We start from the raw sequence: 115343 nt of genomic DNA, 5'->3' as shown, positions 1-115343 counted from the left end.
TTGCACAGGCCGTGGCGAATGTTGTCACCGTCCAGCAGCATGGTGTGGTAACCACGCCGGTTGAGTTCGACTTCCAGCGCGTTGGCCAGGGTGGATTTCCCCGAGCCGGAAAGCCCGGTGAACCAGATGCACTTGCCGGCATGCCCCTTGATATGCGCGCGCATCGCGGGCGTCACGCTGGAGCGGTTCCATACCACATCGGCCTTGCTGTCATGCATGCGGTATTCGTAGGGCGGCTCGCTTTCCAGGTGCCGATGCACCATGCCCGCGCCCACGGTAACGTTGGTCAGCCGGTCGATGACGATGAAACTGCCGGTGCCCGGGCTCACGCGGTAGTCGTCCACCGGCAGCGTGCCAGCAACTTCGATGCGGCAGCGGCCGATGGCGTTGAGATTCAGCGTCTCGGCGGCGTGGTGCTCGAGCGTGTTGACGTCGGTCTGGTAGTCGATCCGCGTGATCTTGCCCGCCAGGTCCCGCGTGGCGAGCTTGAGGTCATAAAGCCGGCCGGGCTCCAGCGCGGTGTCGTGCATCCACACGATGTCCGCCTCGAAGGCGTCGGCCAAAGGCACCTCGGCGTCGGCAGCGACCAGCCAGTCGCCCCGCGAGATGTCGATCTCATCCTCGAGCGTGACGGTGATCGCCTGCCCCGGATACGCCACCTCGAGATCGCCGTCGAAAGTGACGATGCGCGCCACCGTGGAGGACTTGCCGGAGGGCAGCACCTTGACGCGCTGGCCGGGCCGCAGGATGCCGGCCTCGAGCGTGCCGCAGTAGCCGCGGAAGTCGAGGTGCGGGCGATTGACGTACTGCACCGGCAAGCGCAGATCCGTCAGGTTCCGGTCGTGCGTGACCTCGACGGTCTCCAGCAGATTGAGCAGTGCCGGGCCGTCGTACCAGCTCATGGCCTCGCTCTTGTTGACGACGTTGTCGCCTTCCAGCGCGGACAGCGGTACGAAGTGAATGTCCGGCGCGTTGAGCTTGGCAGCGAACTCGCGGTACTCGGCGACGATCTCGTCGAAGCGTGCCTGGGAATAATCGACTAGGTCCATCTTGTTGACCGCGATCACCAGGTGCTGGATGCCCAACAGGTCGGCGATAAAGCTGTGCCGCCGGGTCTGGGTCTGCACGCCATGGCGGGCGTCGATCAGGATCACCGCGAGGCTGGCCGTGGACGCACCGGTGGCCATGTTGCGAGTGTACTGCTCATGCCCCGGCGTGTCGGCGATGATGAACTTGCGCTTGTCGGTGGAGAAGTACCGATAAGCGACATCGATGGTGATGCCCTGCTCACGCTCGGACTGCAAGCCATCCACCAACAGCGCCAGATCGACCTTGTCGCCGGTGGTGCCGCTGGTCTTGGAGGCCTGCGTGATCGCCGCGAGCTGATCCTCGTAGATCATCTTGGAATCGTGCAGCAAACGCCCGATCAGGGTCGACTTGCCGTCGTCGACGCTCCCGCAGGTAATGAAGCGCAGCAGGTCTTTGTTCTCGTGCTCTTTCAGATACGCTTCGATGTTTTCCGAGATCATCGGTGAGGCGTGTGACATGGTTCATTCCCCATTTGTGGAGAGCACGAGCGCTACGAGCCACGAGCTTCGGGCTACGAGCAGGCTTGTGCTCTCTTCATGTTCGCTGACTAGTTTCGAGATTGGTGTGCCAGAAGCTTAAGCCGGGCACGAGCACTACGAGCAGGCCGTGCCATATTCATGTTCAGTTATGACAGCCGGGGGCTGTTGGATAGGGATTTGAGCAAGGAACCAAGCATTCGCGACAGCGCCATCGCTTCACTACGCCACTGTTGACCTATCTCGTCAGGAATGTAGCCAACTTCAATACCTATCAAAGCTTGCGTCGCGAACTCCCCACAAGAGCCTTTGGCGATAGAAACGAAACGGAACTTCTCGCGTTCGGTAAAGCGCTCGAAACCTTCGGCAATATTGCTAGGAATGGACAGTGCGGAGCGCGTAATTTGGTCTTTAAAGCCAAAATCTCGGAGGCTACAGAGTTCCCGATAAACATCGACACTCAGGCGTTTGCTACGCTGCCAAACTTCCATTTGCTCATGCCGCATGTAAGTTCCTTGTTAGCTTTTTAGCCCGTAGCTCGTTGCCCGCAGCCCGTTGCCCGTAGCTCGTAGCTCGTAGCTCGTAGCTCGTAGCTCGTAGCTCGTAGCTCGTAGCTCGTAGCTCAAAAATACCCCTCCCGCTTCTTGCGTTCCATCGACCCGACTTGGTCTTTGTCGATGGCGCGGCCGGAGCGTTCGCTGGTGCGGGTGAGGAGCATTTCCTGGATGATCTCGGGCAGCGTGGCGGCGGTGGATTCCACGGCGCCGGTGAGCGGGTAGCAGCCCAGGGTGCGGAAGCGCACCCACTTCTCGTCGGGGACTTCGCCTTCTTCGAGCGGCAGGCGTTCATCGTCGACCATGACCTGCATACCGTCGCGCTCGACCACCGGACGCGGGGCGGCGTAGTACAGCGGGACGATGGGGATCGACTCGAGGTAGATGTACTGCCAGATGTCCAGCTCGGTCCAGTTGGAGAGCGGGAAGACGCGAATCGACTCGCCCTTCTGCACCTTGCCGTTGTAGATGTTCCACAGCTCCGGGCGCTGGTTCTTGGGGTCCCAGCGGTGGTGCTTGTCACGGAAGGAGTAGACGCGCTCCTTGGCGCGCGAGGCTTCCTCGTCGCGGCGCGCGCCGCCGAAGGCGGCATCGAAGCCGTACTTGTCCAGCGCCTGCTTGAGCGACTGGGTCTTCATCACGTCGGTGTACTTGGCGCTGCCGTGATCGAAGGGATTGATGCCGGCGGCCCGGCCTTCCTCGTTGATGTGCTCGATCAACTCCATCCCGACCTCCGCGGCCATGCGGTCGCGAAACTCGATCATTTCCTTGAACTTCCAGGTGGTATTGACGTGCATCAGCGGGAACGGCGGCGTGCCGGGATAGAACGCCTTGCGGGCCAGATGCAGCATCACCGACGAATCCTTGCCGATGGAGTACAGCATCACCGGGTTGGCGAATTCGGCGGCCACTTCGCGGATGATATGGATCGATTCCGCCTCAAGCTGCTTGAGGTGGGTCTGTCGCTCGGGCGTGATTTCTGTCATAGCTGTCGCGGTCCCTCGAAAACCTTTTAGAAGCCCCACACCAGCGGCACGAGCCCGATGACGATGACACCGGCCAACAGGCTCATGGGCGCGCCCAGGCGCAGGTAATCCACGAAACGATACCCGCCGGGACCGAGGACCATGAGGTTGGTCTGATAGCCCAGCGGGGTCATGAAGCTGGCCGAGGCGGCGAACATGATGCCGATGGCAAAGGGCATGATACTCACACCCAGTTGCTCGGCCACGGCGGCGGCCACCGGAAACATCAGCACGGCGGCGGCGTTATTGGTGATCAGCTCGGTGAAGGCGACGGTCAGGGTGTAGACCATGGCCAGGGCCACCCAAGGCGAGAGGCCATCCGCCAGCAATAGCCATTGCGCGATCTGGCTTGCGGCGCCGGTCTTGTCCATGGCATTGCCCAGGGCGAACGAGGCGGCGATGACGATGAGCACCGAAAGCTCCAGATAGCGCCGTGCCTTGCTCGCCGTGACACAGCGCGTGAGCAGCATGGCACCGCCGGCCAGAAATGCCGCCTCGAGAATGCTCAGCAGCCCCGTGGCGCTGACCAGCACCATGGCGCCGAGAATGCCCAACGCCCAGGGCGCCTTGCGAAAATCCGGCGGCGTGGAGTCGTTGAGCGCGCTGACGAGCAGGAAATCCTTGCGGTACTGGTATTGCGAAACAAATTCCTGGGCGGTTTCCATCAATAGCGTATCGCCCACCTGAAGGCGAATATCCCCCAGCTTGCCGGGCAAGCGGCGACCATGGCGGGAAATGGAGAGGATCACCGCCTGATAGCGCGAGCGAAAGCGCGATTCGCGCACCGTCTGTTCGATCCCGGTGAAATCCGGGCCAATCACGGCCTCGACCAGGCAGCGCCGGTGGTGGGCGATATCCAGCTTGCGCACGTCGCCATTGGCCGGACGCAGGCCATGGACACGGCGCAACTCACGGGCACATTCGGGGGCACCGACGAAGACGAGGATGTCATCGGCCTGCAGTTTGGTCTCCGGGGGCACGGCGGTCATCAGCTCGCCGTCGCGCTCGATGTCCGCCAGGTAGCCATGCGCCAGGCTCCGCAGGCCCGCATCGGCGATGCTTTTGCCTTCCAGGGGGCCTTGTGGAATCACGCGGACTTCCACGGCGTATTCCCGCGCCTGTTCGAGTTGTTCCAACGCCCCTTGGCGGTTGGGCAGCAGGCGGTCCGCCATTAAATAGAGAAAGCCCCCGGCGATGACCACCAGCGGCACGCCCACCCAGGCCAGCTCGAACATGTGCAGCGAGATGCCCCGCTCGCTCTGCAGCAGGCCATCCACCACGAGATTGGTGCTGGTGCCGATCAGCGTGCAGGTGCCCCCGAGTATCGAGGCGTAGCTGAGCGGCAGCAGCAATTTGGAGGTCGGCAACCGCAGGCGGGCCGCCCACTCTTGAATGGCGGGGATGAACATGGCCACCACGGTGGTGTTGTTCATGAAGGCGCTCAGCCCCGAGGCCGGGAGCAACACGCGCAACTGCGCCTGACGCAAACGCCGGGGCTGGCCGAGCAGGCGATGGGCGAGCCACTGGATGGCACCGGTTTCCTTCAGCCCCGCCGCGACCACGTAGAGCGTGGCGATGGTCATCACGCCGGGGTTGGCGAACCCCGCCAGCGCTTCGCTGGGCGTGAGGATACCGCTGATCACCAGGAAGGCGAGCGCCGCCATCAGGATGACATCGGGGGCGACTCGGGTAAGCGCAAGACAGGCGAGGACGGAAAAGATGAGGGCTAACGTGGTGAGTGCTGCAGGTTCCATCCCATATGCCGAATAAAGAGGATTCAAATAAAACTACGTTTGGACACGCTACCGCCCTGAGATTGTTCCGGGCGATTTCCCAAGGCCCTTGAGGGTCGTGCAGCCACTATTAGGTAATGCCCAAGGAAAAGATGCCGTACCCAAGCACGGCCGTGGAGAGTGAATCCCTTTCCTCACGACACGCCATAGTATCGCTGTTGTGGTCACGCAGGCCGCGTGACTGCGCCATCTTCCTGATCGCGCCGAGATGGAGCCATTCTAAGTGAGAGCTCAACCAGCCTCTAGCGCAACGGCGTTGAAATTTGTATGCATTCAGGAAAAGTTGTCGCCTATTAACGACGCCCCGTGTGTCGTTTTTTCAACACAAGACGGCGCCTGGCCACCATTCTCTTATCTGCCCATTGAGTGTAGATCAGTCCCTGCGCGCGAGATTATTAGTCGACTAGTTAATATGGCGACATAAAAAAACGCGGCCTTGGCCGCGCGGCGTCCATATTAAGGGAAGTAAGGATTCGTTACCAGAATCGTCATACCAGCGCGCTGCATCGTCATTCGCTTTTACCTAATGCAATGCACCTCTGCATGTGCTTAACTTGACCATTAGTTAATATTATTCTGAAACTATTGGTTACGCCGGTGGGAAGGATGGTTGAGGATGGCGATGACGGATCCGCAACATGCAATGCGTGATGCCCTGCAGGGCGCCCACTCGGCAACGTGCGGCCAGGCGGGGAGCTTGTCGCCCCAGTTGCTGAGCCAGGTGCGGGCGCATTTCTATTACGTCGACCGCTGCCCCGTCGATGGCAGGCGCATCCACTTGAACGCCGCCGGGGAGCCGCTGGCCTTGAAGGCGGCGGTGCAGGTGGGCGCGGAGCTGGCGAGCCTGCCGGCGCCGCTGGAGGCTGATGCGCCGGGGTATTCTGCACAGGCGGCGGTGGCCACCCACGGCTGGGAGGATCTCGAGACCCTGCTGGGCGCGTCGCATGGTCGCTTGTGGCGGGCGCCCAGCGTGGATGAGTGCTGGGCACGGGTATTGGGCCTGGCGCTGGAGGCGATTCCCCCGCAGAGCCAGGTGGTGAGTACGGCGCTGGCGTCCAGCGATGAGACTACGGCGATTGCGCTGCATGCCAGGCGGCGGGCGCTGAGCACTAACACCGTGTCGGTGAATCCGCTGACCGGTCGACTGGAAACGCTCGATTACGCCCTCTGCGTGACGCCCGAGACGCGTGTTGCCACGCTCGTGCATACCTGCCCCGTCACCGGCATGCGTCAGGATGTGGCTGCGATTGCCCGCACCATACGCGAGGTCGCACCCTCTTGTTTCATTCTGGTGCTGGGGGCGCATCACGCCGCGCATGGGCCGCTGGATGTGGCGCAATGGGAGGTCGATGCTTATGTTGTGGGGTCTGAAGCGCTCTTCTGCCGCCCTCGCCAGGGGTTTGCGTGGCTATCGCGGCGGTTGTGTCTGGCCATGCGCGATGCGCCGCCGAGCGGCCTGATGCCGCCACGGCGGGACGAGGCGTCTGCGGCGTTGGCAAGCATCACCGAGTGGGTGGCGTATCTGGATTGGCTGGGCGGGCATTTCTCCACGGCGATTCCTCGGCGCCCGCGCCTGGTGGCAGCGAGCGAGGCGATTCAAGCCCATGAACGGGCCTTGCTGCAACGCCTGCTACATGGCGTCGATGACGGCCTGCCGACGGCGAGCGCTACCATTACCACGCCCCCGCTTTCCCGCTGCGGCTTGCAGGGGCACCCCCGCGTGCGGGTGATCGGCGCGCCGCATGCGCGATGGCGAGACGGCACCGTGGCGTTCGATGTGTCGGGAATCGAGGCGTGGGAGGTGGTGCAGTGGCTCGCCGCCACGGGAATCAGCGCCCAGCTTTTGCGCTCGCCCGAAGCCGAGCGCGTGCTCGCCCCCTTCGGGTACAAAACGGCCACGCGCCTATCGCTGAGCCATTACAACAGCGAGGAAGAGGTCGTCGCCTGCTTGCAGGCGCTGGAGCCGCTGCTGGAGCGACCGGCGAAGGGGAAAGGCTAGGCTGCGGGCTTCGGGCTTCGGGCTGCGGGCTGCGGGCTGCGGGCTGCGGGCTGCGGGTAGCCGATTCGCACATCAGTTAAGTGGTAAACCATGTGCCTGGATGATCGAGTAGCCAAGGAAAGGCTTGTCGTTCGTGATGTAATGGGTCACACTTGCGACATGATCATCAGCTTTCGACACAAGGGCCTGCGTGCCTTCTTCGAAACAGGCACTACCAAGGGAATTCGCACCGACCACACCAAGCGTCTGAGGCGCATTCTGGCAATGCTCGACCGCGCGGAAGATCTAGAAGCGGTTAACCTGCCGGGCTGGCGACTGCATGCGTTGAAGGGCGAGCAGGCTGGATTCTGGTCGATTACCGTAAGCGGTAACTGGCGGATTATCTTCCGTTTCACGGGGCCTGACGTCGAGCTGGTCGATTACTTGGATTATCACTAGGAGGTGACACATGGCCCACATGCACAATCCCCCGCATCCCGGTGAGACGCTGCGCGAAGATGTGTTGCCAGCGCTGGACATCAGCGTAACGGAAATGGCTCGCCGTCTGGGGCTGGCGCGAGAAACCCTGTCACGGATTCTACACGGGCGGGCGCCGATTAGCCCCGACCTCGCCGTTCGCCTGGAACGGGCCGGCATCGGCCGGGCGCGTACCTGGCTGGCGGTACAAGGCGATTACGACTTGTGGCAGGCCGAACACCGTCCCCAGCCTGACATCGAGCGCTTCGCCAAGCTGGCGTAAGCTTGGTTTGAGAAAATTTCCCCAAGCCAAATGGATTATGGGTAGGGCGCCACAACGGCGTCCTTTGACCGTGTCGATCGACCACTAAATCCAGATACTAGTAACGGCCGTCGAAGGAGAGAGAAACTGGAGCGCCAGCCCGGAGCATCACCGTTGACGGCTAGGGATATTCCCTGCGAGCGTGGAGTACGTCCAAGCACGCCACTCAACCGCTAGAATGCAGGTGCTTATTGGACTCGACCATGGCCCGGACACGCGCCATCGCTTCGTCATGAGGGACATTGGGGCGCGGGTCATCGAGGCTTTGCTGAATGCGCTCGCGAAACCACCGGTCATAACGGTCGGCTTGCTCCTGCGTCTCGAACTCCGAGACGATAGGATCTAGTGGGGTACTCATCATCAATTCTCCTCGTGTACCTCTGGTCGACTCTAACCAGCGAAGAACCGTTGGATGCATCTCGTACTAGGCGGCCGGCTTCGAGCCGCCGGCTACGTAATAACTCGCGGCGCCGGCTTACTCAAGCAATTCCCTCCGCTTGGCATCATTGAGCATGGCATGGGCAAACGCCATGAGCGTTTCCTGATAGTCATGTGCTGTATTGAGCGCGTCGGCCAGCACCTGAGGGGATTCGATGTATTCATGGATCATTTGATTGCGTGTCTGACGAATCTCGAGCCACTTGTCGGCAGAATCGAGCACACCAAGCTTTTCGGCGCGATCCAGGTTGTCGGCAACGGCCCCTGTCTTCTCGCCCAGGGCACGTAGCCAAAGCGGAAGCAGTTTATCGCCGGTCGTGTCCTGAAGTCGGCAGAACCGGCTGGTGTAGGCTTCCAGCTTCTCTGCCAATGCCTCATCTTCACCCAGCCTGGCGGCAAGTTCCTCGGTGAACGGCGCGGCAAACACGCGATCCGATGAGTAGCGAAGATGGTGGATCTCACGCTCGACCACGCGTTTCAGGAAGCGCAAGCGCTCCGCAAGATTGTCGTTCATAGGGCGGCCGTTCATGGGACTGTCATTCATAGAAGCTCGCCTTGTTCTCGTGCCAAGCTGTGTATCGTCTGCTCATTTAGGTTCGGCGCACTCAGCAGCACATCCACCTTGCGCCCGTGCATGGCGCGCATGATACGCACACTGAGCCGAGCGGCGAGCTGTGCGGGATGCTCCACCGGTGCGCCGACTTCCACGAACAGGTCGATATCGCCGCCACGGGCGCTATCATCCAGCCGTGAGCCGAAAAGCTTTACCGTGCTGCCCGGACCAAGCTCGTCGGTGACGAGCTGCCGGATGGTGTGTCGTTGGCTGTCAGTCAGGCGCATGGTGTTCATCTCTGCAAGGCGTTCGGCTCGTTGCTCGTTGCTCGTGGCAGCGTTATCCCGCCAGCTTTAGCGAGGGTGATACGGTGAATGGGTCGCATCGAATCTCTGGCCAACCCTCTCGATATGCTCGCGTAGGGCTTCGTTATCGAGTTCGCGCTGGCCCTCCATCGTCTCTCGAAACTGCTTCAATGCCGGATAGTAGCGTTCGACGATGTTCTTGAATTCAGTTTCCAGGATGCTGTGACGATACGCATGCACCGTATGATTACGGGTTTCTATCATATCCATCCAGGCTTGGCCGTCTTCCAGAAGGCCGATGTTGAAGGCATGCCGGGCTGCGCTGCGTGATCCCGTCACGTTTTGAATACCTTCATGCTCCAGGTAATCCTTCATCACCTTCCAGGCGAGCTCGTGAGTGAACTCGAAACGCTGGATGACGCCCTCCTTGATGATATCCAGCGTCGTGTCGCCATACGCCTCGACAGCTTGTTCCAACCGGGTAAACACATTGATGTAGTTGGCGAACCGCTGTTGCCAACGGATATCGTCCGCCATTGTCATCCCCTTGGGTCGTTTGTCGCAGCAGGCGACCGTTCAAGTTTTCCGGGCTTCGAGCGCCAGGTTCGGGGCGCTGTGAAGAGCGGCTTCGAGCGTCAGGTTCGGGGCGCTGTGAAGAGCGGCTTCGAGCGCCAGGTTCGGGGCGCTGTGAAGGGCGGCTTCGAGCAATATTGTAGCCTGTAGCCCGCCGCCCGTAGCTCGCAGCTTTTGCACCGCGTCAGGCGACGCTTTCGCGCAGGGCGTTTTCCCAACGTTGGTCGCGCTGGCCGCAGACGATGAAGAACGGATTGAGCACGCTGTCTTGCTGGTTGCAGCGCAGCGGTTCAAGGGTCTCGACATTGAGCACTTGGCCGCCGGCGGCAGTGACGACGGCTTGGGCGGCGGCGGTGTCCCATTCGCAGGTGGGGGCGAGGCGCGGGTAGAGATCGGCATTGCCTTCGGCGACCAGGCACAGCTTCAACGAGCTGCCCATGGAGACACATTCATGCGCAGGCAGGCGCTGGCAGAAGGCGTCGAACATTTCGGCGCCATGGCGGCGGCTGCCGACGATCTTCCAGGGTTCGGCCTGGGGGTCGGGCAATGCGCGGGCGTGAATCGGTTGGTCGTCACTGCCGTTCTCGCGCTTGTAGGCGCCCTGCCCGTGCTGGCCCCACCAGGTCGCGGGGCCGCTTTCCAGCGCGGGCGCGTGGACGATGCCGAATACCGGCACGCCGTCTTCCACCAGGGCGACATTGAGCGTGAATTCGCCATTGTGGCTGATGAATTCCTTGGTGCCGTCCAGCGGGTCGATCAGCCAGTAACGCTGCCACGTTTGGCGGGTCTCGTAGCGGATCTCGGCGGACTCTTCAGAGAGAATCGGCACCTTGGGAGTGATGGCTTCCAGCAGCCCGACCAAGGCGTGGTGCGAGGCCATATCCGCTTCGGTGAGCGGGCTGGCGTCGGCCTTTTCTTCGATGGCGAAGTCACGGCGGTAGATCGCCATGACCTCCTGGCCGGCGGCGTGGACGCCCTCGATAAGGCGATTGCGCGTGGAGTCGGTGATGAAATCGGTCATCGGGCTTCCTGGTTCGTACAAAACTAAAAGAATCGAGCTGCTAAGGGAGTATCAGGCGCGCGACCAACTGGGGTGAAAGGCCAAGGCGAGAATAAAGGTGCGGTATTGTCGGGTATTGCGGCGCTTCAGGCTGACACTTGGGGGTTATCCAGTCGGATATAAGGAAAGACGCCGGGGGCGCGTTCAGAAAACGTCCGGTAGATGCTTTCCCTGATGTCTTTGACCTTGCTCTTGTTTTTTTGGCTTCCCATCGCACCTTCATCCACGACGAGCCAGACCCAGACCGCCTCTTCGCCGGAGCTATCGATGCCGGATTCGATGCGGATATCCTGCAGGAAGTCAGAACGCAGCTCGCGCTTGAGCTCTGCGCGCAAGGTTTCCTTATCAATCGGAGGAGATGCTTGCATGCCGATCACCTCTTGGTGTGAAGTATTCATTTATAGCGAAACTCATTTCCTTGCAGTTTAAAGCAAGACGTCTGCCCGAGCAGCTTCTCGCGCCCCGCGTGGCATACCATGGGTAGAGTGGCTAGTCGGCACGGTGACTGGACGGCTCAGCTACGCTTTCTACGCTTTGTCTGAAAAATGCCTGCGCTCGCCCATACGGCGTTAAAAATCGACTCAAAATGGCGGCAAGCTCCACTAGCGATGCCCGGCGCTGCCACCAAGCTTCCTTACGCCAATCACTGACGCCTATCCAGCTCGTTGATGTCATGCTCGGCCAGAAACTGGCGAAGGGCTTTATTCATGCGAGTTTGCCAGCCAGGGCCGGATTCCCGGAAGGCGTCGATAACGTCTTGGTCATACCGCACCTTTACCGGCATCTTCTTATGCGCCAGGGGCGGTCGCCCACGGCCACGCTTGACCAGCTTGTCATCCTCGTACTGATAAGCTCCCTCAAACCAATCGTCGTCGAGCTCTGGAGCATCATCGGGATCAATCCAAGTAGTCTTTGAATCGTCTTTTTTCGCGATCATTGGCATACCTCATCGAGATAATGCGACGCTTACTACCGCGCCACGTCCATACTATTACCACGGCCCGTTCGTTTAGCTTGCCCACCGTGTAGATGCGTTCTTCGCCGTAGTCTTTCCGCGCATCCACCCCAGAATAGACCCTTCCCGCAAATACCTGCGGGACATCGGCAAAATCGACACCTCTATTTTCCAACGTTATCAGTCGCTTAGCTTCATCGTATTCAATCTCACAATGGGGGCTCATTGGATTCTCCTTCTTTCTTTAATGTACCCCCAATAAATAATTTTGACAAGGAAAAAGCGATAGATAAGGCTCGCTACACCCACTCCGCCACCCACCGTTGAAAAACGCCTCACGCATGGATTGACAGCCTTCTTCGGGACTGGATAAATGAGCGCTCCATTCTCAACCAAGAGTCTTCATGGTCCTCCTTGCGGCCTTCGCCATCCTGTCCATTGGCTTTTCTTTCTTATGTTCAATTCTCGAGGCGGCGCTGCTGTCGCTGACCCCGAGCTACATTGCGCAGTTGAAGGATGATCGCCCGAAACTGCATGCCTCGCTTTCCAAGTTGAAGTCCAACATCGACCGTCCGCTGGCGGCGATCCTCACGCTCAACACCATTGCGCATACGGTGGGCGCAACGGGCGTGGGTGCGCAGGTGGCGGTGGTCTTCGGCGATTCCCACGTGGCGATTGCCTCGGCGGTGATGACGCTGGCGATCCTGGTCGTCTCGGAGATCATTCCCAAGACCATCGGCGCGAGCTACTGGCGTGCCCTCGCCCCGCTGCTGCCGCCGATTCTGCGGGTGATGATCTTCGTTCTGACGCCGTTCATCTGGCTTTCCGAGCGGATCACCAACCGTATCGGCAAGTCGGAGCACGATGTCGACATGCGTGGGGAGATCAAGGCGCTGGCGCGCATCGGCCTGGACGAGAAGGCGCTGGATAGCGACGAAACGCGGGCTATCGTCAATATCCTCAACCTGCACGAGATCCGCGTAAAAAGCGTGATGACGCCGCGCACAGTGTGCGTTTCAGTGCCGCCGGATCTCAGCGTCGCGGAGTTCGACGAACAGTTCGGCAAGATGCAGTTCACGCGCTTTCCGGTGATGGACGGCGGCGAACAGGCGATTGGCTACATCCATAAGGCGGATACTTATCACGCCGAGGATGAGCAGACCATGAAGGTGCTTATGCACCCTATCGAGGCGCTGCACGAGACGGACAACGTCGAGCATGTCTTCACCGCGATGCTCAAGGATCACGGCCACATGCGCGTGGTTTACGACGAGCATGGCACTTGGGTGGGCTTGATTACCCTGGAGGACGTCATCGAGACGATTCTCGGCCAGGACATCGTCGATGAGACGGACAACGTGGAGAACCTGCGCCGCTACGCCAAGCAGCGCTGGGTGAAACGCCTCAAGCGTGACGATGGCGATGCCACCTGATCCGCCCCCATTCGCTGATACCGCCGGCGACGAGCCCCCAGAAAGGATCCAGCGCGACCGTCACCACGGCGGTCGCGGCGATCACCGGCCAGCATGAGGGCTTGCTGTCGAACAGTCGTTTGGTGATGGCAAGTTGCCAGGCAGCGACGAGCAGCAAGGCGCCCAATCCGGCACTGGGAATACCCGCAAGCACTCCTAGCCCCCATTGCGGTGGCACACATGCCACGGCCAGCAACGCGCCGCCCAGTAGTAGCGGCGCAGTGCCGGTGCGTGCGCCAAAGCGGTAATGCGCGGCCAAGCCCCCGGCGCCGTGACACATCGGCAAGGCGCCGAACGGCGTAAGCGCAAGGTTGGCCAGACCGGTGGAGATCGACAAGCGCGCCGGCGTGACATGCGTGGCGCGCTCGCCGAAGTAATCGCCGGCGACGAGCGTGGTCAATACGATGGCGTTGGTGACGGTCAACGAGAGTTGCGGCAACACCAGCATCGACATGGCACGCTCGATACTTTGCATGTCCGGCCAGCTCGCCAGCGCGGGAAACCACGCGGTGCTAGTGTCGATGAGCGGCGCACTCGCCGTTTGGAAATGCCCCAGCCCCCAGGCCGTCAATAACGCCAGCACCACGGAGGGCCAACGCGGAAAGCGCATCGCCACCAGCAGCACGCTGAGCGTGGCAATGCCTATCCAGACCTGATCGGCCATCAGTGAGAGACTGGTCAAGGCCAGCAGCGCCCCTAGCCCCAGTTGCAGCCCGGCCAATACGGATTGCGGGATCAGACGATTGAGGCGCGCGATCCAGCCGGTCAGTCCCAGGATCAATAACACCACGCCGATCATCGCCCCGGCGATGGCCAGTTCCAGCGGCGACATACCCGCCGTCAATATGACGGCCGCCACGGCCTTCATGGGCTGCACGGGGATCGGCAGGCGATAGTACAACGCCGTGCCCAAATAGAAGACGGCAAATCCCAATACCACCGGCACGGGCGCTAGCCCACCGATGGCGATGCTCCCCAGCATCAACGGCAGCAAGGTGCCGAGATCGCCCAGCGCCCCATTGACCTCGCGCAGATTGAAGGCAAAGGCTGTGTTCATAACACTTTTTAACCCGACGCCATTTATTACGTTAAGATGCAGCCTTCTTGCGTGTTCTTACATCTCGTTAACAATACTAAATATCGGTGTTAAATACGTTACGAATTTTCTTTTGCTCTGAGTGCATGAAAGCGCTTAGCCTCATAGCACCACCTGACCCGAACGACACAGGCCGGCATATAAGGCGGCCACAATGATCGCAGTCATCGTTTGTGACGAGCGATCTTCGAGTTAGGCGCCCGCCAGGACGCGGTTCGTGGTCAGGAAGACCAGCGCCACCTATTCAGCGTAGCCAGTGACTTTTTGCTAGACTCGCACAGTCGAACGCTGCCGGGCGATACTTGTCAGGTAGCGTTTTTCTTTTCAAACAATACCGTTTACATACCACCTATAAGGAGAGCAAGGAATGCTCGAGTGGCTCAATAACAATAGCGGCGCGCTGAGCGCGATCGCGAGTTTCTGCACCCTGGGCGTATGGCTGTTCTACGCGCAGCTTCTTTACCTGGGCTTTGCACGTCAGCGCCGGCCGCGCATCATCATCAACCGAGGGCGCAGCAAGTCGCCGGACGGTATGTGTCTGATCAGCAACATGAGTTCAGAAGCGATCTTCGTCTCGAATGTCATGGGGGTGCTGCACACGTCCAAGGGCGAATATACCTGCGATCTAACCGATTACACGCGGACGGACGACAGCGAAGAAGAGAGTAACGAGCAGCACGCCACGCGCCAGGGGCCGCTGGACTCGGGCGATTATCATCAGGTGTGCTCGTTCAGAGAGATCATCGATCACATCGCCGAGGGGCACGGGCTGGATATCGACCGGAACACGCTGACGCTCGAAGATGAAACGTTGAGAATGCTGGAGGTCCGGCTGATCGCGATCTATGGCAGCGAAGACCGCCCATTGGGCGCGTACCGGTGCTTCATGCTAGAGAAGAGCGAGCTCGATCCCAACGAGAAGAATAATGATTGCCTGATCATGCCGACTACGTTCGATACGCATCGCGTATCGCGTCGCTGGCATCAAGACCGTATACGCAAGTGGCTTGATTCACTGCCGAGCAGCCGTTGATCAACCGCTACCCCAAACGCAACAGGGCCCGCCGAAGCGGGCCCTGTTATGCGAAGCCTTGCGGCTTCAGATCAAGCGCGAAGTTACTCGGGCTTGATGTTAGACGCCTGAAGGCCTTTCTTGCCCTGAGTGACGTCAAAAGAAACCTTTTGACCGTCCTGCAGAGACTTGAAGCCTTCAGCCTGAATTTCGGAGAAGTGGGCAAAGAGGTCGTCGCCGCCGTCGTCCGGAGAAATAAAGCCGAAACCTTTAGCGTCGTTGAACCACTTAACTGTACCAGTTGCCATTTTCGATATCCTTTACACGCATTGCGCTTTCAATTGCCGGGTATTTACCCGAGTTGCAGTGGGTAAAACAAATTAGCGATACACCAGGCTCTCGAAGACATCGATTACTACTGACGGTATGCCACTTGCTAACCTACTTCGCTAAGCTTGGACCTTTGTGGGGACGCTGTCAACTCTTTCTCGTGTGTTCTCGTCGTGCCTTCCCAGCGCGCCAGTGGCGCGCCCCGAGCGATATGTCACTGCGCTTCGCGTGACGCGTGACCGATCTCGACGATGGTGCGCATCAGCGTGGCGACGCTTTGGCTGGATTGGTTGTATTCCTGCATCAGCGCCTGCAGGCGTTCCTCGAACGGCGGCTCTTGGGGCGCGGCATCTTCATTGCTTGCGCCGCCGCCATCGAGCTCCTGGAGAGCCGTGGCGAAGGCGTCATCGAGTTCACGAAACTTGCGGAGCTTTTCACGCTCATCCATATGGCGTGACGAGGCTTGACGATTGTTTTTCATGGAAATATTGAAATCACGATGTAGCGGTTCAAAAGCGTAATAACACGGCTTCGGTCAGGTGTACCGGAGACGCTCGACGTACGGCAACGAGTCACACAGATAGGTAACGCGGAAAAACGGTTGCTCTGAATAGGCGATGTCTAAATCGCTTGGCGTAGACTCGGCCCAGTATTATAGATGATGCCAAATCTGCGAAGTTCAATCCCTGCGATTTTTATATGCTCAGCGCTCACCGGGCTACCGCACAATCTAGCGCGTGCGCGCGGAACGCGCTGGCAACGTTTCTTGACGCTGTGACAGCCGCCACAGGAAAGATTCGACGGGTCTAGGTCGCCCTAGCAGGTAGCCCTGACCAATGGGACAACCCAACCCTCGCAAGACATCCATCTGTTCCTGAGTTTCTATCCCTTCGGCAACGACAGTCAAGCCTAGTCCCCGTGCCAGATCGATGATGCCTTTAACCAGCAATTGACTGCGTTCGTCCTCGGCGATGGTATCGATATATACCTTATCGAGTTTGACCTTGGTGAACGGCAATTCCTTGAGAAAACGCAGCGAGGTATAGCCGGCGCCGAAATCATCCAATACCAGCCCGAAGCCGTGCAGGCGCAAGATGCGCATGATTTGGCGCACTTGAGAAAGGTCTTGTGTGGCGACGTGCTCGGTGACCTCGAGCTCGATGCATTGTGGGGGAACGCCGTAATGCTGGCAGCGTTCCAGCAGCCAATCGGTGAATCGCTGGTCGTCGAAATGCCGTATCGACAGATTGACCGCCCATACCAGGCTCTGCGTATGCGGCAGTTCGTGACGCGCCAGCCAGGCGAGCATGGTGTTGAACACTTTTTCGTCCAGCGGCACGATCTGGTGGCTGGCTTCGGCCACCGGGATGAATTCACCGGGCGAGATAGTGCCGAAGGTGTCGTGCTGCCAACGAATCAAGGCCTCGGCGCCCACCAGTTGCCGATTGGCGAGACGGTATTGAGGTTGTAGATACAGCTCGAAGAACGGAGCTTCCTGCTCCAGGGCATCGGCCAACGTCTCCGCCAGGAAACGCCGACGCTCGGACGTCTTGAGCAGATCGAGCTCGAATAGTTGCGGCTCGGCCCCGGCGCTGGCTAGCACTTGGTCGGCGGCATCCTGCGCGGCTTGTAACAGCGCCGTGGGCGTCTTGCCATGCTCGGGCGAAACGGCAACCCCGATGCGTGGTTCGAGCCGATGCGGCACACCATGCACCTCGATGGGCGCGTGGAGCATTTCCTGATAACGCGCAGCCATCGCCAGGGGATCTTGCGCGCCAGAGGCCATGACCACGAAGACGTCGTCCGAGAGGCGCGCCGGGTAACACACGCCGCCGCAGGTATCGCGCAGGCGCTCGGCGATGCCCTGCGCCGCCAGGTCGGCGCATTCGCCCCCGAACTGAGCGCGCAGGTGGCGCAAAGCGTCGAACGTCAGGTAATAAAGCGAGACGGCGTAGGCATCGTCCATGAAGCGTTGCAGGTGTCGTTCGAGGAGTACGCGCCCCGGCAGATCGGTCACAAGGTCGTTACGCAAGGCTTGGCGCTTCAAACGCTGCTTGCGTTCACGCCGCCGCGCCAGCCAGATGGCAAGGCCTGCCATGACCAGCGCGGCCAACGCCAGGGCGAAGGCCCGCCAGGTCCATTGACGCTGGGCGACGACCGCATCGGGCATCTCGAGCCAGTTCACGCCCTCGCGTGCGGTGTCCTTGAGTCGATCCCGAGCGCTGTACAATACGCTGGGCTCAGCGGAGACCAAGCGCGCGCCTCCTAGTGCCAGTTCATTTTCCAGCCCCGACCTGCCTTGGGGGGCGATCAAGGCGTCGACCAGACTATCGGCCATATGCTCGGGCGCCGGGAAGACGCCCCCCAGACAACCGTGATTGAGCCACTCGCGCTGGTAACACCAGAATTGCCAGCCTTGGGCCGCCAAGGCTTGAACGCGCGCCAGGTTATCCTGTGTGACAGGCGCCGAAAGATAAGCTTGCAAAGGCTCACCTCGTTGTTGCCGGCGCTCACGAAAACGCGTCAGCACGCTCTCGTCGGGCGACGCCAGAGACAACCAAGCATCGCTGAACTGGGGCGAACTCACCCGGCGTGCGCTGGCCGCTAACGCGTCACGGCTCTCATCCTGGGCATACCACAGCGCCAGCGGACCTTCCTGTGGGCGACGCGCTTCTAGAGCCCAGCGCAAGCCGCGTTCGGCATAGGCATCGAGCCCGATATGCGCGATCCCTTGCGCATTCAACCATTCACGAAGCTCGCCCTCGCGTACGTCATAGGCCACGACGGTCGCAGTTTCAGGCAGGAGGGAAGCGTTCTCGGGCGAGTTGGAAGCGTTCTCGGACGAGATAACAAGATGGCGGTACGCACGCACGGTGGCATCGTGCATGAGCAACACATAGCTGAGTTCGGCCTGGCGATGCGCCATGGTCTCGCGCCAGCGGCGCAGCATCGTCTCGCGGGGAAAGCGATCCGCTCCCAGCACCTCAAGGCTAAGATTGCCCTCACCCACGCGGCGTGCGAGCGCGTCACGTATATCGCTGAGCAGGGCATCGTCACTTTGTAGAGAAAGCTGGCTGGGCGCCACGATCATGGCGGTGGCGGTCGTCGCAGGCCTCACTGGCGCGTCTTCCTCGGCTGCCTCTGCCCTATTCAACGGCAGGCTTGCCAATACGAGGAGAGACCATAACCATATCCAAGACCCGACCTTGTTGACGCCCTTTCCCATACATGCGGCCTCCTGCCGTCGAGATGAAACCCACCACTCTTTTCCCCTATTTACCACTTAGCATAGACGTCGATAACACCTAGTCGAGAAAGATACTGGCATGGGTCGTCAGCACCTCAGGAGTGCCGGGGACATGCAGACCGAACAGGTTCAAGATTGGCAATGGATACACGGCTCCCATGCACACCACTACCCGCGTGGATGTCGGGGTGGGCGCCGAGGGACACTGCTCGCTTTCGAGTAATCCCACATCGAAGCGCGATAACCATGAGTCTTCGATCAGGCTCGACACGCGTGATTCCAGAAGCTCCTCTCTCTCGTCGTTGTCTTCTTCCACCTGGATGGTACTGATGGTCGCGACCTGACGGGCTGTTTCGCTTGCCAGGTTCTGCAAGCCGCTTTGAATCAGAAACACGAAGGCGTAGCCGATCAAGGCATAGAGCACGAGAAAGAACACCGGAAAGACGATGGCGAATTCGATGGCGGCAACGCCTTCTTGGCGACTGCGCGGCGTGTACTTGAATCGGTTCGCTTTATTCAGCGCTTCATTAGGCATCGGGGTCTCCCACACGGATCAGTTCGACTTTGCCGTACCCGACACCGAGCACTTCGACATCCACGCCGTTGAAGCTCAGTCCCAGAGCATTCAGAAGTGGATCGATAAGGGGCGCCAGCACGTTATCGAGGATCTCGTCGAGCCTTGTCGCGAGAGCTAGTTCCAAGTCGACTACGGAGTTCAGCGTGGTATCGAGCAACTCGTTGACGATATCGGTCACGGGGGATAACACATCTTCGATACCACCCAAGAGGCAGCCCAAGCCGCTGCACTCCTCATCTCCGTCGTCAAGCAGAGATAATTGGATCTCCGATCCCGCCAGCAACGTGCTCAATTGTCCGGAGAGACTAGTGAGGTCCTCGTCAAAGCGCAGCGTCGTGTGCGAAGGCCATTTCAGAGTGCGGCCATGTTCCGCTTCGTTAGCCGGGACAGTCGGGACAGCTTGAGTTTTCTTGTTGTCTTCGCTGTTCTCGAGTCTCAGGGATAATAAGCCGTCGAACGCTGGCAATAGACTCAATTCGGCATCGATTGTGCCTTGCACCAGCGCCGAGCGCGCGCCGACGTCCACGTCGTATTGCTGATCGCCTAGGGGCTCGACGGATTCGATACCACCCCGCGCCGAGGCAGCATCGAGGAACAAATCTACATCCAGCTTCACCAGTCCGATCACGTCGATCGCTGTATCAAGTGTTAGCTCCAACTGCGCCGTCTTCGCTTCGGTGCGCCATTCCTCACATGGTGAGCGTTGTTCGCCTCGGCACCCCACCGGGCCCACGGCGATTTGCGGCGGCTCGATAATATTGAGATCAAGGGTCAATGCAGCCAACTCGCCGATGTTGGCATCTAGGTTGTCGATATGAATGCCGCTTTGCTGGTTCGCTGCCAGCAATGCGCCGCTGAGCAAGTTGCCGAGCCCCACACCGGCGAACAAGGCGCTCTCCCGCTGGGGGGGTTCGAGGTCTATCGCCAGCAGGTCGCCGAGCTGCACGGGCACGTTCAGCGCATTGCCGGAGAGCCCACCGGTGAAATTTTCCAGCGCGGTGATCACCTCGCCCAGTCCGATGGCGCCATTGGCGGGTTGCAGGCCCACGAGGGCTTCGTCGTTGCCCGCGCCGCGCAGGATATTGAGGCTGGCCTCCGCCAACTCGCTGACCGAGGCGTCCGTTGCCAGCAGCTCATCCAGGCCGGCGGCGGTGAGGTCGACGTCGACGCCCGGTAACGCGCGCGCCAGTTCCAGCAGGGTCACCTGGGTTTGCGCCAGGCCGTCGTAGCCCACCAGATCGAAGTTCAGGTCCGCTCCCAGCGCAGAAAGCACGGGCGCGAGCAAGGCCTTATTACCGTCGACGGACAATAGCTGCGTGCCCAACGCGATGGCGGCGACGGGCGTGCGACGTGCCACGGCCGAAGCACTGAGCGTGCTGGTGTCCTCGATATCCGATTCGGAGAACAGCCGTTCGATATTGGCGACCAAGCTAGTCGGCACCGTCTCGCTCACCGTCACCCTGACGGCATCGCTGCTCGCCTCATCACTGGCGGTGAAGACGTTGATCCCATCTTTCACCTCGACCGTACCGCGCTCCAGCGCGAGGGTGCCGTCCTCGACGCCAGCGCCACGCGCCAGATTGTCGTTGGCGACCTCGCTAAGTTGGCTCATGTCCTGCGTGCGCATCAGCGCCGCTGCCGCCTCCATGGCGGCGGTGTCGGCTTGCTTCTGAAGCTTGGCTTTTTCGTAATAAAGCCGGCCGACATCCAGCGCCAGTACCAGACACAGGATCACCAGCCCCAGCACGCCCATGGCGAGCAGGCCGATGGCGCCGCGTTGGGCGCCAGGCGAGGCGGACAATGCGCGGCGCGGCATGCTTATTCGTTCCCGAAGTCGTCGCTGTCGATGTAGCGCTCGGGGATCTCGTGCGTGAAGCTTTCCACGTAGCGCTGCCAAATGGCCGATTGCACTGGGCCCGCGAGTTCCTGGCGATGGGACGAGGCGGCGCGCCCGCTGCGCTGCCATTCCAGCAAGCGTTGCGTCGCCTGACCGGGATGCCCCGAGAGATCGTTGTGCACGCGCTTCGTTTCCAACTGCCGGGTATCTTGCTGCGCGTGGGCGTTTTCACCGCTGGCCAGAACGACCAGTGCCAAACCGCCGAGCGCGCCCATGGCGAGACGGCCGAGACGCTTGCCCTGACCGCGGCCTCGTGAATCTGGGGTCATCAATGGGGTGATGGACATGTAAGTCTCCTGTCAGTCGACATGGCCTAGAGCTGCGTCGTTATTGCCGGATGATCTCGAGCGTGCCGGGGGCGGTTGGCCTCTCGGTGGGGGTATGCGTAATCGCCGCCGTGCCCGCACCGCTCGGTGCGGAGGCCGAGACACTGGACACGCCGCTTGAGGTGGTAGCCGTTCGTTCAGCCGTCGCCAGGCGGGTCTGGCGCAACAACGCCATGTCCTCCTGATCGATTCCGTAGCGTTGGGCGATGCCTTCCGCCTGCCGGTCGTTGTTCTGGGCATAGAGCGCCATGACGAGATTGCGCGCGGCACGCGAATAGCCGGGGCTCAGTTCCAGGGCGGTGAGGAATTCGTCTTCCGCCTGTCGCGGCTGGCCTTCCAGCAGATGCAGATAGCCCAGGTCATTGCGAATGGCGGCGTCGATGGGACGCGCCTCACGCGCACGCTGCATGGAGTTCAATGCGGTCTCGAGCTCTCCCCGCGCGGCCTGGTTGCGTGCGATGCCACGCCAGGCATCCGCGGCCAGGCAGGTTTCGGTGAGCGTGGCGTAGACCTCGTCGGCCCTATCGCGCTTGCCTGTCTTACGCAGCGCCTCGCCTCGCAACAGTCGCGGCTCGGCCAACGAGCCGCGATTTGCATCCAGCGACAGGTCGTCGAGATGCGCCAGCGCGGCACGCGGCTTGTCATCGTTGAGCATCTGGCGAATCAGCGAGATCTGCATGCCGGTGGTGGCCGTCATTTCCTCGCCGCAGGCGCCACGCCGGGTATCGCCCTCGTCCTGCTGGGGCGCTGCCAAGCGACTCGACGCGCTCTGTGCACCTTGGGGCTGAGTCCAGGCGGTATTCGGCGTCGACGAGCTGGCGCATCCGCCCAGCGCAACCAGGCAGGCGATGCCCACGAGGGCCTGCCATCCTCCAGACGACATTGCATGCGACATCCTTAACCTCCCAGAGTCGCCAGCGCACCGGCGAGATTGAGTACCGCGGGCCCGGCCAGGACGATCAGCAGGGCCGGAAACAGAAACACCATCATGACCAGCGACATCTTGCCCGAGAGCCGAGTGACGGCTTCTTGCAGGCGCGTACGACGTCGGTCGCGCAACAAATCGCTCAGCGTGCGCAGCGATTCCCGCGCGCCGCCCCCACTGGACGAGACTTGCGCCAACAACTTGAGCAGGTCGCCCAGCCCCTCGCTGGCCTGGACGTCGGCGACTTCTTCCAGCGCGTCTTCACGGACTTGGCCGGCTTCTATCTTGTGGGTCACGCTGCGCAGTTCGCGCACGCTTTCCGGTGCAGTGCCTTGCAGGTTGTTAATCAGGCCTTGCAGTACGCTTTCCAGCGTCATGCCGGCCTCCCACAGCATTCGCGTGACCTGCAGCACCAAGGCGACTTCTTCGTCCAGGGTGCGGGTCCGCCGGCGGCGACAATTCTTGATCCACGCCCAGCACAGCACGCCGGTCAGCGCGCTCGCGGCAATGCCCAACAACAGGCTCCCCCCAATGCCCCGGCCCTGTTCCCAGCCCCATGCGATGCCGACCAAGCAGGCACAGGCCGCCAGCGTGCCGAGTACGCCCAAAAGGCGTGCTTGGGCCCGCGAGCCGATGAAGCCCGCCTGGCGCAGAACGATGGCTAACTCGGCGCTGCGCGCATGTCGGCGCCGATGCACGCGCCATGCACTACCGCTGCGCAGCAAGAGCGACTCGGTCTGGCGCCAGCTTTCCGGTGCTTGCGGGGGATGGCGTTCCAGGTTGCGCTGCGCCATGGCCCAGCACACGCCAGCGGCGATCATCAGTGCCGCGCCACTGGCGATTAACAACATCACGGCTAGCATGCGCCCTCCTCAAATCGCCCTGAGCATTCGCCACATCACGAAGCAGCCGCTCAATTCGAGCCCCAGTGCGAGCCATAGCGCCGCGCGACCATCCGCGCTGTGCCACATGGTGCTCAGAAATTCAGGATTGGTGATCAAGATGTAGCCGCCGATCAGCACCGGTATGACGGCCAGTACCATGGCGGTGAAGCGTGTTTCCCCCGTGAGCGCCTTGAGCTCGCGGCGTCCACGCTCTTGCTGGCGCAACAGCGTGACGAAACTGCTCAGGATGTCGCGCAGGCTGCCGCCATGGCGCTGGTTGACTTCCAATGCGGTCGCCAACAGCGCCAATTCGTTGAGCTTGAGCAGCGTGCTTTCTCGTACCAGGCCTTCGTGCAGCTCCATACCCAGTTCACGGCGCGCCCAGACCCGTTCGAGCATGTTGCGAAGCGGCGGCGCGCTGCGCGCGATCTGACGCTTGAAGGCGCTTTCCGGACTGGCGCCGACGGAGAGTTCGCGCAGCAATTGTTCGAGGTAGCCCGGCAACTGGGCCCGCAGACGCGAGCGCAGCCGCCGGGCGCGCCATTGCAATAACAGGTTGCCGCCCAACAGCACGCCCGCCAGCACGTACAAACTCCAGCGTTGGTCGAGCAGCACCAGCATCACGGCGAGAACGCCCAGTACCAGCGCGACGGTGATCACCAGGCGGCGCGGCGTAAGCTGAATGCCGGCACGCAAGAGATAGTCGAGCGACCAATCGAGTAGCGACTCGCTGGGCGCGATGCGCCGCCGCTGGCGGCGCGGTGTGCCCGGCTCGCGCGGCATCGACGCTGCCCGCGCACTGGTCCATATCAGCCCGGCGGCGGCCAGCAGCAAGACCATCGCGACCCACCACCACACGTTCATGCTTGTACCCTCGCGCTGGCGAGTTGTGTCCAGGGCGCTTCGTGGCGGTGATAAAGGGTCTCGAGCTGGATAGTGTCGCTATCGAACCCGACCACGCGCTGCACTTCGAGCACATGGCGATGGCCGTTGACGTCACGCGTGACATGCACGACCAGATCCAGCGCCGTGGCGATGATACGGTTGATCAGGGTGTCCGAGCCTTGGAAACCCGACAGGCGTACCATCATCTGCAGGCGCACCAGGGCATCCGACGCGGCGTTAGCGTGTACCGTGCTCATCGAGCCCAGGTGGCCGGTATTCATGGCCTGCAGCACATCGAGGACCTCATCGCCGCGACTCTCGCCAAGAATCACGCGGTCGGGCCGCATGCGTAGAGAGTTGCGCACCAATTGCCGGGCGCTGATCTCGCCTTCGCCCTCGCTATTGGCCGGACGCGTCTCGAGACGCACGATATGGTTGTTGCGCAATTGAAGTTCGGCGGCGTCTTCGATGGTGACGACGCGCTCGTGCGTCGGGATCGATTGGCTCAGCGCGTTGAGCAAGGTGGTCTTGCCCGAGCCGGTAGCGCCACTGATGAGGATGTTGCGACGCCGTTCCACGGCTTGCTCCAACTCGCTAAGAAGCGCGGCGGGCAAGGCGTCGCGCTCGACCAGCGCCAGTGCGCTCATGGCGTCGTGGCGAAACTTGCGGATCGAAACGCAGGGGCCGTCCAGCGCCAGCGGCGGGATGATGGCGTTGACGCGCGAGCCATCTTCCAGACGCGCATCCACCATGGGGCTGGACTCATCGAGCCGCCGTCCCAGCGGCGCCAGCATACGGCGCACCACGCGCAACACATGGGCATCGTTGAGGAACTGCTGGGAGACGCGCTCGAGCTTGCCTTCGCGTTCGGCGAAGACGTGGCGCGGCCCGTTGATGAGGATATCGGTGATGCCATCATCGCGTAACAGCGGCTGCAGTGGGCCGTAGCCGGTCATTTCGTGATACAGCGATTGCAATACCGTTTGCATGGCGTCGTCGGGGATGAACTCGCCGCGCTCGGCCAGCCAGTCGCGCACGCTATCCTCCAGGCGCGTGAACAGCACGCTGGGTTCGGCGTCGAGCTCCATGCCTTCGTCCTCGAAGCGCTCGATGACGCTGCGATGCAGCTCCGACTTGAAAGCCGGATCGTCGGGGTCGGCGACGACGTGCAGGTGTCGTTGTCCAAAACGTGGCAGTGCCATGGTGTGCTCCTCCCCTCAGTCGCCGAAGCCGACGTTCCCCAGGCGCTCGAGGCTTTCGGCGTCCTGCGGGTCGAATAACAGTTCCAGATACGAGGGGTCGTAGCGTCGCAGTGCCTCGCCAGGCAGGTCCGGACGCGGCGCACCCGCCGCCATGGGCGAGACGAGGTGCGGCGTGACGACCATCACCAGCTCCTTGTTCTCGGTCTCGAAACGCGTGGAGCGGAAAAATGCCCCGATGATCGGCAGATCGCCAAGGCCGGGGAACTTGTCCACGGTCTGCATGGTGCTGTTGCTGACCAGACCGCTGATGATCAGGCTCTCGCCGTCACCGAGCTGCACGCTGGTGTCGGTGCGCCGCACGTTGAGCGCGGGCACGGCGACGCCGCTGGCTTGCACGCCTTGCGTGAAGTCGAGTTCGCTGACCTCGGGCGCGACCTTGAGCATGATGCTGTCGTTATTCAGCACCGTGGGCGTCAGTTGCAGCCTCACGCCGAATTGTTTGAAGTCGATGCGAACGTCGCCATCGTCGTTGCTGATCGGGAAGGGAAATTCGCCGCCGGCAAGAAACGAGGCGCTTTGCCCCGAGAGCGTGACCAGGCTGGGTTCGGCGAGGGTGTAGGCGAAGCCGTTGCTGCGTAAGGCGCTGATCACGCCGAGCATGCTGTCGTCGGCACTGCCCGCCACGATGTTGTAGCCGCCGTTGCCGGTCTGAAAACCGGAGCCGGTGAGGAAGGAAAAGCCATCGCTGAAGGTGTCGCCGATGGCCTCGGCACCGCCCAGCGCGCCGCTAGTGCCGACGCCGGCCAAGGTATTGCCGCCATTGTTCTTGCCGAAGAAAAAACCCGCGGATTGAAGCTTGCTACGGTTGACCTCGACCACGCGGATATCGGTCTGCACCTGAACCGGACCGCGTTGTCGGGTGGTATCGACCACGTTCTGATCGCCGAGCCGACGACGCGCTTGGTCATGACGCGCCAGGGATCTGCTCTCGCCCGACAGGGTCGGCGTATCGGTGCCATCGGCCAGGGTGTACTCGGATTCCATACCCCGCGCGCCGCGCGGTCGCACCGTGACGCGGTAATCGCGCGGCTCGTCACGGCCGTTGCGCCATACGCTCAGCGAGGTCGTTCCCGCCGCTAGCCCGGTGACCATGAGTTGGCGGGCATCCAACACCTGGGCGCTGACGATATCGCCACTCCCCAAAGACGTGCGCGCTACGGGGCGGTCGAACGTCAGACGTTGTTGGCCACCGACATCCAGTCGCAGCGTGCGCTCGCCTTGCTGGGCGATGCCCGGAGAAGACAAGAGCAGCATCAAAACGCTCAGTAGCCAGCACACTGAACGTCGCCCAACAGACGAGGTTGCGGTCTCGGACATTGTGATTTCCTTCTTCCCTGCATTAACGCGGCACTGAGCGTTTTGGGCTGGCCGCGCTTGTCGTTATCGTGTCGATGGCTTCAAAGCCGTTTCTAACGCTGTGTTTCGATCACTCGGCGTTCGCCTCCAACGAATTGCACGACGCGATGACCGCTCGCCTCCTGGTCCGTGCGACGCGGCGTGGTAGATTGTTGAGCAGCGTCGGCGGCGGCGATGTCGGCATAGGTGACAGCGGGCGCTAGCTCGTCGTCCTTGACGCTTGGCGTCTCGCTCGGTTTTTCGCGCGTGCTCCGCGACAGGCCCACCACCATGCCGCCGCCATCCGGCGCGGTGACGAGATTGTCCATCAAGGCATCGACGCGCTCGCGACTGCCGACCACTGCCAGCCTCAGTCGGCCGGTGCTTTCTGCCAGCAACAGCTTGGGGGCCTGCGATTCGTCGACGGCGACCACGGCGGTACGCGCCCCGCGTCGGCTGTCGTTCTCGTCATCGCCATCGGCTCCACCTTGCAGATTCTGGCCATAACCGAGCACTAGCACGTCGCCGAGCAGTCGACGCGCCAAGGTCTGACGTCGGTCGCCGGACTGTGCGGCCTGGGCCTGAAACAACACATCGACCCGGTCACCGGGTTCAATGAAGCCGCCACCGCCGATGACATCGTCGACGCCGATAGCCAGGGCGCGGTATCCCGCCGGCACCTGGCTGGCCAGCACGCTACCCAGGGCGAAATCCTCCTCGCGGATCACCTCGCCGGCCTCGACCGGGCGCGTCAGCACGCGCCCTTCCAGGGCCTCGCGCTCAGCGAAGCTTTGCGGCATGGCATTGGGGAAATCGACCACTGCCAGCATCGGCGCTTGCGTGGCGGCGTCCGCAACATCGTTGGCACCCAGTTCGGTACCCGCCACCAAATCACGCGTTGCGACCACCGCCGGATGCTGTCTCGCCGGCGTCTCGGTGGCCGACTCGACAGCGGACTCGGTGACCGGTGGCGGCGCGGCCTGCTGGGTCAAGCGCCAACCGGTGAAGCCCAGCCCCAGAGCCAGAATCACCAGCAGTACCGCGACGATTTTGAGGGTCTTGGGAGACATAAAACTCGCTCCATTTATTAGTCTTGTGTCCCACTACCTCCTGAACCACCACTGCCTATTGCGTCCTTAACCTCTGTAAAAAAGTTCTCAAACAAACCTTGTATATCTATGGAACTTGAGGCGGCCAGAACAGCAAGCGCGATCACTGCGGCAATAATCGCGTACTCGATCGCCGTGGCGCCCTGCTGTCGCTTGAAACGCGCCTGATTGAGTGGCTTAGCGGCGTGACTGCGTGCCGCGATGCGTTGCGTGAGGTTGGTGAACTTATCGATCAGTGAGATACGCATGATGTTTCCCCGCGTGTGGTGATAAGTGATGCCTTCCTTCTTCCCTCTTACTTCTTCCCTCTGCCTTGACGGCTTCAGCCGCCATCGAACTGCCAGGAGACGCGTGCGTTGATGCGTCCGTCACGGTTATCGGTATCCAGGTCTTCCTCGGCGATGGGACGCGCGTATTCCACGCCCAGCCGGTAGTAGCGGCTGTCTGTGAATTCGAGGCCGAACGCCGCCGAGGCGAGGTTGTATTCGATGTCGTTGTCGTGAAAACGCGTGCGCGCGCCGTCGACGACCAGGTAGGGCTCGATCCGGCTGATCCAGCCCCAGGGCACGGCTTGTAGAAAGCGCAGTTCTATCTCGCCGGCGTAGCCGTAATCCCCTTCGGCCTGGCCATCGGGATAACCGCGCCCGAAGCGCATACCGCCATAGTTGCCGCGTTCGGGCACGGGCAGGCTGTCTTCCGACCAGAAGCCGTCCGCGCGGGTGGTGAGACGCCAACGCTCGCCTAGCGCTTCTACCCAACGCCCCTGTAGCCCCAGGCGCGTGTAACGCAGCGGGTCGTCGTCACTTTGGGAGGTGCCGAGCGTCTCGATATTGAGTTCGTTCTTGCTGCCGCCGACCTCGAGCCCCTGACGCACGTCGCCGCTGATCTCCCAGAGACGGCCGTCGCTGACCCGGCGATAACGCGTGTTGAGCTCGGCGGTGCCGTAGCGCAGCGTTTCATTGGCGCGTAGCAGTTCATCGTTGTCGCTGGTGTAGCGATATTGGGTTTCTTCATCGAGGTATTCGAAAGCGCCGCCGACTTCCCATAATCTCGTGCGGGACAATTCGATGGGGTATTCGAGTCCCACGCGATAGCGTTGGCGCTCCTTGCTTTCCCGCGCTTCGATGGGCACGCCGAGTAACTGAGTGTCGGTGGCGTCATCACCGTCGAAATGCGTCGCCGAGAGCTTGAGCCGCAGGCCGTCGCTACCCAGTGCCTGGCCGTATTCAGCGGCGAGGTATTCGTCATCGCCTTCCACGGGTAGCAAGCCGGCCAGCGAGAGGCGTTCGGCATACCGCGTATTGCCCTGGGTGGCGATATTGGCCAACGCTTGCGTATCGTCCTCGTCGTCGTAATCGACGGAAAGGCCGGCGTCGACACGCTTTATATCGCGGGCCTCGACGCGCACGGTGGTGGCGCCATTGACGGTGCGCGGCAATGGTACGTTGACCGAGAGGTTGGCGCCGGGAATACGCTCGATCAAGGCGGTGTAACGCTCGAAACGCTCTCGCCGAAGGGGGCGCTCCTCGGCCATGCGCTCGATCAGGCGCTGGACGCGTGCGGCCACGGCGTCGTTGTCGATATCCAGTTCGGCCCGAGCGATGTAGCCTTCGACCACGACGACTTGAACATTGCCGTTGGCGAAGTTGTCTGCGGGCAGGTAGGCATAGGAGATCGGATATCCGGCGTTCTGATAGCGCGCGGTGATGCGCTTCACGGCTTGGTCGATTTGGCCGACGGTGACCGTCTTGCCCACCAAGGGCTCGAGTGGCGCCGCTAACTCGTCGAGCTCGAACACCGAGCCGCCCCGGATATTGATATGCCGGACATTGACGCGGGCATTCTCCGATACGCCCGGCGCCGAGGCGGGTTGTTGTACGTTGAGGTCCAGCGTGCGCTGGCGTTCTTGCTGCTCTTGTTGCTCGCGCGTGACGGTCGGCGAGCGTTCATCGATGAAGGACGGAACGACATCGTCGGCCATGAGCGAGCCACTGTGGCCAACCAAGGCGATGGCGAGGCAACCCAGTAGCGATTCAGGCAGCGGGCGACGGCGTTCGTCACGACGAAGACGCAACAATGACGGCATATTGTGGCTTCCCTGTGGTATTTCTTGTCCGGAGCCGCTCGTTATGATGTCGGTGGCGACTCTCGTCTCGGTGCGATGCACCGTGGGTGCCCCTCATGGCAGGCCATGAGGGGCACCTTGCCTACGTTTGCTTTGAGTGCTGAGAACAGTGCCGAGAATTAACGGTTGCCCAACAAGCCCCCGCCTAGCAGATTGCCAAGCAGGCCTTTGCGCTCGCGGGCTTGATCGGTATTGCCATTCCCCGACCCGGTGCTGCCGCTCAAGCCCCCGGTCACGCCGGAGACGGAGTCGGTCACACCGCCGACCAAGCCGCCGACGAGACCTTTGCTTTGGCTGTCGTCGCCGTTGCTCGAGCCGCCACCGGTCAGGCCACCCGTGGTATTGGTCAAACCGCCGACGAGTCCACCGACTAGCCCTTGGCTTTTAGCGTTTTCTCCGCCACCGGTCACACCGCCCAGCAAGCCGCCATCACCCCCCGTCAGGCCGCTGAGTAGTCCACCACCTTCACCGTCGGTATTGCCGCCCGTCACGCCACCGAGCAAGCCGCCTTCACCGCCGGTAAGGCCGCTGAGCAGACCGCCGTTGCTGCCTTCGCCATTGGTGGCCACGCCACCCAGGTCAGCCACGGCATTGCCAACGCCTTGAAGGGTTCCACCAAGGCCGCCTAATGCTTCGGAACGCTCGCCGACACGGCCGCCTAGCTGAGTGACGACGCCCCCGACAGAGGTCAGCAATCCGTCAACGGGTTGACCGACACCAAGCCCATCGCCGAGCGTTTGCGTTGTGCCTTCGAGGTTGGTGACCAACGGCCGTACGACGCCCGTGACCTCGGTGGTCAGCCCACTCAAATGGCCATCTTCAGCCGTCAAAGAAGATGTCAGCGAATCTGCCGTCGAGGTCACCGCAACCCCCAGTTGATTGACCGTGTCGCCGACGCCCGAAACCAGATTGGTTTTATCGTCGAGCTGACCGACGACCGGCAGGGTGTTCAAGCCGGTGACGATGCTACTGGCAGACGACACGGCCTCACCGACTTCTCCCACCGTCGATGTCGCGCCGCCTAGCGTGGTACCCAGCGCATTATCGTTTTCGCTCAAATTGCCGAGGCCATCACGTAACCCCGTGCTCAGACTATTGACGCCCTCTCCCACGTCGACGACGGCATTGCCGGCGCCATCGGTGACGAAACCCGCTCCGCCGACATCTGACTGCGAGATAGCCTCTCCCGCGCCGATGACGGTATCGCCAACGCCCGTCGTGGAATCGCTTACGTCGGACACAACTCGTTCGGTCGCAGTGGCGTTATCGGCAACATCGTCGCCGTCACCGCCGTTTCCACCACCGTTATTCCCGCCGCCGTTACTCCCGTCACTGCCGCCGTTATTACCCCCATTATTGTCGCCCATGTCGGGGCCGCTTCCTCCACTACCGTCCAAGGGTTGAGACTCGGATGAACTGCCACTGCAGCCGCTCAGGGCTAGTGCCAGTACGATCGTGGTCATTGCCGGTACCTTGAATTCCCCAAGCATTTCGACCTCCATTAATTATCTTTTACTGCCTACGGTTTTACGTGTAGCGGCCGGTGAAAGCCGTATCCCTATCTCGCCTCACCAACAGCCACCTCTTGCCTGGATAGATAAAAACCGTATCTAAATCACGATCCTTACCTATGAAATATCAAAAAAACACTGAACTATACTTTACACATGCCTTCATACATGAGGTTCGAAATGCATCTCAAGCCACTGTTTTTGTACCAATATTCAATATAAAAAGTATAAAAAATACTCCACACACCAAGCTCAATGCATAAAAAAGCCGGAAATCACGGCGGGCTTAACAAACAGTCAATAGCCCAACTTAATTATAGATTACATAAACAAATATTCTAAAATGCATCCCCTTCCCGTATGGTTTTCGTACTATCATTTATTTGTTTTGCATATTAGAGAGCTAATCCTTTCAGGCTTTGCAATTTCAGTCATCTTCTAGGTATTTACAGATTGCGTAGGCGATGACTTACAAGTAAAGGCTCAAAAAACCAAGGGGAACCATGTATGGCAGCGCATGAGACATCGTTACCAACCAGCCTTAATGCCATGCGGGCCGCTGAGATATGGCTGCATGAACGGTCAGGCGATAGCCCTTCAATCCGTGATCTTGCTAATTACCTGGGGTATTCGGAAGCGCAGATACGGCGTAACTTCAACCGTTTCTTCGGCATCTCACCCGGCCGTTACCGCGACTCGCTGCGTCTGGAGCGTGCTGCCCTACTACTATGTCGCACGCCGATGCAGGTGCTCGATATCGCCATCAGTTGTGGGTATCGCAGCCATGCTATCTTCACGCGCGCTTTCCATGGCTACTTCGGCGTATCGCCCAGTGACTATCGGCGTCACTTCCAAGACCGCTTGCGCGATGCCTTTCCGAGGCGCGCTCCCGATACGCTGACAGTCGAAATGCAAAAAGAAGCCCGCTGTTTCTTGATGCGTCATTACGGCGATGTGCCTATGAGGGAACAACCCTCCTTGTGGAACTACTACGCACAACGATGGCGGCAGCACTTGAAAGGGTGCGAGGTCACGCGCACCTGGATATATCACGATGATCCTAATATCACTCCCGCGGGCAGGGTTCGCATCGACTTCGGCTTCAAGGTCGAAGGCGACTGCATGGCGCCCCCGGCGATGGGATTCCGGCAGGTTCGCCTGCCTGCCAGACGACAGGTCAAAATGAGTGTGACGGGGAGGGAGAATATCGTCGCCACGCTCGCTTACCTACTTTATGAGTGGTTACCGACGCATGATGAATGGCTGAGTGGCGAGCCGGTCATGGTGACGTGGAGGGAAACCTCATCACCGCATACGCGGCTCGAGAGGTTTGAACTGGGCGTGCCGCTTTTGACGCTTCATTAGCCCAGAATATGGCAAATAAAAAAGGCTGATGCTCACGCATCAGCCTTTTACTTACGAACAACGTGTCTCAGGATTCAACGTACTGAACTCAACGTACGTTCGCTGGAAAGCACTTGTACTCAAGGATGCTTAGTCCTCGACGCGCACCAACCAAGACTCGACGGTCTCGTTGCCGTGCTGATCTTTCCACGCCTTGAGCGTCTTCTGGTTGCCGCCCCGTGTTTCCACCACTTCGCCGGTGTTGGGGTTCTTGTAGATCTTCAGCTTGCGCTTGCGGCGCCCGCCAGTGTTCGCCTGAGGCGCCGAGGCGGAGCGAGAAGCCGGCTGCGGGTCGAGCATTTCGATAACAGCAGCGGGGCTCTTGTCGTACTCTTTCATCAAGGCTTCGAGCTTTTCCTTGAACTCCAGCTCAGATGTCAGGCGCTGGTCCTGCTCCAACTGCTGCAACTCTTCGCTGAGTTGCTTTAGCAGCTGTTCTTTTTTCATGTACTCGCTTAACAGAGACATTCTTTACCTCTAGGCAGTTGGGATGTGTCCATATTATCGCCATTTATTCGCTTATTGCCAAGTCCCGTCTTCGTTTTTATTTAACCTAACGCAACCTTCGCCTTTCAAATTTTCCGTTATTTCGCTTTCAAGCAAGCGAAAGCGACATTATCAGGTCACACCTGCTAAGCAGCATGCCCATTTAAAGCCACATTGCCGCTAGCCATCCGAAGGCGATGAGCGGGATGTTGTAATGAATGAAGGTAGGGACGACCGAGTCCCAAATATGGTCGTGTTGGCGGTCCACATTGAGCCCCGAGGTCGGCCCAAGCGTCGAATCGGACGCCGGAGAACCGGCATCGCCTAGTGCAGCAGCAGTGCCTACCAGGGCCACCGTGGCCATGGGCGAGAAACCGAACTGCATGGCTAGCGGGACGTAGATCGCAGCGATGATAGGAATCGTCGAAAACGACGAGCCGATCCCCAGCGTGATGAACAAGCCCACTAATAGCATGATCAACGCGGCGAGCCCTTGATTGTCGCCGATAATGGCGAAGGCGTTTTCGACCAGCGTGTCGATTTCGCCCGTGGCTTGCATGACCGAGGCAAATCCCGCCGCCGTGATCATAATAAAGCCAATCAGCGCCATCATGCGCATTCCACTGGTGAATAGATCATCGGCTTCACGCCACTTGAAGATACCGCCCAGCGACAATAGAGCAAAACCAACGAGCCCGCCCATGATCATCGAGCCGCTATAAAGTTGAATCGACAAGGCGGCGACGATTGCCACGACGGCCATGACCAGTCCGCGAGTATGGAGACTAACCTCACTGGAATGATGCGGGACGTTACTCGTCACGACGTCGCGCGCTTCATAATCACGCGGCTTACGATAAGAATAGAACACAGCCACCAAGAGCCCCAACGCCATACCCGCGACCGGAATGCCCATCGCTAGCGGCACCATGCCACGCGTTACTTCGAGTCCCACGGCCTCACCCGCCGAGTTGATGTTGGCCAACAAGATATCGTTGAGGAATATCGCCCCGAAGCCGACCGGTAACAGCATATAAGGCGCCGTTAGGCCAAAGGTCAGCACGCAAGCCACCATGCGTCGATCCAGACGCAGGGGATTCATTATCTTGAGCAGCGGCGGAACCAGAATGGGAATGAAGGCAATATGCACGGGAATCAGGTTCTGCGAGGAAATCGCCACCAATAGCAACGCCACGAGCAGGATGTATTTCACCGCCGATTGGCGTTTATATGACGCTTCGTGTCCGAGCAGACGAATCAACCGCTGAGCCAATAAGTCGGGGAGTCCTGAGCGTGAAATCGCCACTGCGAACGCTCCCAGCGTTGCGTAGGCCAGTGCGACCTTGGCGCCGCCTCCCACACCATCGTTGAACGCGGCCAACGTATCCTCGAGCCCCAGACCGCCGACCAAACCGCCCACCAAAGCGCCCACGATAAGCGCAAACACTACCGATACTCGCGCCAATGCGAGCCCCACCATGACCAGAACGGCCAAAATAACCGCATTCATTGCCGTGTTCCCATTGAGTGTGTTGTGTTGAATGGAATGTGTTGTATCAAAAGTGCGGGATTCTAACAGAAGCGGCTATCGGACGCTGGACTTCCCCCGGTTTAGTAGACACGCATCGATAACTCCCACGGAGGAGAAAACCGATGCCCGCAATCATCACGGGGAAGAAAACGCAACGTTACAGCACTGAGTTCAAGGTGAAGGCGGTCGAGTGGAGCCATCAGGCTCACCGAAGCGTCCAAGGGGTCGCGGAAGCGCTGGATATTCACCCGTTCATGCTGTCACGCTGGCGAAAGGAGTACCGAGAGGGAAAATTTGCCATGAAACGGGTCAAGAAAGCGCCTGCCGAGGCCAAGGAAAAGGTCAGGGAGCAGGATGAACTCACCCGCCTCAAACGCCGGATTGCGGAGCTTGAGGAGGAAAACGATGTCCTAAAAAAGTTTCAACGTTTTCAGGCCGAGGAACGACGGAAGCGTTCCGGTTCGTCTGGAAACACCGGCAACGATACAGCGTAAAGTCGCTTTGCCAGCACCTGAGCATTTCACGCTCCGGCTACTACGCCTGGGTCAACCGAAAGCCAAGCAAACGAATGTCCGAGCAGGCTGTGCTGTTGTCCCAGATCCGCAAGATCTACGATGACAGCGGGGGACGATATGGCAGTCCACGGGTTTATCAAGCGTTGCGCCGTGAGGGCGTCACGGTAGGTGAAAACCGGGTTGCGAAGGTGATGCAGCAATGGGGAATGAGGGCGCGTGTTTCCCGTGTCTACCGGCGCTTGGCGAGGCGCCGTCATGAGCTGAAAGCGCTGCCCAATCACCGTTTGGAAGCCTCCGCACCGGACGCTGTCGATCAGCAGTGGAGCAGCGACGTCACCTACATCAAGCTGGGTTCGAAATACGTCTTCCTGGCGGTGGTGCTGGATCTGTTCTCGCGTCGAGTGCTGAGCTGGCGATTGGGTGAGAGACTGAGTGCGGATTTCTCCAGAGCGACCCTGCGAGAGGCTTTCGAATTGCGGCGTCCCGCTGCTGGATTATTGCTTCACACGGATCGAGGTATCGAATACCGGGCCCAAAAGACGCAACGATTGCTAAAACAGCATCGGGTACGTCACAGCATGAACCGCCCGGGCCAATGCACGGACAACGCCGAGGTTGAGTCCTTCTTCAAGACGTTGAAGGGAGAATTGCTGCACGCCACCAGTTTCGTGACGATGCGGCAATTACGGAAACATATAAATCGCTATATTGAAGGCTTTTATAACACCCAACGGCTCCACAGCAGCCTTGGTTACAGGACGCCGCTGGAATTTGAGGATTTGCACTGATGGCGCGTGTCCACTTTTTTGGGGGAAGTCCACGCGGCCATGACAAGTAGCCATATAAACGTCATATCCGTGACGCGACTTTGTCACAGAGCCTGCGTACAACAAGCAGTGACGATGCATGGTTTTGCGAAGCACCGAATCATTGCTCGTCAGACAAAGGACACTGTCGTTAAGCGCGTTAGGGACGCATGCTGGGCGAGGAGGCTCACGGGAACCGGCAAGCGCCGGTGCGTCAGGAAGACGCCAAAGGAGCGCTAAATATTACGCCATGGCCGAGATGATCGGCCATGGCGTCTTTATGATGCAGGGAACGGTCATCATGAAATGATCGCGCGGGCGCTTTTAATGGCGCTTCAGCAGTTGCCTTTCTTGGCTTGCCCGGGCGGACAGAAATCACCGCCATGCCCATGCTCATGTCGCTCATCGTGGTCATGGTGTCCATCACCGACTTCAACAACGGGCTCGGGGTCGATACGCGCGGGTGTGTAACTGCACGCCGACACGCTTGCTCCGATACCGCCTACTAGAATCGCCATTAGCCAGACTTGGCGCATCTCGTTCTCCTTGTCCCTTTTGTCTACTGACTTCCTCACCATACTCGCCCTGCCTTTCACCGGGCGTTGGTGGGACATTATCGTCAATTGGGCCCTCAGCGTCATCTCACTAGCCCTCGCCCCCCCATTGCGAGATCCCTCCGGCGCCCTTCATAAGCGCTCACACGGGGATTCCCCCGCCATTCCATAACACCTATTTATGTAACGGCAAGATTTAGGTATGATACTGCTCATAATGAAAATAAAGGCAATCAAGGGAACGCCTGAATCATCTCCAACGCATGGCTCGCGAAGCATGGGAACCGTCCTCGCTTTCAGGGGGCGCGTCTTCGTGTATGGCATGGCGTTGTGTGCTCATTTCAAGCACGCGGTTCAGGGTTTCCTGGCGTCAGTTCGCAAAGGGCTACCCAGCCCATCCGACGACTCACGACCCTAAGCAGGAAACGGAGAAAAAAGTGGCACAACTATCATTCAAGGCAGCCGGCCTCGCCATGGGCGTTACCGGCACACTGGCTTTTGCTGCACCGGCATTGGCACAACAAGACACCGAAGCCATGCAGCGTCAGTTGGATGCTCTGCGCGCACAAGTCGAGCGCATGGAGCAGCAACTCGATGCTCAGCAGTCGACCGCGACCGCCGACAGCGGCCAGGCTACCTCAGAGACGCGTGAGCTTGCCGAAGAAAACCGCTCACTGATCGACTCGATCCAGAACTCGCAGATCAGCGGTACGCTCCAGCTCAACGCGAGCTACAACGACTGGGACCAGGCCAATAAAGACAAAGCCGGTGACATGAACTTCGGCAAGTTCGTCCTCGCCCTCAACGGTGAGCACGGCAACTTCCTCTACGGGTTCGATTATCGCTTCTACGACGGCTACCAGTTCCTGAAGAGCGGCTGGATGGGTTACCAAGCCAGCGAAAACGATACCGTCAAGGTGGGTCTGGTCCAGACGCCGTTCGGCAACATGGATTACGGTTACCTCGGCTGGTACGGCACCCTGCCGTATCTCTCCGGTTTCAACGACAACCAGAACGCCGGTATCAAGTGGGATCACAGCCAGGGCGCCTGGGACACCTCGCTGGCCTTCTTCAAGAGCGACCAGTTGGGTGACGACAACGAGCACTACGGTGCCAATCCGGTCGGTGAGAGTGCTCAAGGCAACACCGCCGAGAATCAGCTTGCCGGCCGTGTCGCCTACACCTTCGGCCAGGGAACCGACTACACCACCGAGATCAACTTCTCGGTTAAGGGCGGTCAGCTCTACAATAACCAGACCAACGACAGTGGCAGCAACTGGCAAGCCGCCGTGGGCTTGAATGGCAGCTACGGCAACTGGTATACGCTGTTGCAGGCCACCGCCTACGAATACGATGCCGAGAACCCGGCGAATAGCAGTATCTCTGATAATGCCATGCAAATCGGCGCATTCGGCTTCAATTACCTGATCCCCGCCGAAGGCCAGATGTACTCCGCCAGCCTGGCGTACAGCATGAACGTCGACTGGGGTGACATCGACAACCTCTATTTCTACAACGACTTTAGCTATGTCAGCCCCGAAGGCGATTACGCTCCAAGCACCACTTCTAACCCTGGTGGGTTCGGTAATGTCGACGATCCGATGCTCAACGACCTGGGCATGAAAGTGACCGCCGGTCCTTACTACGCCTGGTTCAGTGTCATTGCCAACAAGAACGCCCTCGGCTACTTCGGTTCGCCGACCGACGGCGACTGGCACACCAGCCTGCAGACCAACTTCGGCTTCAACTTCTAAGAGCCTTCTTGACTAGCTGACGTTTTTGCCCCGCTCCCCAGGAGCGGGGTTTTTTATGTTATGCGCTATGCTCTACGCCACGTCGGGCCGAGCATGTCACGCATGCCTTGTCTCGTGCCTACCCTCGCCTTTCTTCTCTACCACGCGATTGAACCGATACTTTAAAAGTAAAACATAACTTCAATACTGCATTTGATATATCACTTCCATCAAACGCATGTTTAAAATGATCTGCATCAAATCACAAAATTTAATTTTATTTTACTTATAAGATAACTTTATTTACATTAGCTGACTGTTTAGACTAATCGCTTCATAAAAAAACGGCATGGATACTAATGTCTATAATATCGATGCAGGGAAAACAACCACTTATCTTCAAGGGGCGATGGGCGCGCCTGAGTGTGCTGGCCTTCATGGGCAGCGGCCTGCTCGGCTGGGGAGTCGGTGAGGCACACTGGTCCTGGCCCATACAGATCATCGCGCTGCTATTGCTGATATCACTGACAGCAGGCTGGGTGTTACTGAGAATCGAAAGGGACCTTTTACACCCCATGCGGCGGCTCGCGGAGCATGCGCGTCGACTGCATGAAGGTGACAATACCCACCTCATGATGACGACCTACCTCACCGAACGCCGCGATGAAGTCGGCGAGCTGGCACGCCAGTTTCAACACTTGGTCGAGGACCTCAAGGCACACAATGCCCAGTTGCTGGAACAATCGCTCATCGATCCGCTCACGAAACTGGGCAATCGCCGCATGCTGGAAAATCGTCTCGATGTCGCCCTACCGCTGACGCGGCGTCTCGACTGTACGGTGTCAGTGTTGATGATGGACGTCGACCATTTCAAACCTTATAACGACTACTACGGTCACCCAGCCGGCGACGAGTGTCTGGTGCAGATCTCTGGCGTATTGCGCGATACTTTCCGTCGTGAGACGGATATCGTCGTTCGCTTGGGAGGTGAGGAGTTTCTCGTCTTACTCATCGACACCCCTAGTCAAGAGGCCTGGCGCTTGGCCGATGCCATGCGTGGCATGATCCAGGCCATGGGCATCCCGCATGAGTACTCGCCCACCGCCAACGTCGTGACCGTCAGCGTGGGAGTCGTGACGAGCCCTCCCGGCGTCGGCGCAGACATCGACGACATGATTGCCTGCGCCGATGAAGCCCTGTATGCCTGCAAAGCCCAGGGCCGCAATACCACCCAGGCGCGTATGCTCTCGTCACCCGTCGAAGCGCTTGAGACCCACGCCGGATAGCAGCCCCCTGATTACAACCTCGCTCCACCGACACGGTGGCCCCTTGCGGGGTTGGCATGCCCAAAATACTGTATATAATTACAGTATACAGGATATCGTTCTAGCTTAGTTCAATAATCGATTCATTTTACGACTAGCTAGACTTATATAATTATTCTACTATTATTGCCAAATATCGTATTAAAAGGCGATAAAATATGGATGAAATCCCACTCAGCGTACTGACCGGCGACATCGTCGGGTCACGCCGTATCGATGATCACACGCGGCTCGATCAAGCGCTCGAAAGCGCGCTTGGGCTCTTAGCATCGCAATACGGGGCATGCGTGGATCGCTACCGTGGCGATGGCTTCCAAGTCGCCTTGCGCTCACCCGCGCAAGCCATGACGGCTGCCGTGCTGACCCGTGCCGCGTTGATACGGCACTCCCCTTCTCGGCGCGAGACCTGGGACGCCCGCATCGCAGTGGCCATCGGCCCGGGACATTTACCCGAAACGGGACGTTTCGCCTCGGCCAATGGCGAGGTCTACGTGCGCTCCGGCCAGGCTCTGGATGCCTTGAGCGAGGGCGATACGCGCTTTGCGCTGTCATTGCCCGCGCCTGATGACACCCTGGCTCTGTTGACGCGTTTCGCTGATGCCACCATCCAGGGTTGGACCCATAACGCCGCCGAAGTAACGTACTGGCAACTGCAGCATGCCGAAACGCAGAAAGCCTTGGCAGAACGCCTCGGGCGCGCGCAGTCGACGATTCATCAACGCTTGCACGCCGCACGCTGGCCACTGATCGAGGAGTATCTAGCGCATGTCGGTCAGCGCATCGCCGCCATCATGGAGGCGCCACGATGATCGGTTCTCCCTTGACCACACTACTGCTTTTGCTGATCGCGCACCTGGCCGGCGACTTTCTACTTCAGAGCGCTGCCTGGGTTCGCGACAAGAATGCGCGTCGCCAGCGTTCCCGAGCCCTTTACTTGCATGCTGGCGTGCATGGCGCATTGGCCTGGCTGGTATTGATAAGTTCTCAATCCTTTGCCACCGCTTTGCTGGGGGCGGCTTTCATCGCCGTCACGCATCTCGTCATCGACGCCTTCAAGAGCCACGCCCCAGCCGAGCACGTGCGTTACTTCGTCGTCGACCAAGCCCTACATGTCAGCGTGCTCGTTATCATCTGGGCATGGCTGGTCGGTGACGGCGCTTGGCTCGGCCACGCCGTCGCATGGCTATTGCACCCTCGAACTCTGCTGGTGACCTTGGCGTATTTGATCGTCATGCGGCCGTTCTCGATTCTCATCGCCCTGATCATGCGGCGCTGGAGCCATGGCGTGGACAACAGCGGTACGCTCGCCGATGCGGGCGCGCGGATCGGCATGCTCGAGCGGTTTCTAGTGCTAACCTTCGTGCTGGCCGATCAACTCGTGCCCATTGGCTTCTTACTGGCCGCCAAATCGGTATTGCGTTTCGGCGATTTGCGTGAGGATCGCGACCGCAAGCTCACCGAGTACGTTTTGCTGGGCACCATGCTGAGCTTCTCATTGACGCTCACCCTGGGCATATTGATCGCCCACTGGTATGCCGCACTGTAATACGTCAACGCCGGAGAAGCCGCCATGCCGACGCCATGCTTTCATTCGCACCCAGCGCGCTGGCGGCTACCCGCGCCTTGCCTTCTGCTGGCCTGCCTCATTGTCATTTGCCTATTCGCGCTGACGGCGTGCGGCGGAACAGCGATAACCGAGTCGCGAGACGGCTACCGAGTCGATCATTCTTATCAGTCCAGTGCACAGAGCAGCCGCGTGCGCCACTTGGTGCTGCACTACACCGACAGCGATGCCCGGCGTTCGCTCCGCACCCTGACAGGACCGCGCGTAAGCTCACACTATTTGGTGACGCGCGAAGCGACGCCGAAAATTTATCAACTAGTCGATGAATCGCGACGCGCCTGGCATGCCGGGGCTAGCGCCTGGGGAACGCGTTCGAACCTCAATGACACCTCCATTGGCATCGAGATCGTCAACCGAGGGCCACGCGACACGCCCCGTGGACGTACCTGGACGCCCTATCCCGCGGCACAGATCGACACGCTCATTGCCCTGGCGCGGGATATAATCGAACGCCACGACATCGACCCGGTGGATGTCGTGGGACACGCGGATATCGCACCGCGACGCAAGATCGATCCCGGCCCACGCTTTCCCTGGTATCGCCTGTATCGGGCCGGCATCGGCGCCTGGCCGGAGACAGAGCGCGTGATGGCCTACCAGAGGCGTTTCATGACGTCGCCGCCCTCGCTGACCCAGTGGCAGCGCGCGCTGGCGGCGTACGGTTATCCCGTGGATGTCACCGGCCGCTTCGACGCGCTCACACGCGATACCTTGCGCGCGTTTCAGATGCACTTTCGCCCCATGCGCCATGACGGCTATCCGGATGCGCACAGCGCCGCCATTCTCTGGGCTTTGCTGGAGAAATACCGGCCCGAGGCTAAACCTGCGGGTAATGAATGATGTCGTGAAAGCGCACCGCATGATCGCCAGGATTGCGATAGCCATGCTCGCGGTCGGCGGCAAAACGGCGTGCCTCACCAGCGCCGAAGGCATACCACGTCCCATCGAGACCCAAATCCAGTACGCCTTCGAGTACCACGACGTGCTCGACCACGCCACGCTCGTGGGGCGATGACTCGCTACACGCGCCCGGTGCCAGCTCGATCAAGAACATCTCGAAGCGCAGGTCCGGATCGAAAGCGAAGAGCGGTGTCACCGTCATGCCGGCAGCAGCGTCTTCCAATACCGCCGTGGCGGCGTTGTTCGGGGGGCCGCCCTCGACCGAAGCCTGTTCGAAGAAAAGCGAGAACGACACTCGGAACCCGCCCGAGATCTTCCATAACGTCGCCACGGTGGGACTCGACTCACCACGTTCGATCTGCCCCAGCATCGCCTTGCTGACGCCCGTGGCGCGAGATGCCCGATCCAGGCTCCAACCTTGCGCGGCGCGCAGTGTCTTGAGTGTCGCGGCGATGTGCGGTGTCGGTTCCTGCATATCCCTGCTCTCCAATGACCTTCCCTGAAATGACTGCACTGCGGATTAATTGTACGTCATCGTCGGCGCTGCTATCGTGCGTTATAACGCACAAAACGCCAAAATCATCCGACTGCCTGGGCAAGGAGCCACCATGGGTCAGCCTTTTTTCCTACGCGATTTTTCCGTCTCGGCAATCGTGGCGGGATTCGTAGCCGTGCTGGTGAGCTACGCCAGTTCAGCGGTGATCGTCTTTCAGGCGGCCGAGGCCGCCGGCGCCAGCCCTGCGCAGATCGGCGGCTGGCTGAGCACGTTGGGGCTGGGCATGGGCGTCACTTCGTTGGGGCTGTCGCTTTATTATCGCGTGCCGGTGCTGACTGCCTGGTCGACTCCCGGCGCAGCGCTACTGGCAACGAGCCTTGGCGACTACACCCTCGCCGAGGCCATCGGCGTGTTCCTGTTCTCGGGCGCGCTGATGGTGATATGTGGAGCAACGGGGATATTCGCGCGGCTCATGGAACGCATTCCGCATGCCCTTGCCGCTGCCATGCTGGGCGGGGTGCTGCTACGTTTCGGGCTCGAGGGCTTCGCTTCCCTCGAGGATAACCTCACCTTGGTGGGTGCCATGTTCATCGCTTACCTACTAGGGCGACGCTATTGCCCCCGCTATGCGGTACTGGGTGTCCTGCTGGCGGGGTTGGCTGTCGCCGGACTGCAAGGCGGTATCGACACGACGCAGGTCACGTTGGCCATCGATATGCCCGAACCGGTCGCGCCACGCTTTACGCTGTCATCACTGATCGGCGTGGGTATTCCGCTATTCGTGGTCAGCATGGCGTCCCAGAACGCGCCGGGCGTGGCGACTTTGCGCGCGGCGGGCTATACGCCACCGGTATCGCCGTTGATCGCCTGTACGGGGTTGGCGACGCTAATATTGGCGCCATTGGGCGGTTTCTCGATCTGCCTGGCGGCGATCACCGCCGCCATCTGCATGGGACCCGAGGCGCATCCCGACCCCGAGCGGCGCTACATGGCCGCCGCTTGCGCAGGGGCGTTCTACTTGCTGGCGGGGCTCTTCGGCGGTTCTATCGGCACGCTGTTTGCCGCCCTGCCTGGCCCCTTGATTCTCGCCATCGCGGGGCTGGCGCTATTGACCACCATCGGCGGTAGCCTGCATAACGCCCTGCACGACGCGGCCCACCGCGACGCGGCGCTGGTCACCTTTCTCATCACCGCCTCAGGGGTGACGCTACTGGGTGTCGGCGCCGCGTTCTGGGGCCTCGTCGGCGGCATGCTGACACGGGCGCTGCTGACACCCGCCCACCCGTCATGACAAGCGCTCGGCGCAAGACGAAACAGCACTCACCCGGTATTGCGCAGACCCGCCGCGATACCCGCCATGGTCACCATCAGCGCCCGCGACAGCTCGGGACTGATCGCACCGTCGGCGTCGCGGTTACGCTGTAGAAGCTCCGCCTGCAGCCCATGCAAGGGGTCGATATAGGGGTTGCGCACCTCGATGGCCTGACGAATCAGCGGCGTGTGCTCGAGCAGTTCATCCTGATCGAGGATATCCAGCAGTGCCGTTTCCAGATACGACAAGCGATTGCGCAGCGACTTGCCCAGTGCTTGCAGCGCCGGTTCGTCGACCAGGCGGCGCTCGTAATACGCGGCGATGTCCGGGTCAGCTTTGGCCAGCAGCATTTCGAGCATATCCAGATAAGTACCGAAGAACGGCCAGCGTTCGCGCATGTCGCGCAGGCGCTCGCGACCGCCCGGTTCGGCAAGGCGCGTAGCAAACGCCTCGCCGCTGCCCAGCCAGGCCGGCAACATGAGCCGGGTCTGGGTCCAGGCGAAAATCCAGGGAATGGCGCGCAGCGACTCCACGCCGCCCTCCTGGCGGCGCTTCGCCGGACGCGACCCTAGCGGCAGGCGGCCGAGCGCGCTTTCCGGCGTCACCGAGCGGAAATACGGCACGAAATCGGGATCCTCGCGCACCACGCCGACATAGGCGCGATGGGCGATGTCGGACAGGCGGTCCATTTCCTCACGCCAGACCGGTTCGGGGTCGGGCGGCGGCAGCAGCGTGGCTTCGAGCACCGCGCAGGCGTAGATCTCCATGGAACGCAGGGCGATATCCGGCTGACCGAACTTGAAGCGGATCATCTCGCCCTGCTCGGTGACCCGCAGGCTGCCGTTCACGGAGCCCGGCGGCTGCGAGAGGATAGCGGCATGCGCTGGGCCACCACCACGCCCCACCGTGCCGCCACGCCCGTGGAATAGAGTCAGCGCGACGCCGTGCTTGCGGCAAATGCCCACCAGTTGTTCCTGAGCACGGTACTGAGCCCAGGCGGCGGCCAACTGGCCGGCGTCCTTGGCCGAGTCCGAGTAACCGATCATGACTTCCTGACCGTCACCTGCCATGCGGCGGTAACCGGGCAACGACAACAACCGCTCGATGACATCGCCGGCACGGTTTAGATCGTCTAGCGTCTCGAACAGCGGCGCGATGGGCAGGTGCATATCGCCGCCGACTTCCTTCATCAACAGCGCTACCGCCAGCACGTCGGACGGCTGCCCCGCCATGGAGATGACGTAGGTACCCAGCGCTTCGCGGTGCTCGCGCGCGATGACGCGGAAGGTGTCGATGACCTCACGGGTCTCCGCCGAACAATCCCAGCGCCGAGGAAGCAATGGACGTGGCGATTCCAGCTCCTCGAGCAGGAAAGCCTGGCGCTGTTCTTCATCCCAGTCGCGGTAGTGGCCCAAGCCCAGGCAATCGCTCAACTCGTCGAAGACCTGAGCATGACGACTGGATTCCTGACGGATATCCAACTTGGTCAACGAGACGCCGAACACTGCCACGCGCCTCAGGGTATCCAGCAGGCTGCCGTTGGCGATGGTATCCAGGCCCACATCGCACAACGAGCGATAGCAAGACAACAGCGGCGCATAAAGCTGGTCGCGCGTTTCGATGATCGGGATATCGCTGTCGAAGGGACGCCCGTCGAGACGCGCCTTGGCCCAATCGCGCGTCGCCTCTACCCGTGCCAACAAACGCTTGAGCAAGGCGCGATACGGCTCGGGGTCACTGCCGACCTCGGCACGCAACGCGCCGTTGGCCTTCCACATCGAGAGTTCCGACTTGAGACGCAACAGGTCACGCGCGTAGAGGTCGGCGGCCATCCAGCGGCCCAGCAACAAGACTTCCTCGGTGACTCGCCCGGTGACATTGGGGTTGCCGTCGCGATCGCCGCCCATCCACGAAGCGAAGCGCAGGGGCGCGGCGTCCAACGGTAAGCGTTCACCGGCCGATGCCAGCAAGAGATCGTCGAGCTCGCGGTGGAAATCGGGCACCGCCTGCCACAGTGAATTCTCGATCACCGCGAAGCCCCATTTGGCTTCGTCCACCGGGGTCGGCCGTTCGTGGCGAATCTCATCGGTGTGCCAGGCTTGGCCGATCAATTCCTCGAGCCGCCCGCGGGCGCGGTCGGCGATTTCCTCACGTTCGGTAGCGCCTTCCATGGTGCTCAGGCACTCGTCTATGGCGTCGTACTTGCGGATGAGAGTGCGCCGGATGACCTCGGTGGGATGCGCAGTCAGCACCAGTTCTACGCGCATGGCGGCCAGTGTTTCGACCAGCTTGCGCGGCGCATGCCCGGCGCTTCGAATGCGCCCGAACAGCTCGCCGAGATCGGGCTGGGTGCCGGGCTTGTAGTCTTCGACACGACGAAAACGCGCACGGTAATGCTGCTCGGCGATATTGGAGAAATTGAGAAACTGGTTGAAGGCACGCGTCACCGGCAGCAAATCTTGCTCGGGCAGCGCGCGCAGGTATTCGATCAATTCACGGCGGCCTTCGCTGTCTTCCTGGCGCCCTTGCTTGGCCAGGCTGCGAATGGTCTCGATCTTATCGACGAAGCCATCGCCCAGGTCATCGGCGATGGTGCGCCCTAGGCTATCGCCGAGGATGCGGACGTTGTCGCGCAGCGATTCATGCAAGTCGTGACTCATGATGCCCTCCGTGGTGGATGTGCCGGTCACCGCAGTGACCGACATGGCAAGTTGTTGTCTTGACTACATTACCCGGGCACGCCGACACCCACAACGGATGTTCTCTCTCAGCACACAGAGGTTTCGCGGCGCTTGGCGGCTTGCCAGTGACGCTCCATTTCGTCGAGGGAGGAGGCCTCGAGGGAATCGCCCCGCTCCGCCAGCGCACTTTCGACATGACGAAAGCGGCGCTCGAACTTGCCATTGGCTTCGCGCAGCGCGCGCTCGGGATCGACATCGAAGCGCCTTGCCAGGTTGGTGACGGCGAACAGCAGGTCGCCGATTTCCTCGCGTACATGATCGGCATCTTGATGATCCGCGGCTTCCTCGACCTCTGCCAGTTCCTCGCGGATCTTGTCGTACACGCCTTGGGCGTCGGGCCAGTCGAAGCCGATCCGTGCAGCGCGCTTGGAAAGCTTGGCGCCACGCGACAAGGCGGGCAGCGTTCGCGGCACGTCATCGAGCACCGACACCGCCTGACGCGTCTCGCGCTCCTGTGCCTTGAGCGCTTCCCAACGCGTCTTGACGCCAGCCGTCTCCACTTCATCGGCCGACACACCGACCGGACGCCGCGATTCGAGCGTTCCCTCGGGGAAAACATGCGGATGGCGCGCCACCATCTTGGCGGTCAGCACATCGACGACATCGTGAAAATCGAAGCGCCCTTCTTCTCGCGCGAACTGGCTGTAATACACCACCTGGAAGAGCAGGTCGCCCAACTCGCCGGGCAGCTCGTCGAAGGCACGCCGCTCGATGGCATCGGCCACCTCGTAGGCCTCTTCCAGAGTATGAGGGACGATGCTGTCCCAGTCCTGCTTGACGTCCCAGGGACAACCTTGCTCGCTGTCCCGCAACACCGCCATCAACCTCAAAAGATCGTCGAGCCCGTAACGCGCGGATGCCTCGCTCATGCCGTCTTGCCTCCTCCACTGCGCAGCCGCTTGACGTCGATGACGTTGGGGAGCTGCTGAATTCGCGAAAAGATGCGCTCCAAGGCCTCGAGGCCATCGACTTCCAGGGTGATCTTCATACGCGCCAGGTTATCGTGCTTATCGGTCAGCGTATTGACCGACAGCACATTGATGCGATCACTGGTGAGAATATGCGTGACATCGCGCAGCAATCCCGAACGGTCCCAGGCTTCGATCTCGATATCCACCGGGTACTGAGCGCTGGCATTGCCCCACTCAACATCGACGATGCGGCGCGGCTCCTCAGCACGTAGTTGCAGGATATTGGGGCAATCCTGGCGATGGATGGTCACACCACGCCCTTGGGTGATATAGCCGACGATCTGATCGCCGGGTACCGGGTGGCAGCAATTGGCCATCGAGGTCTTGAGATTACCGACGCCCAGCACGGTGATGTCGTCCACCGCCGCTTTGGACGAGCGACCGGGCTTGGCCAACAGGCGGTCGAGCTGCTCCTGATCGTCGGTATCGCCGAAAAGTTGCTGCGCTTGGTGCAACACCTGTCCGATGCGCAGGTCACCGCCGCCGATAGCGGCATACATGTCGTCGACCGTCTGGTAATTGACGGCTTGCGCCAAGGCGTCGAAATCTACGCCCTCGATGTCCAAGCGCCGAAACGCCTTCTCGAACAGGGTGCGACCTTCCTCGATGTTCTGACTGCGCGCCTGGTACTTGAACCATGCCTGGATCTTGGCCCGCGCCCGCGAGGTCTTGACGAAACCCAGGTTGGGATTGAGCCAGTCGCGGCTCGGCCCGCCCTTGGTGGCGGTGAGGATCTCGACCTGCTGCCCGGTCTCGAGCTGATACGTCAACGGTACGATGCGGCCATCGACCTTGGCGCCCCGACACAGATGACCAACCTCGGTATGCACGCGGTAGGCGAAGTCGATGGGCGTGGCGATCTTGGGCATGTCGATGACATGGCCATCCGGGGTGAAGACGTAGATACGATCCGGCGCCACGTCGCTGGAAAGGCCCTCGCGCAGGTCGCCCAGCTCGCCGACTTCCTCCTGCCATTCGAGCACCTGGCGCAGCCAGGCGATCTTCTCCTCGTAGCTACGGCTTTTCGAGTCGACATCGTGCCCCTTGTAACGCCAGTGGGCACAGACACCGAGCTCGGCCTCCTCATGCATGGAGAAGGTACGGATCTGGATCTCCAGCACCTTGTTCTCGGGGCCGATCACCGCCGTGTGCAGCGATTGGTAGCCATTGCGCTTGGGGTTGGCGATGTAATCGTCGAATTCATGCGGCACGTGATGCCAGCTCGAATGCACGATGCCCAGCGCGGTGTAGCAGTCGGCGACTTCCGGCACCAGAATGCGCACCGCGCGCACGTCGTAGACCTGCGAGAAGTCGATGTGCTTGCGCTGCATTTTGCGCCAGATCGAGTAGATATGCTTGGCACGGCCGTCGACATCGTATTGCTTGATGCCTTGCTGATCGAGCAGCCCCTTGATGGTTTCCACCACGTCATGGATATAGCGGTCGCGGTCGAGGCGTTTCTCGGCCAGCTGCTTGGCGATGGCCTTATAGTCGCTCTCTTGCAGATAGCGGAACGACAGGTCCTCGAGCTCCCACTTGAGCTGCCCGATACCCAGGCGGTGTGCCAGCGGCGCGTAGATATCGAAGACCTCGCGCGCCACCCGCAGACGCTTGTCGCGCGGCGCGTCGCGCACCATGCGCAGCGCACAGGTACGTTCGGCAATCTTGATCAAGGCCACGCGTACGTCGTCGACCATCGCCACCAGCATCTTGCGCAGGTTTTCCTGCTGGTTGTGCTGCGATAACCCCTGGCGTGGCGCCTGCAGTTGGCTGATCGCAGCCATGTGCAACACGCCGTCGATCAGCGAAGCCACTTCCGCGCCGAAGCGCTTTTCGATGGCCTCCAGCGTGATCAACCCCTCGCGTACCACGCGGTACAGTACCGCCGCCTCGAGAATCGACTGATCGAGCTTGAGTTCGCCGAGAATATCGGCCATTTCCAGACCGGTGCGGAAGCTAGAGGCCGGTTCGGCCCAGTTGTGGTGAGGTTTCTCGGCGTTATAGGCCAGATGCCGAGCAAGTTCGCAGGCCTGGCGCATCTCCTCGGTATCGCGCAGCACGACATCATCCTGGAGGCGCTTCAACCACAATGCGATATCGACCTCGCCGGCCGGCGTCAACGGTTGGTCTTCACGGACCTTGACCATGATCTTCCCTTTCTGCGGACATGGACCGACCGCGCGATGACGCGCGGGTCAGTAACAGCATGGACTCCAAATGCGCGGTGTGCGGGAACATATCGACGACCGCGGCACGTTCGATGCGGTAGCCACCTTGCACAAGATGTGCCGTATCCCGCGCCAGCGCGGCGGGATCGCACGAGACATACAGCACTTTTTCCACCGGATGCTCGACAAGCCCCCGACACAGCGCCTCGGCACCGCCACGCGGCGGATCGAGCACGACCCAATCGACATCGTCGACATCGGGCATGCGTGTGGCTAGATCGGCCTGATGTGCCTCGACATGGTGCAAACCGGCGCGGCGCGCATTGTCGGCAAGGCGCTCGACCATCATCGGACTGCCTTCGATGCCGCTGATCGCGGCCACATGGGGCGATAGCGCCAGGGTGAAGTTGCCCACACCGGCGAACAGATCGAGCACCCGCTCGTGCCCTTGAGGTGCAAACCAGCGTAGCGCCGTACGCACCAACTGGGCATTGACCTCGGCGTTGATCTGCAGGAAATCGCCCGGCGCGCACCCCAGTTGCAAGGTGGTGTCGTCCAACGCCAGCGTGACGTGCAGCGTCTCGCCAAACGGCGCATGCAGCCAGCGCCGCGTGGGCGACTCGCGCCCCACCTGCCAGATCAGCGTGATGTCGCGTTCGGCGGCGAAACGTTGCCAGCGGGTTTCGTCCCCGGGGACATCGCGTAATTGACGGATGACTACACAGGCGCCTTCGGCCGTGGCGAGCAGCTCGATGTGGCCGACGCGTCGCGGCGCCTCCAGCGTGGTCAGGCATTCGCGCAGCGGGGCGATCAAGTCCGCCAGTATGGGCTCGAGCACCATGCAGTGATCGATGTCGACCAAGTGTTCACTGCCCCGGGCGCGAAACCCGAGATGCGGCGTTCCCTCGGCATCGCATTTGACGCCCAGGCGCGCACGACGCCGATAGCCCAGCCCCTCGCCGACCAAGCGTTGCATCGCGGGGAGGTCGAGCCCCTGACGCGTGAACAATTCTTCGAGCGTACGCTGCTTATGAGTGCGCTGCTCCTCGAGTGCCAAGTGCTGCAAGTCACAACCGCCGCAACGCCCGTAATACATGCAAGGCGGTGTCACCCGCTGTGGGGAAGGTTCGAGACACTCGACGACATGCGCCTCGTCGAAGCGCTTGCGCTGACGATGCACGGCGATGCGCACACGCTCGCCGGGGAGCGCCTGATCGACGAACACCGTCTTGCCATGCGGGTCGCGTGCCACGCCGCGCCCATCATGCGCCAAGCGCTCGATGGTCAACGTATCTGCCGCCTCGCCACGGGGTGGCGCATGTGCCCCGCTTTCCCGACGCGCTCGACCCGTGGCGGCGCGCGGTGGGCGCCGTTTGCCCAGCATCGCCATCTTAGCGCTCCGGGGCGAAAAGGCCGGTGGACAGGTAACGGTCGCCACGATCGCAGACGATGAACACGATCACCGCGTTTTCCACCTGCTCGGCGATCCGCAACGCTCCCGCCAGCGCGCCGCCGGAGGAGACACCCGCCAGAATGCCTTCTTCGCGGGCGAGCAACCGCATATGCTCCTCGGCTTCCTGCTGGCCGATATCCAACGTGACGTCGACCCGCGAGGCATCGAAAATGCGCGGCAAGTACTCATGCGGCCAGCGTCGAATGCCGGCGATACTGGCGCCATCGGCGGGTTGCAGGCCGACAATCTGAATGTCGTCGCGGCGTTCCTTGAGATACTGCGAGACACCCATGATGGTGCCGGTGGTGCCCATCGAGCTGACGAAATGGGTGATTTGCCCGCCGGTCTGCTCCCAGAGCTCCGGCCCGGTGGTGCGATAGTGCGACAAGGGATTATCGGTATTGGCGAACTGGTTGAGCGGCTTCCCCTCGCCACGCGCGATCATCTCGTCAGCCAGGTCGCGCGCACCTTCCATGCCCGCGTCTTTGCTGACCTCGATCAATGTCGCGCCATAAGCGGCCATCGCCTGCTTGCGCTCGCTGGAAGCGCTCTCGGGCATGATCAAAGTCATGCGGTACCCCTTGATCGTCGCCGCCATGGCAAGCGCAATGCCGGTGTTGCCCGAGGTTGCCTCGATCAGGGTGTCGCCGGGACTGATCTCGCCACGCGCCTCGGCTTCTCCGAGCATCGAGAGTGCCGGGCGGTCCTTTACCGAGCCCGCCGGGTTGTTGCCCTCGAGCTTGGCCAATAACGTGTTGTTTCGACCTGCGTGCAGCCGGGTCAAACGGACCAACGGCGTGTGGCCGACCACATCCGCGAGAGTGGGAAATTGCATGGTTCATCCTTTGCGATGCGCGTCGCGTCAAAACGCATTCGTCGGTTATTCGATGCGTCCAATTATATCCGGGACGGCCCGTCGGCGACAGGCGGACCCGCTGAGTGTGGCATACTGCCAACGGAGAAGACGAAGGGAACGGTCGGAATGTCACTAAGGCTGCGCTTACTGCTTTTATTGCTGGGTTTGCCCCTGGGCGTGGGAATCATTTATGGGGCGTATGACATCTATGCCGGTCGCCAAGAGGCGCGTCAGGCACTTGCCACACGCATCGCCGATGTCACCACGACGCTGGCGCCAGCCTTCACGCTAGCGCTCGATGAAGGGCGTGACGAGCATCTCCGCCAGTTGGCGCAACGCTTGCTGGATATCGATGAGATCGACGCCGTCAGCGTTCGTGACGGCGACGGCGACGCCGTACTCAGCCTCGGCGCAACACAGCATGCCCCTGATCGACCGATGCCGTCCCAGGGCAGATTACAGGAACACGCGCAACGCTGGCGCTGGCTGCAACCCTTGGGTACGGTCAACACGGACCCGGATGCGGCGGACGATGCCACGGCCTACTGGCTCGATGTCGATCTGGGTACCACGACGCTGACGCTGGCTTTTTATCGCCAGTTAGCTAGCCATGGCATGGCCGGATTGGTGCTGGGCCTGCTGCTGTTCTTGCTCGCTTACCCGCTGAGCCGCCGCCTTACCCGGCCACTGCAACATCAGATCGATCTGCTCGAACGCCTCAATGGCGGCGATTACAGCGCCCGTCTGAAGCCTCGTGGTGCGCGTGAACTGGCCACGCTAGGTCACCAGCTCAATGACCTGGGCGATCACATGATGCGCCTACGCGAGGATACCCAGGCGCAGATCGACCAGACGACCTTCGACCTGCGCGAGTCGATGGAAACCATCGAGGTCAAGAACATCGAACTCGATATGGCTCATCGCCGCGCGTTGGAAGCCAACCGCATCAAGTCGCAGTTTCTCGCCAATATCAGTCATGAAATTCGTACGCCACTCAACGGCATCATCGGGTTCTGCCAACTGCTCGGACGCAGCGCCCTCGACAGTCGCCAGCGCGAATGGCTCGAGCAGGTACAAACCGCCTCGGACAACCTGCTTTCGCTGATCAGCGATGTGCTGGATTTCTCCAAGATCGAAGCCGGCAAACTCGAACTGGAAACCGTACCGGTGGACATGGTGACCCTGATCGACGAAGTGCTTGGTCTTCAGGCTCCCAACGCGCAGCGCAAGAATCTGCACTTGCTGGGTCTGGTCTACGACGATGTGCCCGACCAACTGCTTGGCGATCCACTGCGCATCAAGCAGGTGCTCACCAACCTGGTCAACAACGCCGTCAAGTTCACCGAGCGCGGCGAGATCATGGTGCGCGTCATGCTCGACGATCTCAGCACCACCAGCACCAAGCTGCGCATCAGCGTTCGCGATACCGGCATCGGTCTCGATCTGGCGAGTCGCGAGCGACTGTTCCAGGCCTTCAGCCAGGGCGATGCGAGCCGCTCGCGCAAATACGGCGGCACCGGGCTGGGACTGATGATCAGCAAGCGGTTGATCGAGCAGATGGGCGGTGAGATCGATGTCGAAAGCGAAAGCGGTGAAGGCACGACTTTCACGTTTTCGCTGACGCTGATCGCCACGCAACAGCGCGAACGCCTTCCCGAATTGAACCTTGGCGGCTATCGCGTCGGTTTGTTCGAAGCCCACGCCGCCAGCCGACGCGCCTTCACACATCTACTCGAGCGCTGGGATGCCCGGGTCGTGTCGTTGCCCTCGCGGGAGGCCTGCACGACCCCACCACCAGAGATCGATCTGTTGGTGCTGGGGCTGACCCAGGACGACCTGCGCCCCCGGGAGATCACTGCCTGGCGCGAGGTGCTGGATCAGTGTGCCTGCCCGGGGCTGTTGCTGGTCAATGCCGATCCTTTCGAGCTCCCTGACCTGACACTCCCCCATGGTGGCGAAATCACTACCAAGCCTGTCTCACGACGCGGCCTGGGGAATGCCATCAACACCTTGCTGACGAGCGAACGCGAGCCGGCGCCCGCGACGGTGGAAGTGCCATCCCCCCCACCGGCCGGCAAGGTGCTGGTGGTCGATGACACGCCCTCCAACCGCCTGCTGGTCAAGGAGCTGTTGCAAGACCGCGGCTTGACTCCGCTGCTCGCGGGCAGCGGCGAGGAAGCGCTGGCAATGGCGCATGGCGAGTCCATCGCCCTGGTATTGATGGACATCCAGATGCCCGGCATGAACGGCGTGGACGCCATGAAAGCGCTCCGCGCGTTTGGTGACGACTGGCAGCGGCGCCCCATCGTGGCACTGACTGCGCACGCTCTCGAAGAAGAACGCCAGCAGTTGCTGCGCGATGGCATGAGCGATTGTTTGATCAAGCCGATACGTGAGTCGGCGCTGGACGCCCTGCTCAAGCGCTACCTGGGCGATGCCGCCAATGCCACGTACGACGCTCGCCCCACGGCGCTTCCCTCACCATCGCCCGACGAGACACCGACGCAAGACGCCCAGGACGATACCGCTGGAGATGAATTACCGGTGGTCGATATGCAGCTAGGCATGCGCATGGCCGGTGGACGCGAAGCACTGGCACACGACATGCTTACCCTACTGTTCGAGCATTTGGATGAATCCGAGCAGGCGATTCACGCCGCCTGGGTTGCCCAGGACGCCGAGGCTTTCCATGAGCAGGTCCACCGCCTCAATGGCGCCTGTCGCTACTGCGGCGTGCCGCAACTGGCCTTGTTGGCGGAGACGCTGGAAACTCGCTTCAAGGCCCAGGGGCTCGAGGCCTGCCAGGGGCTCTACGCTTCGCTTCAGACCGCGATCACGCGGCTACGCGAGTGGCAAGCCAAGCACTGGCAAACCGAGGCCTGAGCAACGCAGGATCAATCGCCGCAACACTCGCCGTTATCGCCATGATCGTGGTCGTCCTCATGCTCATGACCGTGTTCGTGGGCATCGATCTGCGCCATGACCCCGGCTTCCTGCCCGGCGATCGCGAGGCGCTTCATTTCCGCCACGGCTTCTTTGAGGCCCACGAACAGCGCCCGCGCGATAATGGCATGCCCGATATTCAATTCGTGAATGCCGGGAATCGCGGCAATCGCCTCGACGTTGTGGTAATGCAGTCCGTGACCGGCGTTGATCGTCAGCCCCAACTCGAACGCCATCTCGGCCGCCGCCACCAGGCGCTGGTACTCGATACGCTGTGCTTCGCCGCTGGCCTCGGCATACGCCCCGGTATGCAGCTCAACGGTCGGCGCGCCCAGCTCGAACGCGGCCTGGACCTGGGCGGGCTCGGGATCGATGAATAGCGACACTTCACTGCCCGTTGCCGCCAACCGGCGGCAAGCCTCGCCCACCCGCTCGCCAGCGCCCACGACATCGAGCCCGCCTTCAGTGGTGAGCTCTTCGCGCTGCTCGGGCACCAGGCAGACGTTAGCGGGACGCAACGCCTCGGCGAAGGCGATCATCTCGTCGGTCACGGCCATTTCCAGGTTCATGCGCGTGGCCAGCGTTTCGGCCAGCACACGCACGTCGCGTTCCTGGATATGACGGCGGTCCTCGCGCAGATGCAGGGTGATGCCATCGGCGCCGGCTTCTTCGGCCAGCATGGCCGCCTGCACGGGGTCGGGATAGCGTGTCCCACGGGCCTGGCGCAGCGTGGCGATATGGTCGATGTTGACGCCCAATAAGATGCGTGGCGGATGCATGGCGATGTCCTTTCGATAAGAAGTTGAAATAATAAGATGAAATGATCGTTAGGAGGTGCGTCGACGCTCGGCCAGTCGCCGCATCAATTCTCGTGAACGCAGGGGGCGTTCACCCAACAAGGGCGCCAATGCCGCACGCGTGACATGCTTGGCAACGCCAGCCAGACCCGGTGCTTCCCAGTCGCCCCGTGCCAACCACTTGAGACTACGACCGTCGATGCCGCCCTGTCCGGGAGCTATGGCGCGAAAACAATGACGCTCGGCGTGATACAGATAATGCGTGTAGGCGTCCAGCGGAGCATCGTGCTCATCGACGAAACGGGGCGCCATGTCGAGACTCTCCAGCAGGGTGATTTCCAGGCGTCTCAACGCGCCCGCTCGCTTGGCCGGCGATGGCAAGGCCTCGAGCGTCAGCGCGTAAAGCGAGAATACCTCGCCCACTGGATACTCCAGCGGCAATACCCGCGCCATGAGTTCGTTGGCGTAAAATCCGCACAGCAACCCTTCGCCGGCCAACAAGGCCGTACTGCCCTGGCTTTCGAGCAGTCGCAAGCGCTTGAGTTCGCCATTGCCGCTCCAGGTGACGTGCAGGGGGGAATACGGCTGCAGAATACCGCGCGCCTTGCTGCCACCGCGTTGTACGCCTTGAGCAACGGCACGCACACGCCCTTGAGTGAGCGTCAGCAACTCGACGATGGCGCTGGTCTCACGGTAGGGACGTTTGTGCAATAAAAAGGCCGGTTCAGGCGTCATCGCGGCATCCATGCGCCTTGGCAAGCGCCATCAGTCGAGATCGTAACCCAAGCTTTTCAGGGCGCGATCGTCGTCGGACCACCCTCGCTTGACCTTCACCCACAGGTTGAGCATGACCTTGGCATCGAAGGCACGCTCCATCTCCAGACGCGCTTCGCGGCCGATGTTCTTGATACGCTCCCCTTGGTCGCCGATCAGAATCTTCTTCTGACCCTGGCGCTCGACCAGAATCAAGGCGCTGATATGCAGCGTCTTGCCGTCGTCCTTGAACTCTTCGATTTCGACGGTCATCTGATACGGCAGTTCGTCGCCTAGCTGGCGCATGACTTTCTCACGCACCAACTCGGCGGCCAGGAAGCGCTGACTCTTGTTGGTGATCTGGTCTTCCGAGAAGTAATGCACGCTTTCCGGCAAGCGTTGGGCGACTTCGGCTTCAAGCTCAGGCACGTTAGTGCCGTTCTTGGCCGAAAGCGGGACCACGGCCGCGAACTCGCGCTTCTTGCTCACGCTATCCAGCCAAGGCAGCAGACTGCTCTTGTCCTCGAGCCAATCGACCTTGTTGACGGCCAGGATCACCGGGGCCGGCACGTTGCTGAGCTTCTCGAGCACTACGTCGTCTTCCTCGGTCCACTTGGTGCGGTCGACGATGAAGATCACGCAGTCGATATCGCGCAGGGCGTGCGTAGCAGCTTGATTCATGAAGCGGTTGATCGCCTTGTTGCGATCCCGCGACTGAATGTGCATGCCGGGGGTATCGACATAGATGAACTGGGTGTCTTCCTCGGTCTTGATGCCCATCACCTGATGGCGCGTCGTTTGCGGACGACGCGAGGTGATGGAGATTTTCTGCCCGAGAATTCGGTTCATCAGCGTCGACTTACCGACATTGGGGCGGCCAACGATGGCCACGAAACCACAGTGTTGCGTCATGCGTGCCTGCTCTGGGAAGGTTCGAGTATTTCCAGCGCCTTTTCGGCGGCTTGCTGTTCGGCGTGGCGGCGACTGGACCCAACGCCTAGCGTATGATCCTCGAGCATCTCGACATGACACTCGATGGTAAAGACCTGCGCGTGCGCCTCGCCTTCGACCGAGACCACGTCATAGCGTGGCAACGCCGACTGCCGCGACTGCAAGAATTCCTGCAGTCGCGTCTTGGGATCTTTCTGATTGTCCTGTAGGTCGAGCGCTTCCAGACGCGTCGCGTACCACGACAGCACCCGCGCCTTGGCGACGTCCATGCCCGCATCGAGATAGATGGCGCCGATCAGCGCTTCCACGCCATCGGCGAGGATCGAATCACGCCGGTAACCGCCGCTTTTCATCTCGCCGGAGCCGAGTCGCAGGCATTCGCCCAGCTCGAACTCGCGCGCCAGTTCGGCCAGGGTCTGCCCTTTCACCAGGCGCGCGCGCAAACGCGACAACTGGCCTTCTCGGGCTTGAGGGAAGCGCTGGAAAAGCGCTTCACCGATCACGAAGTTGACGATCGAGTCACCCAAAAATTCCAGGCGCTCGTTATTCTTGCCCCCATAGCTACGATGGGTCACCGCCAACTCAAGCCGCGCGGCATCGCGAAACTGGTAACCAATTCGTTTACTGAGGGCGTACAAAGGGCTACTCACGACACTGCCTTTTTCATCTGTTCTGGGTGAAGCGGCGGAGAGCGTTGCTCTCCCCCAGTATGAGTCATACAAGAGTATGGTTCATTCGATGACTCTGACACTAGAGAAACTCGGCAAGCCGCTATCCCAGTGCATCCACACCGCGAACGCCTTGCCCACGATATTCTCTTCCGGTACGAAGCCCCAGTAGCGGCTATCGTTGGAATGATCGCGGTTGTCGCCCATCATGAAGTATTGGCCTTCCGGCACCACGACTTCACGCATTTGCGGACCGGGATCGTCGGGATTGTTATATATGGCGTGCGACACGCCACCCAACTGCTCTTCGAGCTGTTGCTCACCGGGCGCTGCCTTGATCTCGTCATCCGTCACCGATTTGCCGACCGGCTCATCGTTGACGTAAAGCTGCTTGTCTTCATAACGAATGCGGTCCCCCGGCAAGCCGATGACACGCTTGATGAAATCGACCGAGGGGTCGTCCGGGAAGCGAAATACCATGACATCGCCGCGCTCAGGCTCGCCGAAATCGACGACCTTGGTGTTGATGACGGGTAACCGCAGCCCGTAGGTGAACTTGTTGACCAAGATGAAGTCTCCGACCTTGAGTGTCGGACGCATCGAGCCGGAGGGAATCTGAAATGGCTCGACCACGAAACTCCGCAGCACTAGCACGATCAGCAACACTGGGAAGAATGAACGCGCATAATCCACCGCCCAGGGTTCTTTGCTCAACTTGTTCCGCGTGGCGGTATCCAGCCCACCGTCTACTTGCGATTCGGCCTTTTCCAGGCGAGCGCGGCGGGCGCGCCGCCACCATACGATATCAACCAGCCAGACAACGCCGGTGATGGCCACCGCCAACACCAGCAACAACGAAAAATCCATGGCTCTGATTCCTAATCATTCATCTTGAGGACAGCAAGGAAGGCATCCTGGGGAATTTCCACTTTACCTACCTGCTTCATGCGCTTTTTGCCTGCCTTTTGCTTTTCGAGCAATTTCCGCTTACGGGTCACGTCGCCGCCGTAGCACTTGGCGGTCACGTTCTTGCGCAACGCCTTGACGGTCGAGCGCGCAACGACCTGACCACCCAACGTCGCCTGAATGGCAACATCGAACATCTGCCGCGGAATCAGCTCTTTCATCTTTTCCACTAGCGCGCGCCCACGCTGATGAGCGTGATCGCGGTGCACGATGGTGGCAAGCGCATCGACGCGGTCGCCGTTGATCAATACATCGAGACGTACGAGATTGGCGGCTTCGAAACGCTCGAAGTTATATTCGAGCGAGGCATAGCCTTTGGAGATCGACTTCAAGCGATCGAAGAAGTCCATCACCACTTCGCTCATCGGCAACTCATAGGTGAGCTGAATCTGACTGCCCAGGAACAGCATGTCGAGCTGTGTCCCGCGACGCTGCTCGCACTCGGTGATGACATTGCCGACGTATTCCTGCGGCACCAGAATGCTGGCACGCACGATGGGCTCGCGCATCTCTTCGATGTCGGCCATGTCCGGCAATTTGGACGGATTGGATACGTAACGTATCTCACCGTCCTTCATGACCAACTCGTAGATGACCGTCGGCGCCGTGGTCAAAAGGTCCAGGTCGTACTCACGCTCGAGACGTTCCTGGATGATCTCCATGTGCAAGGTGCCGAGGAAGCCGACGCGGAAACCGAAGCCCAATGCATCGGAGTTCTCCGGCTCGTAATCCAGCGACGCATCGTTGAGAGCCAGTTTCTCCAGCGCATCGCGGAAGTCTTCGTAATCGTCGGAGCTGACCGGAAACATGCCCGCATAGACCTGGGGCTTGACCTTCTGGAACCCGGGCAGGCGCGCGACGTCATCGCCGCCCTTGGCGTGCACGATAGTGTCGCCCACCGGCGCGCCGTGAATGTCCTTGATGCCCGCCACGACGAAACCGACTTCACCGGCACGCAGAACACCGGTTTGCTTGCGCTTGGGCGTGAAGATACCGACTTCACTGACCTCCCAGGCCCGCTCGGTGGACTTCATGCGGATCTTGTCACCCTTCTTGATCGTGCCGTCGAAGAGGCGCACCAGGGAAATCACGCCCAGGTAATTGTCGAACCACGAGTCGACGATCAACGCCTGCAACGGCGCCTCGGGATCGCCCTTGGGTGGCGGCACATCACGCACTAGACGCTCGAGCAAGGCTTCCATGCCCAGGCCACTCTTCGCGGAGACCTGACAGGCATCGGAAGCATCGATGCCGATGATCTCCTCTACCTCATGGGCAACGCGATCGGGGTCGGCCTGAGGCAGGTCGATCTTGTTGAGGACCGGCAAGACTTCGAGCCCTTGCTCCACCGCCGTGTAGCAATTGGCCACCGATTGCGCTTCGACGCCTTGCGCCGCATCGACCACCAACAACGCGCCCTCGCAGGCATAAAGCGAGCGCGACACTTCGTAGGAAAAGTCGACGTGGCCCGGCGTATCGATGAAGTTGAGCTGATAGACCTGACCATCCTCGGCCTTGTAGTCCAGCGTCACGGACTGAGCCTTGATGGTGATGCCTCGCTCACGCTCGAGATCCATGGAGTCGAGCACCTGCTCCTTCGTCTCGCGCTCGGTCAAGCCACCGCAGATCTGGATGATGCGGTCGGAAAGCGTCGACTTGCCGTGGTCGATGTGGGCAATGATGGAAAAATTGCGAATGAGTGGAAGCGTTGCGTTATTTTCGTCGCGGCTCATCAAGTCCTACCTGAGTCAGAAACACGATCCGGCCAAGCAATACCGCGAGGCAAGCGTACGCGGACCGACGGGCATTCAATTGAAAGGCATTGTACCGGCAAGCACCCTTCATGGACAGCGAGGGCGCGTGATCGACATGACGAGACCCCGGCGGAGCGGGGCCTCGATTCCTAGCGTCGGCACGCCGATCCGGCGTCATTCATCGGCAGACTGCAGCCGCAGCGCCACGAACAGCGAACGCCCCTCGCGAACGATACGCACCGGGATGGCACGGTCGGTCGGCGCGTTCTCCACCGCCTCGATCAAGGCATCGGTGTCCTCGATGGCGGTGCTATCGAAGCTGACGATGACGTCACCGCGCGCGATCCCGGCGGCGGCCGCGGCACCGCGTGGATCGAGCTGACGCACCACGACGCCGTTGTCGACGTCGAGTTGACTGCGCATCTGATCGTCGAGGTCACTGACCGCGACACCCAGGCGCGATTGGCTATCGTTTTCAGAGTGCTGTTGGCTGGAAGCCATTTTGCCCTCTTTCGGCCAATTGCCTACGGTGACTTCGATCTTCTGAGGCTCGCCATCACGCAGGATGTTCAGCGTCACGTCATCGCCAGGCGACACACGGCCCACCAAACGGGGCAAGGTGGTGGAGTCCTCGACCTTTTCGTCGTCGACCGCGAGCACCACATCGCCAGCCTTGAGTCCAGCCTCACTGGCAGGGCTGTCTTCGCTGACATCGGCAATCAACGCACCACGCGTATCGTCGAGACCGAAGGATTCCGCCAAATCGTTCGACACGGGCTGGATCACCACTCCGAGCCACCCGCGGCTCACGTGGCCGGAGTCTTTCAACTGATCGGCGATGTCCATTGCCACGTTGATCGGAATGGCGAAGGAAACACCCATGAAGCCACCGCTACGGGTGTAGATCTGCGAGTTGATGCCCACGACCTTTCCATCGAGGTTGAACAAGGGGCCACCGGAGTTACCGGGGTTGATCGCCACATCGGTCTGGATGAAGGGGACGTAGGCGTCACTCGGCAGAGTACGATTGATGGCGCTGACGATTCCTGCAGTGACCGAATGATCGAACCCGAAAGGCGAGCCGATGGCTGCGACCCATTCACCCACCTGCAGATCGTCGGAGTCTCCCATGTCGAGTGTCGGCAAATCGTCGGCATCGACCTTGAGCACGGCGACGTCGGTTTTCTTGTCGGCGCCCACTAGCGTGGCCTCGAGCTCGCGGCGGTCGTTGAGTCTCACCACGATCTCGTCGGCACCGTCTACCACATGGGCGTTGGTCATGATGTAACCGTCATGACTGATGACGAACCCCGATCCCAGTGAGTGGCGCTCTTGACTACCCTGACCAGGCGTTCCCGGCGTCATGGGCGGCATCTGATCGCCGAAGAAGTGACGAAAGATATCGGGGACGCCCTGTTCACCGAATGGCGAGCCCTGCATGGCCCGTGTATCGACCGTGCTCGTAGTGGAGATGTTGACGACGCCCGGCGCGGCGTCTTCGACCAATTGAGTGAAGTCCGGCAATTCGCGCGCCTGAGCGAACTGCGCAGCGCATAGCGCTACGAACGCCAATAACAGTGGAGTGACATAACGAGAGAGACGTTGCATAAAAGACTCCTGATGAAAAGCGTGAACTCGTTAACCAAAACGAGGAGTCACATTGACAAGGGGCCGGTGTGCATTACCGGCTGACCATGGGTCGACGGCTAAGAAATCTAGCATCGCCAACTCCATTGATACACTAACGGGACAAGAGTTCACTGAACAACGTAATTAGTTTAACGCAACGGGTCCCAGGCGCTACCTGGGTACCTTCCAGCCGCACTCAGCCCCTGCTACATAGATAGCGACGAGCGCAAAACGACAAAAGGCGCGCCCCTGATAACAGGCGACGCGCCTTGGCGCAGTGATCGACGAAAGCGTCACACGCGAACGCCTGACGGCGTTGAATTAACGCTGGCGCGACACCTCGGCACCCGCCCCATCGGATGTCCGAGAAGACGACATCCAAGCCTCGTTCGTACCACCGGCCTGCTGGTTCAAGTACGCTTGCAGAAGACGCGCCTGTTCATCGTCGCTACGTGACGCCTGACGTGGAGAGTCGGAAAAGAGCGACGCGTCCATGCTGGCTTCCATAGCGCCACCGGGCCCCGAAGGCGCGAGGCTGGGAAATACCGGATTCGCCCCAGACGAGGTCAAGAACCCGGTACTGTCACCGCCGAAACTTGCGAGCCTGGCACCGACCGCGCCCCCTGAGGGCGCGCTTTGCAGCGATGCTGGCTGCACGCTTGCACCGCCTTCGCCGGAAGAGGCGTTACCGCTAGCGAACTCGGCGCCTTCACCGCTGATACCGCTCGGCGAATTGGCGTTATATACCTGAACGCCGGTGATGACCATCAACGACACCGCAGCCGCAATGGCGGCACTTCCTGCAAAGGAAAACGGCACCGCACGACGCGAGCCGGAGGTCGTCGCTTCCTGCACCCCGGGCTCATCAGCCAAGCGTGCCATTACACCGGCGGAAAGATCCGCACTGACATCCACACCACGATCACGCTGCATCATGCTGCGCGCCAAGTGATAACGCCGCCATGTTTCGGCGTCTTCAGGGGCGTCTTGCAACGACCTCATGACACGGCGTACCTCAAGCTCGTCGCCCTCGTTATCCATCAGTGCGGACAAGGACTCTCGCACGTTCTGATTCATACCTACACCCTCACATTCGAGAAGACGAATGCCCATCGTCTACTGGGCGCTACGCAGCGTTTCACGTGTGGCAACACCTTTTCTTGATATCTTGCACGAGCGCCTTGCCCACCTGACGCGGTAGCGCCCACTCATTCCACTGGTACCCGTTGAGACGTCAAAGGCGCCGGACAGTTCAATTTTGCATGCGTCGAGCGACACTTTTTTATCACCCGCCTTGATCACTCGACCGTGGCATCGGCTTGACGCGGTGCGTTGAGCATCGGCTCGATGGCTTTATCCACCGCTTCACGCGCCCTGAAGATGCGCGAGCGCACCGTACCCACCGGACACTGCATGATATTGGCGATATCTTCATAGGCGAGACCGTCCATCTCGCGCAAGGTAATCGCGGTCCGTAGATCTTCCGGCAGGTTCTCGATGGCCTCGAACACCACCGCCTCGAGCTGATCGCGCTGCATGGCGGCTTCAGGGGTCTCAATATCGGAAAGACGACCGCTATGATCGAGCACCTCGGCATCCGCGATATCCATGTCGCTGCCCGGCGGTCGTCGCCCGCGAGAAACGAGATGATTCTTGGCGGTGTTGATGGCGATGCGATACATCCACGTATAAAAGGCACTATCGGAGCGAAACTTGCTCAAGGCGCGATACGCCTTGATGAAGGCTTCTTGAGCGACATCCTGCACCTCGGCGGGATCATTCACATAACGCCCAATCAAGCCGAGAATCTTGTGCTGGTACTTTTTGACCAGAAGATCGAAAGCCCGGGTGTCTCCCTTCTGGGCACGCTCGACGAGCTGGTGGTCGGTTTCCCTAGTGCCCATTCATTTCTCCCCCATGCCGGAGGCACTATAAAGCGAAGCGCCGACAACGGCGCCAGCGCAGGAAGATCGTATCTGCTGTGTGGTCATCATGTTCCAGTCGAGCCCACGGGGCGCTGAATAATCAAAGTAATAGACGAAATTGGGCGAAGACCTAGGGTCATGTGGCCGATCCACTTGCTTAACTTAAGTAGTGCCTAGTGTTCCTTTTTCTGCCCGCCCCATCAAGACGATAAAGCGGCGGATGCGCTGATGGCATCCGAGCATTGACCGCCATCATGGCGAGAAGTTCGGCCATGACATTGATTTTCCCGGCGCCGACAAGCGATAGTAGCGCTTCTTTGCAAGCGAAACCGATGCCCTTCGCGACACATATCTACAGGTAGCGGAATGTCAGAACAGCAGGTCAATAACATTAACGTCCTTTCCCAGGACGTACTGGTCACACCCGAAGCGCTCAAGCGTGAAATTCCCCTTTCCGAGGAGGCGGAGCGCACGGTACTCGAAGGTCGCCGAACCGTTCAACGGATTCTCGACGGCGACGACCCGCGTCTCGTCGTCGTCATCGGCCCCTGCTCGATTCACGATGTGGACGCGGCACGCGATTATGCCCGCCGCCTGCGCCAGCTAGCCGACGAGGTGAGCGATAGCCTGTACGTCGTGATGCGCGTGTATTTCGAGAAGCCACGCACCACCGTCGGCTGGAAGGGGCTGATCAACGACCCGCACCTCGACGACACCTTCGACATTCAGGAAGGGCTGCGCACCGCCCGGCGCCTTCTGGTGGAACTCGCCGAAATGGGCCTACCACTGGCCACCGAGGCGCTCGATCCCATCTCGCCGCAGTATTTGCAAGATTGCATCAGTTGGTCGGCCATTGGAGCACGCACCACCGAGTCCCAGACACACCGCGAGATGGCGTCCGGCCTGTCGTCGCCGGTCGGTTTCAAGAACGGTACCGACGGCAGTCTCGATGTCGCCGTCAACGCGCTCAAGTCCGTTGCCCACCCGCACAATTTCCTGGGTATCGACCAAGGCGGACAGGTCGCCGTGATTCGCACGCGCGGCAACCCCTACGGCCATATCGTGCTGCGCGGCGGCAACGGCAAGCCCAATTACGACAGCGTCAGCGTTACCCTCGCCGACAAGGAACTGCGTAATGCAGGCGTGATACCGAACATCATGGTCGACTGCTCGCACGCCAATTCCAACAAGGATCCGTCCTTGCAACCCTTGGTGATGGATAACATCGCCAACCAGATCCTCGAGGGCAACACCTCTATCATGGGACTGATGGTCGAGTCGCACATCGGCTGGGGCAACCAGAAGATTCCCGAGGATCGCTCGCAGTTGCAGTACGGCGTTTCAATTACCGACGCCTGCATCGACTGGCCGACGACCGAAACGGCCATGCGTGAGATGAACGAGAAGCTGAAGCCGGTGCTGACCCAGCGCCAGCGCGGCGAGTAAGGCTCTCCCCACGACCCCGCTTCACTTGCGGGGTCAGCTCACTGACTATCGCTTGAGAGCTAGGCATTGCTCGAAACAGGCTGTCCGAACAGTGCCTAAGCCCTGTCTAAAAAGCGCCTTATTGCGCCATACCGTCTATTTCGCGCCGGAAAGGCGGCAAGGAATCGAGCAGCGCCCGTCCGTAACGGCGCGTCAGGACACGGCGGTCGAGTAATGTGATGCGTCCCTGATCGGCTTCCTTGCGAATCAATCGACCGCAGGCCTGGACCAGACGAATCGAGGCATCCGGCACCGAAATGCGCATGAACGGATTGCCGCCACGACTCTCGATCCACTCCGCCAGGGTCGCTCCCACCGGGTCATCGGGCACCGAGAACGGCAGGCGGGTGATCACCACATGAGTGAGATACTCACCCGGCAGATCGATCCCCTCGGCGAAACTCGCCAACCCAAAGATGATACTGCCCTCCCCGGCGTCGACACGCGCGCGATGGCGTTGCAGCAATTCACGCTTGGGCAGGTGATTCTGCGCTAGCACCCGCTGACGCACCGCTTCTGGCAACGCATCGAGTACGGCACGCATCTGCTTGCGTGACGAAAACAGCATGAGCACGGCTTCACGCTCGCCCAGCGCTTGGGTGAAATCGATTAGCGTACGCTCGTGGGCTTCGCGATTGCTGGGGTCGACGGCTTCCGGCGGCACGCTAAGCACCGCTCGCGAATAATCGAAAGGGCTGGGCAGGCGTTGATAGCGATAGCGATTGGCAAGCCCGGCGCGCTCTTGCAAACGCTCGAAGCGATTGAGCGCGGTCAGCGTCGCCGAGGTCACCACCGCGCCATAGCATGTGCCCCACAAATGCCGGGCCAAGGTCTCGGCGGCCGAGACGGGGCTTGCCGAAAACGTCAATTCCGCCTCGCCGGCGACACGCTCGAAGGTGAGCCAACGTGCTTGCGGTACACCATCCTCGGGGTCCGCCGTGGCCAACGCTTGCCACAAGGCATGCGCTTCCAGGGCACGGCCGTGCAGCAAAGCGATCAACGGCAGCCAGGCCTCGGCCTGTTCGCGCGGCAGCCCCGTGGCTTTTTCCGGATCGAGGCTCTCGCGCAGGATATCGGCCATGCTCTCGAGCGTACGCGACAACTCGGCGAAGGCCGTGACCATCGCCCCGGCCTGCTCGGAAAGCGCCTCGGGCACCCGCCCCATGGAGAAGCGGTGATGTACGGCGTCACTGGCTTCTTCAGGCAGCCCATGCTCCAACTCGGCGATACGATGCCCCATCGCGAACGCCTCGCCGAGGCGCGGCTCCAGCGCGGCGATGGCTTCAGGCAGGCTCCCTAACAAGCGAGCCAAGGTCGGCTGCACGGCCAGCGCGGTATTGAGCTCGGTCAGCGACTTCTTCAGCGTGCGCAGCCAGCGTAGCGTACCGTTGACCGGCAATCGGTGATAAAAGTGGTCGAGAGCCTTATCGGGCAGATGGTGCCCTTCATCGAAGACGTAGATGCACTCCTTGGGCGATGGCAATACCAACCCGCCCCCCAAGGAAAGATCCGCCAGCACCAGGTCGTGATTGGCCACGATGATATCGGCCTGATCGAGCCCACGGCGGGCACGAAAGAAGGCGCAGGCGCCGAAGTGACCACAGCGACGATTGGTGCACTGGCGATGATCGATGGTCAGGCGGCGCCAATCGGCATCGTCGATCCCCGTCGGCCAGCTATCGCGATCCCCTTCCCAGCGCCCTGCCGAGTAGGCCTCGGCCATCTCGTGCGCCAGGGCCTGGAAGTCGTCGCCGTCGCGGGACGTCATCGCCTCTTCGAAAAGCGACAGCGTGGGATTGTCTTCTCCACCTTCCAGGGCCTGATCGAGTCGCGCCACGCACAGGTAGCGCCCCCGGCCTTTGGCCAGGGCGTATTCGAAATCGAGGCCGCTATGCGCCTTGAGGGCCGGCAGATCGTGATGCAGTACCTGCTCTTGTAGCGCCACCGTGGCGGTGGAGATCACCAGGCGCTTACCGCGCGCCTGGGCGATGGGCAGCGCGGCAAGCAGATAGGCCAGCGTCTTGCCAGTGCCGGTCCCCGCTTCCAGCACGCAGACATGCTCGTTGGAGAGACGTCGCCCCGCGTCATCTGCCTCGATGCCACCCAAGGTCCGCGCGATCTCGGCGATCATCAGGCGCTGACCGTAACGCGGCGTCAGCTCGAGCCCCTCGAGCACCTGCCGGTAGGCCGCCTGAATGGTCGCCTTGAGCTCGGGATCGAGCGCCTGGGATGCCGTTTCCGCCAAGGGTTAGAGCAGCCCTTCGGGAGGATGCTGACAAGGCAGCTTGGCGTCGATGTAGGACTCGATTCCCGGCAGCGCAAACGCATCTTCTTCGCCGACGAAACTGATCGACACGCCCTCGGCACCGGCACGGCCCGTGCGGCCGATACGGTGAACGTAATCCTCGGGATCTTCCGGCAGGGTGTAATTCACCACATGGCTGACATCGTCGATATGAATGCCACGCCCTGCTACGTCGGTGGCGACCAGCACATCCACCTCGCCGTTGCGGAAACGATCGAGCGTTTCGATACGTGCCTTTTGGGGAACATCCCCGGAAAGCATCGCCACATTGATGCCGGCGTCACGCAAGCTCGAGTCGAGATTACGGACCAGATCACGGCGGTTACCGAACACGATTACGCGCTCCATGCTCTCTTGGTTGAGCAAGTTGATCAGTAGGCGTTGCTTGTCGCTGTCCCCCACCAGATAGACACGCTGATCGATGTTGGCGGCATTCTCGAGGCTGGCCTCGATCTCGACGTGCGTGGCGCCATGCGTCCACTGTCTGGCCAAGTTGAGAATGTCCGGACTGAACGTCGCCGAGAACAGGAAGGTCTGGCGCTCTTCGGACTTGGGCGTATGCTGGATGATGCGCTTGACGTCGGGGATGAAGCCCATTGACAGCATACGGTCCGCTTCATCGAGGACCAGCACCTCGGTTTGCGTCAAATCGACATCGCGCTTTTCGTGGAAGTCGAGCAGACGCCCCGGCGTCGCGACGAGCAGATCGAGCTTGCGCGACAACTGATCGCGCTGCTTCTGATAGTCCATGCCGCCGACGACGCTGGCCACATTGAGTGATGTGAAGCGCGCCAGTGCCTTGGCGTCTTTCTCGATCTGCAGCGCCAACTCACGTGTCGGCGCGACGATCAATGCACGCGGCGCCCCGGGTTTCTGGCCGTCGGGGGCTTTCTCTTCCAGGAAGTACGCCAGAATCGAAATCAGGAAAGCGGCGGTCTTGCCGGTCCCCGTCTGCGCCTTGCCGACCACATCGCCGCCTAGCAGCGTATGCGTCAAAGCTTCTGCCTGGATCGGCGTGCAGTATTCGAATCCCAGAGTGTGAATCGCGCGCATGAGCGGCACAGGGAGATCGAAATCGTGAAAACGCCACTTGCCCGCCACCGGCGTCACCTGGAACTGCTTGATGTCCCACTGGGACTGCGACCGACGCGGCTTGCGACGCCGACGCTTGGGCTTGCGGTTCTGGGCCGGTGCTGGGGTTTTATCCGACTCACTCATAGGCTTCTATGTCTGTCCATATTCGTACGCAAATGCATGAATCCAGCGCGCTTGTCCGCCTTTCCGGAGCGCGCCACGGCCATCGCGACAGCCAAGCTGGATCACGACGCAAGCGAGCATTGTATCAGTCATTGCCGAGCATCGCGCGGGCATCGCGCTCAAGCACGGATGTCGCCCGGCAACGCGACTGGTAGAATGATCCCCAAGTCAATACGACACAGGGTCACGACATGACACGCAGCAAAAAAACACGCTCGATCGCCAGCAAGGTGACGATTCGCACCGGGCGTCGCAAGGATTTCCGTAAATGGCGCCACGAGAACCCCGATCAGGTCAAATCGTCGCCGCGCTACGTGCAGAAGAAACGCCAGCAACGCAAACTGCAGGCCGCTCGTCGCCTGGCACGTCAACAGCAGGCGCCAACCCTCGATGTACATGGGACGCCGACACGCGACGACGACTCACGGGGTGATCGCTGATGCGCCTAGTCTCCTTCAACATCAACGGAATCCGCGCTCGCCTGCACCAGTTGGAGGCACTCATCAAGTCGCACCGTCCCGACATCATCGGTCTCCAGGAAACCAAAGTGCAGGACAGCGAGTTCCCGCGCGAAGCCGTCGAGGCACTCGGCTATCACGTCGCTTTTCACGGGCAGAAAGGCCATTACGGCGTCGCATTGCTCACCCGACAGCCTCCCGAGGCTGTGCATTACGGCCTGCCCGATGATGGCGAAGAGGCCCAGCGACGCTTGATAGGCGTCCGCGTCAGCTGTGACGACGGCGAGAGCATGACCGTGTACAACGGTTACTTCCCCCAGGGTGAAAATGTCGAACACCCCACCAAGTTTCCCAACAAACGCGATTTCTATGCCCGGCTCACGGCATTGCTGCAAGAGCGGCATACGCCCAGCGAACGGCTCGCGGTCATGGGGGACTTCAATATCTCGCCCGCCGACATCGACATCGGTATCGGCGAGTCCAACCGCAAGCGCTGGCTGCGCGAAGGCAAAACCAGTTTCCAACCCGTCGAGCGTGAATGGCTCACACGCCTTGCCGACTGGGGGCTGAGCGATTGCTACCGTCTGCGCTATCCCGAAGTCGACGATCGCTTCAGCTGGTTTGACTACCGTTCTCGGGGCTTCGAGCGCGAGCCCAAGCGCGGCTTGCGGATCGACTACATCATGGTCACCCCCACGCTGTGCGAGCGGGTGGAAGACGCAGGCATCGATTACGAACTACGCGGCATCCAGCGTCCTTCGGATCACGCCCCGGTATGGGCACAGCTAGCGTTGTAAGACCCATCAACGTCCGTATAACGCGGGGGCAATGCGTCATTGCGTATCGGAGGGCGCCTCGGGTGTCGTCTCATTGAGTGATGCGTCGACGTCGGGCGCTTTCCCGACACCCTCTTCGTCGAGCGATGCCAGCCATGCTTCGGCCTGCGAGGCACCGGCATCGCGCGCCGCTTCGAACGCCGCGCGCGCCGCTTCTTCATCCGACGACGCCAGTTGCGATACCCCTTCCAGCAACCAGGTTCGCGCGGGATCGGCCCCCTGCTCACGCGCCTGGCGCAGCGCTTCTATCGCCGTCGACCACTCACCCCAGCCATAGGCCAGCTCACCGAGCTGACGCCAGTCCTCGGCGGCTTGGGTCTCGTCGACCAGCGCGCGCCACGCCGACAACGCCTTTTGGTGCGCGCGCGCCGACGTCCAGGCCTCGGCCAGAAGACGCAGATGCTCGCGATCGCGTGGCAGCGTGCCCTTCTCGAATGCCGTTTCCAGATGCTCGGCAGCGCGCGCCGGGGTCCCGCCAGCCAGATGCAGCCGAATCAAACGCTCGAGGTCGTCCTTGCCCACGAGTACGCCCCGCCGCCAGCCGGCTTCCCATAATGCCGCTGCCAAACCAGGTTGCTGCATGCGCTGTGCCAGCGCCGCGGCACGTCGCCAGGCCTGGGGGTCGTCACTCTCACTTTGCAGCTGATCGTCGAGCAGTTCCAGCGCTGCGTCGTAACGCTCGGCGTGCTGATAAACGCTTGCCGCCAGGCGACGTCTTTCGGCATCCATGTCACCCGTACGCCGCGCACGGTCGACCCACTGCGCCGCCTGCGACCACTGTTTTTGCGTTGCCTTGGCATGCACCATCAGCCACAAGGTGTCGCGATCACCGCCATGACGCTCGATCCACTCGCCGAGCAATTCGGTGCCTTGCGCAGTCTGCCCCGCGCGCAGCCTCAAACGCGCCTCTTGATTGAGCCAGCGCCGGCGCGAATCGCTGCCCACACCGTCAATGCGCCGCGCTTGATAGAACAAGTCCGCAGCGGCGGCATCCCGTCCTCGCTGCGCCTCTCCGGTGGCCGCCAGTTGCAGAAACAAGGCACGCGCCCAGCGATCCGCCCGATTACCGCCTTGTAGCCGCGCAGCGGCCGCCTTGGCGTCCTCGATGGCGCTCTCGCTGGCGTTATCCTGCATGCGCTGCTGCAGTGACTCCAACGCCTGCACCATGTCCGGCGCCAGTGCCGGCCCGGCCGCACTGGCACTCGTGCTGGCCATTCCCAGGCCCAGACAGAGCATCGCTACACATCCCCAATGACGCCACTGCATGCGTTACCTCTTGAGACGAAATTCCAGCCGCTGACGCGCTTCACGCGGGTGATCGCTTCGCGGAAACTGCCAGTCGGCGACGGCCTTGAGCGCCGCACGTTCGAACATGCTACGCGGCTCGGCATCGGTGACGCGCAAGGAATCGCCATCGACCTGGCCATTGGGCAGGATCGTGAAGCTCACCTCCACGAATCCCTCGATACCTCGCCGCTGCGCCCGCGACGGATATTCCGGCGGCACGCGCTGGGTCGGCTGAGGTGAGCCGACTTGTTCAGCGTCCTGCTCGCTCGTTTCGCCGCTCGCCGAGGCTTCGGTGTCCGCGGCCTCATCGCTGTCGCCTTGCGACATCGCCTCCGAAGGTGGCGTTTCTTGTGCAGGCTCAGGGTCGGGCTGCGGTTCGGGAGCGGGCTGCGGTTCAGGCTCGGGCTCAGGCGTGGGCTCGATTTCCTCGAGCTCGGGCAACGACTCCTCCGGCACTTCCGGCGAGGGAGGCGCCGATGTTTCCGGCTCGGGCAACGTCAGCGCGCTATCACTCTGGCTCGCGGGCACTGGCGAGGGCGGCGGTGGCGGTGGCGTTTGAGTCGGTGGCGTCGGCGCATCCGGTGCAGCCGCTTCCGGCGCCGACGCCTCTTGTGCCTCAGGCGCCTCGACGCGTGATACCGACATCGGCTGCTCGACCGGTTCACGGTTATCTTCCGGCGGCGCCACCAGCAGGGCCAATAGGTAAAAAAGCCCCAACGCCATCAAGATGCCGCCTACAGCGCCTGCAATCGTCCTCATCCGTCGGCGCCTCGATCCGCCGCCACGGCGACGTTTTCAACGCCGGCATCGCGAATGGCATCCATGACTTCAATGAGAAGCCCGGTGGTCGATTGGCGGTCGGCCTGAATCACGACGCCACCTTCGTCGCTCACCAGACTGGCTACTTCATTGCCCACACGATGCGCATCCACCGGCTGTCCATCGACCCACACGGCGTCCTCGGCGGTGATCGCCACCATGACTTGCGCTTCGGGGCGTGCGGTCGCGGAGGACGACTCGGGGCGGTCGATTTCCACGCCACTCTCCTTGATGAAGCTGGTCGTCACGATGAAGAAGATCAACATGATGAAGACCACATCCAGCATCGGCGTGAGATTGATTTCCTGGGCGTCGTCATTGACGTCCTGTAGTCGACGCCTACGCATTGGCATCCTCCACGGCACGTGCCATGCGGTCATGTAGCCGCTGATCCTCGCGCCGAATCACGTGTTCAAGACGGGTGGTGAACAATAGTCCCACCACGGCGACCGCCATGCCGGTCAATGTCGGTAACGTCGCGCGGGCCACGCCATCGGCCATGGCCCGTGCCTGGTTGACGTCGGTCAAGGAGAGGCTATCGAAGACCTGGATCATCCCGGTGACCGTCCCCAACAACCCCAGCAGCGGGCAAAGCCCCACTAGTAGCTTGAGCCACGGCAGAGGGCGCCGCAGTTGACCGATGAGTTCCGACGTCCAGACCTCGCGCAGTGTCAACGCGCTCCAACTGGCGTGATCGTGGCGCGCGACCCAGCGCGCCACCAGTGCCCGACGACGACGGCTATGCACGAACTGCCAGTACAAGCCGCGCTCCAGCCCCATGGCGAAAAGTGCCATGGCAACCAGGGCAATCACCACCAGCACCGGACCACCGGCCTCGACCAGCCAGACGATGGGCTCAGCGAGCGTGGACATCGGCCTGCGTCCTCGTGTGCCCATGTGAGGCCTCGAGATGCTCGGCCAGCACGGCACTCGCCCGACCCTCGAGCGTGCCGAGCAATTCGCGGCTGCGACTGCTCAAGGCGGTATGCACGAATAGAAGCGGTACGGCGACGATAAGGCCCAACACAGTGGTCACCAACGCCTGGCTGATCCCGCCGGCCATGAGTTGCGGGTCGCCGGTGCCGAACACGGTGATCGCCTGGAAGGTGCCGATCATCCCGGTCACGGTCCCGAGTAGCCCCAGCAAGGGCGCAACGGCCGCCATGAGCTTGACCAAAGGCTGACCACGCTCGAGACGCGGCTTTTCGGCCAGCAACGCTTCATCGAGGCGTGCCTCCAACGCTTCTGGCGCATGATCGTGACCCAACGCCGCGAAGCGACCGAGCACCCGTCCCAGCGGGTTATCGCTGCGCAAGGCATCAGGCGTACGAAGCTGGCGACGCAGCCGCAGGCTGACCATCAGCAGATAGACGTATTGCGCCAGCGCGACCAACAGTCCCGCGAGACCCAGCACGACAATGACATAGCCAACCGCTCCGCCTTGCTGAAAACGCTCCCATAGGGAAGGTTGCTGCGCCAGGGCATCAAGCACATTGCCTTGAGTAGGGTCGAAGACAACGCGCTCCCCGCCGCCCTGCTGGAAGGATTGCAGTGCCTCGCGGGCCTCCTGAGGCGTATGCGACACCACTCGCAGCCCCGTCTCGCCCGCTTGATTGCCCGCATCACGTTTCAGAAGCTTGCCACCGCTGAAAGCGAGAAAGTCGCCCAAGCGCACCGCCTCACGCTGCTCGATATTACCTTCGGAATCGGCGATGGGCGCCTCGAAGCGCACGCCGCGCCCGGTCTCCGCTGTCAACGCGGCAAACGTCCTCCCCAAGTTTTCCAGTGTCTGGGTATCGATGATGGCGTCATCGTCGAGCCGTGCCGGCAGTGTCGTCTGCGTTCCCACGGTCAACCAGCTGTCGCCTAGCGCATCACGCAATTCGCCTATCTGCCCTTGCACCACATCGAAAACGCCATCGAGATCGCCCGCTTCATCGTGACGCCGCTGGTTGACGTCTTCGAGCGCTGCACGCTGACGCGTTTGCGTTGCCTCCAACTCGTCGCGCCGTTGACGCGCATCATCGCGTTCGGCCTCAGCTTTCTCCACCGCGTCGCGCAATGCAGTGCGGTCGTCCACCAGGGCGCTCAAGCGCTCACGGTCTCGCGCCTCGGCAGCTTCGCTATCCGTACGCAGACTTTCTAGCATTTGCTCAAGCGAGGGACTCGCATCGTCTTCCTGGGCCAACGCCGCTGGCACGAGGCCCGGCAGCGCTATCGTCAACATCAGCATCGGCGCCAACACCCGGGACCGCAGAGACTTCCATGTGCTCATGACGACTCCTCGTTATTGGCGGGAGAATTCGCCTCACCGGCCGATTGGGTCTCTACCGCTACCGAGACGGGGAGATCGAGCAATGCCGGTGCCCGCTGATCGCGCGCGATACGCAGGCCCTTGCGCAGTTCATCGAGCGCGTCGCCCTCGAGGGATTGCCATTCCTCGGCATCGGCACGCCAGACACCACCGGCGCGGCCGTCCGGCGTGGCGTAATAAAGCCCAATACGCCCTACGCGGAGATAGTCGACCTGACGGTCGTCATCGCCCACCAACGGCCCTTGCCAGGCATCCATCTCACGGCCGTAGTCGAGTTCCGTACGCCAGGCGGAGAGTACGCGATCGAGCTTGTCACCCGCGCTCATTTCGCTGTCATCGAGCATCGCATCGAGACTCTCGACGCGCGCCAGGCGCTCCTCGCGCAAGAAAGGTAAGTCCGCTTCGATCAGGGTGCGCAATTGCGCCACCATATCGCGCAATTGCCCCGGCAAGGCTTCACGCGTCACCGAGAGTTGATCGATGGCCTCGCGGCGCTTCTCGATCAAAGCCTGCTGCGCCTGATTACGGCGGGCAAGCTCGTCGTTGTAGCGCTCGAGGCGCGAGGCTTCGCGTCTGGCATCGCGCAAGCGCGTCAGCAATTCACGCGTTTCGTCGTCGGCCGCGTCTATCTTGTCCTGCAACGCCGCCTGTTCTTGCTGCGCCTGCACACTGGCATCTCGCAATGACGTCTGCTGCGCCCAGGCCGTTGCGGAAACGCCCATCAATAACGCCATACCGGCGCAAGCCGCACGCCGGCATGTCCGTGTTCGGCTTCGCGTGTCGTTAGGCACCACGCTTTCTCCCGTTGCTTGATCGTGTCGGTCGCCCACTAGCGCCGACGAAAGGACGGCTAGCACGCTAATACAAACAAGAACAATTATCAATCATGGACTATGAGAAAGAAAAACCGGCCACGTGAGCCGGTTTGACAATACATCGCGGGCCAACGTCAGTCGGCAGACCGCATATGACTTCGACTTACAATTTGGATTCGAGTTCGGGAAGCACTTCGAACAGGTCGCCCACCAGGCCGTAATCGGCGACCTGGAAGATCGGTGCTTCTTCATCTTTGTTGATCGCCACGATGACTTTGGCGTCTTTCATCCCCGCCAGGTGTTGGATGGCGCCACTGATACCCACAGCGATGTACAGCTCCGGCGCAACGATCTTGCCGGTCTGCCCGACCTGCATGTCGTTGGGAACGAAGCCGGCGTCCACGGCCGCTCGCGAAGCGCCAATCGCCGCGCCGAGTTTGTCGGCGATACCGTCGAGCAGTTTGAAGTTCTCACCGTTGCCCATGCCACGACCGCCGGAGACGACCACGCGCGCACTGCCAAGCTCAGGCCGATCACTGCTGGCCAGTTCCTCGCCGATGAAACGCGACAGCGTATTATCCACCTCGGCCGTCACCGCTTCGACCCCGGCGCTGCCCGTGGCCTCGACGGCATCGAAGGCCGTGGTACGCACGGTGAGTACCTTGAGGGCATCGCTCGACTGCACGGTGGCGATCGCGTTGCCCGCGTAGATGGGCCGCAGGAAGGTATCCGGGCTTTCCACGGCCAACACCTCGGAAATCGCCGCCACGTCCTTGAGCGCGGCAACGCGCGGCAAGACGTTCTTGCCCTGCGTGGAGGCGGCCGCCAGCACGTGGCTGTAACCGCTGGCGAGCCCGGCGATGAGCTCGGCCATCGGCTCTGCAAGCTGGTGGGCGTAGACGCCGTCGTCGGCGACCCTTACCTTGCTGACACCGGTCAGTTTGGCGGCCGACTCGGCAACGCCCGCGACGCTCTCGCCCGCCACCAGGATCTCGATGTCTCCGCCGATGGCCTGAGCCGCGGCGACCACGTGGGCGGTGCTTTCCGCCAGTTGGCCGTTATGATGTTCGGCGATAACCAGAATGCTCATGCGATCACCTTGGCTTCGTTCTTGAGTTTGTCGACGAGTTCATCCACGGAGGCCACCTTGGTGCCGCCTTGACGTTCGGCCGGCGATTCCACCTTGAGCACGCTCAGACTGGACGCCACGGCGACGCCCAAATCGTCGGGGCTCTTGACGTCGATGGGCTTCTTCTTGGCCTTCATGATGTCGGGCAGCTTGGCATAGCGTGGCTCGTTGAGGCGCAGGTCGGTCGTAATGACCGCCGGCAGCTTGAGCGCGACGGTCTGCAGACCACCGTCGATTTCACGGGTTACCTGGACGTCGTCGCCCTCGACCTGTACCTCTGAGGCGAACGTACCCTGCCCCATGCCTGCCAAAGCGGCCAGCATCTGGCCGGTCTGGTTGTTGTCGGTGTCGATGGACTGCTTGCCGAGAATGGTAAGGCCTGGCTGTTCGTCGTCGACGACCCGTTTGAGGAGCTTCGCGGCGGTCAGTGACTCGACCTTGTCGTCGGTCTCGACGTGAATCGCGCGATCGGCACCCAACGCCAGGGCAGTACGCAGTTGCTCCTGCGCAGCCTTAGGGCCGATGGTAACGGCGACCACCTCGCTGGCCACGCCCTTTTCCTTGAGGCGCACCGCTTCTTCCACGGCAATCTCGCAGAACGGATTCATGGCCATCTTGACGTTGGTGAGGTCGACGTCGGAGTGATCCGGCTTGACCCGGATCTTGACGTTATAATCGATGACGCGTTTGACCGCGACGAGTACTTTCATGGTGTCCTCGCTTGGTTAGAACCGGCAGGCATGCCCTTAGAATAAATTCATTCAAGCGTTTGATAGGGGGCGTGTCCCGAAAAATGTCGCCCGTTAAACACTCGGCGACCCTACATAATATTGCGTGATCTCGTCCAATCCGGTCAAACCCTGAAGCGCCGTCATGGCCGCGTCGGACGACAAACTCGCTGGAAAATGACATCATGCCGGCCGACCACCTCGAGTGGAATCAAACGATCGTTTAAAATACAATCTTTAGAATACAACCAAGAAAAACGCGACTTGTCCATGCATCGCTGATCGAAAGATGCCGTGCATGCTCGGGCGCGTCGACCGCCCAACGCGAAGATGGAGGAAATCAAGCCGTGGAACGCGAATACATGGATTTCGACGTCGTCATCGTCGGCGCCGGCCCATCCGGGCTCTCGGCGGCATGTCGCCTGATGCAACAGGCCCACGAAGCAGAGCGTGAACTCAGTGTCTGCGTGGTCGAAAAAGGCTCCGAAGTGGGCGCGCATATTCTGTCCGGTGCCGTGCTCGAGACACGCGCCCTTCGCGAACTCTTCCCCGACTGGGAATCGCGTGGCGCGCCATTGAACACCCCCGTGATCAGCGACGACCTCTACCTGCTCAAGGACGCCGAGAGCGCCCAGAAACTACCCAATGCCCTGGTGCCCAAGAGCATGCACAACACTGGCGGCGCACATGACAATTATGTCATCAGCGCCGGCAACCTTTGTCGCTGGCTGGCCGAGCAGGCCGAAGAACTCGGCGTGGAAATTTTCCCCGGCTTCGCCGCCCAGGAAAGCCTGCATGATGACGATGGCGCGGTACGCGGCATCCTCGTCGGCGACATGGGCGTGGCCGCCGATGGCAGCGAAAAACCCGGCCATATGCCGGGCATGGAACTACGCGCCAAATACACGCTGTTCGCCGAGGGCGCACGCGGACATCTCGGCAAGCGTCTGATCGAGCGCTTCGACCTCGACGAAGGCCGCGACCCCCAACATTATGCCCTGGGTTTCAAGGAACTTTGGGACGTGCCCGCCGATCAGCACGAGCCAGGACGCGTCTTGCATGGCTCAGGCTGGCCGCTGCCCAGCGACACTCATGGTGGCTGGTTTCTCTACCATGCCGACAATCAGCAGGTAGTAGTGGGGTTGATCGTCGATCTTTCCTACGACAACCCCTACCTCTCGCCTTTCGATGAATTTCAGCGCATGAAGCACCACCCGGTGCTCAAGCAACATCTCGAAGGTGGCTCCCGCGTTTCCTACGGGGCGCGCGCCATCACCAAGGGAGGCGCCAATAGCCTGCCCAAGATGACCTTCCCCGGCGGCTTGTTGATCGGCTGTGATGCTGGCACGCTCAACTTCGCCAAGATCAAGGGCATCCACATGGCGATGAAGTCCGGCTTGGTGGCGGCCGAGAGCGTGTTCGAGGCCTTCGTGGGCGGCGACGAAGGCGGCGCGGAGCTGACCGCGTTCACCTCGAAATGGCAAAACAGCTGGGCCTGGGCGGAGTTGACCGAAAGCCGAAGCTTCGGGCCGGCGATTCACAAGTACGGCACCGTCAAGGGCGGCGCCTACAACTTCCTGGACCAACTCCTGGGCGGCAAATTACCCACCGTGCACGACACCACCTCCGATCATGCGCGCATGCGCCATGCCAACGAGGTGACGCCCATCGACTATCCCAAGCCGGATGGCAAGCTCTCGTTCGACAAGTCTTCATCGGTGTTCCTCTCCAATACCAACCATGAAGAGGATCAACCTTGTCACTTGCGGCTCACCGATCCTGAGATTCCGGTACGCATCAACTTGCCGGAATATGCCGAGCCCGCGCAGCGCTACTGCCCTGCCGGGGTTTACGAGATCGTCGAGGAAGACGGCGAACCCAAGTTCCAGATCAACTTCCAGAACTGCGTGCACTGCAAGACCTGCGACATCAAGGATCCATCCCAGAACATCACCTGGGTCGCGCCGGAAGGCGGCGGTGGACCCAACTACCCCAACATGTAGTCATGCTCACGATGTCCTCGCCGACTGGCGGGGCATCTCGCACGATCTCAACTCGGCACTGCCTGCTCGGCTACGCATTCCAACGGGGCCCGCGCGGCGATTAACCGCCGGCGCCCCGCCTGCGTGAAGCGCACCTCGATGACTGGATTGGCGGGGTCTCCCTCGAGCACCACGATCTCGCCCTCACCGAAGACGTCATGCCGCACCCACTGCCCTACCGACCATGTCGCAGGTGCCGATTCAGCGGCTGGCTCTGACGCGCGAGTAACGGCTAAATTCAGTCCGCAACGTTCGAGATAACGCCCGACCACCTCCGGGGCGCGCACTGCCAACGCGTCGGGCGATGCCTCGCCGAGCGCGGCGGCGGCGCGGTGGCAGTCGTCCCATGCAGTCTCCTCAAGGAAGCGACTGGGACGATGATCGCCGCCATCGTGCAGGACCAGCAAACGTTCACGCGCGCGCGTGATCGCTACGTAGTAAAGGCGACGCTCCTCTTCCAGGCGCTCGGCGTCCAGAGGCGTCTCACGCGTGTAGTGCGGAAAGTCCTCCTCGTTGACACCCCACAGCGCGACCATCGGCCACTCGAGCCCCTTGGCGCCATGCACCGTGGTCACCAACACGCCATCCTCGCGCGCTTCCACCGGCTGACTCAGTAGCTCGATGAAGCCTTCGGGGTCGTTGGCCAGTTCACCGGCCTGTTCGATCAACACATCGAGCAGACGCACATCGTCCTCGGCCTTGGCGCGTCTCGAGGCGGAGCGCTTGAGGGCTTTATCCGCCTCAGTGGCCTCGACGACATGTTCGAGCAACTTGGCCGGCGGCCAGTTCGACATGCGTGGCAGTTCGCATAACAACTGCCAGCGACGCTTGAGGTTGCGCCGCTGAAGCGGCTTCAACGCATTCAACAAAGGGTCGTGCCGCTCAGGCCATTGCTGGGTCTGGGCCAGTTGGTGCGCCAAGGCGGTCAGCGTCTCGCGAGGCACGAACACCGTCGGCTGCGACAACAGCAAGTTGAGCTGCTCGGGATCCTGCAGACGGCGTCCGTCTCGCGCCAGGGCCAGATACCCCGCCAGCGCCTGCACCAGCGGCAGACGAAACACGAAGCGATCCTCACGCGCGAGCCGGAATGGAATGCCGGCTCGCAACAGCTGTAACTGCACGGAGACCGACAACGCCCAGCTGCGCACCAGTACGCAGGCCTCGCCCAAGGCGCGCCCGTCGCCGTGCCATTGCTGAAGGGCATCGAGCAGCGCACTGCTTCCCACCGCCACGTCGGCGCGGGTCGTCGGCGTGCCGGGTGCGGCCAGGCATAGCTGATCGGGACGCCGGCGGTTGGCGCGAATAGCATGATTGGCCGCCAACGCCAACACATGGCCATGGCGAAAGGTATACGACAGCGGATAATCGTGGGCGGTGCCGAACAAGGTGGTAAAGCGTTCGAACATGGCATCGGGGCGCGCGCCTCGCCACTCATAGATGCACTGATTGGCATCGCCCACCGCCATCACCTGCGCACTCTCACCTGCGAGAATGGCCAGCAAGCGCTGCTGCACCTCGTTGATGTCCTGATACTCGTCGACGATCACATGATCGAGAAAGCCCTGCACGCGCGAGCGCGCCTCGGGGGTCGCTTCCAGGCAGCGCAGCGGCCGATAGAGAAGATCGGCGTAGGTCATCAAGGCATGATCTTCGAGCAATTCCTCGAAGACCGCATACGCTTCGCAGAAGTGCTGGGTATCGTCACCGAAGTCGAGGCGCTCGTGGAGCAGTTCCGGAGCGCACATCTCGGCCTTGACCAGCTCGCAGAACTGCGCCAACGCTTCGAGACGATCCGACTCCAGCGCGGCATGGCGCTGGCCGTCGTCGGCGTGTTCCAGGCTCATCTGCACTGCCTGACGCAACAGCCGCTCGCGCTGCCAATCGGCGGCGATCAACTGACGCGATGACAGATACCCCCAGCGCGTCAGGGTCTGGGTCAAACGATGACCGATGGAATGAAAGGTTCGCACGTCGGGAAGGCGCTGCCCCGCCGCCTCGTGAGCCAGCTTGTGAGTGAAGTCCTCGCGCGCGGCGCGATTGAACATCAGCACCAACATGCGTTGCGGTGGCACGCGGTTGGCCAACAGATGCAAGACGCGTTGCACGAGCGTGGTGGTCTTGCCGGCACCGGCGACCGCCGACACGCGCGCATGCCCCTCGAGATGCGCGACCACGGCACGCTGTTCGGGCGTCGCCTCGCTCACGGTGTCTCCTCGGGCAACCGGCCGAGGGGCTGCCAGGCGCCGTCGCTATATATCCCGAGTTCGCTACCGTTGAACGTCTCATGCATCTCGGCAATATCGATCAGGCGATAGTAGACGTTGCGGTTGAGCCGTGCCGACAATCCGAAACGAATGGCGACCTCGGGAATCGGATCGCCGGCTGGCATGGGGCTGAGCACGAGGTGGTGTTGCGCGCCTAACGTGACGCTATCACCGAGATTGGTGGTCAGCGTCCACACTGCGTCGCGACAATCGGCATCGGCGATCAAAAACGGGCGATCCTCAACCTGGATACGCAGCTTTTCGACCGGCGTGACCAGATAATAATCGCCGTCTTCTTCCCGACGCAGCAGGCGCGACAGTAAGCGTACCAAACGTGCGCGCCCCATCGGCGTACCTTCATGCCACCAGCGGCCATCAGCGGCAATGGTCAACGCCATGTCACCGCAGAAAGGCGGGTTCCAGGTATCGACCGGCGGCAACGCTGCCGTGGGTGATGCGTCGAGATGTGCCGTCAACGACTCTAGTGGCATGCTCGCTCCTCGCTGGACGTTACTGGCCGCTCATCTGTGACAATGCCTCGCGCACATCGTCGGGCGCCTCGGGCAATGCGGCGCGGAACAGCCGATAGAAATTGGCGCTCGTCTGCATCGCGACTTCGTCGACACTGATACCCCGCTCGGCGGCAATGCATTCCGCCACCTCCACGACCCACTGCGGCTCATTGGGCTTGCCACGATGCGGCACCGGCGCCAGATAAGGGCTATCTGTTTCGATCAATAGCCGGTCAAGGGGCACGAGGCGCGCCAGTTCACGAACCGAGGTGGCGTTACGGAAGGTCACGATGCCGGAAAGCGAAACGTAGAAACCCAGTCTCACCGCTTCACGCGCCATGTCGAGATCTTCGGTGAAACAATGCAAGACGCCCCCCACCGCGGGATCGGTATGTTCACGAATCAACGCCAAGGTATCTTCCTTGGCATCACGGGTATGCACGATCACCGGCAGTTCGAGTTCGCGCGCGGCGCGCAGGTGGTCGGCGAAACGCCGACGCTGCACATCGTGAGCCACTTCATCGTAGTGATAGTCCAGCCCGGTCTCGCCAATCGCCACCGCGTCATGACGCTGGGCACAGTCGACGATAGCTTGAACGTCAGGCTCATGCTCGACCCGATGCAACGGGTGCACGCCGGCGGACAGCGACACGTCATCATGGGCGCGAGCGATATCGACCAGGTTAGGCACGCCATCCAGCGTGACGGCAATCGCCAGGAAGTGACGCACGCCCCGTTGACGAGCGGCTTCCAGGGCGCCGTCGAGCTTGCCGTCATGGGCGGTGAGGTCGAGTCGATCGAGATGGCAGTGAGAATCAACGAACATGCGGTACCTAAAGAGTCGAAAAGGCTGTAGCCCAGCCCATGGCATTAGGCACTGTCTGAAAAGTGCCTAAAGGGTATAGCTGGGGCGTGAGGCGGCGACACCTGCGAGCTGGGACTCGATCAGCTCCCTCACACGCTGATCGGCGGCGCTGAAATGCACGCCGATCCCCGGGACGCGGCGCCCGCCGACACCCGGCGGCGACAGCCAGGCGACCGTGCCCGAAACCGGTAGACGCTCAGGATCCTCCGGCAAAGTGATCAGCAGATACACCGCATCGCCAAGCGCATAGCGCTCCTGCGTGGGCACGAAGACGCCGCCACGCTCCAGCCAGGGCATATAAGCTGCCTGTAGGGTCTGTATATCGTGGAACGTAAGGGATAAAGCTTTTTGTGCCACGCGGAGTACTCCTCGGTCAGGATGCACGACTCGCTGCATGCACGATGTTTATGCCTCGCCAGCGTGGCGTTGTCACGAGCGCAACAGCGATGCCCAACGCACCAGCCAGGCTTCCAGCACCAGCTGTGCATTGGGGTTGCCCCCAGCGGCGATCAAACCGCGCTGTTCGCGCGCGTAGTCGAGCAGGCGAAACCAATCGCGAACCCGAGCATTCTTGGCTGCCTGGCGATACAGTGGCAGGAGGTCCGGATTGCGCACGTGCTGTGCTTCGCCGGAGACGCCCAAGCGAATGAGGTCTTCGAGCCAGACGATACCGTACCACAACACGCGGTCCAACGACTGGGGGTCGAGCCGCGCCGCTTCGGCGACTGGCTCCGCGCCACGCACCAACGCATCGAAGAGCTCACGAAGCTCCTGGCGCAAGCCGCGCCCCTCGGCCAGCTCGACGGCAAACTGAGGCAAACCGCCGGCCACGCGCAACCAGAAACGCGCTTGTTCGGGATCCTCGAAACGTTCGTTCAGCCACTCCAAGGCACTGTGTGGCTCGGGGACGCCCAAACTCCAATGCTGACACCGCGAACGAATGGTCGGCAGCATGCGCGAGGGAATATCCGCCAGGAGCACGAACAGGGTCTTCGCGCCCGGCTCTTCGAGACTCTTGAGGAGAGCATTGGAAGCCGCCACATTCATGGCTTCCGCGGGATGCAGGCGAATCACGCGATAGCCGCCTTGTTGCGCGGTCTGCGACACGAAGGCATTGACCTGTCGAATCGGATCGATACGTATCTGGCGACGTTTTTCTGCCGGGGTGATATCGAGCAGATCGGGATGGTATCCCGACGCCAGCATGTGACAGGCATGGCACTCGCCACAAGCGGTGTCACCCGGTGCATGACACAGCGTACGGGCTATCAGGGCATCGGCGAGATCGTGCTTGCCGACCCCATGCGGACCCGAAATCAATAGTGCATGCGCCAAACGACCCGCGTCCTGTTGACGAATCAGGCGCTGCCAAAGGTCACGCTGCCAAGGGAGTGGCGTCACGACCATAACGCGCTTCTCTCTGCCAGGTGATCGGCGATCGATGCCTGTACTGCATCCAGCTCCCGATCGGCATCGATCACAGCGAACCGTGCCGGTGCCTGGGCGGCGCGTGAAAGATAGCTCTCACGCACGGCGGTGAAGAAGTTTTGCCGTTCGCTCTCGAAGCGGTCGCGTGTGGTGCCCCGACGTTCGACACGGTGCTGGGCGGCCTCGACCGGCATATCCAGTAACAGCGTCAGGTCGGGTTGCAAATCGTCTTGCACCAAGGCTTCGAGTGTCGCAATACGCGTCTCGTCCAGCCCACGCCCGCCGCCCTGATAGGCAAAGGTCGCATCGGTAAAACGATCGCAGACGACCCACACACCCCGCGCCAATGCAGGGCGAATCTTGGCCGCCAGATGCTGGGCACGCGCCGCGAACATCAGCAGCAATTCGGCGGTCTCGTCGAGCGGTTCCTGCGGCGTGGGATCGAGCAGTAGCGCACGAATCGCCTCGGCCCGCGGGGTGCCGCCCGGCTCACGCGTACGCAGTACGTCGATACCGCGAGCGCTCAACCAGTCGCACACGAAATCCACGTTGGTGGATTTTCCCACCCCTTCGCCCCCCTCGAGGGTGATGAAACGTCCTGGCGTCATGGCGATGTGCTACCCCGCTCAGCGGTTGAGAATGTAACGACGTACCGCGGCATTGTGCTCGGCCAACGTACTGGAAAATTGATGCGAGCCGTCGCCCTGGGAGACGAAGTACAAGGCATCCCCGGGGGCCGGATCCACGGCGGCTTGCAACGCTCCCTTGCCCGGCATGGCAATCGGCGTCGGCGGTAGTCCGTCGATCACGTAGGTGTTATAGGGCGTCTCGCGACGCAGGTCGGCCCGCGTGATGTTGCCATCGTAGTCGTCTCCCATGCCATAAATCACCGTGGGATCGGTTTGCAGTCGCATGCCGCTTTCGAGGCGTCGCGTGAAGACGCCGGCGATCTGGCGTCGCTCTTCCGGAACGCCTGTCTCGCGTTCGATCAAAGAAGCCAGGATGAGCGCGTCGTAGGCGCTATCGATCGGCAGGTCGTCATGCCGCTGCGCCCAGACATCCGCCAGAATGGTCGCCATGCGTTGGTAAGCGCGACGCAATACCTCAAGGTCCGTCATTCCCTTGTGGTAGCGATACGTATCGGGAAAGAAACGCCCCTCAGGATATTCATCTTCGTGCCCCAAGGCCGCCATGACCTCTTCATCGCTCATCTCTCGAGTACGATGCTCGAGCTTGGCAGCGGCATCCAGTTCGCGGCGCATCTGCGCGAACGTCCACCCTTCAGGAATGGTAAAGCGATAGGACACGACATTGTCGCTGGAAAGTCGCGCCACCATGTCGTTGCCGCTCATTCCCGGGTCGAGTTCGAACTCGCCGGAACGCAATCCGTTGACCTTGTCGGGCGACAATTGCGCCAGGACGCGATACGGCCAGGTGGCATCGATGATGCCGCGCTCTTCGAGTTCGCCGATGACGCGCAAGAATCCCGCCCCACGCGGCACTTCGTAAATCGTCGTTTCATTGAGGGCCAGCGGGGCCGCCAGGCGGGATTGCCAATACTGATAGGCCCCCAACACTGCCACGCCAGCCAATATCGCAACCCCTATGAGAACCTTCACCACTCGCATGTCGATACCTTGTCTCACGCCTCATCGAAGACGTCATGAGGATAGCCCAGCAATGGATGGGCATGCTGTTGCAGATACCGATGCGCGGTATGTACCGGCCATCGATTCAGGCAGGTACCGTCGGCATCGTCCAACTGTTTCAGGGGCCAAACCCCCTGAACCGAATTGATGACCCAGGCTGCGTCGGCCTCCATCAACGCCTCGATCCCCACTCCGCGCGTGCGGATCGACAAGCGCTCGCGTAACGCCGCCAACAGCGTGCCTTCCACGCCACATGCAGCCAGGTCGGGAGTCTCGAGAATGCCGTGCCGCCTCCAGACCAGGTTCATGCTGGTCGCCTCGACGAGACGATCGTGCTGATCGCACAACACCCCTTCGGCAACATCGGGATCGCGCCACTCACGACGCGCCATGACGTTCTCGAGACGGTTGAGATGCTTGATGCCCGCCAATAAAGGCTGGTGACCCAAGCGCAGCCGACATAGGCGAACGCGTACGCCATCGCGCCAATACGTGGACTGCGGCATGAAAGGCATGAATCGCCAACGCAGGCGCGGCACGGGCGATTCAGGAGATGCGTACCCACGACCACCGCTGCCACGGGTCACGAGCAACTTGAGCACGCACAACCCGGCCCCCGCCTGCCCTGGCAAGCTCGCCAAGGTCTGCGTATCCGGCAATGGGATTTCCAATCTCTCGGCACCGCGTGCCAACCGCCGTAGATGCGCGTCCCACAATAAAGGCTGCCCATCACGCACGAGGACGGTCTCAAAGAGACCGTCCCCATAAGCGAAGCCGCGATCGTCGAACGGCACTGCGTCGTCGGTCATGACGCCTAAACGCGACCGAAGATCAGTGACCCATTGGTACCGCCGAAACCGAAGGAGTTCGATAGGCTGTACACCACCGACTTCTCACGCGCCTCGTTGGGCACGTAATCGAGCGTGCATCCCTCGTCGGGGTCTTCGAGGTTGATGGTCGGCGGCACCACGCTATCGCGAATGGCAAGCACGCTGAATATCGCCTCGACAGCGCCGGCGGCTCCCAGCAGATGACCGATCATCGACTTCGTGGAACTAACCGCTACGGACTTGGCCGCTTCGCCCATGACGCGCTCCACGGCCTGGCTCTCAGCGACATCGCCCGCTTGGGTCGAGGTCCCGTGTGCATTGATGTAATCCAACTGACCGGCATCGATAGCGGCGTCCTTGACGGCATTGCGCATCGCCATTTCCGCCCCACTGCCATTGGGTGCGGTCATATGGTAAGCATCGTCGCTCATGCCAAAGCCCAACAGCTCAGCATAGATGGGCGCGCCACGCTGTTTGGCATGCTCGTACTCCTCGAGCACCAGTACCCCGGCGCCATCGGAGAGTACGAAGCCATCTCGTTCTCGATCCCAAGGGCGGCTTGCTGCGGCAGGATCATCATTACGCGTAGACAACGCACGCGCCGACGAGAAACCACCCAGCCCCAACGGCGTGGTGGCCATTTCGGCTCCCCCACAGACCATGGCATCTGCATCGCCATAGGCGATGGTGCGGGCCGCGTAGCCAATATTGTGCGTCCCCGTGGTACAAGCCGTGGTAATGGCGATATTGGGGCCGCGAAAGCCATGCTGGATCGCCAGATTGCCGGAGATCATATTGATGATCGACCCGGGGACGAAAAACGGCGAGATCTTGCGCGGGCCACCGCGATTCAAGGCATTGTGGTTATGCTCGATCATCGGCAACCCCCCGATGCCCGAACCGATCGCCACACCGATGCGATCCGCGTTGTCTTCGTCGCTCTCCAGTCCGGCATCGGCGATGGCCTGACCCGCCGCCGCGATGCCGTACTGAATGAACAGATCCATCTTGCGCGCTTCCTTGGGATTCAGGTAAGGACTGATGTCGAAGTCCTTCACCGAACCGCCAAAACGCGTATTGAATCCCGTAGTATCGAAGTGGTCGATCGGTGCGATGCCGCTCTTGCCCGCCAGGATGTTGTCCCAGCTTTCCTTGACACTGTTACCGACCGGGGTGACCAGGCCCAATCCGGTTACCACGACCCTTTTACGAGGCATCAGCTCTCCTCCAGACTTGCGAGTTGGCACGGCAATGCCGTGTTTGGCGCGCATTATACCCGAAACACCGACGGGATGGAGACCGCACGCATGCACAAACGACGAAGGCCGCCCTGATGACAGAGCGGCCTTCGCGAGTCGATGTCGAACCGGGCAACCCGGTACCGCTCTACTTACTGATGAGCGACGACGTAATCGATCGCTTCCTGAACGGTCGTGATCTTCTCGGCTTCTTCGTCGGGAATCTCGGTGTCGAATTCTTCTTCGAGCGCCATCACCAGCTCGACAGTGTCCAGCGAGTCGGCGCCGAGATCCTCGGTGAAGGAAGACGTGTTCTGGATGTCTTCTTCCTTGACGTTCAGGCGCTCAGCCACAACCTTCTTCACGCGCTCTTCGATGGTGCTCATTCTCTTGTTACTCCTAGTGGTACGAATCCGCTAGCTCTGGAAAGCTGCGGCTAGTTTATAGACCGCTCCCAGACGACGCAACAGCGCCTTGGAGAGCGTCAACGCATATTCATGCCGCCGTTGACCTGCAGCGTTTCACCGGTAATGTAGCCGGCATTGTCGCTGGTGAGAAAGCCCACGGCAGCGGCAATTTCCTCGGGAGCGCCCAGACGCGACAGCGGAATCTGTCCCAATAACGCTTCGTGCTGGGCCTCGGGTAGTGCCTGCGTCATGTCGGTAGCGATGAAACCCGGCGCAACACTATTGACGGTAATGCCACGCGAGGCGACCTCACGCGCCAGAGAGCGCGAGAACCCTTCCATGCCGGCTTTGGCCGCCGCATAGTTGGTCTGCCCCAGGTTGCCCATGCTGGCGACTACCGAACTGATACTGACGATACGCCCGAAGCGTGCCTTGGTCATGCCGCGCACGCACGCCTTGGTGACGCGATAAAGCGACTTGAGATTGGTATCGAGCACCGCATCCCACTCGTCTTCTTTCATGCGCATCAATAAATTGTCACGCGTAATGCCAGCATTGTTGACCAGTATGGTCGGTGTACCGAACTCGTCGCCAATCGATTTGATCAGGCTCTCGACGCTGGCCTGGTCGGTGACGTCGAGCACACGACCAGCACCTTCCACATCATGCGCCTTTAGATCGGCATCGATCTTATCGGCGCCGGCTTGGCTGGTTGCAGTGCCGATCACCACACGTCCTTGACGGCCCAGCTCACGGGCTATCGCCTGCCCAATGCCGCGACTTGCACCAGTAACTAGGGCTATCCTGCGTTCGCTTGTCATCGAGTTTCCCGCATTCATGGCTAAGACTACCCCTCTTCGCTACGCGCCAATTCCAGCGCACTCTCAAGCGATTCGGGGTCGTTGACGGCAAGCCCTTTGGCTTGGCGTTGAATTCGCTTATTGAGCCCGGTCAAAACCTTGCCCGGCCCACACTCGACAAAGACCCGTGCGCCACGTTCATACATGGCGTTGACGCAATCCGTCCAACGTACCGGCCGATAAAGCTGCTCGACGAGACGCTGGCTGAGCGTTTGAACGTCCTCATGCGCGAGCGCATCGACATTCTGGACCACCGTATAGCGTGGCGTTCTAAGGTCGAGCCGGTCGATTTCCGCCGCGAGGCGCTCGGCAGCCGGCTGCATCAAGTTGCAATGCGAGGGCACCGATACCGGTAGCGGCAAGGCCCGCTTGGCCCCGGCTTCCTGACACAAAACAATGGCCCGTTCAACGGCGGTTTTATTGCCCGCAATCACGACCTGCCCCGGGGCATTATAGTTGACCGCCGCGACCACTTCACCTTGCGCCGCTTCACGACACGCCGTCTCGACCGTCGCGTCATCGAGACCCAGCACCGCAGCCATCGCACCACGGCCTTCCGGTACTGCTGCCTGCATCGCCTCACCGCGCAGACGCACTAGACGCACGCCTTCCGCGAAGCTGATGACGCCGGCACATACCATGGCGCTGTATTCACCCAGGCTATGGCCCGCCATCACCAGAGGTCGCGGCCCCTCGAGCTCTTGCCAAACGCGCCAGATCGCGACACTAGAGGTCAGCAGTGCAGGTTGCGTGCAAGCGGTGGCGTTCAAGGCACTCTCAGGGCCTTCTTGTACGACTTTCCAGAGGTCGTAACCTAACGCACCGGACGCCTCGTCGAACGTGGTCCGCACGACGCTATAACGCTCGGCCAGCTCCCTCAGCATGCCGACCTGCTGGGAGCCCTGCCCTGGAAAGACAAGGGCGAGGGATTGTGTCATGACAGTCACCTTTGAGGATTGGAGTCGTCGGGTTGAGCATCGTTCGCTAACCCACTATCCGCTCGGCCGATATCGGAGTCGACCGAGAGGATAGAAGGCTCAGGACGCACCGCATCCCCCAACTCCCTTGCCAGATGCGAAGGCAAATCCATGTCGACCTCGCGCACCGCGCGTGAAATGGCATAGGCAAAACCTTTGGCATCTGCCCCGCCGTGACTCTTGACGACAATACCCGACAGCCCCAGCAGACTCGCGCCATTATAGCGTACCGGGTCGAGTCGCCGCTTGAGACGCAGTAACGCAGGCCTGGCCATGGCACGCACCACGCGCGTGGTAAAATGCGCTTCGAACGTCTCCTGAAGACGCGCTAGCAACATCGTTGCCAAGCCCTCGCTGGCCTTTAAGACCGCATTGCCTACGAAACCGTCACACACCACGACATCCGCCGCCCCTGAAAAGACACCATCGCCTTCGAGGTAACCGATATACTCGAAACCATAACCATCTCGATGGCACGCCACGCCTTGACGCAGACACTCGTCTGCCTCGCGTACGCTAGGCACGCCTTTGCTGGCTTCGACACCGATATTCAAGAGCGCCACACGCGGCGTCACCGTATCGTCGATCACTCGCGCCATGATCGCGCCCATGCGCGCAAAATCGACCAGATGACGAGCCTGAACACCGACGTTGGCCCCCAGGTCGAGCAGATAACAACGCCCGCCACCCTGGGTCGGTACCGCCGTACTGATGGCAGGCCGTGCAATGCCCTTGACCGTGCCCAACTCACGCCTCGCCAACGCCATCAGTGCCCCGGTATTTCCGGCGCTGACACAGGCGTCCGCCTGACCGTCGCGAACGCTCGCGATGGCACCGAGCATGCTTGTCCCGCTGGCCTCACGCACGGCATTCGCTACCCGCATGGCCTGCGAAATGACACGCGGCGCGTGCTGCAGGACGAGACGGGAACGATGGCCGGAAAGGCGTTTGGGAAGAGACTCTAGCTCGGCTTCCAAGACGTCGCGAGGGCCGTGCATCTGAATCTCGAGATTCGAGTGCATGGCGAGCGCCTGGAGAGAGCCGGTGACGGTGGCGCGGGGACCCAGGTCCCCGCCCATCGCATCGATAGCGATTCGCACGGTCACGTGCGCGTCGACGACGTCTTAAACGTCGAAGACCTTGCGGCCACGATAGAAGCCATCGGACGCCACATGGTGACGACGATGCGTGGTGCCGGTTTCCTTGTCCTGAGACAGGGTCGGGGCGCTCAACGCATCGTGGCTACGACGCATGCCACGCTTGGAACGGCTCTTGCGTACTTTTTGAACTGCCATGGGTTACACTCCAGAGTGTCGACGATGATTCAAAGTTTGCCTTTCAAGTTGCGCAGCATCTCGAAAGGGCTTGTAGAACGCTGCTCCGACACCTCGGCATCAGCGCCGCTTTCCAGCTGATCGCGCGAAACGGCGCAATCCGCTTCGTCATGATAAATCACCTGAGGCAGGCTAAGGATGAGCTCATCCTCAACCACCGGCAGAAGATTCAGCTGCTCGTTTTCCACCAATACCGGCTCATAGTCGCTCGGCAAATCACCCGCCAGACTATCATCGGTGACCAGTCCCAGCAGGAAGTGACTCTCCAGCGTCACCGGCATGGGCTCCAGGCAACGTCTGCAAGGCATCTGCACATGCGCCAGAAGCTGGCCGTCCATGAGACGCCGCCCTTGGGTATCGATATCGAAACTCAGGCGTACCTCGCAGTCGCCCTGCTGCGCGCCGATCTCTTCGCCAAGGCGCGACATCGCATCGAGTGCCGCCAGGCCTTCGAGACGTTCGCGATTGGCAGCGAGCTTATAAGGCTCGACCTGCTTAGGAAGTCGTGTGGTCAACATAGGCGCGCAATAATAGGGACTCACCCCGACGCTGTCAAAACAAGCACACTGTACAGAACCGACGGAGCGCGGCAGACTGCGAATTGACGCGCCATCCCGCCATCGTTTTTCCAGGAGACGCCATGACTCGCCTTGTCCTCGCTTCCGGCTCCCGTTGGCGCCGCCAGCTCCTCGACCGTCTCGAACTGCCTTATGCGTGGGCCGCGCCGGACATCGACGAAACTCCGCACCCCCGCGAATCGCCCCAGGCCCTGGTGCATCGCCTCGCCCTAGGCAAGGCCACGGCGCTCGCCGGCGAGTACCCCGAGCACTTGATCATCGGCTCGGACCAGATCTGCCTGTTCGACGGCGAGATACTCGGCAAGCCCGGCGACATGGCCACCGCCCGCGCTAACCTGCGCCGTTTTTCAGGCCGGCACGTTCGCTTTCTAACCGGCATCGCACTCATCGATACTGCCCACGCGCGCCATTGGGTCGATCATGAACGTTACGACGTGGTATTTCGCGAACTCAGCGATACCCAGATCGAGCGTTACGTCGAAAAAGAGCGCCCATTGGACAGCGCCGGCAGTTTTCGCATGGAAGGGCTGGGCATCACACTCTTCGAACGCCTCGAGGGGCGAGACCCCAACACCCTGATCGGCCTGCCGCTGATACGTCTGTGTGAAATGCTGCGCGAGGCCGGTCTCGACCCGCTAGGGTGACACCGGCCAAGCGTCGTCATTGCACCTGATAGCGCACGGGCGACGCGTTGCTAGAGATCCCAGCCCACTCGGCCGCGACACGCCCCAGTTGGCGTGACAAACGACTCAAGGGGTCGAGCGCCGGCGTATAATCGTGCAGCCGTACATCATCGAAGCGTTCCCGAGATAATCCATCGAGACTCTCCAAGCCGTCGATCAGCCCCAAGTCGAGCGCTTGCTCCCCGGTCCAGACCAGGCCGGAAAAGAGCCTAGGATCGTCGGCCAAACGTGCGCCGCGCCCGTCCTTGACGTCTTCGATGAATTGACGGTGAGTGGTGTCCAACACGTCTTGCCAGAAATCTCGCTGCTCATCGCGCATCGGGGAGAAGGGATCGAGAAATGCCTTGTTGTCGCCGGCGGTAAAGACCCGGCGCTCGATTCCCAGCTTATCGATGGCCTCCTGCATCCCGAAGCCGGAATAAATGACGCCGATGGAGCCCACCAGGCTCGCCGGGGCGGCATAGATATCGTCCGCCGCCGACGCTATGTAATAGGCACCGCTAGCGCCGATATCCTCGATCACTGCCACGACCGGCTTGTCGCCTTTTTTCGTCAAACGGCGCACTTCATCATATACGCGCTGTGATTGCACTGGGCTGCCACCGGGGCTATTGATATGCAGCACCACCGCCCGTGACGACGGCGCTTTCCATGCGGCACGCAGCCCTTCGATGATGCGCTCGGCACTGGCCTCCCCATCGGCATCGATGACACCGTCGACCTCGACGACGCCCAGATGGGGTGCACCGACACCACCGGCCATGTCGCGATCGGTGAAGAATAACGCATACGCTGTCATCGCTAGCGACGACGCAATCAGCAGCACGACCACTAGACGAAAGAATAGCTTCCAGCGCCGTGAACGCCGCTGCTCGACGAGCACGCCGTCGATCCAGCGGTCGAGCATGCGCTGTTCGCGCAGGCGCCGCAGCTCACGCAAGCGCTCGGGGTCGCTTATCGCCTCTTCGTCAGACTCGTCGGCCTGGTTGCGTTCGCGCGACGCGCGCCCGACCGCGGGGCCCTGCGTCCAAGCGTCCTCGCGTTTATCGTCACTCATGAGATTTCGCTCCGACGCCCGATGCACTGTCCTGCATCGGGTACATCATCGTGGTGATCCACATACAACCAATCCATCAGCGCCGTGAACGTATCGGCCATCAACACAGGTTCGCTACGCGCCAGGCGCTCGCGGGCATGAACGCCATAGGTCACCGCCACGCGGTCCATACCCAATGCCCGTGCCATTTCCATGTCGTATTCGGTATCCCCGACCATCAACGCCTCCTCCGGCGCCAAGTCCGTCTCGGCCAGCAATTCCTCCAGCATGCGAGGGTGCGGCTTGGACAACGTTTCATCGGCCGTACGGCTAGCGTGGAACCATTCACCACTGCCTGTGCTCGTGAAAATGCGATCCAGACCACGGCGGCTTTTGCCGGTCGCCACTGCCAATCGCAGGTTCGACTCGCCGCGTAGGCGTGTCATTCCGGATGCCACCCCATCAAAGAAGCGCATCGGCTCCCGCTCGGCAGCAACGAAGTGTGCCGCGTAGCGCTCGCGCAAACGCTCACGCTGCTCCGCAGCCATCCCCGGGCACAGCTTGGCAATGGCCTCCGGCAACCCCAGCCCAATAATGTCACGTACCGCCTCATCCGACAGCGGCGCCCAGCCAATATCCTCCGCGGCTGCTTGCATGCAGGCGACGATCCGCGCTGCGGAATCCATCAAGGTGCCATCCCAGTCGAAGATCACTAAACGATAGCGCAAACCACTTTCCCCTCATCGGCGTTATTCGATGCCGCACTCTCGCGACTCATGAGCCAATCAATTGGCACGGCGCGCTCTCGCCAGCACCGCTTCGAGCGTTTCTCCCAGCGGCGCCTTGACATGCACCGGGCGACCGCTCGAGGGCTCGGGAAAGGTCAAGGCATGAGAATGCAGGAACAAGCGATCGAGCTTCAACTCACGCGCCAAACGGGCGCCCTCGCGGGTTCCGTACTTGTCGTCACCTAACAATGCATGCCCGGCATGCTCGGCATGCACACGAATCTGGTGGGTGCGGCCGGTCACCGGCTCGGCCTCGATCAACGTGACACGCGAGAACGCCTCGCGCACGGCAAAGCGCGTGCGCGACACTTTGCCCTGGTTATCGACACGCACTCGCCGCTCGCCGTTGCCCGCATTGAAGCGATCGAGCCGCGCGCTGATGAACTCGCGCCGCGCCGGCCAGCGCCCTTGCACAAGGGCTAGGTACTGCTTATCCATCTGATGTGCCTTGAGCGCCTGATTCAAGGTCACCAACGCCTCGCGCGATTTGGCCAGCAACAGACAACCCGAGGTATCACGATCCAAACGATGCACCAGTTCCAAGAAATCGAGATCGTCACGGACCTGGCGCAGCGCCTCGATCAACCCGATCTTCACGCCACTGCCACCATGCACGGCGAGCCCGGCCGGCTTGTTGAGCACCAACCAATCGGGGCCCTCGACCAACACACTGCCTGCCAGTAGATTACGCAGCCCGTCACTGACTTCGCGCACGGCTTCTTCGGGCGCCAGACGTAAAGGCGGTATGCGCACCATGTCGCCCAGCACCAGCCGGTAGTCCGCCTTGACTCGCTTCTTGTTGACGCGGATCTCACCTTTGCGCACGATGCGATAAATCAAGGATTTGGGCGCCCCCTTGAGCCGCGTACGCAAGAAATTGTCGATACGTTGCCCGACCTGCCCTTCGCTTATCTCCACCCACTGTACGTCTCGGCCTTCGGCCATGCGCACCCTCTCCTTTACGAATCCCCACCGAATTGTCGCCACTTGACGCCGGCCAACATTCTACCGCAGCGAGACCGACTTGACGCCAATTGCTGCGTTATCGCTTTACTGTTATATTCGAGGCTCGTTCAAATGGGTATCAAGCGCCCGTCAGTTGCGCCTGCTTTGCAGACACGCAGGCCCGAACGAAGAACATGACATCCCCGCTGGCGACGACATCATCGCCGCACTAGGGGAAGAGAACGTTTGGAACGCCATGCCCGCCAGGGGCGCACGATATTTTCGGCGCCACCACACGGGGTGACATAAACACCGTGCCGGGGCCGGCGTCGCCGAATCGACTTATTGCTAGCTGTCTGGCGGATGACCGCAGGGCCGGACGGGCACACTCCCGCCGGGACACGTCCTGCCTCCGTCGCGTACTCAACATGCTCTTACAGTGTTCAGGGATGTATACGACAGGATCGATACAAACGGGATAACGAAGTTGAACACCCTTCGAAGCGCTGGCGGGCCCCCTCGTCCACCGCATTCGGCGGCCATCATCACGCGCATCGCCCCCGTTGGGCGATGACGACCGTTGGTATGCCTGTCTTGTCGCCCACGGCCCTCTGGGTCGCCAAGACATCGTCACGACATGCACTGAGCACAAGCATGCAAGCAAACGATTCGACGCGCCGTTGCCACGCCTTGTCGTTAGACCGGCACGCCTAGTCAGTGAGACTTGCATGAAACGAATGCTCATCAATGCGACACAGCCCGAAGAGCTGCGCGTCGCACTCGTCGATGGACAACGCCTGTACGACCTCGACATCGAATCCGGTGCCCGGGAACAGAAAAAAGCCAATATCTACCGTGGCCGCATCACGCGTATCGAGCCCAGCCTCGAAGCCGCCTTCGTCGATTTCGGTGCCGAACGCCACGGTTTTCTCCCGCTCAAGGAAATTTCGCGGGAATACTTCACCAAAGAGCCTTCCGGACGCCCCAACATCAAGGAAGTCCTCAAGGAAGGTCAGGAAGTCATCGTCCAGGTCGACAAGGAAGAACGCGGCAACAAAGGCGCCGCGCTGACCACCTTCATCAGCCTGGCCGGGCGCTTCCTCGTTCTGATGCCCAACAATCCCCGTGCCGGCGGCATCTCACGCCGCATCGAGGGCGAAGACCGTGCGCAACTCAAAGACGCCATGGGCCAACTCACCGTTCCCGACAAGATGGGTGTCATCGTGCGCACCGCCGGGATCGGACGCTCTCCCGAGGAACTCCAGTGGGACATGGACTACCTCGTACAGGTATGGGAAGCGATTACCGAGGAAGCCGGCAAGCGTAGCGCGCCCTTCCTCATCTACCGTGAGTCCAACGTCATCATTCGCGCCATGCGCGATTACCTGCGCCATGATATCGGCGAAGTCTTGATCGACAGTCCCGAGGTGCATGAAGAGGCCCTGCATTTCATCCGCCAGGTCATGCCCTCCTATCAGAACAAGATCAAGCTCTACGCCGACGACGTGCCGCTGTTCTCGCGCTTCCAAATCGAGTCGCAGATCGAGACCGCCTACCAGCGCGAGGTCAAGCTCCCGTCGGGCGGCGCCGTGGTCATCGACCACACAGAGGCCCTGGTGTCCATCGACATCAACTCGGCACGCGCCACACGCGGCAGCGACATCGAGGAAACTGCGCTACAGACCAATCTCGAAGCCGCCGACGAAATCGCACGGCAGTTGCGGCTTCGCGACATCGGCGGCCTGGTGGTCATCGACTTCATCGATATGACGCCAGCCAAGAATCAGCGCGAAGTGGAAAACCGTGTACGCGATGCACTCAAGCTCGACCGCGCCCGCGTGCAGATCGGACGCATCTCGCGTTTCGGCCTGATGGAAATGTCGCGTCAGCGCCTGCGACCCTCGCTCGGCGAAACCAGTGGTGTGGTCTGCCCGCGTTGCAACGGTCAAGGCACCATCCGCGATGTACGCTCCATCTCGCTGTCCATCATGCGCCTCATCGAAGAAGAGGCCATGAAGGAGCGCAGCTCACAGATTCGCGCGGTTCTTCCGGTGCCAGTGGCGACCTATCTACTCAACGAAAAGCGCAGCGTGCTCAACGACATCGAGCAGCGACAAGGCGTCCAGGTCGTCCTCTTACCCAATCCCGACATGGATACGCCGCATTACGACATGCAGCGTCTGCGCGACGATCAAGTCAATGAAGAGGACGGCCAGCGTTCGAGCTTCGAACTGGCCACCGAAACCGAGCTGACGCAGGAACCCGACCCGGCACTCGAAAAGCCAGTGCAGCGCGCGGAAGCAGCGGTCAAGAGCATCGCGCACAACGCCCCGGCTCCCACCTCGCTGCAGACCGATACCGACCCCCAAGGCAAGTCGAGCGCAGAGAACTCTAAGCCGAACTCCGGCATGACGCCTGCAACAGCCCCCGAAGGTGGGCTTTTCTCTCGCATGGTGAAAGGCCTCGGCAAACTGCTCAATGGCGATGATAGCGCCGACTCGTCACAGGGCGCCTCGTCACAGAGTGCCGCTTCCGGCGCCGAGTCGCCCAAGCGCGCGGCCAGCAAGTCTTCGACGGACTCCTCGCAACAGCGTAACCGTAACGGTAACGGCCAAGCGGGACGATCGGGGGACAAGAAGCCTGCCAACAAACAGCAGCGCCAAACGTCGCGTGACAACGATGATACGCGCCGCGATACAGCGTCCAGCAATAGCAATAACGCTGGTAACAACGCCCGCAACGGCAATAATAACCGCCGGCGCCGCAATGGCGAGGAGTCACAAGAGCGCCAAGCATCGCGTAACGAAAGCCGTCGCGAAGAGAACAACAACGCGCAGTCCAACCGCAACTCAAAGCCTTCGCGTGGCTCCGGCAAGTCGAACAATGCCGAACGTAGCGGTAGCGACAACGCCAGTAACGGCGACAACTCGAAGCCGGACACTCGTAACGACGGTCGCAACGAAGCGCGTAACGCCGGCAAATCCAACAAACCCCGCGCGGAAAACAAGGATACCAAGGCCAATAAGCCCAAGTCGGAGTCTGCCTCACAAGCGACGTCCGAGGACAAGGCCTCGGCCTCTCCAGCGCAAGGCGAAACGCCAAAGGCAGATAGCAAGCCAAAGCGCACGCGCAATAATCCGCGTAAGCGCAGCCGCAAGCATGCCGTGAATCCGCAATCGGTGGCCGAGCAGGAAAAGCTACAAGCTCAGCAGCAAGAAGCGGCAAGCGAACCGGCACAAGACGCCCAGGGCGAAACCTCCAGTCCTGCGCCCTCGGCTGCGGAGCCCGCAGAAGGCAAAGCGAGCACGAAGCCGAGCGAGACGGTCTCGTCCGCCACAACCGACGCGACGTCCGAGGCGACGACATCGCCCAGCGAGACGCAGCCGCGCACGGATTCGGATGCTAGCGCTCAAGCGGACGAATCCCGCAAGAATGCGGCAGCGCCATCGCGCCCGACCGAAGCACCGGCGGAAGGCAGCACTACCGAGGCGACGCAGACGCCTGCAGCGGATAGCGCCGAGCGTACCGCCGCCCAGGCGACGTCGAAAGATGCTCCCGCTGATGACGCTTCACAAACGTCCGCTGATGGCTCTTCACAAGCGCCCGCTGACGACTCTCCGGCACAGGCACCGACGCAAGCCGCTCCTGAGGATGCCGACGAGACCGTTGAAGCAGCCCCCAAGGAGACAGCCTCCAAAAAGGAAAGTGGCACAGCTTCTCCGGCCGAGAAGCACGCCCCGCAGGCTAGCGACGCGCCGGTCGCAAACGAGAAACCCGAACCGTCTACGCCCACCGAGCCCCTTGCGGCTCAGGCGAGCGATGACAAGCCGGCCAACGATGACGTGACGCCGTCCTCGCAGACAGAAGACGATAACGTCGCAGTCACCGATACGACCGACGCGACAACGCCCAAGGACAGCGCCGAAGCGCAGGTCAGCTCGGCTTCGACCCCGACGCCCACACCGGCGCCCGAGGTTGAAACGCCGGCTGCGACCGACGCACCGGCCAGCACCGAGGAAACACCTGCGACGCCGGCCGAGTCCCCGGCACCGACGACCACACCGCGTGCCGAAGAAACATCCGCTCCGGCAGCCACCACTACGGTAGCGTCCCAAGCGCCTCAGGAAACGGCCACGCCGCGTCCGCGTCGTCGTGCCCACAACGACCCACGCGAACAGCGTCATCGTCTCCAGGAAAATCTCTTCCGCGGCGACGACAACGCCTAAGCCCCAAGGCGGCCGACTCGGCCGCCTTCCAGACATAAAAAAACGCCTGAAGGAGCGATCCTTCAGGCGTTTTTTTATGGTCGGCTCTCCGTGGGCGAGCGCAGGCGGACCCAGCTACCCCATCAGGCGCGGCTCTCGCTCCAGCATTACCTCGAATACCTGATGGACTGTATCGCGAATATGGTCGGCCAGTGCCAACAGTTCCTGCCTGTCGCCACCACCGAAGTGCACCAGCACCAAGGCCTGGCGTTCATGCACGCCAAAGGCGCCCCAGCGCATTCCTTTGAAGCCACAGCGTTCGATCAACCAGCCCGCGGCCAGCTTGACGCTTCCATCCGGTTGCGGGAAATGCGGCATCGCAGGATATTCCCGAAGAAGACGCTCGGCGTGGGTTACCTCGAGCACGGGATTGGTAAAGAAGCTGCCGGCGTTCCCCAGCACGGCGGGATCGGGCAGTTTCTCACGCCTTGTGGCACACACGGCATCAAAGATCTCTTGCACCTTGGGATGCACCGAGACACGCTTGGCAAGATCGCCGTAGCCCAAACGAGGCGAAGGACTACGCGACAACCTCAGCACGACCTGTGTTACCACGACACGCCCCGCCAAGGCGCGTTTGAATATACTGTCGCGGTAGGCGAATTCACAATCATCGCGAGAGAAAACGGCATCGCGGCCATCATCGCAGTACATGACATGGACCGAATCCAGCACGTCGGCAAGCTCGACGCCGTAGGCGCCGATATTCTGGATCGGTGCAGCGCCGACATGGCCTGGAATCAACGCCAGGTTTTCGATGCCCCACCAGCCGCGTTCAACGCATGCCTCGACGAGATCATGCCAGACCAACCCTGCCTGCGCGTAGACGAGAATTGTCTGGTCGTCGCTTTCTTCCCACCACCAATCGTCACACGCCACCTGCAAGGTTACCCCCGAGAGACGCGGCGCCAAGATCAGATTGCTGGCACCGCCCACGATGTTGAGCGGCGCCGTATCATTCGCTGCCATGACCAGCGCGTTGCGTATCTCGTCGTGCGAGGTGGCCACGATGAAACGCTCCGCCCGACAGGGCAATCCTAGCGTGTTATCGAGTGTCGCGGCCTTAGCGAGCGCCATCGCCAGGCTCCGAATGCTGCACTTCAAGGCGTTGACGACAGGTTTCGATCAGGCCGCCGGCAGCCTGCTCGATCAAGGCGAACACATTGGCAAAACCATCCCCCGCCCCATAATACGGGTCCGGCACCGAGCGTCCTGTGGGCCCTGCAAAATCCAGCAGCAGACCGAGATGCGCCTGACAGTCGGCAGGCGCCATACGCCGCATATGAGCTAGGTTATCCGCATCCATGGCCAGCAGATAATCAAACGCATGGAAGTCATCGACACGGAGCTGGCGTGCGCATAGTGAGGCAATGTCGATACCTCGCGCTCGCGCTTCCTCCTGGGCTCGTGGGTCGGGCGCTTCGCCCACATGCCAGCGCCCGGTGCCGCAGGAATCGAGCGTCACGGCCTCCGCAAGGCCTGCCGCCTGCAAGCGCGCCCTGACGATACCTTCCGCAGTCGGCGAACGGCATATATTGCCCAGACACACGAAGAGAATACGGATCATGCCGCACCCTCCTCCTCGGCGATCAGGCGGCGCACCCGCTCGAGATCCTCCTGAGTGTCGACCCCCGCCGGATGGGCTTCGCAGGCCAGAGCCACCTGAATACGATGCCCATAATGCATGGCGCGCAATTGCTCGAGCTGCTCCAGTTGCTCGATCGGCGACGGCAACCAATCGACATACTCGGCCAGGAAACCGGCACGATACGCATAGAGTCCGATATGGCGTAGCCAAGCATCGGTTTCGAGATGATCGGGACGCTGAGCGAAGCTCTCTCGGTCCCAGGGCACCGGCGCCCGAGAGAAATAAAGGGCGCGCCCATATAGGTCGCGCACCACCTTGACCACGTTAGGATTGAACAAGGTCTCGACGTCACCGATAGGCTCCGCCAGCGTAGCAATCGAGGCACTCGCATCGTCGGCAAGACGCCGTGCCACCTGATCGATCAGCGACGCGGGAATGAACGGCTCATCACCTTGCACATTGACCACGATGGTCTCGGCATCCAAACCTAGACGTGCCGCCACTTCGGCGAGGCGATCGGTCCCGGAGGGGTGCTCGCGCTCGGTCAGCATGACCTCGGCCTCATAGGGGCGCATGGCCGTCTCGATACGCACATCATCGGTGGCCACTACCACACGCGTAGCCCCGCTTTGGCAGGCGCGTCGCCATACGCGCGCGATCATGGGCTCGCCGTTGATCTCCAACAAGGGTTTGCCCGGTAGCCGCGACGAGCCATAGCGCGCCGGTATCACCACGACCACATCATTCATTTCGCGTCATCCCGTGCCTCTCCGGCACCGCTACGGGTCTTGGCCAGCTTCTCGTCAGCGTCCATGTGACGCGCTCGTTCTGCCAGCATCACCGGGATTTCATCTTCCACGGGATATGCCAGGCCATCGAAGTAACACTTGAGTTCACCGCGTTCGCGGTCGTACTTGAGCTTGCCCTGGCAGTGTGGGCACACCAGCATTGCCAGCATTTGCTTATCCATGGTTCACCTCTCGGTCAGCGCCGCCAAGCGGCCTTCTAGCCAGGTCATAAGCGCCGGATCGGGATGCGCTTCGACATCCAACACCCAGCACCGTTCATGCGCGAAAGAACGACACTTGACCGCATCCTTGGCCGTCATGACCACCGGACGATTGTCGGAAAATTGCAGGTCGGCAGCATCGAAACGGTGGTGATCGGCCAACGGGCAAGGATCGAATTCGACGTTCAGTCCCGCCAGTGTCTCGAAGAAACGCGTTGGATGGCCGATCCCTGCCAGGGCATGCACGCGTCCATTGAACGGCCGCCCTTCGATGGGGTAGCAGACGTCATCGATCAGATGCCGCCAACGCGACGGCGTCAGATGCATGCTGTAGTGAGGCACCGGCAAGTCTTGCTGCAAGGGGCCGTTGCCGATGACTGCATCCACCTCATCCAATCGAGAAAGGGGTTCGCGTAGAGGCCCCGCGGGCAGACAGCGACCATTGCCGAAGCCGCGCACGCCATCCACCACCACGAGCTCGATATCTCGCCCCATGGCCAGATGCTGTAGCCCATCATCGGATAGCAGGATATCGCAGCCGGCCGCGACCAACTTACGCGCGGCACGTGGGCGGTCGGGGTCCACCGCGACGGGAAGTCCTGTCTGGGCCGCCAGCATGACCGGCTCGTCGCCTGCTTCTGCCGGAGAGGTTTCCGGCGTCACGTACAGCGGATAACGACGTGCATGGCCGCCATAGCCACGCGAGACGATGCCTGGATGCCAACCACGTTCGGCGAGCCAGCGCGCCATCCATGCCACAAGGGGCGACTTGCCGGTTCCTCCCACGGAAAGATTGCCGATCACGATCAACGGCACCGGAGGTGCCCAGACCGTCTTCGTGCCGCGCTGGTAGGCCCTGCGTCGCGCCCCCATGGCCGAAGCATACAGCCCCGCCAAAGGACGCAACGGCATGAGCCAGGCCGCGTCACGGTACCAGGCATCCTGCAAGCGACTCACTCGGCCTCCTGGAATTGCAGTTGGTGAAGCGCGGCATAGGCGCCATCCTGCGCCAGCAGTTCGGTATGCGTGCCGCTTTCGATGATCTCGCCCTGTTCCATGACCAGAATACGGTCGGCACGCTCGATGGTCGATAAGCGGTGGGCAATGACAAAGGTCGTGCGCCCACGGCACACCGTTTCCAACGCTTGCTGAATATAACGCTCGGACTCGGTATCCAGCGCCGAAGTGGCCTCGTCGAGCACCAGCACAGGAGCATCTTTGAAAATCGCTCGCGCAATGGCCAAGCGTTGCCGCTGACCACCGGACAGCATCACGCCGTTATCGCCAACGACGGTTTCGTAGCCATTGGGCAAACGCTCGATGAACTCATGTGCGTAGGCGGCGCGCGCAGCGCGCTCGACGGCTTCCCGGTCAGAATCGGGGTGTCCGTACGCAATATTGGCACCGATGGTGGTGTTAAAAAGCGTCACCTGCTGGGAGACCAGCGCGATGCGCTGACGCAGCGGTGATAGCGAATAAGTCTGGATGTCCACGTCATCCAGCGTCACCCGCCCCTCGGTGGGACGATAAAAACGTGGCAGCAAGCTCACCATGGTCGACTTGCCACTGCCGGAACGCCCTACGATGGCGACCATCTCCCCGGCGGGGATATCCAGGTCGATGCCCTTGAGCACCTCGGCCTGGTCCTCGCCATAACGAAAGCGCACGCCCTCGAAACGTACACGCCCGTCGATGCGCGTCGGCACATAAGTGCCCTCGTCTACTTCGGGTGGTTGCTCAAGTAGGCCGAACAGCTCTTGCGAGGCCGATAACCCCTTCTGGATCGTGCTATTGACCTCGGTGAGCTGCCGCACCGGCTTGGCCATCAACGACGCAGCGGTGATAAAGGCCACGAACTCACCCGGCGTCATCGAAGCCATCAAGGCCGGCGACATCGCCAGCCATACCAATCCCGCCAACGAAAGCGCCACCAATAACTGGATGACCGGCGTGCTGACGGCCTTGGTCAACGCCACCTTCATACTCTGTTCGCGGTTGTAATCACTGGCCTCAGCGAAACGCGCCTTTTCATAGCCTTCGGCACCGTGAGTACGCACCACGCGATAACCCGATAACGCCTCGGAAGCGACATGGGTGACATCGCCCATTGAATTCTGAATGCGCCGCGACAAACGCCGGAAGCGCTTGCTAGTGTAACTGACCACAAGGCCAATCAACGGTGTAACGGCCAAGAAGATCAGCGTCAGCATCCAGTTGGTCCAGAGCAGATAACTGACCAGGCCGATCACGAACAGGCCTTCACGCAGAATGATGGTGATCGCGTTGGTCGCCGCGCCGGTCACCTGTTCGACATGGTAAGTGACGCGCGAAAGAAGATGGCCGCTCGAGTGCATGTCGAAAAAACGCCCCGGCAGGTTCAACATGTGGTTGAACACTTCGCAGCGCAACGCATGGACCACATTACGGGCTACATCGCTCATGTAGTAGGTGCCCAGGAATGTCCCCACGCCCCGCGCCGCGAACATGCCGATCACGAACAGGGGCAACATCAGGCGAAAGGCCGCATCGGGGTTCTGGATGCCGTCGATCAGGCGTTTCATCATTTCCGCCAAGGCGGTGCTCGAGGCCGCATAGATGGCGTACCCCACCACGGCGGCCATGAACGCCTTCCAATGCGGTTTAACGTATCCCAGCAAGCGACGGTAAAGGGACCAACTGGTAGCGTTTCTCACGGCGTCTCCGCTGGTTGAGAGGCTTGCTCACCCCACTCAAGGGGCAACTGCTGAAGTAGGCAATACGATACATACGTATCAATCGCCGGATTCTACCCCAATGCACGCCCCTTCGACACCGCTGGGCGGGCGCGCCGAATGCATGCGCAGCACCGGTACGCCAAGCGTGAAACGCAATGCGCCGTCGGTGGCAGTATTCCATAAGCAACTGCCAGCGTGGCGAAAACGGCGTACCACTTCGGGATGCGGATGCCCATGCGCATTATCCCGGCCAGCACTGAATATGACGTGCTCCGGCCGAGTGCGGGCGACGAACGCCTGCGAGGAACTGGTACGACTGCCGTGATGCCCTGCGACCAGGACCGTCAATGGGGTTTCTAACCCTGCAAGCAAGCGCCGCTCGATGTCAGTCCCCGCATCCCCCGTGATCAACAAGCGCTGGTCGCCAGCCGTCACCTGCAATACGCACGAACGATCATTGTCGGAGCGCGTCACGTCACTCCCAACGGGTGATAGAAACCGGTAGTCGACGCCATCTCGCCGCCACCCTACACCGCGACGACATGCCCGTGTGGTGACGCCCACGGACATCTCCGGCGGCCCCCACCAGCGCGTGACATGGTGCATCTCCTCAATCGTCTCCACCCCACCTGCATGATCGCGATCGCTATGACTGACGATGATGTCGTCGAAGTGCCGCCCCGGTGGCCACAGCGACTCTGCGGGCGTGAATCCCGAGCCATAGCGCGGTCCGGTATCGAACAGTAAATGCTGCGTCGCACTACGCAGCTCGATCAACTGCCCCTGCCCCACATCGTGCACGATGACGACGACCCGCCCCGTCGCAATACCCGGCGGACGCAGGGTAAACGCCAAGGCGAACAGGCTCACCGAGGCCCACAAGCGTAGAGGTCCCACCAAACCGGGGATCAACCATACCGCGCCCAACGCGGCCAATATCAACGCCAGTGGCCATGTCTCCCATATCGGCGGTGACCACACAGGTAGCCATGCGGCGGCCAGCGTCAATCCCTTCCAAACGCCCTGGGCGAGTCCATCGAATATGCTCCACGGGATCATCGCCAGACTCGGCGACCAAGCCAGCGCCCAGCCCAGCAGGCCCAGCGGCACCATGATGCTGCCGACGAGTGGCACCGCAAGCAAGTTGACCAGCGGTCCCACCGGCGCCAACCGCTCGAAGCCGATCAGCACGGCGGCGGCCATGAACGGCGCCAGCAAGCATTGCGAACGCGCCAATGCCCACAACCATCCCCGCACACCACGCGGCGCGGGACGTCCTTGCCAGGCCGCTATCAGCACGCCCACAGCCAGAAACGATAGCCACAGCCCGGGGCGCCACACCGTTAGAGGATCACTCACCACGATCACCAGCAACGCCAGCCACCAGGCCTGCCAAGGCCCTGGCGCATGACGTCCGCTGGCCACCCACAACCCTAACAAAGCCATCACAGTGGCACGTAGTGCGGGCGGCTCGAACCCCGCCATGCCGGCATATCCCAGCGTCGCAAGTCCTGCTAGCCACCACGGCCAAGTCGCGAGGCGCCAATGCCCTGGTGTCACACCTCGCGCTAGCAGGCGTAGCAACACCAGCGTCACGCTTGCCACCAAGCCGACGTGCAACCCGGATATCACCATCAGGTGCGTGGTGCCGGTCGCGTTGAGCAAGTCCCAGTCGTCTTGTGTCAGACGCTCGCTGGCGCCCAGGGTAAGTGCCGCCAGCCAGCGGGTAGCCAGATCGGACAACGTCTGAGTATCCAGAAATGCCAAGCCGGCATCGCGCATGCTAGGAGGCGCGGTCATCAAACGCTGTGTCACGGACGAATCACGCACATATCCCGTCGCCTGGATGCCCTCGCGCCATAGCCAGGCCGCATAATCGAAGCCGTAATCATTGGCGAAGCCCTGCGGTGGACGCATACGCACACGCCACCGCCAGCGCTCCCCGGTGTGCATCACCGGCGCGTCGTACCAGGACAATCGCACCCGTGAAAGCGCCTCGCATGATGGTAGATCGGTCTCTTGGGGCACGCAGTGTGTGACCGCGACGCGCATGCGTGTCAGTCCTTGACCTTCACTTATCTGCGTCACCCGACCGACGAGCGTGACATCCTGCCGCGATAAGCCCTCCGGCAACGTGCCTACGTGCTGCGCGGTAATCTGCCACGCGCATATCCCCGCTACGACGAGCATCGCAAGCCACCGCCAGCGTTCGCATGCCACAGCCAACAGGACGGCCAGCCCCCACACACAGACACCACCGGCCAGTCCCCACCAACCCCAGACGCTGCCCGCGAGAGCCGCCAGGGCCAGCGGCATCGCCCATCCCAGATTCATTCGCCATCCTTTTCTTAGCTAATGACGATATATCATCGACTGCTGAGCGCCGACGCGCAACGATAGCGAGACCCTAGGGTTGTATGGATAATGAATCGACACTTCGATAGCTCGTGGATCATGCCTCGCCGATTTCTGCAGCGTTACATGCCCCGGCCGGAAACGCTGAAACGCCAACGATCGCTGCGTTTCATGCATCACTTGCTGGGCGACCCGTCCCTATGGATGCTGTCGCGCCGTAGCGTTGGCAATGCGTTCATGGTGGGTCTTTTCGTTGCGCTACTACCGATCCCATTGCAGATGGTCGTCGCCGCCTTCGGCGCTTGGCTGCTGCGCTGCAACCTGCCATTGTCGGTTAGCCTCGTCTGGCTGACCAACCCGCTCACCATGCCGGTGATTTTCTACTTTAATTACCGTGTCGGTGCATGGCTGCTCGACTCACCCGCGCGCCACATGCCCGACAGGCTGTCGACGGCGTGGATTGCCGAGAAAATGGCGGATATCCTGCCTGCCCTGCTAGTGGGCTCGCTCGTGGTGGCGATCATCGTCGGTTTACTTAGCAACCTGATCATTCGACTGATCTGGCGCTGGCAGGTGGCCCGAAGCTGGCAACGCCGCGCACGGCGACGCCGCCAGCGTCAGACGTAACGTCCTCACTCAGTCCGCGCTCAGGCGTCCCTGATCAAGGCGCATCACGCGGTCTTGATGGGCGGCGAGCCCGGTGTCGTGGGTGACGATGATGAAGGCGCAAGCGCTACGCGCGGCAAGGCTATCCATCAGCGCCAGGATATTGCCCGCCGTGGTCTGATCAAGATTACCGGTCGGCTCGTCCATCAGCACCAGGCTGGGATCGGTCACCAAGGCGCGGGCTATCGCCACGCGTTGCCGCTCCCCGCCCGAGAGCTCACCCGGCTTATGCTCGCAACGCTCTTCCATGCCCACGCGGGAAAGAATGTCACGCGCCTTTTCCTGCGCCTCTTGCCGCTTTTGCCCACGAATGAGCAACGGCATGGCGACATTTTCCAACGCAGAAAACTCCGCCAGCAGGTGGTGAAACTGATACACGAAGCCGATATGGCGGTTGCGAAAACCGCCCAATGCGGCTTCCCCCATTTCGGTCAGTGACTGACCGGCAATGCGAACGTGCCCCGCACTCGGACGGTCGAGGCCCCCCAAGAGATTGAGCAATGTGGTTTTGCCGGATCCTGAGCTACCCACTACCGCAACGCGCTCTCCGGCGCGCACTTCCAATTCCAGCGCATCAAGTACGGTGACATCCTGCGGCCCCTCGCGATAAATACGCGTCAAGCCATCGCACTGCAGCATGATCTCATTGCTAGCGAACGTGGGATTGCCATTCGATGCCATCGCGGCTTCCTCATTCATAACGCAATACCTCGGCCGGTTGAATACGCGCCGCACGCCAAGCGGGATACAACGTTGACAGGAATGTCAGCACGAAGGCCGAGCCCGCGATGACGCCCACGTCACCCCACTGAAGTTGCGAGGGCAGATAGCTGATGAAATAGACATTGGGGTCCAGGAACTGAATCCCCGTCAACGCTTCGAACCAGGCAATCAAGTCCGATATCGACAATGCCAGCACCACACCGAGCGCCACCCCCACGACGGTGCCAATGGTCCCGATCGCCATACCCTGGACGATGAAAATACGCATGATAGTGCCTGGCTTGGCGCCGATGGTCCGCAAGATCGCGATGTCGGCGTGTTTATCCGTCACCACCATGACCAGTGTGGAGACGATATTGAATGCCGCTACTGCGACGATCACCATTAATAGCAACCCGATCATGCGTTTTTCCATCTGGATCGCCTGAAACAGATTGCCGTGGGTATAGGTCCAGTCGATCCCCCGATAGCCACTTCCCAGGTCGTTCACGATCGCATTGGTGACCGGCCCCGCCTTGAAGAGATCATCCAGTTCCAGACGCAGCCCCCCGACCGAATCTCCCAGGCGACCTAGCTTCTGCATATCGTTGATGTTGGCATAGGCCAGGTTGGCGTCGAGATCGGCACCTATCTTGAAGATGCCGCTGACGGTGAAACGCTTGAGGCGTGGGAAGACGCCCCCCGGCGTGATCGACGCCTCAGGTACCAACAAGGTCACGCGATCCCCCACGCCCACGCCAAGGTTGCGTGCTAGTAGGTCACCCAACACCACATGCCACTCGCCGGGCGCAAGATCGTCTAACGAGCCTTGCGTCATGTGCTCGTCGATGATCGATACCTTGCTTTCGTAGCTCGGTTCGATCCCGTTGACCATTGCTCCCTGGGTGCGTCCCTCAGAGGAAAACATGCCTTGCTGCTGAACGAACGGCGCCGCGCCAATGACGTGATCACGCTTTTCCAGGCGTTCGGCGAGTGTCTTCCAGTTCGTCATGCCTCCCTGGGCTTCGATCTTGGTATGCGGCACCATACCCAATATGCGTGTCCGCAGTTCATGATCGAAACCGTTCATGACCGACAACACGAGGATCAGCACCGCCACGCCCAGCATCAAGCCCAGCATGGACGTCAGAGATATGAATGAAATGAAATGGTTGCGACGTTTCGCGCGTACATAGCGCAATCCGATAAGAAACGGCAAGCGATCCAGCATCGACATCGATTCCTTGGTATGAGCCGGGCTCATGGTACGTGTTTTTGCATGCTCCTGCATGAGCCAATGACGGGGCGAAACCCCTCCGATGGCATCATCATGGGCAGCGCTTGGTGATATTTGCATCCGTGTCGGCGCAGACTAAAATGCCGCGGCCACCGTCATATCGACATGACGAACGAGGTCCTGCCACGGTGTCGTGCCTCAATCCCTATAGGAGACCGCAATGCTCCCACGCCTGTTCCCCGAATGGCATCCTCAGGACGCCATTCAACTCACTTGGCCCAGTGCCGAAAGCGATTGGGAGCCTCTTCTCGAGCGTATCGAAGCCTCTCTGGAAGCCTTGGTCGTGGCGATCACACGATACCAGCCCGTATTGGTTATCGTCGCCGATGACGCAACACGCCAACGCCTCGATTCACGCTTTTCCCGCTTGGGCATTCATCCAAGGCAATGGCATCTCATTGAAGCGCCGTCGGACGATACCTGGACCCGCGACCACGGGCCAATTTCCATCGAACGCGACGGCCAGATCGTACTGCTCGATTATCGTTTCACAGGCTGGGGTGGCAAGTTCGCCGCCGAACGCGATGATGCGCTAACCGCGACCCTCTCGGATATTGGCATTTACGCTGCCCTGCGGGAGGCGCGCGAAATGGTTCTGGAAGGCGGCGCCATCGACGGCGACGGCGATGGCACATTACTGCTCACCGAAGCCTGCCTGCTCAATCCCAACCGCAACCCACACCTGACGCGTGAAGAGATCGAGGCCGCCTTGCGCGACGACATGGGCATCGAACGTTGCCTGTGGCTCACTCAAGGCTATCTCGAAGGTGACGATACCGATAGCCACATCGACACCCTCGCCCGCTTTTGCGATGCCGAGACCATTGCATATGTGCGCTGCGAAGACCCTGACGACCCGCATTTCTCCGCGTTGGCGCAGATGGAAAGCGAACTCAAGGCCTTTCAGCGCGCCGATGGCGAGCCTTATCGCCTCATCCCCCTGCCTTTACCCCGCGCATGCTATGACGCCGATGACGGCCATCGCCTGCCCGCTACCTATGCCAACTTCCTGATCATCAACGGTGCGGTCCTCGTGCCCACCTATGCCGATGCCGCCGATGGCGTGGCCCTAACGGCACTGGCCAGTGCGTTCCCCGGGCGCGATATCATTCCCATCGACTGTCGCACCGTGATCCGCCAACATGGCAGCCTCCACTGCCTGACCATGCAGCTGCCACGCGGCGCTTTCTTCACCGCACCCACCGCCAAGGCCAATGACCGCGGTGCCAATGACAGCAGTGCCAACGATCGCAGCGCCAATAATAAGGAGTGACGCCATGTCCTCGACGCTCAAGGTAGGACTCGTTCAGCAACAAGCCTGGCCCGACAAGGACCGCAGCCTGCAGGCAAGCGACGCCGGTGTGCGTGAACTGGCAGGGAAAGGCGCCGAGCTGATTCTGCTTCAGGAACTGCATGCCACGCATTACTTCTGCCAGACCGAAGACGACCACCTGTTCGATCTGGCCGAACCGCTCGACGGCCCCAGTGCCCAGCATCTGGCCGACCTGGCCGCCGAGCTCGACATAGTACTCGTCGGCTCGCTTTTCGAGCGCCGCGCCGCCGGGCTCTATCACAACACGGCTGTGGTCTTCGACCGTCAGCGCGGTCGCGTCGGCCACTATCGCAAAATGCATATTCCTGACGATCCCGGGTTCTACGAAAAATTCTACTTCACACCCGGCGATGCCGAAGAAAAGGCCGGGTTCGAGCCCATCGAGACGTCTGTCGGCCGGCTCGGTCTGCTGGTGTGCTGGGATCAGTGGTACCCCGAAGCCGCGCGCCTGATGGCCCTCGCCGGAGCCGATCTCTTACTCTACCCCACCGCCATCGGCTGGCACCCGCCCGACGACAATCCCGAGAAGCAACGGCAAAAGGACGCCTGGACGTTGATGCAGCGCTCACACGGTGTGGCCAATGGTCTACCGGTCATGGTCGCCAATCGCGTAGGCCACGAAGTAGACCCCTCGAATGCGACGTCCGGCATTGACTTCTGGGGCGGTAGTTTCATTTGCGGCCCACAGGGTGAGATATTGGCCCAGGCTGGCGATGACACGACGCATCTACTGGCCGAGCTCGACATGACACGTAGCGAGCAAGTGCGGCGGGCCTGGCCCTACCTGCGTGACCGACGCGTCGATGCTTACGCCGATCTCACCAAGCGTTATCGCGATCGTTGATTAGCGGGCCGCACTGGCCCGCCATCCATGAGCAAGCGCTGCCCATCCCCCACGACCGACGTTGTATGCCAGGCATACTTGCGAAGACGCACCAGGCTTGCCATTATGTGGCCAATAGACTTTAGATAACGGTATAAATATGGAGCGGCAATATCACCTCTTGGCTCGGCTCGAGCATGACTTCGATCATGTCATCGAAACCTGCGAGGCACTCATCGGCCATGTCGAACACATGCCTCCGAAGGGCTGGATACTGGGCGGTATCCCTTTCGATATCGCGTGGCTACGCCATGCACTGCTCGACTTCTGGTATCAAGACGGCCAGGACGGTCGCGCGACGCGCAATTACATCGGCCTGATTGCGGCCGACTCCACATTGCTGGCCTACGTCGCCGACATCAATCACGCCAAGCAAACCTTCGCGGCGACACTGGCCGAGATTCGTCAGGATGCACCGAGCCTGCTCCCCGAAATCAAGGCCGTACTACCCTTTCGCCATCCCACGCTACACGACCATCTACGCGGCCAAGGCTTGGCGCGTCTACACCTCAAGCAATGCTGGCGCCACTTACCCGTGGCGGATGCACCGCTTTCGCGTGTGCGTCTCGCTTGGTATACCAGCGGGCGCTCCATCAAGCGACTGAGCGTGCGAGATGCCGAACGGCGACTTATGGAAATGGATACCGAGAGTCCGCACATTCGCATTCAGCTACGTCACTTGGCGGACATCCCCGATAGCGAGCCATTGGCACAGGTACAAACCCAGGCCCCCGTCATGCGCGCCAATCTGTTCTTTCGCGAAGCGCTCGCGGATGGGCGCATGCGACGTGCCATGAATCTGCCGTTACCTCTCTTCATTCCCAGCGAGGACGGTCGCCTGCCTTCGCACAACACCCCGAAGGCGACACCACCCAGCACGCGCACCCGCGCCCAACGCGCCGACACGAAACTCGAGGACACGCCCTTCCTGCCCAGCCTGAGGGTCTATCGCTACCGATAGTCGCCTCAGAATTCCTGACTACTGGACGGCAACTGCTTGAGAGTAAGCTGACGATGCAAACGGATCACCGGGCGAACCAGTAGTTGCAAACTGCCCAACACGAACAACCAGATACCCGCTTCCTTGATACTTCCTTGATAGAAAAAACAGACACTACCGATCGTGAACCACAGCCCCAGCAAGAGATCGTTCACGGTACTGGCCAATTCATGACGGCGGTGGATGACCAATTCCTCGCGCCCCAGTGTGAACGTCGTTTCGTCGCTATGTTGCTTGTCTTCCCGATACATGAAACCTCCTTGTGCTAATAGGTACCAACGCAATGAGCCGGCACTTGTGCCGGCTCATTGCATGCCGAACCATGCCGGCGAACGCCTAAGGCTCTCGAACTACGAGCCCATGTCGGCTCATATCAGAATATGCGATTCAGGCCGTTTTGCGCGGCAACGCGATATGCCTCGGCCATGGTCGGATAATTGAAGGTGGTATTGATGAAATATTTCAGAGTATTGGCCTCGCCCTTTTGCTGCATGATGGCTTGGCCGATATGTACAATCTCGGAGGCTTGGTCGCCGAAGCAGTGAATGCCCAGAATCTCGAGTGTCTCGCGATGAAAAAGGATCTTGAGCATCCCTACCGTGTCCCCGGTAATCTGCGCACGTGCGGTGTCCTTGAAGAACGCCTGCGCTATCTCGTAGGGCACCTTGGCTTCAGTCAACTCACGCTCGTTCTTGCCCACCGAGCTGATCTCGGGAATCGTGTAGATGCCAGTGGGTATGTCCTCGACGAAGCGGAAGTCTTCTTCCAGGAAGTCATCGCTGGCGCTACGGCCCTGGTCGTAGGCAGCGC

109 protein-coding genes and 1 pseudogene (2 of these 110 only partly in view) are annotated in these 115343 nt (G+C 61.1%); 25 read left to right on the top strand and 85 right to left on the bottom strand.

What is annotated here, in order from left to right; genetic code table 11:
* The 4 genes from cysN to KZO83_RS05665 all read right to left on the bottom strand — a co-directional run.
* Positions 1–1547 carry the 5' portion of a sulfate adenylyltransferase subunit CysN gene (gene cysN, locus KZO83_RS05680; protein ID WP_247620055.1) on the bottom strand. It extends 367 nt beyond the left edge of the window, so 1547 of the gene's 1914 nt are visible here — the first part of the coding sequence; its start codon is at positions 1545–1547; its stop codon lies beyond the left edge, outside the window.
* 167 nt (positions 1548–1714) lie between these two features.
* The gene (locus KZO83_RS05675; RefSeq protein ID WP_247620054.1) at positions 1715–2071 is read right to left on the bottom strand and encodes a four helix bundle protein; all 357 of its coding nucleotides are present in this window, start codon (positions 2069–2071) and stop codon (positions 1715–1717) included.
* 116 nt (positions 2072–2187) lie between these two features.
* Positions 2188–3105 (bottom strand): sulfate adenylyltransferase subunit CysD, encoded by a 918-nt coding sequence (gene cysD, locus KZO83_RS05670; protein WP_247620053.1) that lies wholly within the window; start codon positions 3103–3105, stop codon positions 2188–2190.
* A 26-nt stretch (positions 3106–3131) separates the two neighbouring features.
* On the bottom strand, positions 3132–4898 hold the full coding sequence (locus tag KZO83_RS05665) for an SLC13 family permease (protein WP_247620052.1): 1767 nt from the start codon (positions 4896–4898) through the stop codon (positions 3132–3134).
* 655 nt (positions 4899–5553) lie between these two features.
* Between KZO83_RS05665 and KZO83_RS05660 the strand changes: the two genes are divergently transcribed.
* The 3 genes from KZO83_RS05660 (at position 5554) to KZO83_RS05650 (ending at position 7675) form a co-directional block, all read left to right on the top strand.
* Positions 5554–6936, top strand: a complete 1383-nt coding sequence (locus KZO83_RS05660) for an aminotransferase class V-fold PLP-dependent enzyme (protein WP_247620051.1) — start codon at positions 5554–5556, stop codon at positions 6934–6936.
* A gap of 141 nt (positions 6937–7077) precedes the next feature.
* Positions 7078–7374, top strand: coding sequence for a type II toxin-antitoxin system RelE/ParE family toxin (locus KZO83_RS05655; protein WP_247620050.1), 297 nt, complete (start codon positions 7078–7080; stop codon positions 7372–7374).
* Positions 7375–7384: 10 nt separating this feature from the next.
* Positions 7385–7675 carry a HigA family addiction module antitoxin gene (locus tag KZO83_RS05650; protein ID WP_272493582.1) on the top strand — a complete coding sequence of 97 codons (291 nt, stop codon included), beginning with the start codon at positions 7385–7387 and terminating at the stop codon, positions 7673–7675.
* Between the two features lie 205 nt (positions 7676–7880).
* On the opposite strand, the gene relB is transcribed toward KZO83_RS05650, so the two are convergent.
* From relB to KZO83_RS05610, 8 genes are all read right to left on the bottom strand, one after another.
* Entirely contained in the window at positions 7881–8072 is a 192-nt protein-coding gene (gene relB, locus KZO83_RS05645) for a type II toxin-antitoxin system RelB family antitoxin (protein ID WP_247620049.1), read from the bottom strand.
* 117 nt (positions 8073–8189) lie between these two features.
* The gene (locus KZO83_RS05640) at positions 8190–8696 is read right to left on the bottom strand and encodes a hypothetical protein (protein WP_247620048.1); all 507 of its coding nucleotides are present in this window, start codon (positions 8694–8696) and stop codon (positions 8190–8192) included.
* Positions 8693–8992, bottom strand: a complete 300-nt coding sequence (locus KZO83_RS05635; RefSeq protein WP_247620047.1) for a nucleotidyltransferase domain-containing protein — start codon at positions 8990–8992, stop codon at positions 8693–8695. Before KZO83_RS05635 ends, KZO83_RS05640 begins: the two co-directional genes overlap by 4 nt.
* A 66-nt stretch (positions 8993–9058) precedes the next feature.
* Positions 9059–9547, bottom strand: a complete 489-nt coding sequence (locus tag KZO83_RS05630) for a nucleotidyltransferase substrate binding protein (protein ID WP_247620046.1) — start codon at positions 9545–9547, stop codon at positions 9059–9061.
* Positions 9548–9767: 220 nt separating this feature from the next.
* The gene (gene cysQ, locus KZO83_RS05625; RefSeq protein WP_247620045.1) at positions 9768–10604 is read right to left on the bottom strand and encodes a 3'(2'),5'-bisphosphate nucleotidase CysQ; all 837 of its coding nucleotides are present in this window, start codon (positions 10602–10604) and stop codon (positions 9768–9770) included.
* 125 nt (positions 10605–10729) lie between these two features.
* The gene (locus tag KZO83_RS05620) at positions 10730–11041 is read right to left on the bottom strand and encodes a hypothetical protein (protein WP_247620044.1); all 312 of its coding nucleotides are present in this window, start codon (positions 11039–11041) and stop codon (positions 10730–10732) included.
* Between the two features lie 245 nt (positions 11042–11286).
* Positions 11287–11580 carry a BrnA antitoxin family protein gene (locus tag KZO83_RS05615; RefSeq protein ID WP_075370438.1) on the bottom strand — a complete coding sequence of 98 codons (294 nt, stop codon included), beginning with the start codon at positions 11578–11580 and terminating at the stop codon, positions 11287–11289.
* Entirely contained in the window at positions 11540–11824 is a 285-nt protein-coding gene (locus KZO83_RS05610; protein ID WP_247620043.1) for a BrnT family toxin, read from the bottom strand. The genes KZO83_RS05615 and KZO83_RS05610 overlap by 41 nt, the downstream gene beginning before the upstream one ends.
* A gap of 178 nt (positions 11825–12002) precedes the next feature.
* Here KZO83_RS05610 and KZO83_RS05605 point away from each other — a divergent pair, with 178 nt between their 5' ends.
* Positions 12003–13031: a CNNM domain-containing protein gene (locus tag KZO83_RS05605; protein ID WP_247620042.1), complete on the top strand. Its 1029-nt coding sequence runs from the start codon at positions 12003–12005 to the stop codon at positions 13029–13031.
* Here KZO83_RS05605 and KZO83_RS05600 read toward each other — a convergent pair.
* On the bottom strand, positions 13003–14127 hold the full coding sequence (locus KZO83_RS05600) for a putative sulfate/molybdate transporter (RefSeq protein WP_247620041.1): 1125 nt from the start codon (positions 14125–14127) through the stop codon (positions 13003–13005). The genes KZO83_RS05605 and KZO83_RS05600 overlap by 29 nt on opposite strands.
* Positions 14128–14533: 406 nt before the next feature.
* On the opposite strand from KZO83_RS05600, the gene KZO83_RS05595 reads away from it, so the two are divergent.
* Positions 14534–15199, top strand: coding sequence for a hypothetical protein (locus tag KZO83_RS05595; protein ID WP_247620040.1), 666 nt, complete (start codon positions 14534–14536; stop codon positions 15197–15199).
* 83 nt (positions 15200–15282) lie between these two features.
* Here KZO83_RS05595 and KZO83_RS05590 read toward each other — a convergent pair whose 3' ends face one another.
* The 15 genes from KZO83_RS05590 to KZO83_RS05515 all read right to left on the bottom strand — a co-directional run bounded on the left by KZO83_RS05590 (position 15283) and on the right by KZO83_RS05515 (position 31543).
* Positions 15283–15486 (bottom strand): cold-shock protein, encoded by a 204-nt coding sequence (locus tag KZO83_RS05590; protein ID WP_040243594.1) that lies wholly within the window; start codon positions 15484–15486, stop codon positions 15283–15285.
* Between the two features lie 236 nt (positions 15487–15722).
* Positions 15723–15989 carry a hypothetical protein gene (locus KZO83_RS05585; protein ID WP_247620039.1) on the bottom strand — a complete coding sequence of 89 codons (267 nt, stop codon included), beginning with the start codon at positions 15987–15989 and terminating at the stop codon, positions 15723–15725.
* A 249-nt stretch (positions 15990–16238) separates the two neighbouring features.
* Positions 16239–18626 (bottom strand): putative bifunctional diguanylate cyclase/phosphodiesterase, encoded by a 2388-nt coding sequence (locus tag KZO83_RS16400; protein WP_247620038.1) that lies wholly within the window; start codon positions 18624–18626, stop codon positions 16239–16241.
* Positions 18627–18813: 187 nt separating this feature from the next.
* Complete coding sequence (locus KZO83_RS05575) at positions 18814–19290, bottom strand: TadE/TadG family type IV pilus assembly protein (protein ID WP_247620037.1); 477 nt, start codon at positions 19288–19290, stop codon at positions 18814–18816.
* Positions 19283–21148 carry a TadG family pilus assembly protein gene (locus tag KZO83_RS05570; protein WP_247620036.1) on the bottom strand — a complete coding sequence of 622 codons (1866 nt, stop codon included), beginning with the start codon at positions 21146–21148 and terminating at the stop codon, positions 19283–19285. Before KZO83_RS05570 ends, KZO83_RS05575 begins: the two co-directional genes overlap by 8 nt.
* A gap of 2 nt (positions 21149–21150) precedes the next feature.
* Positions 21151–21516, bottom strand: a complete 366-nt coding sequence (locus KZO83_RS05565) for a DUF3613 domain-containing protein (protein WP_247620035.1) — start codon at positions 21514–21516, stop codon at positions 21151–21153.
* A gap of 40 nt (positions 21517–21556) precedes the next feature.
* A complete protein-coding gene (locus KZO83_RS05560) occupies positions 21557–22438 on the bottom strand; it encodes a tetratricopeptide repeat protein (protein ID WP_247620034.1) in 882 nt (293 codons plus the stop codon).
* 14 nt (positions 22439–22452) lie between these two features.
* Positions 22453–23343, bottom strand: a complete 891-nt coding sequence (locus KZO83_RS05555) for a type II secretion system F family protein (RefSeq protein WP_247620033.1) — start codon at positions 23341–23343, stop codon at positions 22453–22455.
* A 9-nt stretch (positions 23344–23352) separates the two neighbouring features.
* Positions 23353–24228, bottom strand: a complete 876-nt coding sequence (locus tag KZO83_RS05550; RefSeq protein WP_247620032.1) for a type II secretion system F family protein — start codon at positions 24226–24228, stop codon at positions 23353–23355.
* Positions 24225–25451 carry a TadA family conjugal transfer-associated ATPase gene (locus tag KZO83_RS05545; protein WP_247620031.1) on the bottom strand — a complete coding sequence of 409 codons (1227 nt, stop codon included), beginning with the start codon at positions 25449–25451 and terminating at the stop codon, positions 24225–24227. The genes KZO83_RS05550 and KZO83_RS05545 overlap by 4 nt, the downstream gene beginning before the upstream one ends.
* A 15-nt stretch (positions 25452–25466) precedes the next feature.
* Entirely contained in the window at positions 25467–26828 is a 1362-nt protein-coding gene (locus KZO83_RS16335) for a type II and III secretion system protein family protein (RefSeq protein WP_272493579.1), read from the bottom strand.
* A gap of 92 nt (positions 26829–26920) precedes the next feature.
* Positions 26921–27916: a Flp pilus assembly protein CpaB gene (cpaB, locus tag KZO83_RS05530; protein WP_247620030.1), complete on the bottom strand. Its 996-nt coding sequence runs from the start codon at positions 27914–27916 to the stop codon at positions 26921–26923.
* A gap of 17 nt (positions 27917–27933) precedes the next feature.
* Complete coding sequence (locus KZO83_RS05525; protein ID WP_247620029.1) at positions 27934–28203, bottom strand: Flp family type IVb pilin; 270 nt, start codon at positions 28201–28203, stop codon at positions 27934–27936.
* Positions 28204–28277: 74 nt separating this feature from the next.
* Entirely contained in the window at positions 28278–30041 is a 1764-nt protein-coding gene (locus tag KZO83_RS05520; RefSeq protein WP_247620028.1) for a ShlB/FhaC/HecB family hemolysin secretion/activation protein, read from the bottom strand.
* 158 nt (positions 30042–30199) lie between these two features.
* Entirely contained in the window at positions 30200–31543 is a 1344-nt protein-coding gene (locus KZO83_RS05515; protein ID WP_247620027.1) for a collagen-like triple helix repeat-containing protein, read from the bottom strand.
* A 555-nt stretch (positions 31544–32098) separates the two neighbouring features.
* Between KZO83_RS05515 and KZO83_RS05510 the strand changes: the two genes are divergently transcribed.
* Positions 32099–32956, top strand: a complete 858-nt coding sequence (locus KZO83_RS05510; protein ID WP_247620026.1) for an AraC family transcriptional regulator — start codon at positions 32099–32101, stop codon at positions 32954–32956.
* Positions 32957–33085: 129 nt separating this feature from the next.
* Here the strand turns inward: KZO83_RS05510 and KZO83_RS05505 are convergent, their stop codons facing one another.
* Complete coding sequence (locus KZO83_RS05505) at positions 33086–33463, bottom strand: histone-like nucleoid-structuring protein, MvaT/MvaU family (RefSeq protein WP_247620025.1); 378 nt, start codon at positions 33461–33463, stop codon at positions 33086–33088.
* Positions 33464–33644: 181 nt separating this feature from the next.
* Positions 33645–34991, bottom strand: coding sequence for a Na+/H+ antiporter family protein (locus KZO83_RS05500; RefSeq protein ID WP_247620024.1), 1347 nt, complete (start codon positions 34989–34991; stop codon positions 33645–33647).
* A 143-nt stretch (positions 34992–35134) separates the two neighbouring features.
* On the opposite strand from KZO83_RS05500, the gene KZO83_RS05495 reads away from it, so the two are divergent.
* Together KZO83_RS05495 and KZO83_RS05490 are read left to right on the top strand one after the other, a co-directional pair.
* On the top strand, positions 35135–35506 hold the full coding sequence (locus KZO83_RS05495; RefSeq protein ID WP_247619869.1) for a transposase: 372 nt from the start codon (positions 35135–35137) through the stop codon (positions 35504–35506).
* Positions 35485–36315: pseudogene (locus KZO83_RS05490) on the top strand (IS3 family transposase); the annotation flags it as partial. The gene KZO83_RS05495 and the pseudogene KZO83_RS05490, both read left to right, overlap by 22 nt.
* Before the next feature lie 353 nt (positions 36316–36668).
* Here KZO83_RS05490 and KZO83_RS05485 read toward each other — a convergent pair.
* Positions 36669–36869, bottom strand: coding sequence for a hypothetical protein (locus tag KZO83_RS05485; RefSeq protein WP_098060090.1), 201 nt, complete (start codon positions 36867–36869; stop codon positions 36669–36671).
* A gap of 455 nt (positions 36870–37324) precedes the next feature.
* On the opposite strand from KZO83_RS05485, the gene KZO83_RS05480 reads away from it, so the two are divergent.
* From KZO83_RS05480 to KZO83_RS05460, 5 genes are all read left to right on the top strand, one after another.
* Positions 37325–38641 carry a hypothetical protein gene (locus KZO83_RS05480; protein WP_247620023.1) on the top strand — a complete coding sequence of 439 codons (1317 nt, stop codon included), beginning with the start codon at positions 37325–37327 and terminating at the stop codon, positions 38639–38641.
* A 338-nt stretch (positions 38642–38979) separates the two neighbouring features.
* Positions 38980–39906, top strand: a complete 927-nt coding sequence (locus KZO83_RS05475; RefSeq protein WP_247620022.1) for a GGDEF domain-containing protein — start codon at positions 38980–38982, stop codon at positions 39904–39906.
* 197 nt (positions 39907–40103) lie between these two features.
* Positions 40104–40754: a nucleotidyl cyclase domain-containing protein gene (locus tag KZO83_RS05470; RefSeq protein WP_247620021.1), complete on the top strand. Its 651-nt coding sequence runs from the start codon at positions 40104–40106 to the stop codon at positions 40752–40754.
* Positions 40751–41491 (top strand): DUF3307 domain-containing protein, encoded by a 741-nt coding sequence (locus KZO83_RS05465; protein ID WP_247620020.1) that lies wholly within the window; start codon positions 40751–40753, stop codon positions 41489–41491. The genes KZO83_RS05470 and KZO83_RS05465 overlap by 4 nt, the downstream gene beginning before the upstream one ends.
* A gap of 24 nt (positions 41492–41515) precedes the next feature.
* Positions 41516–42409 carry an N-acetylmuramoyl-L-alanine amidase gene (locus tag KZO83_RS05460; protein WP_247620019.1) on the top strand — a complete coding sequence of 298 codons (894 nt, stop codon included), beginning with the start codon at positions 41516–41518 and terminating at the stop codon, positions 42407–42409.
* On the opposite strand, the gene KZO83_RS05455 is transcribed toward KZO83_RS05460, so the two are convergent.
* The gene (locus KZO83_RS05455; RefSeq protein ID WP_247620018.1) at positions 42387–42944 is read right to left on the bottom strand and encodes a helix-turn-helix domain-containing protein; all 558 of its coding nucleotides are present in this window, start codon (positions 42942–42944) and stop codon (positions 42387–42389) included. The two genes, KZO83_RS05460 and KZO83_RS05455, sit on opposite strands and share 23 nt — an antisense overlap.
* 133 nt (positions 42945–43077) lie before the next feature.
* Between KZO83_RS05455 and KZO83_RS05450 the strand changes: the two genes are divergently transcribed.
* On the top strand, positions 43078–44256 hold the full coding sequence (locus KZO83_RS05450) for a benzoate/H(+) symporter BenE family transporter (RefSeq protein ID WP_247620017.1): 1179 nt from the start codon (positions 43078–43080) through the stop codon (positions 44254–44256).
* Between the two features lie 29 nt (positions 44257–44285).
* Here KZO83_RS05450 and ppc read toward each other — a convergent pair whose 3' ends face one another.
* The 5 genes from ppc to cysM form a co-directional block, all read right to left on the bottom strand.
* Entirely contained in the window at positions 44286–46937 is a 2652-nt protein-coding gene (ppc, locus tag KZO83_RS05445; protein WP_247620016.1) for a phosphoenolpyruvate carboxylase, read from the bottom strand.
* 107 nt (positions 46938–47044) lie between these two features.
* Positions 47045–47887 carry a nucleoside triphosphate pyrophosphohydrolase gene (gene mazG / locus KZO83_RS05440; RefSeq protein WP_247620015.1) on the bottom strand — a complete coding sequence of 281 codons (843 nt, stop codon included), beginning with the start codon at positions 47885–47887 and terminating at the stop codon, positions 47045–47047.
* Positions 47884–50136 (bottom strand): GTP diphosphokinase, encoded by a 2253-nt coding sequence (gene relA, locus KZO83_RS05435; RefSeq protein WP_247620014.1) that lies wholly within the window; start codon positions 50134–50136, stop codon positions 47884–47886. Before relA ends, mazG begins: the two co-directional genes overlap by 4 nt.
* On the bottom strand, positions 50120–51547 hold the full coding sequence (gene rlmD / locus KZO83_RS05430; RefSeq protein ID WP_247620013.1) for a 23S rRNA (uracil(1939)-C(5))-methyltransferase RlmD: 1428 nt from the start codon (positions 51545–51547) through the stop codon (positions 50120–50122). Before rlmD ends, relA begins: the two co-directional genes overlap by 17 nt.
* 1 nt (position 51548) lies before the next feature.
* The gene (gene cysM / locus KZO83_RS05425) at positions 51549–52445 is read right to left on the bottom strand and encodes a cysteine synthase CysM (protein WP_247620012.1); all 897 of its coding nucleotides are present in this window, start codon (positions 52443–52445) and stop codon (positions 51549–51551) included.
* 147 nt (positions 52446–52592) lie between these two features.
* Here cysM and KZO83_RS05420 point away from each other — a divergent pair, with 147 nt between their 5' ends.
* The gene (locus KZO83_RS05420) at positions 52593–55349 is read left to right on the top strand and encodes an ATP-binding protein (RefSeq protein WP_247620011.1); all 2757 of its coding nucleotides are present in this window, start codon (positions 52593–52595) and stop codon (positions 55347–55349) included.
* Positions 55350–55360: 11 nt separating this feature from the next.
* On the opposite strand, the gene pdxJ is transcribed toward KZO83_RS05420, so the two are convergent.
* From pdxJ to rpoE, 9 genes are all read right to left on the bottom strand, one after another.
* Complete coding sequence (pdxJ, locus tag KZO83_RS05415) at positions 55361–56188, bottom strand: pyridoxine 5'-phosphate synthase (protein ID WP_247620010.1); 828 nt, start codon at positions 56186–56188, stop codon at positions 55361–55363.
* Between the two features lie 48 nt (positions 56189–56236).
* A complete protein-coding gene (gene recO / locus KZO83_RS05410) occupies positions 56237–56941 on the bottom strand; it encodes a DNA repair protein RecO (protein ID WP_178998215.1) in 705 nt (234 codons plus the stop codon).
* Between the two features lie 30 nt (positions 56942–56971).
* On the bottom strand, positions 56972–57871 hold the full coding sequence (era, locus tag KZO83_RS05405) for a GTPase Era (RefSeq protein ID WP_075370416.1): 900 nt from the start codon (positions 57869–57871) through the stop codon (positions 56972–56974).
* Positions 57868–58560, bottom strand: coding sequence for a ribonuclease III (rnc, locus tag KZO83_RS05400; RefSeq protein ID WP_075370415.1), 693 nt, complete (start codon positions 58558–58560; stop codon positions 57868–57870). The genes era and rnc overlap by 4 nt, the downstream gene beginning before the upstream one ends.
* A gap of 81 nt (positions 58561–58641) precedes the next feature.
* Complete coding sequence (lepB, locus tag KZO83_RS05395; protein ID WP_075370414.1) at positions 58642–59445, bottom strand: signal peptidase I; 804 nt, start codon at positions 59443–59445, stop codon at positions 58642–58644.
* Between the two features lie 11 nt (positions 59446–59456).
* Positions 59457–61277, bottom strand: coding sequence for a translation elongation factor 4 (gene lepA, locus KZO83_RS05390; RefSeq protein ID WP_247620009.1), 1821 nt, complete (start codon positions 61275–61277; stop codon positions 59457–59459).
* 195 nt (positions 61278–61472) lie between these two features.
* Positions 61473–62906, bottom strand: coding sequence for a DegQ family serine endoprotease (locus KZO83_RS05385; protein ID WP_247620008.1), 1434 nt, complete (start codon positions 62904–62906; stop codon positions 61473–61475).
* Positions 62907–63248: 342 nt separating this feature from the next.
* Complete coding sequence (locus KZO83_RS05380) at positions 63249–64004, bottom strand: sigma-E factor negative regulatory protein (protein ID WP_247620007.1); 756 nt, start codon at positions 64002–64004, stop codon at positions 63249–63251.
* 221 nt (positions 64005–64225) lie between these two features.
* Positions 64226–64831, bottom strand: coding sequence for an RNA polymerase sigma factor RpoE (rpoE, locus tag KZO83_RS05375; RefSeq protein WP_040243627.1), 606 nt, complete (start codon positions 64829–64831; stop codon positions 64226–64228).
* Positions 64832–65218: 387 nt separating this feature from the next.
* Here rpoE and KZO83_RS05370 point away from each other — a divergent pair, with 387 nt between their 5' ends.
* Complete coding sequence (locus KZO83_RS05370) at positions 65219–66298, top strand: 3-deoxy-7-phosphoheptulonate synthase (protein WP_040243628.1); 1080 nt, start codon at positions 65219–65221, stop codon at positions 66296–66298.
* Positions 66299–66416: 118 nt separating this feature from the next.
* On the opposite strand, the gene dinG is transcribed toward KZO83_RS05370, so the two are convergent.
* Both dinG and KZO83_RS05360 read right to left on the bottom strand, forming a co-directional pair.
* Positions 66417–68582, bottom strand: coding sequence for an ATP-dependent DNA helicase DinG (gene dinG / locus KZO83_RS05365; protein ID WP_247620006.1), 2166 nt, complete (start codon positions 68580–68582; stop codon positions 66417–66419).
* 3 nt (positions 68583–68585) lie between these two features.
* Complete coding sequence (locus KZO83_RS05360) at positions 68586–69860, bottom strand: DEAD/DEAH box helicase (RefSeq protein WP_247620005.1); 1275 nt, start codon at positions 69858–69860, stop codon at positions 68586–68588.
* A 230-nt stretch (positions 69861–70090) separates the two neighbouring features.
* Between KZO83_RS05360 and KZO83_RS05355 the strand changes: the two genes are divergently transcribed.
* Both KZO83_RS05355 and xthA read left to right on the top strand, forming a co-directional pair.
* Positions 70091–70339 (top strand): hypothetical protein, encoded by a 249-nt coding sequence (locus KZO83_RS05355; RefSeq protein WP_040243633.1) that lies wholly within the window; start codon positions 70091–70093, stop codon positions 70337–70339.
* Positions 70339–71154, top strand: a complete 816-nt coding sequence (gene xthA, locus KZO83_RS05350; RefSeq protein WP_075370405.1) for an exodeoxyribonuclease III — start codon at positions 70339–70341, stop codon at positions 71152–71154. The genes KZO83_RS05355 and xthA overlap by 1 nt, the downstream gene beginning before the upstream one ends.
* Positions 71155–71190: 36 nt before the next feature.
* On the opposite strand, the gene KZO83_RS05345 is transcribed toward xthA, so the two are convergent.
* The 8 genes from KZO83_RS05345 to KZO83_RS05310 all read right to left on the bottom strand — a co-directional run bounded on the left by KZO83_RS05345 (position 71191) and on the right by KZO83_RS05310 (position 78267).
* Positions 71191–72459, bottom strand: coding sequence for a tetratricopeptide repeat protein (locus KZO83_RS05345; protein ID WP_247620004.1), 1269 nt, complete (start codon positions 72457–72459; stop codon positions 71191–71193).
* A gap of 3 nt (positions 72460–72462) precedes the next feature.
* Positions 72463–73239, bottom strand: coding sequence for an energy transducer TonB (locus KZO83_RS05340; RefSeq protein WP_247620003.1), 777 nt, complete (start codon positions 73237–73239; stop codon positions 72463–72465).
* A complete protein-coding gene (locus tag KZO83_RS05335) occupies positions 73236–73646 on the bottom strand; it encodes an ExbD/TolR family protein (RefSeq protein ID WP_040243640.1) in 411 nt (136 codons plus the stop codon). Before KZO83_RS05335 ends, KZO83_RS05340 begins: the two co-directional genes overlap by 4 nt.
* Positions 73639–74172, bottom strand: a complete 534-nt coding sequence (locus KZO83_RS05330; protein ID WP_040243642.1) for a MotA/TolQ/ExbB proton channel family protein — start codon at positions 74170–74172, stop codon at positions 73639–73641. The genes KZO83_RS05335 and KZO83_RS05330 overlap by 8 nt, the downstream gene beginning before the upstream one ends.
* Positions 74156–75574 carry a MotA/TolQ/ExbB proton channel family protein gene (locus KZO83_RS05325; RefSeq protein ID WP_247620002.1) on the bottom strand — a complete coding sequence of 473 codons (1419 nt, stop codon included), beginning with the start codon at positions 75572–75574 and terminating at the stop codon, positions 74156–74158. The genes KZO83_RS05330 and KZO83_RS05325 overlap by 17 nt, the downstream gene beginning before the upstream one ends.
* Positions 75571–76347: a DUF3450 domain-containing protein gene (locus KZO83_RS05320; RefSeq protein ID WP_272493577.1), complete on the bottom strand. Its 777-nt coding sequence runs from the start codon at positions 76345–76347 to the stop codon at positions 75571–75573. The genes KZO83_RS05325 and KZO83_RS05320 overlap by 4 nt, the downstream gene beginning before the upstream one ends.
* 244 nt (positions 76348–76591) lie before the next feature.
* The gene (locus KZO83_RS05315; protein ID WP_247620000.1) at positions 76592–77518 is read right to left on the bottom strand and encodes an electron transfer flavoprotein subunit alpha/FixB family protein; all 927 of its coding nucleotides are present in this window, start codon (positions 77516–77518) and stop codon (positions 76592–76594) included.
* Positions 77515–78267: an electron transfer flavoprotein subunit beta/FixA family protein gene (locus KZO83_RS05310; RefSeq protein WP_247619999.1), complete on the bottom strand. Its 753-nt coding sequence runs from the start codon at positions 78265–78267 to the stop codon at positions 77515–77517. The genes KZO83_RS05315 and KZO83_RS05310 overlap by 4 nt, the downstream gene beginning before the upstream one ends.
* 380 nt (positions 78268–78647) lie before the next feature.
* Here KZO83_RS05310 and KZO83_RS05305 point away from each other — a divergent pair, with 380 nt between their 5' ends.
* On the top strand, positions 78648–80288 hold the full coding sequence (locus KZO83_RS05305) for an electron transfer flavoprotein-ubiquinone oxidoreductase (protein ID WP_247620187.1): 1641 nt from the start codon (positions 78648–78650) through the stop codon (positions 80286–80288).
* Positions 80289–80335: 47 nt separating this feature from the next.
* Here the strand turns inward: KZO83_RS05305 and KZO83_RS05300 are convergent, their stop codons facing one another.
* From KZO83_RS05300 to KZO83_RS05230, 15 genes are all read right to left on the bottom strand, one after another.
* Positions 80336–82531, bottom strand: coding sequence for an ATP-dependent helicase (locus KZO83_RS05300; protein WP_247619998.1), 2196 nt, complete (start codon positions 82529–82531; stop codon positions 80336–80338).
* A complete protein-coding gene (locus KZO83_RS05295; protein WP_247619997.1) occupies positions 82528–83082 on the bottom strand; it encodes a DUF1285 domain-containing protein in 555 nt (184 codons plus the stop codon). The genes KZO83_RS05300 and KZO83_RS05295 overlap by 4 nt, the downstream gene beginning before the upstream one ends.
* 19 nt (positions 83083–83101) lie before the next feature.
* The gene (locus KZO83_RS05290) at positions 83102–83929 is read right to left on the bottom strand and encodes a TatD family hydrolase (RefSeq protein WP_247619996.1); all 828 of its coding nucleotides are present in this window, start codon (positions 83927–83929) and stop codon (positions 83102–83104) included.
* Positions 83930–83995: 66 nt separating this feature from the next.
* Complete coding sequence (locus tag KZO83_RS05285; protein ID WP_418904296.1) at positions 83996–84325, bottom strand: PilZ domain-containing protein; 330 nt, start codon at positions 84323–84325, stop codon at positions 83996–83998.
* A 72-nt stretch (positions 84326–84397) separates the two neighbouring features.
* The gene (locus KZO83_RS05280) at positions 84398–85375 is read right to left on the bottom strand and encodes a DNA polymerase III subunit delta' (protein WP_075367910.1); all 978 of its coding nucleotides are present in this window, start codon (positions 85373–85375) and stop codon (positions 84398–84400) included.
* Positions 85366–86004 carry a dTMP kinase gene (gene tmk, locus KZO83_RS05275; protein ID WP_247619994.1) on the bottom strand — a complete coding sequence of 213 codons (639 nt, stop codon included), beginning with the start codon at positions 86002–86004 and terminating at the stop codon, positions 85366–85368. Before tmk ends, KZO83_RS05280 begins: the two co-directional genes overlap by 10 nt.
* Before the next feature lie 18 nt (positions 86005–86022).
* Complete coding sequence (gene mltG / locus KZO83_RS05270) at positions 86023–87024, bottom strand: endolytic transglycosylase MltG (RefSeq protein ID WP_247619993.1); 1002 nt, start codon at positions 87022–87024, stop codon at positions 86023–86025.
* A 14-nt stretch (positions 87025–87038) separates the two neighbouring features.
* On the bottom strand, positions 87039–87854 hold the full coding sequence (gene pabC / locus KZO83_RS05265; RefSeq protein ID WP_247619992.1) for an aminodeoxychorismate lyase: 816 nt from the start codon (positions 87852–87854) through the stop codon (positions 87039–87041).
* Positions 87855–87859: 5 nt separating this feature from the next.
* Positions 87860–89092: a beta-ketoacyl-ACP synthase II gene (gene fabF, locus KZO83_RS05260; protein ID WP_178998194.1), complete on the bottom strand. Its 1233-nt coding sequence runs from the start codon at positions 89090–89092 to the stop codon at positions 87860–87862.
* A gap of 173 nt (positions 89093–89265) precedes the next feature.
* On the bottom strand, positions 89266–89499 hold the full coding sequence (gene acpP, locus KZO83_RS05255) for an acyl carrier protein (protein ID WP_011506901.1): 234 nt from the start codon (positions 89497–89499) through the stop codon (positions 89266–89268).
* Between the two features lie 98 nt (positions 89500–89597).
* On the bottom strand, positions 89598–90341 hold the full coding sequence (fabG, locus tag KZO83_RS05250; RefSeq protein ID WP_178998193.1) for a 3-oxoacyl-ACP reductase FabG: 744 nt from the start codon (positions 90339–90341) through the stop codon (positions 89598–89600).
* A 26-nt stretch (positions 90342–90367) separates the two neighbouring features.
* Entirely contained in the window at positions 90368–91318 is a 951-nt protein-coding gene (fabD, locus tag KZO83_RS05245; RefSeq protein ID WP_178998192.1) for an ACP S-malonyltransferase, read from the bottom strand.
* Positions 91319–91323: 5 nt separating this feature from the next.
* On the bottom strand, positions 91324–92457 hold the full coding sequence (gene plsX, locus KZO83_RS05240; RefSeq protein WP_247620186.1) for a phosphate acyltransferase PlsX: 1134 nt from the start codon (positions 92455–92457) through the stop codon (positions 91324–91326).
* A 24-nt stretch (positions 92458–92481) separates the two neighbouring features.
* Positions 92482–92652 carry a 50S ribosomal protein L32 gene (gene rpmF / locus KZO83_RS05235; RefSeq protein ID WP_040243667.1) on the bottom strand — a complete coding sequence of 57 codons (171 nt, stop codon included), beginning with the start codon at positions 92650–92652 and terminating at the stop codon, positions 92482–92484.
* A 29-nt stretch (positions 92653–92681) separates the two neighbouring features.
* Complete coding sequence (locus KZO83_RS05230) at positions 92682–93209, bottom strand: YceD family protein (RefSeq protein WP_040243669.1); 528 nt, start codon at positions 93207–93209, stop codon at positions 92682–92684.
* A gap of 122 nt (positions 93210–93331) precedes the next feature.
* On the opposite strand from KZO83_RS05230, the gene KZO83_RS05225 reads away from it, so the two are divergent.
* Positions 93332–93913 (top strand): Maf family protein, encoded by a 582-nt coding sequence (locus tag KZO83_RS05225; RefSeq protein WP_040243670.1) that lies wholly within the window; start codon positions 93332–93334, stop codon positions 93911–93913.
* A 16-nt stretch (positions 93914–93929) separates the two neighbouring features.
* On the opposite strand, the gene sppA is transcribed toward KZO83_RS05225, so the two are convergent.
* From sppA to KZO83_RS05210, 3 genes are read right to left on the bottom strand one after another with little or no spacing between them, the layout of a single operon-like run.
* Positions 93930–95009, bottom strand: coding sequence for a signal peptide peptidase SppA (gene sppA, locus KZO83_RS05220; RefSeq protein WP_178998191.1), 1080 nt, complete (start codon positions 95007–95009; stop codon positions 93930–93932).
* Positions 95006–95716: an HAD family hydrolase gene (locus KZO83_RS05215; RefSeq protein WP_247619991.1), complete on the bottom strand. Its 711-nt coding sequence runs from the start codon at positions 95714–95716 to the stop codon at positions 95006–95008. The genes sppA and KZO83_RS05215 overlap by 4 nt, the downstream gene beginning before the upstream one ends.
* A 57-nt stretch (positions 95717–95773) precedes the next feature.
* Positions 95774–96721 carry an RluA family pseudouridine synthase gene (locus KZO83_RS05210; protein WP_247619990.1) on the bottom strand — a complete coding sequence of 316 codons (948 nt, stop codon included), beginning with the start codon at positions 96719–96721 and terminating at the stop codon, positions 95774–95776.
* Positions 96722–97449: 728 nt separating this feature from the next.
* Between KZO83_RS05210 and rne the strand changes: the two genes are divergently transcribed.
* Positions 97450–100947, top strand: a complete 3498-nt coding sequence (gene rne / locus KZO83_RS05205) for a ribonuclease E (RefSeq protein WP_247619989.1) — start codon at positions 97450–97452, stop codon at positions 100945–100947.
* A gap of 114 nt (positions 100948–101061) precedes the next feature.
* On the opposite strand, the gene murB is transcribed toward rne, so the two are convergent.
* The 7 genes from murB to KZO83_RS05170 form a co-directional block, all read right to left on the bottom strand.
* Positions 101062–102063, bottom strand: a complete 1002-nt coding sequence (murB, locus tag KZO83_RS05200; RefSeq protein WP_247619988.1) for a UDP-N-acetylmuramate dehydrogenase — start codon at positions 102061–102063, stop codon at positions 101062–101064.
* Positions 102050–102553 carry a low molecular weight protein-tyrosine-phosphatase gene (locus KZO83_RS05195; protein WP_247619987.1) on the bottom strand — a complete coding sequence of 168 codons (504 nt, stop codon included), beginning with the start codon at positions 102551–102553 and terminating at the stop codon, positions 102050–102052. The genes murB and KZO83_RS05195 overlap by 14 nt, the downstream gene beginning before the upstream one ends.
* A complete protein-coding gene (gene kdsB / locus KZO83_RS05190) occupies positions 102550–103323 on the bottom strand; it encodes a 3-deoxy-manno-octulosonate cytidylyltransferase (RefSeq protein WP_247619986.1) in 774 nt (257 codons plus the stop codon). Before kdsB ends, KZO83_RS05195 begins: the two co-directional genes overlap by 4 nt.
* Positions 103320–103544, bottom strand: a complete 225-nt coding sequence (locus KZO83_RS05185; protein ID WP_247619985.1) for a Trm112 family protein — start codon at positions 103542–103544, stop codon at positions 103320–103322. The genes kdsB and KZO83_RS05185 overlap by 4 nt, the downstream gene beginning before the upstream one ends.
* Positions 103545–103547: 3 nt before the next feature.
* Positions 103548–104540, bottom strand: a complete 993-nt coding sequence (lpxK, locus tag KZO83_RS05180; RefSeq protein ID WP_247619984.1) for a tetraacyldisaccharide 4'-kinase — start codon at positions 104538–104540, stop codon at positions 103548–103550.
* Positions 104537–106276 (bottom strand): lipid A export permease/ATP-binding protein MsbA, encoded by a 1740-nt coding sequence (msbA, locus tag KZO83_RS05175; protein ID WP_247619983.1) that lies wholly within the window; start codon positions 106274–106276, stop codon positions 104537–104539. Before msbA ends, lpxK begins: the two co-directional genes overlap by 4 nt.
* A 78-nt stretch (positions 106277–106354) precedes the next feature.
* Entirely contained in the window at positions 106355–108631 is a 2277-nt protein-coding gene (locus KZO83_RS05170; protein WP_247619982.1) for a DNA internalization-related competence protein ComEC/Rec2, read from the bottom strand.
* A gap of 120 nt (positions 108632–108751) precedes the next feature.
* On the opposite strand from KZO83_RS05170, the gene KZO83_RS05165 reads away from it, so the two are divergent.
* Positions 108752–109279, top strand: a complete 528-nt coding sequence (locus KZO83_RS05165) for a DUF2062 domain-containing protein (protein ID WP_247619981.1) — start codon at positions 108752–108754, stop codon at positions 109277–109279.
* A gap of 9 nt (positions 109280–109288) precedes the next feature.
* Here the strand turns inward: KZO83_RS05165 and KZO83_RS05160 are convergent, their stop codons facing one another.
* Together KZO83_RS05160 and KZO83_RS05155 are read right to left on the bottom strand one after the other, a co-directional pair.
* On the bottom strand, positions 109289–109999 hold the full coding sequence (locus tag KZO83_RS05160; protein ID WP_247619980.1) for an ABC transporter ATP-binding protein: 711 nt from the start codon (positions 109997–109999) through the stop codon (positions 109289–109291).
* Positions 110000–110009: 10 nt separating this feature from the next.
* Positions 110010–111251 (bottom strand): lipoprotein-releasing ABC transporter permease subunit, encoded by a 1242-nt coding sequence (locus KZO83_RS05155; RefSeq protein ID WP_247620185.1) that lies wholly within the window; start codon positions 111249–111251, stop codon positions 110010–110012.
* A gap of 226 nt (positions 111252–111477) precedes the next feature.
* On the opposite strand from KZO83_RS05155, the gene KZO83_RS05150 reads away from it, so the two are divergent.
* From KZO83_RS05150 to KZO83_RS05140, 3 genes are all read left to right on the top strand, one after another.
* Positions 111478–112590 (top strand): agmatine deiminase family protein, encoded by a 1113-nt coding sequence (locus KZO83_RS05150; RefSeq protein ID WP_247619979.1) that lies wholly within the window; start codon positions 111478–111480, stop codon positions 112588–112590.
* A 4-nt stretch (positions 112591–112594) separates the two neighbouring features.
* The gene (locus KZO83_RS05145; RefSeq protein ID WP_247619978.1) at positions 112595–113494 is read left to right on the top strand and encodes a carbon-nitrogen hydrolase; all 900 of its coding nucleotides are present in this window, start codon (positions 112595–112597) and stop codon (positions 113492–113494) included.
* 139 nt (positions 113495–113633) lie between these two features.
* On the top strand, positions 113634–114494 hold the full coding sequence (locus KZO83_RS05140) for a DNA replication terminus site-binding protein (protein ID WP_247619977.1): 861 nt from the start codon (positions 113634–113636) through the stop codon (positions 114492–114494).
* Positions 114495–114499: 5 nt separating this feature from the next.
* Here KZO83_RS05140 and KZO83_RS05135 read toward each other — a convergent pair whose 3' ends face one another.
* Together KZO83_RS05135 and sthA are read right to left on the bottom strand one after the other, a co-directional pair.
* A complete protein-coding gene (locus KZO83_RS05135; RefSeq protein ID WP_178998174.1) occupies positions 114500–114784 on the bottom strand; it encodes a YrhK family protein in 285 nt (94 codons plus the stop codon).
* A 122-nt stretch (positions 114785–114906) separates the two neighbouring features.
* Positions 114907–115343, bottom strand: partial view of a Si-specific NAD(P)(+) transhydrogenase gene (sthA, locus tag KZO83_RS05130; RefSeq protein ID WP_261505550.1) — the 3' portion only. The gene runs 982 nt beyond the window's last position; only the last 437 of its 1419 coding nucleotides appear in the window; the start codon falls outside the window, past its right edge; the stop codon is at positions 114907–114909.

This window comes from Chromohalobacter moromii, from assembly GCF_023091865.1.
Classification (GTDB): Bacteria; Pseudomonadota; Gammaproteobacteria; order Pseudomonadales; family Halomonadaceae; genus Chromohalobacter; species Chromohalobacter moromii.
Note: the sequence above shows the minus strand (reverse complement) of the source record. Positions and strands in the feature narration are given on the sequence as shown.

Bases quoted from the DNA above. Each gene is read 5' to 3' on its own strand.
- KZO83_RS05675 (WP_247620054.1), bottom strand. From the start codon at position 2,071: ATGCGGCATGAGCAAATGGAAGTTTGGCAGCGTAGCAAACGCCTGAGT.
- cysD (WP_247620053.1), bottom strand. From the start codon at position 3,105: ATGACAGAAATCACGCCCGAGCGACAGACCCACCTCAAGCAGCTTGAG.
- KZO83_RS05665 (WP_247620052.1), bottom strand. From the start codon at position 4,898: ATGGAACCTGCAGCACTCACCACGTTAGCCCTCATCTTTTCCGTCCTC.
- KZO83_RS05660 (WP_247620051.1), top strand. From the start codon at position 5,554: ATGGCGATGACGGATCCGCAACATGCAATGCGTGATGCCCTGCAGGGC.
- KZO83_RS05655 (WP_247620050.1), top strand. From the start codon at position 7,078: ATGGGTCACACTTGCGACATGATCATCAGCTTTCGACACAAGGGCCTG.
- KZO83_RS05650 (WP_272493582.1), top strand. From the start codon at position 7,385: ATGGCCCACATGCACAATCCCCCGCATCCCGGTGAGACGCTGCGCGAA.
- relB (WP_247620049.1), bottom strand. From the start codon at position 8,072: ATGAGTACCCCACTAGATCCTATCGTCTCGGAGTTCGAGACGCAGGAG.
- KZO83_RS05640 (WP_247620048.1), bottom strand. From the start codon at position 8,696: ATGAATGACAGTCCCATGAACGGCCGCCCTATGAACGACAATCTTGCG.
- KZO83_RS05635 (WP_247620047.1), bottom strand. From the start codon at position 8,992: ATGCGCCTGACTGACAGCCAACGACACACCATCCGGCAGCTCGTCACC.
- KZO83_RS05630 (WP_247620046.1), bottom strand. From the start codon at position 9,547: ATGGCGGACGATATCCGTTGGCAACAGCGGTTCGCCAACTACATCAAT.
- cysQ (WP_247620045.1), bottom strand. From the start codon at position 10,604: ATGACCGATTTCATCACCGACTCCACGCGCAATCGCCTTATCGAGGGC.
- KZO83_RS05620 (WP_247620044.1), bottom strand. From the start codon at position 11,041: ATGAATACTTCACACCAAGAGGTGATCGGCATGCAAGCATCTCCTCCG.
- KZO83_RS05615 (WP_075370438.1), bottom strand. From the start codon at position 11,580: ATGATCGCGAAAAAAGACGATTCAAAGACTACTTGGATTGATCCCGAT.
- KZO83_RS05610 (WP_247620043.1), bottom strand. From the start codon at position 11,824: ATGAGCCCCCATTGTGAGATTGAATACGATGAAGCTAAGCGACTGATA.
- KZO83_RS05605 (WP_247620042.1), top strand. From the start codon at position 12,003: ATGGTCCTCCTTGCGGCCTTCGCCATCCTGTCCATTGGCTTTTCTTTC.
- KZO83_RS05600 (WP_247620041.1), bottom strand. From the start codon at position 14,127: ATGAACACAGCCTTTGCCTTCAATCTGCGCGAGGTCAATGGGGCGCTG.
- KZO83_RS05595 (WP_247620040.1), top strand. From the start codon at position 14,534: ATGCTCGAGTGGCTCAATAACAATAGCGGCGCGCTGAGCGCGATCGCG.
- KZO83_RS05590 (WP_040243594.1), bottom strand. From the start codon at position 15,486: ATGGCAACTGGTACAGTTAAGTGGTTCAACGACGCTAAAGGTTTCGGC.
- KZO83_RS05585 (WP_247620039.1), bottom strand. From the start codon at position 15,989: ATGAAAAACAATCGTCAAGCCTCGTCACGCCATATGGATGAGCGTGAA.
- KZO83_RS05575 (WP_247620037.1), bottom strand. From the start codon at position 19,290: ATGCCTAATGAAGCGCTGAATAAAGCGAACCGATTCAAGTACACGCCG.
- KZO83_RS05570 (WP_247620036.1), bottom strand. From the start codon at position 21,148: ATGCCGCGCCGCGCATTGTCCGCCTCGCCTGGCGCCCAACGCGGCGCC.
- KZO83_RS05565 (WP_247620035.1), bottom strand. From the start codon at position 21,516: ATGTCCATCACCCCATTGATGACCCCAGATTCACGAGGCCGCGGTCAG.
- KZO83_RS05560 (WP_247620034.1), bottom strand. From the start codon at position 22,438: ATGTCGTCTGGAGGATGGCAGGCCCTCGTGGGCATCGCCTGCCTGGTT.
- KZO83_RS05555 (WP_247620033.1), bottom strand. From the start codon at position 23,343: ATGCTAGCCGTGATGTTGTTAATCGCCAGTGGCGCGGCACTGATGATC.
- KZO83_RS05550 (WP_247620032.1), bottom strand. From the start codon at position 24,228: ATGAACGTGTGGTGGTGGGTCGCGATGGTCTTGCTGCTGGCCGCCGCC.
- KZO83_RS05545 (WP_247620031.1), bottom strand. From the start codon at position 25,451: ATGGCACTGCCACGTTTTGGACAACGACACCTGCACGTCGTCGCCGAC.
- KZO83_RS16335 (WP_272493579.1), bottom strand. From the start codon at position 26,828: ATGTCCGAGACCGCAACCTCGTCTGTTGGGCGACGTTCAGTGTGCTGG.
- cpaB (WP_247620030.1), bottom strand. From the start codon at position 27,916: ATGTCTCCCAAGACCCTCAAAATCGTCGCGGTACTGCTGGTGATTCTG.
- KZO83_RS05525 (WP_247620029.1), bottom strand. From the start codon at position 28,203: ATGCGTATCTCACTGATCGATAAGTTCACCAACCTCACGCAACGCATC.
- KZO83_RS05520 (WP_247620028.1), bottom strand. From the start codon at position 30,041: ATGCCGTCATTGTTGCGTCTTCGTCGTGACGAACGCCGTCGCCCGCTG.
- KZO83_RS05515 (WP_247620027.1), bottom strand. From the start codon at position 31,543: ATGACCACGATCGTACTGGCACTAGCCCTGAGCGGCTGCAGTGGCAGT.
- KZO83_RS05510 (WP_247620026.1), top strand. From the start codon at position 32,099: ATGGCAGCGCATGAGACATCGTTACCAACCAGCCTTAATGCCATGCGG.
- KZO83_RS05505 (WP_247620025.1), bottom strand. From the start codon at position 33,463: ATGTCTCTGTTAAGCGAGTACATGAAAAAAGAACAGCTGCTAAAGCAA.
- KZO83_RS05500 (WP_247620024.1), bottom strand. From the start codon at position 34,991: ATGAATGCGGTTATTTTGGCCGTTCTGGTCATGGTGGGGCTCGCATTG.
- KZO83_RS05495 (WP_247619869.1), top strand. From the start codon at position 35,135: ATGCCCGCAATCATCACGGGGAAGAAAACGCAACGTTACAGCACTGAG.
- KZO83_RS05485 (WP_098060090.1), bottom strand. From the start codon at position 36,869: ATGCGCCAAGTCTGGCTAATGGCGATTCTAGTAGGCGGTATCGGAGCA.
- KZO83_RS05475 (WP_247620022.1), top strand. From the start codon at position 38,980: ATGTCTATAATATCGATGCAGGGAAAACAACCACTTATCTTCAAGGGG.
- KZO83_RS05470 (WP_247620021.1), top strand. From the start codon at position 40,104: ATGGATGAAATCCCACTCAGCGTACTGACCGGCGACATCGTCGGGTCA.
- KZO83_RS05465 (WP_247620020.1), top strand. From the start codon at position 40,751: ATGATCGGTTCTCCCTTGACCACACTACTGCTTTTGCTGATCGCGCAC.
- KZO83_RS05460 (WP_247620019.1), top strand. From the start codon at position 41,516: ATGCCGACGCCATGCTTTCATTCGCACCCAGCGCGCTGGCGGCTACCC.
- KZO83_RS05455 (WP_247620018.1), bottom strand. From the start codon at position 42,944: ATGCAGGAACCGACACCGCACATCGCCGCGACACTCAAGACACTGCGC.
- KZO83_RS05450 (WP_247620017.1), top strand. From the start codon at position 43,078: ATGGGTCAGCCTTTTTTCCTACGCGATTTTTCCGTCTCGGCAATCGTG.
- ppc (WP_247620016.1), bottom strand. From the start codon at position 46,937: ATGAGTCACGACTTGCATGAATCGCTGCGCGACAACGTCCGCATCCTC.
- mazG (WP_247620015.1), bottom strand. From the start codon at position 47,887: ATGAGCGAGGCATCCGCGCGTTACGGGCTCGACGATCTTTTGAGGTTG.
- relA (WP_247620014.1), bottom strand. From the start codon at position 50,136: ATGGTCAAGGTCCGTGAAGACCAACCGTTGACGCCGGCCGGCGAGGTC.
- rlmD (WP_247620013.1), bottom strand. From the start codon at position 51,547: ATGGCGATGCTGGGCAAACGGCGCCCACCGCGCGCCGCCACGGGTCGA.
- cysM (WP_247620012.1), bottom strand. From the start codon at position 52,445: ATGCAATTTCCCACTCTCGCGGATGTGGTCGGCCACACGCCGTTGGTC.
- KZO83_RS05420 (WP_247620011.1), top strand. From the start codon at position 52,593: ATGTCACTAAGGCTGCGCTTACTGCTTTTATTGCTGGGTTTGCCCCTG.
- pdxJ (WP_247620010.1), bottom strand. From the start codon at position 56,188: ATGCATCCGCCACGCATCTTATTGGGCGTCAACATCGACCATATCGCC.
- recO (WP_178998215.1), bottom strand. From the start codon at position 56,941: ATGACGCCTGAACCGGCCTTTTTATTGCACAAACGTCCCTACCGTGAG.
- era (WP_075370416.1), bottom strand. From the start codon at position 57,871: ATGACGCAACACTGTGGTTTCGTGGCCATCGTTGGCCGCCCCAATGTC.
- lepB (WP_075370414.1), bottom strand. From the start codon at position 59,445: ATGGATTTTTCGTTGTTGCTGGTGTTGGCGGTGGCCATCACCGGCGTT.
- lepA (WP_247620009.1), bottom strand. From the start codon at position 61,277: ATGAGCCGCGACGAAAATAACGCAACGCTTCCACTCATTCGCAATTTT.
- KZO83_RS05385 (WP_247620008.1), bottom strand. From the start codon at position 62,906: ATGCAACGTCTCTCTCGTTATGTCACTCCACTGTTATTGGCGTTCGTA.
- KZO83_RS05380 (WP_247620007.1), bottom strand. From the start codon at position 64,004: ATGAATCAGAACGTGCGAGAGTCCTTGTCCGCACTGATGGATAACGAG.
- rpoE (WP_040243627.1), bottom strand. From the start codon at position 64,831: ATGGGCACTAGGGAAACCGACCACCAGCTCGTCGAGCGTGCCCAGAAG.
- KZO83_RS05370 (WP_040243628.1), top strand. From the start codon at position 65,219: ATGTCAGAACAGCAGGTCAATAACATTAACGTCCTTTCCCAGGACGTA.
- KZO83_RS05360 (WP_247620005.1), bottom strand. From the start codon at position 69,860: ATGAGTGAGTCGGATAAAACCCCAGCACCGGCCCAGAACCGCAAGCCC.
- KZO83_RS05355 (WP_040243633.1), top strand. From the start codon at position 70,091: ATGACACGCAGCAAAAAAACACGCTCGATCGCCAGCAAGGTGACGATT.
- xthA (WP_075370405.1), top strand. From the start codon at position 70,339: ATGCGCCTAGTCTCCTTCAACATCAACGGAATCCGCGCTCGCCTGCAC.
- KZO83_RS05345 (WP_247620004.1), bottom strand. From the start codon at position 72,459: ATGCAGTGGCGTCATTGGGGATGTGTAGCGATGCTCTGTCTGGGCCTG.
- KZO83_RS05340 (WP_247620003.1), bottom strand. From the start codon at position 73,239: ATGAGGACGATTGCAGGCGCTGTAGGCGGCATCTTGATGGCGTTGGGG.
- KZO83_RS05335 (WP_040243640.1), bottom strand. From the start codon at position 73,646: ATGCGTAGGCGTCGACTACAGGACGTCAATGACGACGCCCAGGAAATC.
- KZO83_RS05330 (WP_040243642.1), bottom strand. From the start codon at position 74,172: ATGTCCACGCTCGCTGAGCCCATCGTCTGGCTGGTCGAGGCCGGTGGT.
- KZO83_RS05325 (WP_247620002.1), bottom strand. From the start codon at position 75,574: ATGAGCACATGGAAGTCTCTGCGGTCCCGGGTGTTGGCGCCGATGCTG.
- KZO83_RS05320 (WP_272493577.1), bottom strand. From the start codon at position 76,347: ATGGCGTTATTGATGGGCGTTTCCGCAACGGCCTGGGCGCAGCAGACG.
- KZO83_RS05315 (WP_247620000.1), bottom strand. From the start codon at position 77,518: ATGAGCATTCTGGTTATCGCCGAACATCATAACGGCCAACTGGCGGAA.
- KZO83_RS05310 (WP_247619999.1), bottom strand. From the start codon at position 78,267: ATGAAAGTACTCGTCGCGGTCAAACGCGTCATCGATTATAACGTCAAG.
- KZO83_RS05305 (WP_247620187.1), top strand. From the start codon at position 78,648: ATGGATTTCGACGTCGTCATCGTCGGCGCCGGCCCATCCGGGCTCTCG.
- KZO83_RS05295 (WP_247619997.1), bottom strand. From the start codon at position 83,082: ATGCCACTAGAGTCGTTGACGGCACATCTCGACGCATCACCCACGGCA.
- KZO83_RS05290 (WP_247619996.1), bottom strand. From the start codon at position 83,929: ATGTTCGTTGATTCTCACTGCCATCTCGATCGACTCGACCTCACCGCC.
- KZO83_RS05280 (WP_075367910.1), bottom strand. From the start codon at position 85,375: ATGGTCGTGACGCCACTCCCTTGGCAGCGTGACCTTTGGCAGCGCCTG.
- tmk (WP_247619994.1), bottom strand. From the start codon at position 86,004: ATGACGCCAGGACGTTTCATCACCCTCGAGGGGGGCGAAGGGGTGGGA.
- mltG (WP_247619993.1), bottom strand. From the start codon at position 87,024: ATGCGAGTGGTGAAGGTTCTCATAGGGGTTGCGATATTGGCTGGCGTG.
- pabC (WP_247619992.1), bottom strand. From the start codon at position 87,854: ATGACCGACGACGCAGTGCCGTTCGACGATCGCGGCTTCGCTTATGGG.
- fabF (WP_178998194.1), bottom strand. From the start codon at position 89,092: ATGCCTCGTAAAAGGGTCGTGGTAACCGGATTGGGCCTGGTCACCCCG.
- acpP (WP_011506901.1), bottom strand. From the start codon at position 89,499: ATGAGCACCATCGAAGAGCGCGTGAAGAAGGTTGTGGCTGAGCGCCTG.
- fabG (WP_178998193.1), bottom strand. From the start codon at position 90,341: ATGACAAGCGAACGCAGGATAGCCCTAGTTACTGGTGCAAGTCGCGGC.
- fabD (WP_178998192.1), bottom strand. From the start codon at position 91,318: ATGACACAATCCCTCGCCCTTGTCTTTCCAGGGCAGGGCTCCCAGCAG.
- rpmF (WP_040243667.1), bottom strand. From the start codon at position 92,652: ATGGCAGTTCAAAAAGTACGCAAGAGCCGTTCCAAGCGTGGCATGCGT.
- KZO83_RS05230 (WP_040243669.1), bottom strand. From the start codon at position 93,209: ATGTTGACCACACGACTTCCTAAGCAGGTCGAGCCTTATAAGCTCGCT.
- KZO83_RS05225 (WP_040243670.1), top strand. From the start codon at position 93,332: ATGACTCGCCTTGTCCTCGCTTCCGGCTCCCGTTGGCGCCGCCAGCTC.
- sppA (WP_178998191.1), bottom strand. From the start codon at position 95,009: ATGAGTGACGATAAACGCGAGGACGCTTGGACGCAGGGCCCCGCGGTC.
- KZO83_RS05210 (WP_247619990.1), bottom strand. From the start codon at position 96,721: ATGGCCGAAGGCCGAGACGTACAGTGGGTGGAGATAAGCGAAGGGCAG.
- rne (WP_247619989.1), top strand. From the start codon at position 97,450: ATGAAACGAATGCTCATCAATGCGACACAGCCCGAAGAGCTGCGCGTC.
- murB (WP_247619988.1), bottom strand. From the start codon at position 102,063: ATGGCGCTCGCTAAGGCCGCGACACTCGATAACACGCTAGGATTGCCC.
- KZO83_RS05195 (WP_247619987.1), bottom strand. From the start codon at position 102,553: ATGATCCGTATTCTCTTCGTGTGTCTGGGCAATATATGCCGTTCGCCG.
- kdsB (WP_247619986.1), bottom strand. From the start codon at position 103,323: ATGAATGATGTGGTCGTGGTGATACCGGCGCGCTATGGCTCGTCGCGG.
- KZO83_RS05185 (WP_247619985.1), bottom strand. From the start codon at position 103,544: ATGGATAAGCAAATGCTGGCAATGCTGGTGTGCCCACACTGCCAGGGC.
- KZO83_RS05170 (WP_247619982.1), bottom strand. From the start codon at position 108,631: ATGAATCTGGGATGGGCGATGCCGCTGGCCCTGGCGGCTCTCGCGGGC.
- KZO83_RS05165 (WP_247619981.1), top strand. From the start codon at position 108,752: ATGCCTCGCCGATTTCTGCAGCGTTACATGCCCCGGCCGGAAACGCTG.
- KZO83_RS05160 (WP_247619980.1), bottom strand. From the start codon at position 109,999: ATGGCATCGAATGGCAATCCCACGTTCGCTAGCAATGAGATCATGCTG.
- KZO83_RS05155 (WP_247620185.1), bottom strand. From the start codon at position 111,251: ATGCTGGATCGCTTGCCGTTTCTTATCGGATTGCGCTATGTACGCGCG.
- KZO83_RS05150 (WP_247619979.1), top strand. From the start codon at position 111,478: ATGCTCCCACGCCTGTTCCCCGAATGGCATCCTCAGGACGCCATTCAA.
- KZO83_RS05145 (WP_247619978.1), top strand. From the start codon at position 112,595: ATGTCCTCGACGCTCAAGGTAGGACTCGTTCAGCAACAAGCCTGGCCC.
- KZO83_RS05140 (WP_247619977.1), top strand. From the start codon at position 113,634: ATGGAGCGGCAATATCACCTCTTGGCTCGGCTCGAGCATGACTTCGAT.
- KZO83_RS05135 (WP_178998174.1), bottom strand. From the start codon at position 114,784: ATGTATCGGGAAGACAAGCAACATAGCGACGAAACGACGTTCACACTG.